The 110655-nt window shown below is 68.2% G+C and carries 107 protein-coding genes, 1 tRNA gene and 2 riboswitches (2 of these 110 running past the window's edge); of the genes, 67 read left to right on the top strand and 41 right to left on the bottom strand.

Features of this window, described 5'->3' with window-relative positions; genetic code table 11:
• From tolQ to ftsH, 9 genes are all read left to right on the top strand, one after another.
• Positions 1 to 445, top strand: the 3' portion of a protein-coding gene (gene tolQ / locus AC3IPP_RS13920; RefSeq protein ID WP_489149398.1) for a protein TolQ. Its footprint begins 314 nt before the window's first position; the window shows 445 of its 759 coding nt (coding positions 315–759); the start codon falls outside the window, past its left edge; it ends in the stop codon at positions 443 to 445.
• A gap of 3 nt (positions 446 to 448) precedes the next feature.
• Positions 449 to 910 carry an ExbD/TolR family protein gene (locus AC3IPP_RS13915; protein WP_087140878.1) on the top strand — a complete coding sequence of 154 codons (462 nt, stop codon included), beginning with the start codon at positions 449 to 451 and terminating at the stop codon, positions 908 to 910.
• Between the two features lie 6 nt (positions 911 to 916).
• A complete protein-coding gene (locus tag AC3IPP_RS13910) occupies positions 917 to 1780 on the top strand; it encodes a TonB C-terminal domain-containing protein (RefSeq protein ID WP_489149397.1) in 864 nt (287 codons plus the stop codon).
• Positions 1781 to 1898: 118 nt separating this feature from the next.
• Positions 1899 to 3281 carry a Tol-Pal system beta propeller repeat protein TolB gene (tolB, locus tag AC3IPP_RS13905; RefSeq protein ID WP_489149396.1) on the top strand — a complete coding sequence of 461 codons (1383 nt, stop codon included), beginning with the start codon at positions 1899 to 1901 and terminating at the stop codon, positions 3279 to 3281.
• A gap of 152 nt (positions 3282 to 3433) precedes the next feature.
• Complete coding sequence (gene pal / locus AC3IPP_RS13900) at positions 3434 to 3988, top strand: peptidoglycan-associated lipoprotein Pal (RefSeq protein ID WP_489149395.1); 555 nt, start codon at positions 3434 to 3436, stop codon at positions 3986 to 3988.
• Positions 3989 to 4097: 109 nt separating this feature from the next.
• A complete protein-coding gene (locus AC3IPP_RS13895) occupies positions 4098 to 5249 on the top strand; it encodes a DUF3667 domain-containing protein (protein WP_489149394.1) in 1152 nt (383 codons plus the stop codon).
• 43 nt (positions 5250 to 5292) lie between these two features.
• Positions 5293 to 6141 (top strand): tol-pal system YbgF family protein, encoded by an 849-nt coding sequence (locus AC3IPP_RS13890; RefSeq protein WP_489149393.1) that lies wholly within the window; start codon positions 5293 to 5295, stop codon positions 6139 to 6141.
• Positions 6141 to 7457, top strand: coding sequence for a tRNA lysidine(34) synthetase TilS (gene tilS, locus AC3IPP_RS13885; protein ID WP_489149392.1), 1317 nt, complete (start codon positions 6141 to 6143; stop codon positions 7455 to 7457). Before AC3IPP_RS13890 ends, tilS begins: the two co-directional genes overlap by 1 nt.
• Before the next feature lie 42 nt (positions 7458 to 7499).
• Positions 7500 to 9452 carry an ATP-dependent zinc metalloprotease FtsH gene (gene ftsH / locus AC3IPP_RS13880; RefSeq protein ID WP_489149391.1) on the top strand — a complete coding sequence of 651 codons (1953 nt, stop codon included), beginning with the start codon at positions 7500 to 7502 and terminating at the stop codon, positions 9450 to 9452.
• Between the two features lie 76 nt (positions 9453 to 9528).
• Here the strand turns inward: ftsH and rnk are convergent, their stop codons facing one another.
• Complete coding sequence (rnk, locus tag AC3IPP_RS13875; protein ID WP_489149390.1) at positions 9529 to 9939, bottom strand: nucleoside diphosphate kinase regulator; 411 nt, start codon at positions 9937 to 9939, stop codon at positions 9529 to 9531.
• Between the two features lie 449 nt (positions 9940 to 10388).
• Here rnk and folP point away from each other — a divergent pair, with 449 nt between their 5' ends.
• Positions 10389 to 11213, top strand: coding sequence for a dihydropteroate synthase (gene folP, locus AC3IPP_RS13870; protein WP_489177414.1), 825 nt, complete (start codon positions 10389 to 10391; stop codon positions 11211 to 11213).
• A 3-nt stretch (positions 11214 to 11216) separates the two neighbouring features.
• On the opposite strand, the gene AC3IPP_RS13865 is transcribed toward folP, so the two are convergent.
• A complete protein-coding gene (locus AC3IPP_RS13865; RefSeq protein ID WP_489149388.1) occupies positions 11217 to 11684 on the bottom strand; it encodes an SRPBCC domain-containing protein in 468 nt (155 codons plus the stop codon).
• Positions 11685 to 11953: 269 nt separating this feature from the next.
• Between AC3IPP_RS13865 and AC3IPP_RS13860 the strand changes: the two genes are divergently transcribed.
• The 3 genes from AC3IPP_RS13860 to AC3IPP_RS13850 are packed head-to-tail and all read left to right on the top strand — an operon-like array spanning position 11954 to position 13766.
• The gene (locus tag AC3IPP_RS13860) at positions 11954 to 12298 is read left to right on the top strand and encodes a DMT family transporter (protein WP_087140888.1); all 345 of its coding nucleotides are present in this window, start codon (positions 11954 to 11956) and stop codon (positions 12296 to 12298) included.
• Positions 12295 to 13140, top strand: coding sequence for a bifunctional hydroxymethylpyrimidine kinase/phosphomethylpyrimidine kinase (gene thiD / locus AC3IPP_RS13855; protein WP_489149387.1), 846 nt, complete (start codon positions 12295 to 12297; stop codon positions 13138 to 13140). The genes AC3IPP_RS13860 and thiD overlap by 4 nt, the downstream gene beginning before the upstream one ends.
• 41 nt (positions 13141 to 13181) lie before the next feature.
• Complete coding sequence (locus AC3IPP_RS13850) at positions 13182 to 13766, top strand: nucleotidyltransferase family protein (protein ID WP_489149386.1); 585 nt, start codon at positions 13182 to 13184, stop codon at positions 13764 to 13766.
• On the opposite strand, the gene AC3IPP_RS13845 is transcribed toward AC3IPP_RS13850, so the two are convergent.
• Positions 13751 to 14296 (bottom strand): hypothetical protein, encoded by a 546-nt coding sequence (locus tag AC3IPP_RS13845; protein ID WP_489149385.1) that lies wholly within the window; start codon positions 14294 to 14296, stop codon positions 13751 to 13753. The two genes, AC3IPP_RS13850 and AC3IPP_RS13845, sit on opposite strands and share 16 nt — an antisense overlap.
• A gap of 249 nt (positions 14297 to 14545) precedes the next feature.
• Between AC3IPP_RS13845 and AC3IPP_RS13840 the strand changes: the two genes are divergently transcribed.
• The 3 genes from AC3IPP_RS13840 to AC3IPP_RS13830 all read left to right on the top strand — a co-directional run bounded on the left by AC3IPP_RS13840 (position 14546) and on the right by AC3IPP_RS13830 (position 17639).
• Entirely contained in the window at positions 14546 to 15502 is a 957-nt protein-coding gene (locus AC3IPP_RS13840) for a glycosyltransferase family 9 protein (protein ID WP_489149384.1), read from the top strand.
• A gap of 68 nt (positions 15503 to 15570) precedes the next feature.
• Positions 15571 to 16908, top strand: a complete 1338-nt coding sequence (locus AC3IPP_RS13835; RefSeq protein ID WP_489149383.1) for a dihydroorotase — start codon at positions 15571 to 15573, stop codon at positions 16906 to 16908.
• A complete protein-coding gene (locus AC3IPP_RS13830; RefSeq protein ID WP_489149382.1) occupies positions 16905 to 17639 on the top strand; it encodes a prephenate dehydrogenase/arogenate dehydrogenase family protein in 735 nt (244 codons plus the stop codon). The genes AC3IPP_RS13835 and AC3IPP_RS13830 overlap by 4 nt, the downstream gene beginning before the upstream one ends.
• Positions 17640 to 17644: 5 nt before the next feature.
• On the opposite strand, the gene AC3IPP_RS13825 is transcribed toward AC3IPP_RS13830, so the two are convergent.
• From AC3IPP_RS13825 to AC3IPP_RS13815, 3 genes are read right to left on the bottom strand one after another with little or no spacing between them, the layout of a single operon-like run.
• Positions 17645 to 18565 carry an alpha/beta hydrolase gene (locus tag AC3IPP_RS13825; RefSeq protein ID WP_489149381.1) on the bottom strand — a complete coding sequence of 307 codons (921 nt, stop codon included), beginning with the start codon at positions 18563 to 18565 and terminating at the stop codon, positions 17645 to 17647.
• Between the two features lie 30 nt (positions 18566 to 18595).
• Positions 18596 to 19273 (bottom strand): SdpI family protein, encoded by a 678-nt coding sequence (locus tag AC3IPP_RS13820; RefSeq protein WP_489149380.1) that lies wholly within the window; start codon positions 19271 to 19273, stop codon positions 18596 to 18598.
• Positions 19270 to 19557 carry a metalloregulator ArsR/SmtB family transcription factor gene (locus tag AC3IPP_RS13815; protein ID WP_087140862.1) on the bottom strand — a complete coding sequence of 96 codons (288 nt, stop codon included), beginning with the start codon at positions 19555 to 19557 and terminating at the stop codon, positions 19270 to 19272. The genes AC3IPP_RS13820 and AC3IPP_RS13815 overlap by 4 nt, the downstream gene beginning before the upstream one ends.
• 119 nt (positions 19558 to 19676) lie before the next feature.
• Here AC3IPP_RS13815 and AC3IPP_RS13810 point away from each other — a divergent pair, with 119 nt between their 5' ends.
• From AC3IPP_RS13810 to AC3IPP_RS13790, 5 genes are all read left to right on the top strand, one after another.
• Positions 19677 to 20435: a 3-oxoacyl-ACP reductase gene (locus AC3IPP_RS13810; protein WP_489149379.1), complete on the top strand. Its 759-nt coding sequence runs from the start codon at positions 19677 to 19679 to the stop codon at positions 20433 to 20435.
• 38 nt (positions 20436 to 20473) lie between these two features.
• Positions 20474 to 21223, top strand: coding sequence for an SDR family NAD(P)-dependent oxidoreductase (locus AC3IPP_RS13805; protein WP_489149378.1), 750 nt, complete (start codon positions 20474 to 20476; stop codon positions 21221 to 21223).
• Between the two features lie 91 nt (positions 21224 to 21314).
• A complete protein-coding gene (gene dusA, locus AC3IPP_RS13800; protein ID WP_489177465.1) occupies positions 21315 to 22286 on the top strand; it encodes a tRNA dihydrouridine(20/20a) synthase DusA in 972 nt (323 codons plus the stop codon).
• Between the two features lie 210 nt (positions 22287 to 22496).
• Entirely contained in the window at positions 22497 to 23318 is an 822-nt protein-coding gene (locus AC3IPP_RS13795) for a sulfite exporter TauE/SafE family protein (RefSeq protein WP_489149376.1), read from the top strand.
• A 98-nt stretch (positions 23319 to 23416) separates the two neighbouring features.
• Positions 23417 to 25240: a methyl-accepting chemotaxis protein gene (locus tag AC3IPP_RS13790; protein ID WP_489149375.1), complete on the top strand. Its 1824-nt coding sequence runs from the start codon at positions 23417 to 23419 to the stop codon at positions 25238 to 25240.
• Between the two features lie 54 nt (positions 25241 to 25294).
• Here AC3IPP_RS13790 and metB read toward each other — a convergent pair whose 3' ends face one another.
• On the bottom strand, positions 25295 to 26473 hold the full coding sequence (gene metB, locus AC3IPP_RS13785) for a cystathionine gamma-synthase (protein ID WP_489149374.1): 1179 nt from the start codon (positions 26471 to 26473) through the stop codon (positions 25295 to 25297).
• Positions 26470 to 27537 carry a homoserine O-succinyltransferase MetX gene (gene metX, locus AC3IPP_RS13780; protein WP_489149373.1) on the bottom strand — a complete coding sequence of 356 codons (1068 nt, stop codon included), beginning with the start codon at positions 27535 to 27537 and terminating at the stop codon, positions 26470 to 26472. Before metX ends, metB begins: the two co-directional genes overlap by 4 nt.
• A gap of 80 nt (positions 27538 to 27617) precedes the next feature.
• A riboswitch (SAM riboswitch) is annotated at positions 27618 to 27741 on the bottom strand.
• A gap of 454 nt (positions 27742 to 28195) precedes the next feature.
• On the opposite strand from metX, the gene AC3IPP_RS13775 reads away from it, so the two are divergent.
• Entirely contained in the window at positions 28196 to 29932 is a 1737-nt protein-coding gene (locus tag AC3IPP_RS13775) for an amino acid kinase family protein (protein ID WP_489149372.1), read from the top strand.
• A gap of 2 nt (positions 29933 to 29934) precedes the next feature.
• A complete protein-coding gene (locus AC3IPP_RS13770) occupies positions 29935 to 30897 on the top strand; it encodes a homoserine kinase (protein ID WP_489149371.1) in 963 nt (320 codons plus the stop codon).
• On the opposite strand, the gene AC3IPP_RS13765 is transcribed toward AC3IPP_RS13770, so the two are convergent.
• Positions 30870 to 31517, bottom strand: a complete 648-nt coding sequence (locus tag AC3IPP_RS13765; protein ID WP_489149370.1) for a LysE family translocator — start codon at positions 31515 to 31517, stop codon at positions 30870 to 30872. The two genes, AC3IPP_RS13770 and AC3IPP_RS13765, sit on opposite strands and share 28 nt — an antisense overlap.
• A gap of 112 nt (positions 31518 to 31629) precedes the next feature.
• On the opposite strand from AC3IPP_RS13765, the gene AC3IPP_RS13760 reads away from it, so the two are divergent.
• Positions 31630 to 32517, top strand: a complete 888-nt coding sequence (locus AC3IPP_RS13760) for a LysR family transcriptional regulator (RefSeq protein WP_489149369.1) — start codon at positions 31630 to 31632, stop codon at positions 32515 to 32517.
• A 24-nt stretch (positions 32518 to 32541) separates the two neighbouring features.
• Here the strand turns inward: AC3IPP_RS13760 and thrC are convergent, their stop codons facing one another.
• The gene (thrC, locus tag AC3IPP_RS13755; protein WP_489149368.1) at positions 32542 to 33936 is read right to left on the bottom strand and encodes a threonine synthase; all 1395 of its coding nucleotides are present in this window, start codon (positions 33934 to 33936) and stop codon (positions 32542 to 32544) included.
• A 177-nt stretch (positions 33937 to 34113) separates the two neighbouring features.
• On the opposite strand from thrC, the gene AC3IPP_RS13750 reads away from it, so the two are divergent.
• Both AC3IPP_RS13750 and AC3IPP_RS13745 read left to right on the top strand, forming a co-directional pair.
• On the top strand, positions 34114 to 35058 hold the full coding sequence (locus AC3IPP_RS13750) for an aspartyl protease family protein (RefSeq protein WP_489149367.1): 945 nt from the start codon (positions 34114 to 34116) through the stop codon (positions 35056 to 35058).
• Between the two features lie 65 nt (positions 35059 to 35123).
• Complete coding sequence (locus AC3IPP_RS13745; RefSeq protein ID WP_489149366.1) at positions 35124 to 36428, top strand: DUF418 domain-containing protein; 1305 nt, start codon at positions 35124 to 35126, stop codon at positions 36426 to 36428.
• Positions 36429 to 36438: 10 nt separating this feature from the next.
• Here the strand turns inward: AC3IPP_RS13745 and ypfJ are convergent, their stop codons facing one another.
• The 3 genes from ypfJ to AC3IPP_RS13730 all read right to left on the bottom strand — a co-directional run bounded on the left by ypfJ (position 36439) and on the right by AC3IPP_RS13730 (position 38162).
• Positions 36439 to 37290, bottom strand: coding sequence for a KPN_02809 family neutral zinc metallopeptidase (gene ypfJ, locus AC3IPP_RS13740; RefSeq protein ID WP_087140849.1), 852 nt, complete (start codon positions 37288 to 37290; stop codon positions 36439 to 36441).
• 85 nt (positions 37291 to 37375) lie between these two features.
• Positions 37376 to 37762, bottom strand: a complete 387-nt coding sequence (locus AC3IPP_RS13735; RefSeq protein WP_489149365.1) for a hypothetical protein — start codon at positions 37760 to 37762, stop codon at positions 37376 to 37378.
• Between the two features lie 52 nt (positions 37763 to 37814).
• Positions 37815 to 38162, bottom strand: a complete 348-nt coding sequence (locus AC3IPP_RS13730) for a HesB/IscA family protein (RefSeq protein WP_489151069.1) — start codon at positions 38160 to 38162, stop codon at positions 37815 to 37817.
• An 81-nt stretch (positions 38163 to 38243) separates the two neighbouring features.
• On the opposite strand from AC3IPP_RS13730, the gene AC3IPP_RS13725 reads away from it, so the two are divergent.
• The 10 genes from AC3IPP_RS13725 to AC3IPP_RS13680 all read left to right on the top strand — a co-directional run bounded on the left by AC3IPP_RS13725 (position 38244) and on the right by AC3IPP_RS13680 (position 45719).
• Complete coding sequence (locus tag AC3IPP_RS13725; protein ID WP_489151068.1) at positions 38244 to 39458, top strand: deoxyguanosinetriphosphate triphosphohydrolase; 1215 nt, start codon at positions 38244 to 38246, stop codon at positions 39456 to 39458.
• A gap of 86 nt (positions 39459 to 39544) precedes the next feature.
• The gene (locus AC3IPP_RS13720; protein ID WP_489149364.1) at positions 39545 to 40336 is read left to right on the top strand and encodes an SPOR domain-containing protein; all 792 of its coding nucleotides are present in this window, start codon (positions 39545 to 39547) and stop codon (positions 40334 to 40336) included.
• A gap of 13 nt (positions 40337 to 40349) precedes the next feature.
• Positions 40350 to 41399 (top strand): beta-N-acetylhexosaminidase, encoded by a 1050-nt coding sequence (nagZ, locus tag AC3IPP_RS13715; RefSeq protein ID WP_489149363.1) that lies wholly within the window; start codon positions 40350 to 40352, stop codon positions 41397 to 41399.
• A 17-nt stretch (positions 41400 to 41416) separates the two neighbouring features.
• The gene (locus AC3IPP_RS13710; protein ID WP_087140843.1) at positions 41417 to 42241 is read left to right on the top strand and encodes a segregation and condensation protein A; all 825 of its coding nucleotides are present in this window, start codon (positions 41417 to 41419) and stop codon (positions 42239 to 42241) included.
• Positions 42238 to 42918 carry an SMC-Scp complex subunit ScpB gene (scpB, locus tag AC3IPP_RS13705; protein ID WP_489149362.1) on the top strand — a complete coding sequence of 227 codons (681 nt, stop codon included), beginning with the start codon at positions 42238 to 42240 and terminating at the stop codon, positions 42916 to 42918. Before AC3IPP_RS13710 ends, scpB begins: the two co-directional genes overlap by 4 nt.
• A gap of 154 nt (positions 42919 to 43072) precedes the next feature.
• Positions 43073 to 43438, top strand: a complete 366-nt coding sequence (locus tag AC3IPP_RS13700; protein ID WP_087140841.1) for an AtpZ/AtpI family protein — start codon at positions 43073 to 43075, stop codon at positions 43436 to 43438.
• 14 nt (positions 43439 to 43452) lie between these two features.
• Positions 43453 to 44238 carry a F0F1 ATP synthase subunit A gene (locus AC3IPP_RS13695; RefSeq protein WP_087140840.1) on the top strand — a complete coding sequence of 262 codons (786 nt, stop codon included), beginning with the start codon at positions 43453 to 43455 and terminating at the stop codon, positions 44236 to 44238.
• A 58-nt stretch (positions 44239 to 44296) separates the two neighbouring features.
• Positions 44297 to 44521 (top strand): F0F1 ATP synthase subunit C, encoded by a 225-nt coding sequence (locus AC3IPP_RS13690; protein WP_087140839.1) that lies wholly within the window; start codon positions 44297 to 44299, stop codon positions 44519 to 44521.
• A gap of 74 nt (positions 44522 to 44595) precedes the next feature.
• Positions 44596 to 45201: a F0F1 ATP synthase subunit B family protein gene (locus AC3IPP_RS13685; protein ID WP_087140838.1), complete on the top strand. Its 606-nt coding sequence runs from the start codon at positions 44596 to 44598 to the stop codon at positions 45199 to 45201.
• 2 nt (positions 45202 to 45203) lie between these two features.
• The gene (locus tag AC3IPP_RS13680; RefSeq protein ID WP_489149361.1) at positions 45204 to 45719 is read left to right on the top strand and encodes a F0F1 ATP synthase subunit B; all 516 of its coding nucleotides are present in this window, start codon (positions 45204 to 45206) and stop codon (positions 45717 to 45719) included.
• Positions 45720 to 45821: 102 nt separating this feature from the next.
• Here the strand turns inward: AC3IPP_RS13680 and AC3IPP_RS13675 are convergent, their stop codons facing one another.
• The 6 genes from AC3IPP_RS13675 to gcvT form a co-directional block, all read right to left on the bottom strand.
• Positions 45822 to 46292, bottom strand: coding sequence for a DUF6789 family protein (locus AC3IPP_RS13675; protein ID WP_087140836.1), 471 nt, complete (start codon positions 46290 to 46292; stop codon positions 45822 to 45824).
• Positions 46293 to 46410: 118 nt separating this feature from the next.
• A complete protein-coding gene (locus tag AC3IPP_RS13670; RefSeq protein ID WP_256968193.1) occupies positions 46411 to 46815 on the bottom strand; it encodes a PGPGW domain-containing protein in 405 nt (134 codons plus the stop codon).
• Between the two features lie 174 nt (positions 46816 to 46989).
• Positions 46990 to 48567, bottom strand: a complete 1578-nt coding sequence (gene gcvPB, locus AC3IPP_RS13665; protein WP_489149360.1) for an aminomethyl-transferring glycine dehydrogenase subunit GcvPB — start codon at positions 48565 to 48567, stop codon at positions 46990 to 46992.
• A gap of 15 nt (positions 48568 to 48582) precedes the next feature.
• The gene (gene gcvPA / locus AC3IPP_RS13660; protein WP_489149359.1) at positions 48583 to 49929 is read right to left on the bottom strand and encodes an aminomethyl-transferring glycine dehydrogenase subunit GcvPA; all 1347 of its coding nucleotides are present in this window, start codon (positions 49927 to 49929) and stop codon (positions 48583 to 48585) included.
• Between the two features lie 121 nt (positions 49930 to 50050).
• A complete protein-coding gene (gene gcvH, locus AC3IPP_RS13655) occupies positions 50051 to 50416 on the bottom strand; it encodes a glycine cleavage system protein GcvH (RefSeq protein WP_087140883.1) in 366 nt (121 codons plus the stop codon).
• Positions 50417 to 50504: 88 nt separating this feature from the next.
• Complete coding sequence (gcvT, locus tag AC3IPP_RS13650) at positions 50505 to 51617, bottom strand: glycine cleavage system aminomethyltransferase GcvT (protein ID WP_489149358.1); 1113 nt, start codon at positions 51615 to 51617, stop codon at positions 50505 to 50507.
• 164 nt (positions 51618 to 51781) lie between these two features.
• Positions 51782 to 51878, bottom strand: a riboswitch (glycine riboswitch).
• Positions 51879 to 51992: 114 nt separating this feature from the next.
• Here gcvT and AC3IPP_RS13645 point away from each other — a divergent pair.
• On the top strand, positions 51993 to 52961 hold the full coding sequence (locus AC3IPP_RS13645; RefSeq protein ID WP_489149357.1) for a class 1 fructose-bisphosphatase: 969 nt from the start codon (positions 51993 to 51995) through the stop codon (positions 52959 to 52961).
• Between the two features lie 4 nt (positions 52962 to 52965).
• On the top strand, positions 52966 to 53604 hold the full coding sequence (gene pncA / locus AC3IPP_RS13640) for a bifunctional nicotinamidase/pyrazinamidase (RefSeq protein WP_489149356.1): 639 nt from the start codon (positions 52966 to 52968) through the stop codon (positions 53602 to 53604).
• Here pncA and AC3IPP_RS13635 read toward each other — a convergent pair.
• The 4 genes from AC3IPP_RS13635 to AC3IPP_RS13620 all read right to left on the bottom strand — a co-directional run bounded on the left by AC3IPP_RS13635 (position 53595) and on the right by AC3IPP_RS13620 (position 58617).
• Entirely contained in the window at positions 53595 to 54896 is a 1302-nt protein-coding gene (locus AC3IPP_RS13635) for a Y-family DNA polymerase (RefSeq protein WP_489149355.1), read from the bottom strand. The genes pncA and AC3IPP_RS13635 overlap by 10 nt on opposite strands.
• Before the next feature lie 220 nt (positions 54897 to 55116).
• Positions 55117 to 56127 carry an adenosine deaminase gene (locus AC3IPP_RS13630; protein ID WP_489149354.1) on the bottom strand — a complete coding sequence of 337 codons (1011 nt, stop codon included), beginning with the start codon at positions 56125 to 56127 and terminating at the stop codon, positions 55117 to 55119.
• A gap of 39 nt (positions 56128 to 56166) precedes the next feature.
• On the bottom strand, positions 56167 to 57966 hold the full coding sequence (gene argS, locus AC3IPP_RS13625; protein WP_489149353.1) for an arginine--tRNA ligase: 1800 nt from the start codon (positions 57964 to 57966) through the stop codon (positions 56167 to 56169).
• 3 nt (positions 57967 to 57969) lie between these two features.
• Entirely contained in the window at positions 57970 to 58617 is a 648-nt protein-coding gene (locus tag AC3IPP_RS13620; RefSeq protein WP_489149352.1) for a Tat pathway signal sequence domain protein, read from the bottom strand.
• Between the two features lie 159 nt (positions 58618 to 58776).
• On the opposite strand from AC3IPP_RS13620, the gene ispH reads away from it, so the two are divergent.
• The 3 genes from ispH to AC3IPP_RS13605 all read left to right on the top strand — a co-directional run bounded on the left by ispH (position 58777) and on the right by AC3IPP_RS13605 (position 60581).
• Positions 58777 to 59748: a 4-hydroxy-3-methylbut-2-enyl diphosphate reductase gene (gene ispH, locus AC3IPP_RS13615; protein WP_489149351.1), complete on the top strand. Its 972-nt coding sequence runs from the start codon at positions 58777 to 58779 to the stop codon at positions 59746 to 59748.
• Positions 59749 to 59782: 34 nt separating this feature from the next.
• The gene (locus AC3IPP_RS13610) at positions 59783 to 60238 is read left to right on the top strand and encodes an Lrp/AsnC family transcriptional regulator (RefSeq protein ID WP_087139758.1); all 456 of its coding nucleotides are present in this window, start codon (positions 59783 to 59785) and stop codon (positions 60236 to 60238) included.
• A gap of 103 nt (positions 60239 to 60341) precedes the next feature.
• Entirely contained in the window at positions 60342 to 60581 is a 240-nt protein-coding gene (locus tag AC3IPP_RS13605; protein ID WP_087139760.1) for a DUF6356 family protein, read from the top strand.
• A gap of 44 nt (positions 60582 to 60625) precedes the next feature.
• Here the strand turns inward: AC3IPP_RS13605 and hmpA are convergent, their stop codons facing one another.
• Both hmpA and AC3IPP_RS13595 read right to left on the bottom strand, forming a co-directional pair.
• Positions 60626 to 61828 (bottom strand): NO-inducible flavohemoprotein, encoded by a 1203-nt coding sequence (hmpA, locus tag AC3IPP_RS13600; RefSeq protein ID WP_087139761.1) that lies wholly within the window; start codon positions 61826 to 61828, stop codon positions 60626 to 60628.
• A 55-nt stretch (positions 61829 to 61883) separates the two neighbouring features.
• Positions 61884 to 62204, bottom strand: a complete 321-nt coding sequence (locus AC3IPP_RS13595) for a TehB family protein (protein WP_489149350.1) — start codon at positions 62202 to 62204, stop codon at positions 61884 to 61886.
• A gap of 136 nt (positions 62205 to 62340) precedes the next feature.
• Here AC3IPP_RS13595 and AC3IPP_RS13590 point away from each other — a divergent pair, with 136 nt between their 5' ends.
• The 3 genes from AC3IPP_RS13590 (at position 62341) to exaC (ending at position 65477) form a co-directional block, all read left to right on the top strand.
• On the top strand, positions 62341 to 62766 hold the full coding sequence (locus AC3IPP_RS13590) for an RrF2 family transcriptional regulator (RefSeq protein ID WP_489149349.1): 426 nt from the start codon (positions 62341 to 62343) through the stop codon (positions 62764 to 62766).
• A gap of 73 nt (positions 62767 to 62839) precedes the next feature.
• A complete protein-coding gene (locus AC3IPP_RS13585; RefSeq protein ID WP_489149348.1) occupies positions 62840 to 63811 on the top strand; it encodes a GAF domain-containing protein in 972 nt (323 codons plus the stop codon).
• Between the two features lie 148 nt (positions 63812 to 63959).
• Positions 63960 to 65477, top strand: a complete 1518-nt coding sequence (gene exaC / locus AC3IPP_RS13580) for an acetaldehyde dehydrogenase ExaC (protein WP_489149347.1) — start codon at positions 63960 to 63962, stop codon at positions 65475 to 65477.
• Between the two features lie 51 nt (positions 65478 to 65528).
• Here the strand turns inward: exaC and AC3IPP_RS13575 are convergent, their stop codons facing one another.
• The 4 genes from AC3IPP_RS13575 to AC3IPP_RS13560 are packed head-to-tail and all read right to left on the bottom strand — an operon-like array spanning position 65529 to position 69045.
• A complete protein-coding gene (locus tag AC3IPP_RS13575; protein ID WP_489149346.1) occupies positions 65529 to 66329 on the bottom strand; it encodes a sulfite exporter TauE/SafE family protein in 801 nt (266 codons plus the stop codon).
• Positions 66329 to 67609, bottom strand: coding sequence for an NAD(P)/FAD-dependent oxidoreductase (locus AC3IPP_RS13570; protein WP_489149345.1), 1281 nt, complete (start codon positions 67607 to 67609; stop codon positions 66329 to 66331). Before AC3IPP_RS13570 ends, AC3IPP_RS13575 begins: the two co-directional genes overlap by 1 nt.
• 3 nt (positions 67610 to 67612) lie before the next feature.
• On the bottom strand, positions 67613 to 68026 hold the full coding sequence (locus tag AC3IPP_RS13565) for a protein tyrosine phosphatase family protein (protein ID WP_489149344.1): 414 nt from the start codon (positions 68024 to 68026) through the stop codon (positions 67613 to 67615).
• Positions 68027 to 68076: 50 nt separating this feature from the next.
• Positions 68077 to 69045: an MBL fold metallo-hydrolase gene (locus AC3IPP_RS13560; protein ID WP_489149343.1), complete on the bottom strand. Its 969-nt coding sequence runs from the start codon at positions 69043 to 69045 to the stop codon at positions 68077 to 68079.
• A gap of 92 nt (positions 69046 to 69137) precedes the next feature.
• Here AC3IPP_RS13560 and AC3IPP_RS13555 point away from each other — a divergent pair, with 92 nt between their 5' ends.
• The 4 genes from AC3IPP_RS13555 to AC3IPP_RS13540 all read left to right on the top strand — a co-directional run bounded on the left by AC3IPP_RS13555 (position 69138) and on the right by AC3IPP_RS13540 (position 72545).
• Positions 69138 to 69779, top strand: coding sequence for a peroxiredoxin (locus AC3IPP_RS13555; protein ID WP_489149342.1), 642 nt, complete (start codon positions 69138 to 69140; stop codon positions 69777 to 69779).
• On the top strand, positions 69776 to 70186 hold the full coding sequence (locus tag AC3IPP_RS13550) for an ArsR/SmtB family transcription factor (protein WP_489149341.1): 411 nt from the start codon (positions 69776 to 69778) through the stop codon (positions 70184 to 70186). The genes AC3IPP_RS13555 and AC3IPP_RS13550 overlap by 4 nt, the downstream gene beginning before the upstream one ends.
• A 122-nt stretch (positions 70187 to 70308) precedes the next feature.
• Positions 70309 to 71439 carry an ABC transporter substrate-binding protein gene (locus tag AC3IPP_RS13545; RefSeq protein ID WP_489151066.1) on the top strand — a complete coding sequence of 377 codons (1131 nt, stop codon included), beginning with the start codon at positions 70309 to 70311 and terminating at the stop codon, positions 71437 to 71439.
• A gap of 35 nt (positions 71440 to 71474) precedes the next feature.
• Positions 71475 to 72545 carry a YncE family protein gene (locus AC3IPP_RS13540; RefSeq protein ID WP_489149340.1) on the top strand — a complete coding sequence of 357 codons (1071 nt, stop codon included), beginning with the start codon at positions 71475 to 71477 and terminating at the stop codon, positions 72543 to 72545.
• An 87-nt stretch (positions 72546 to 72632) separates the two neighbouring features.
• Here AC3IPP_RS13540 and AC3IPP_RS13535 read toward each other — a convergent pair whose 3' ends face one another.
• Complete coding sequence (locus tag AC3IPP_RS13535; protein ID WP_489149339.1) at positions 72633 to 73421, bottom strand: ABC transporter ATP-binding protein; 789 nt, start codon at positions 73419 to 73421, stop codon at positions 72633 to 72635.
• Positions 73418 to 74476, bottom strand: a complete 1059-nt coding sequence (locus tag AC3IPP_RS13530; protein ID WP_087140899.1) for a FecCD family ABC transporter permease — start codon at positions 74474 to 74476, stop codon at positions 73418 to 73420. Before AC3IPP_RS13530 ends, AC3IPP_RS13535 begins: the two co-directional genes overlap by 4 nt.
• A 67-nt stretch (positions 74477 to 74543) precedes the next feature.
• Between AC3IPP_RS13530 and AC3IPP_RS13525 the strand changes: the two genes are divergently transcribed.
• Positions 74544 to 75314 carry an alpha/beta hydrolase gene (locus tag AC3IPP_RS13525; protein ID WP_489149338.1) on the top strand — a complete coding sequence of 257 codons (771 nt, stop codon included), beginning with the start codon at positions 74544 to 74546 and terminating at the stop codon, positions 75312 to 75314.
• A 50-nt stretch (positions 75315 to 75364) separates the two neighbouring features.
• Here the strand turns inward: AC3IPP_RS13525 and AC3IPP_RS13520 are convergent, their stop codons facing one another.
• Positions 75365 to 76786 (bottom strand): YncE family protein, encoded by a 1422-nt coding sequence (locus AC3IPP_RS13520; RefSeq protein ID WP_489149337.1) that lies wholly within the window; start codon positions 76784 to 76786, stop codon positions 75365 to 75367.
• Positions 76787 to 76804: 18 nt separating this feature from the next.
• Positions 76805 to 78913: a TonB-dependent receptor domain-containing protein gene (locus AC3IPP_RS13515; protein ID WP_489149336.1), complete on the bottom strand. Its 2109-nt coding sequence runs from the start codon at positions 78911 to 78913 to the stop codon at positions 76805 to 76807.
• 269 nt (positions 78914 to 79182) lie between these two features.
• On the opposite strand from AC3IPP_RS13515, the gene AC3IPP_RS13510 reads away from it, so the two are divergent.
• The gene (locus AC3IPP_RS13510) at positions 79183 to 80100 is read left to right on the top strand and encodes a LysR family transcriptional regulator (RefSeq protein WP_489149335.1); all 918 of its coding nucleotides are present in this window, start codon (positions 79183 to 79185) and stop codon (positions 80098 to 80100) included.
• Here the strand turns inward: AC3IPP_RS13510 and AC3IPP_RS13505 are convergent.
• Genes AC3IPP_RS13505 through AC3IPP_RS13495 form a run of 3 tightly spaced genes read right to left on the bottom strand, consistent with a single transcriptional unit; the run spans position 80097 to position 83418 of the window.
• The gene (locus AC3IPP_RS13505) at positions 80097 to 81299 is read right to left on the bottom strand and encodes an MFS transporter (protein WP_489149334.1); all 1203 of its coding nucleotides are present in this window, start codon (positions 81297 to 81299) and stop codon (positions 80097 to 80099) included. The two genes, AC3IPP_RS13510 and AC3IPP_RS13505, sit on opposite strands and share 4 nt — an antisense overlap.
• 57 nt (positions 81300 to 81356) lie before the next feature.
• Complete coding sequence (locus AC3IPP_RS13500) at positions 81357 to 82763, bottom strand: sensor histidine kinase (RefSeq protein WP_489149333.1); 1407 nt, start codon at positions 82761 to 82763, stop codon at positions 81357 to 81359.
• Entirely contained in the window at positions 82741 to 83418 is a 678-nt protein-coding gene (locus tag AC3IPP_RS13495; protein ID WP_489149332.1) for a response regulator, read from the bottom strand. Before AC3IPP_RS13495 ends, AC3IPP_RS13500 begins: the two co-directional genes overlap by 23 nt.
• Positions 83419 to 83558: 140 nt before the next feature.
• On the opposite strand from AC3IPP_RS13495, the gene AC3IPP_RS13490 reads away from it, so the two are divergent.
• From AC3IPP_RS13490 to AC3IPP_RS13465, 6 genes are read left to right on the top strand one after another with little or no spacing between them, the layout of a single operon-like run.
• Complete coding sequence (locus tag AC3IPP_RS13490) at positions 83559 to 84806, top strand: isochorismate synthase (protein WP_489149331.1); 1248 nt, start codon at positions 83559 to 83561, stop codon at positions 84804 to 84806.
• On the top strand, positions 84803 to 86431 hold the full coding sequence (locus tag AC3IPP_RS13485; protein WP_489149330.1) for a (2,3-dihydroxybenzoyl)adenylate synthase: 1629 nt from the start codon (positions 84803 to 84805) through the stop codon (positions 86429 to 86431). Before AC3IPP_RS13490 ends, AC3IPP_RS13485 begins: the two co-directional genes overlap by 4 nt.
• Positions 86428 to 87075 (top strand): isochorismatase family protein, encoded by a 648-nt coding sequence (locus AC3IPP_RS13480; protein ID WP_489149329.1) that lies wholly within the window; start codon positions 86428 to 86430, stop codon positions 87073 to 87075. The genes AC3IPP_RS13485 and AC3IPP_RS13480 overlap by 4 nt, the downstream gene beginning before the upstream one ends.
• Positions 87072 to 87335 carry a phosphopantetheine-binding protein gene (locus AC3IPP_RS13475; protein WP_003167400.1) on the top strand — a complete coding sequence of 88 codons (264 nt, stop codon included), beginning with the start codon at positions 87072 to 87074 and terminating at the stop codon, positions 87333 to 87335. The genes AC3IPP_RS13480 and AC3IPP_RS13475 overlap by 4 nt, the downstream gene beginning before the upstream one ends.
• A gap of 9 nt (positions 87336 to 87344) precedes the next feature.
• Positions 87345 to 91235, top strand: a complete 3891-nt coding sequence (locus AC3IPP_RS13470; protein WP_489149328.1) for an amino acid adenylation domain-containing protein — start codon at positions 87345 to 87347, stop codon at positions 91233 to 91235.
• Positions 91232 to 92002 (top strand): 2,3-dihydro-2,3-dihydroxybenzoate dehydrogenase, encoded by a 771-nt coding sequence (locus AC3IPP_RS13465; protein ID WP_489149327.1) that lies wholly within the window; start codon positions 91232 to 91234, stop codon positions 92000 to 92002. Before AC3IPP_RS13470 ends, AC3IPP_RS13465 begins: the two co-directional genes overlap by 4 nt.
• A 21-nt stretch (positions 92003 to 92023) precedes the next feature.
• Here the strand turns inward: AC3IPP_RS13465 and AC3IPP_RS13460 are convergent, their stop codons facing one another.
• The gene (locus tag AC3IPP_RS13460; RefSeq protein WP_489149326.1) at positions 92024 to 93175 is read right to left on the bottom strand and encodes an amidohydrolase; all 1152 of its coding nucleotides are present in this window, start codon (positions 93173 to 93175) and stop codon (positions 92024 to 92026) included.
• Positions 93176 to 93303: 128 nt separating this feature from the next.
• Between AC3IPP_RS13460 and AC3IPP_RS13455 the strand changes: the two genes are divergently transcribed.
• The 9 genes from AC3IPP_RS13455 (at position 93304) to AC3IPP_RS13415 (ending at position 107446) form a co-directional block, all read left to right on the top strand.
• Positions 93304 to 94044 carry a FadR/GntR family transcriptional regulator gene (locus tag AC3IPP_RS13455; protein ID WP_489149325.1) on the top strand — a complete coding sequence of 247 codons (741 nt, stop codon included), beginning with the start codon at positions 93304 to 93306 and terminating at the stop codon, positions 94042 to 94044.
• Between the two features lie 135 nt (positions 94045 to 94179).
• The gene (locus tag AC3IPP_RS13450) at positions 94180 to 96339 is read left to right on the top strand and encodes a polysaccharide lyase 6 family protein (protein ID WP_489149324.1); all 2160 of its coding nucleotides are present in this window, start codon (positions 94180 to 94182) and stop codon (positions 96337 to 96339) included.
• The gene (locus AC3IPP_RS13445; RefSeq protein ID WP_489149323.1) at positions 96339 to 98552 is read left to right on the top strand and encodes an alginate lyase family protein; all 2214 of its coding nucleotides are present in this window, start codon (positions 96339 to 96341) and stop codon (positions 98550 to 98552) included. The genes AC3IPP_RS13450 and AC3IPP_RS13445 overlap by 1 nt, the downstream gene beginning before the upstream one ends.
• 47 nt (positions 98553 to 98599) lie before the next feature.
• On the top strand, positions 98600 to 99886 hold the full coding sequence (locus tag AC3IPP_RS13440; RefSeq protein WP_489149322.1) for an MFS transporter: 1287 nt from the start codon (positions 98600 to 98602) through the stop codon (positions 99884 to 99886).
• 43 nt (positions 99887 to 99929) lie between these two features.
• Complete coding sequence (locus AC3IPP_RS13435; protein WP_489149321.1) at positions 99930 to 100682, top strand: SDR family NAD(P)-dependent oxidoreductase; 753 nt, start codon at positions 99930 to 99932, stop codon at positions 100680 to 100682.
• Positions 100683 to 100697: 15 nt separating this feature from the next.
• Complete coding sequence (locus tag AC3IPP_RS13430) at positions 100698 to 101942, top strand: GDSL-type esterase/lipase family protein (protein ID WP_489149320.1); 1245 nt, start codon at positions 100698 to 100700, stop codon at positions 101940 to 101942.
• A 1-nt stretch (position 101943) separates the two neighbouring features.
• Positions 101944 to 103158: a GDSL-type esterase/lipase family protein gene (locus AC3IPP_RS13425; RefSeq protein WP_489149319.1), complete on the top strand. Its 1215-nt coding sequence runs from the start codon at positions 101944 to 101946 to the stop codon at positions 103156 to 103158.
• Complete coding sequence (locus tag AC3IPP_RS13420; protein WP_489149318.1) at positions 103155 to 104264, top strand: sugar kinase; 1110 nt, start codon at positions 103155 to 103157, stop codon at positions 104262 to 104264. The genes AC3IPP_RS13425 and AC3IPP_RS13420 overlap by 4 nt, the downstream gene beginning before the upstream one ends.
• Positions 104265 to 104410: 146 nt before the next feature.
• On the top strand, positions 104411 to 107446 hold the full coding sequence (locus AC3IPP_RS13415) for a TonB-dependent receptor (protein WP_489149317.1): 3036 nt from the start codon (positions 104411 to 104413) through the stop codon (positions 107444 to 107446).
• 117 nt (positions 107447 to 107563) lie between these two features.
• Here the strand turns inward: AC3IPP_RS13415 and AC3IPP_RS13410 are convergent, their stop codons facing one another.
• On the bottom strand, positions 107564 to 108256 hold the full coding sequence (locus AC3IPP_RS13410; RefSeq protein WP_489149316.1) for a DUF4336 domain-containing protein: 693 nt from the start codon (positions 108254 to 108256) through the stop codon (positions 107564 to 107566).
• 82 nt (positions 108257 to 108338) lie between these two features.
• Positions 108339 to 108428 (bottom strand) — tRNA-Ser (locus AC3IPP_RS13405).
• A gap of 144 nt (positions 108429 to 108572) precedes the next feature.
• Here AC3IPP_RS13405 and msrA point away from each other — a divergent pair.
• Together msrA and AC3IPP_RS13395 are read left to right on the top strand one after the other, a co-directional pair.
• Positions 108573 to 109223 carry a peptide-methionine (S)-S-oxide reductase MsrA gene (msrA, locus tag AC3IPP_RS13400; RefSeq protein ID WP_489149315.1) on the top strand — a complete coding sequence of 217 codons (651 nt, stop codon included), beginning with the start codon at positions 108573 to 108575 and terminating at the stop codon, positions 109221 to 109223.
• 1 nt (position 109224) lies between these two features.
• A complete protein-coding gene (locus AC3IPP_RS13395) occupies positions 109225 to 109578 on the top strand; it encodes an MmcQ/YjbR family DNA-binding protein (RefSeq protein WP_489149314.1) in 354 nt (117 codons plus the stop codon).
• Positions 109579 to 109754: 176 nt separating this feature from the next.
• On the opposite strand, the gene AC3IPP_RS13390 is transcribed toward AC3IPP_RS13395, so the two are convergent.
• Together AC3IPP_RS13390 and AC3IPP_RS13385 are read right to left on the bottom strand one after the other, a co-directional pair.
• Positions 109755 to 110123: a hypothetical protein gene (locus tag AC3IPP_RS13390; protein ID WP_489149313.1), complete on the bottom strand. Its 369-nt coding sequence runs from the start codon at positions 110121 to 110123 to the stop codon at positions 109755 to 109757.
• 17 nt (positions 110124 to 110140) lie between these two features.
• Positions 110141 to 110655, bottom strand: partial view of a DUF885 domain-containing protein gene (locus AC3IPP_RS13385; RefSeq protein ID WP_489149312.1) — the end only. Its footprint extends 1276 nt past the window's final position; 515 of the gene's 1791 nt are visible here — the last part of the coding sequence; its start codon lies off the right edge, out of view; it ends in the stop codon at positions 110141 to 110143.

Raw genomic sequence — 110655 nt, 5'->3', positions numbered from 1 at the left:
CACGCAGGGCTCCATGCTGATCGCCCGCATCGACCGCGCCCTGGATTCGGTCATCGCCCGCGAGAGCCAGAAGATCGAGAACGGCCTGGGCGTGTTGTCGGTGGTCGCCACGGCCTCGCCCTTCATCGGCCTGTTCGGCACGGTGTGGGGCATCATGAACGCCTTCGACAGCATCGCTGCGGCGGGCAACACCAATCTGACGACCGTGGCCCCGGCCATCGCCGAGGCCCTGTTCGCTACTGCCATCGGTCTGGCGGCGGCCATCCCGGCCTATATCGCCTTCAACGCCTTCTCGGTGTCGGCGGGTAAGTTCACGGGCCGTCTGGAAGCCTTCGCCGATGACCTGCAGTCAGCCATCGCCCGGCGTCTGGGCGCGCCCGCGACCCCGCCGCCGCCGCCGCCGCCTCCGCCGTCGTCCGACCTGAACCTGCGCCGGAGCGCCTGATCCATGGCCATGGGTGGTGCAGGAGGCTCCAGCGGCGGACGCGGCCGTCGCCGCGCGCGCAAGCGGCCGCTGAGCGAGATCAACGTCACGCCCCTGGTGGACGTCATGCTGGTGCTGCTGATCATCTTCATGATCTCGGCGCCGCTGTTGACGGTCGGGGTGCCGGTCGAGCTGCCCAAGACCGAGGCCAGCGCGGTCGAGACGACCGACAAGCCGGTTACGGTCTCGATCGACCAGAACGGCGCCATCTTCATCGGCGAGGGCGAGGTCCGCTGGGAACAGCTGGCCCTGCGCGTGGCCGAAGAGGGCGGCGAGAAGGCGCGCGAGAAGGCCATCTTCATCCGCGCCGACGGTCGCGCCCCCTATCAGGCCGTGGCGCGCGTGATGGCGCGCCTGTCCGCCTCGGGCTTCACCAAGCTGAACCTGATCACCGACACCGCCGCCGACGAGCCGACGGAGGGCTGACGGACCTTGCGCCGCCCCAGCCCCGCCATTCTCGGATCCATCGCCCTGCACGCGGGTGTGGTGGCGCTCGCCTTCGTGTCTTGGTCGTCGAAGGACGAGCCGAAACCGCTGGTGAACTCGGTGCCGGTGTCGATCGTCTCGGACATCGAGATCGCCGCCGCTCCGGCCGACAATCCGCAGGAAGAGCCTTCGCTGGAGGACGGCGAGACCGCGCCGGTCGAGGCGCCGCCCGAACCGACTCCGCCTGATCCGGACCCCACGCCGCCCGCGCCCCAGCCTCAACCGCGTCCGACGCCGCGTCCGACCCCCGCTCCGCCCGAGAAGAAGGCCCCGACGCCGCGGTCCACGCCCACGCCGCGTCCGACCCCGACGCCGCCTGAGAAAAAGGCCCCGACGCCGCCGCCTCGGCCCACGCCGACTCCGCCCGAAAAGAAGGCCCCGACGCCGCCGCCGCGTTCCACGCGCCCGACGCCGGGATTGGACCTTGACGCCTTGGCCGGCCCGCCGCGCCCGACGCAGAACCGCGGCCGCCCGGCGCCGGGCCAGCAGGGCGCGGGCTCTGCTCCGCGCGCCACCGGCCCGCAACTGGCCGCCCTGGGCGCCCAGGTGACGCCGAACTGGAATCTGAACTGCGACATGCCGGGCATGGACGACCTGGTGATCCGCGTGACGGTGCGGTTGAGCGCTGACGGCCAGATTATCGGCACCCCGCGCCTTCAGGACACCCAGAACGACCCGACCTGGCGGGCGGCGTCCGAGGCCATGCAGCGGGCGCTGCGGGCGACCTCGCCCTTCACCGTGCCCGATGGTTTTCAGGCGCAGGAAGTGCCGTTCCGTTTTGAAACCAAGCGTCAATGCGGGAACCGTTAGGGCGTAAATCGCCTATCACCCCAAAGTCGCCCAAATCCCCGTGAAGCTGGCGATCATCCGCCGCGCTGATGTTAAGAGGGGCGGCCTGCCTGACCGTAACGACCCGAAGGATCGATCCATGAGCCTGAACCGCTTCCTCGCCTCGGCCGCCGTGCTTGCGATGACCGCGCCCCTGGCCTTGGGCGGGTCTGTCCAGGCGCAATCCACCCCGGCCGTCGGGGCGCCGATGCAGGATGTGGTGGTGGACGAGGGCGTCCTGCGCCCGCTTCAGATCGCCGTCGTGCCTTTCACCGGCCAGAACGGCTCGCAGATTTCGGGCGTCATCAGCGGCAATCTCAAGCGATCCGGCTTCTTCGATCCGCTGAACCCGGCCAGCTTCGTCGAGACGGGCCTGACCCTGGCCAATGCGCCGAACTTCCCGCAGTGGACCTCCATCGGCGCCCAGGCGGTGCTGTACGGCGGGGTGACGCCGCGCGCGGACGGGCGGATCGACGTGGGCTTCCGCCTGTACGACCCCTATCGTCAGTGCCAGCTGGTCTCCTACCAGTTCACCGCCACCTCGGAGCAATGGCGCCGCATCGCGCACAAGATTTCGGACGTGGTCTATCAGCGCCTGACCGGCGAGGCGGGCTTCTTCGATTCGCGCGTCCTGTTCGTGTCGGAAAGCGGCACCCAGTTGAACAAGCTGTCGCGCCTGACCATCGTCGACCAGGACGGCTACAACCCCGTCTTCCTGACCCAGGGCGACGAGGTGATCATGTCGCCGCGCTTCTCGGCCTCGAACCCCGACGAAGTGACCTATGTGGCGCTGGGCAAGGACTACAGCCGCATCTACCTCTACAATCTGTCGACCGGCCGCCGCGAAAGCCTGGGCGAGTTCGACGGCCAGGTGTTGGCGCCGCGCTTCTCGAACGACGGGTCGAAGATGGCCTTCTCGATCATCCGGGGCGGCAACACCGACGTCTATGTGATGAACCTGCGCAGCCGCCAATTGTCGCGCCTGACGACCGATCCGGGCATCGACACCTCGCCGTCGTTCAGTCCGGACGGCAACCAGATCGTCTTCACCTCGGACCGTTCGGGTTCGGCGCGCCTCTACACCATGCGGGCCGATGGCTCGGGCCAGCGCCCGATCAGCCGCGGCGGCGGCAGCTACACCGCTCCGGCCTGGAGCCCGCGCGACGACCTGGTGGCCTTCACCAAGCAGCAGGGCGGCCGTTTCCACATCGGCGTCATGAAGTCCGACGGCACGGGCGAGCGCATCCTGTCGTCCTCCTATTTCGAGGAAGGGCCCTCCTGGGCGCCGAACGGTCGCTACATCGCCTTCGCGCGCCAGAGCCCCGGCGGCGACACCCGTCTTTGGACCGTCGATCTGTCGGGTCGGGTGGTGTCTCAGGCGGGCTATGACGGTCGCGGTTCAGACCCGGCCTGGTCGGGTCTGCTGGATGCGCCGCCGGTCAATCTGGGTATCGGACAGGGCGCGGATTCCTGCCCGGCCTAACGGGGTTACGGCTTCGTGAGATCACGAGCGGAGCCATTCCCATAAACTGTGCGTTATCGCGGCTGGCGCGGTGCTGCGCCGCGCGTTAGCAGCGCTCGCATACAGTCAAGCTAGAGGCGTCGGCCTCGAACCGAATGAGAAGGAGACGATCCATGAACCCCTCCACCCTGATCCGGCTCGCCGTTGTCGGCGTCGCCATGGCCTCGCTGGCCGCCTGCACCAAGCCCAAGGTCGAGCCGGCCGTCCCGGTCGAAACGCCGCCGCCGGCCGTCGGCCCGCAGTATCCGACCGCCCCGACCGGCCCTGTCAGCGGCGGCAACGTCGGCGCCCCGGCGCCCGGCTCGGAGCAGGACTTCGTCGTCAACGTCGGCGATCGCGTCTACTTCGACCTGGACTCCTATTCGGTGCGCGCCGAGGCCCAGCCGCGTCTGGACGCCCAGGCCGCCTGGCTGGCCCGCTATCCGCAGGTCACGGTCCGCATCGAAGGCAACGCCGACGAACGCGGCACGCGCGAATACAACCTGGCCCTGGGCGCCCGCCGCGCCGAGGCCGTGCGCTCCTACCTGATCGGCCGCGGCGTTCCGGCCGCCCGCATCGACACCATCAGCTTCGGCAAGGAGCGTCCGATCGCGGAAGGCTCGAACGAGTCGGCCTGGGCCCAGAACCGCAACGCCCGCACCGCCATCGTGTCGGGCGCGCCGCGCTAAGCTGCGCGTCAGCAACTGAATGAATGGAGGCGTCGACTTTGCGGTCGGCGCCTCTTTTCTTTGAGGGCGGGGAAGATCAAAGTTCGCGCCGAATCCGGGGGGAGTTTGCGTGATTGATCTGGAAGCAGCGGGTGGAGCGGTGACGGGCGGCGTCATCGCCGGAGCAATCGAAAAGCCGACCGGACATGCGGGCGAGCCTCATGGCGCCTGCGCTGACTGCGGGGCCGAGGTCACGGGCAATTTCTGCTCCAACTGCGGCCAGGCGGCCCATGTCCACCGCACCCTGCTGCATCTGGGCGAGGAGCTGCTGCACGGGGTCATGCATTTCGACGGCCGTCTGTGGCGCACCCTGCCGCTGCTGATCCTCAATCCCGGACGGCTGACGCGCGAGTGGGTGCAGGGCAAGCGGACGCGTTACGTTTCGCCGCTGGCGATGTTCCTGTTCACCCTGTTCGTCATGTTCTTCGCCCTCAGCTTCATGCCGCATCAGGCGGTGACGCTGCCGTCCTTGCCAGAGCAGATCGAGGCCCAGAGAAAGGCCGTCGCCGAGGCTGAACGGGTCGTCGACGCCGCGCAGAGGGAAGTCGATGCGGCCGTGACGGCGATGGAACCGGCCGACGGGTCGCCGCCTCCGGTGAACAGCGGCGCTCGCGCGGGCGTGGCGGCGGGCGCCCTGGCCGGGGCCGAGGCGGGCGTCATCGCTGAAAAGGCCAAGCTGGAGCGCCTGCAGAAGGATGCGGTCGAGGGGCGCAAGGACGGCCTGGCCTCGGGCAGTTGGCAGGCGCAGGTCGCCGATATCGCTTCCAGCGTCGGCACGGACGGTCAGAGCAACGGCCTGACCAAGACCGTCGCCAAGAAGCTGAAGAACCCGGACCTGGCGCTCTACAAGGTGCAGCAGACCATCTACAAATTCGCCTTCCTGCTGGTGCCGTTGTCGATCCCCTTCGTGGCCCTGATGTTTCTTTGGAAGCGGGGCTTCACCCTGTACGACCACGGGGTCTTTGTTCTCTATTCCCTGACCTTCATGTCCCTGCTGCTGATGGCGGTGGTGCTGATCGCGACGACGCTGAAGGGGGCGGGGGCGGTCGCCGGGACCATCGCGGCCCTGATCGCGCCCGTGCATATGTTCGCCCAGCTGAAGGGCGCCTACAGCCTGAAGATCTTCTCGACCCTGTGGCGGACGATCGCCCTGCTGATCTTCTGCGAGATTGCGGCGACGCTGTTCATCGTCTCCATCATCTATCTGGGTCTCGGACATTGATCGGGGCCTTGCCGTCGCCGCAAATCGATGGGACGACAGGACCATGCTGAAGACGCCATTCCGCCTTACGAAACCCGCCGTCCTGACGGCGATCGGCCTGACCCTCATCGGGGGCGCCGTCGTCGCCCAGGTCCAGCCGATGGAGCCGATCCAGTGGGACAAGCGCCGCCTGGACCAGCTGGACCGCAACGTCCGCCGTCTGGAGCGCGCCCTGACCCAGCGCAACGCGGCCGGCGAGCCGGTGCTGGTCGAGACAGACCCCGAGGTCGTGGCCCTGCAAGGCCAGGTCTCGATCATGGAGCGCCGCCTCAGCGACGTGGAGCAGACGTTCCAGCGCATGAACGCCGACAGCGAACGGCTGACCTTCCAACTGGACGAGGTCACGCGCGAAAACACGCAAATGACCCGCCGCCTGCGCGACCTGGAAGGCCGTGTCGAACGCGCCGAGAAGGCCGCCGAGGAAGCCGCTGAACTGAACGGCCCGATCGTCGCCCACTCGCCCACGGGCGATGCGGCTCAGGATCTTCAGGCCGCCATGCGTCTGGCGGGCGAGGACGCCGCGCGCGGCGGGCGCGCTCTGGAGACCGTCATCGTCACCTGGCCGAACACGCCCCAGGCGCGCGAGGCCAACAGCCGCCTGGGCGACCTGCACGTCGCCGCGCGCGACAACGCCTCGGCCGTTCAGGCCTACGCCGCCGCCCTGAACGGCTGGCCGCGCACGCCCTGGGCGCCCGAAACGACGCTGAAGCTGGCCGAGGCCCTGCGCGCCACTGATCGCGCGACCCAGGCCTGCGGCGCCCTGACCGAGTTCGGCCGCCGCTACGCCGAGGCGGCCACGGCGGCGCAGAAGACCCGCGCGACCCAGCTGCGGACGCGCGCCAGCTGCAGCTGATGGGCGATCTGGCCGGTCGGGTGTTCGCCCGGCTGGACGCACGCCTGAACCATGCCGGACCCGAGCCGGTCGCCTTTGCTCTGTCGGGCGGGGGCGACTCCCTGGCCCTGCTGGATCTCGCCGCAGCCTGGGCGCGGGCGCGGGGACGGCGATTGCTGGCCCTGACGGTCGACCACAATCTCAACCCTGACAGCGCGGGCTGGACCCGCTTCGCCGCCGAGGCCGCACGCGCGGCGGGCGCCGACTGGCGCGGCCTGAAGTGGCAGGGCGCGCGCGGCGGACCCGGCGTCCCGGCGCGGGCGCGAGCGGCGCGCCACGCCCTGCTGGCCGAGGCGGCGCGCGAGGGCGGGGCGCGCGTCATCCTGACCGGCCACACCGCCGATGACGTCGCCGAGGGCGAGTGGATGCGGGCGGACGGCGCCACGCTGGGCCGCCTGCGCGAGGCGTCGCCGTCGCCTGTCTGGCCGGAAGGGCGCGGGCTGCTGCTGTTGCGCCCGGTGCTGGAGGAACGGCGCGAGGCGTTGCGGGATCATCTGCGCGCGCGCGGGCTGTCATGGCTGGAAGACCCGGCCAACGCCGATTTGCGTTACGGGCGGGGCAGGGCGCGGGCGGCTCTGGCGCAGGAAGAAGGCCGTGCTGAGTTATCGGCGACTGTGGTTCATGCGGGCGCGGCCACTGTGGTTCATGCGGGCGCGGCCCATGAGCCGGGCGACCTCGCCTGGGCCGGGGTTCTGCCTCTGACGCGCGACCTGCCTGCTGCGACGCTGGCCGCCGTCCTGCTGTGCGCGGGCGGAGGCGCGACGCCGCCGCGCGGGGACCGGCTGATGGCGCTTCAGGCGCGGCTGGCGCGGGGCGAAGACTTCACCGCCGTCCTGTGCGGCGCTCGCGTCGAGGCGTCCGGCGGCTGTGTTCAGGCGATGCGCGAGCCGGGGGAGTGGAAGCGCCGTCCGTCCGCCGCGCTGTTTTTGACGCCGGGCCGGTCCGCCGTCTGGGGCGGGCGCTTCGAGATCACTACCGATCGGCCTGGCCTGCGCGTCGAGGCGGCGGCCAGACGGCTGGCGCAGTTGTCGGATCGGGATCGGGCGGCGCTGGCGCCGCTTCCGCCCGCCGCGCGGGCCGCAGCGCCGATGCTGGTTGACCGCGAGGAGCGGCCGGTTCTGGCCTGGCGCGCAGCCGATGTCCGGGCGCTGGGCCTGCGCCGTCTGGCGCTCGCTTTGGCGGTTTTCGGGGGCGAAACGACGCAGGAAGACGGACTCTTTCAAACCCTTCATGGCGAAACGCCGCCGTCTGACCTATTTTCAGACGAAGACTGCTGATCGACGGGCCGAGCGCGGCTCCGTCGAGGAACCGAGGACCGAATGAACCTGCGCAATTTCGCCATCTGGGGCGTGATCCTTCTGGGACTGGTGACGGTCTACGCCGCGATCAGCCAGAACGGCGGCGCCCCCGCCATGCCGGGCGCCAAGGGCGCGGCCGCCGCCGGCCGCCCTGACCCCATCACCTATTCGCAACTGATGACCGCCGTTGAGCGTCAGGAGATCAAGTCGATCGTCGCGCGCGGCGAGACGATCACCGGCGTCTTCAAGAACGATAGCAAATTCACCGCCGTGACGCCGGTGCCCAACGCCGAGCTGGTCGAGCAGATCCGCAAGACCGGCGTCGAGGTCGAGACCAAGAGCACGCGTCAGCCGTGGTGGTCGGGCCTGCTGGGCCTGCTGCTGCCGGTGGCGCTGATCATCGGCTTCTGGCTGTTCATCATGAACCGCATGCAGGGCGGGGCGAAGGGCGCCATGGGCTTCGGCAAGTCCAAGGCCAAGCTGCTGACCGAGCACAAGGGCCGCAAGACCTTCGACGACGTCGCCGGCGTGGACGAGGCCAAGGACGAGCTGCAGGAGGTCGTCGACTTCCTGAAGGATCCGGCCAAGTTCCAGCGTCTGGGCGGCAAGATCCCCAAGGGCGCCCTGCTGGTCGGCCCTCCGGGTACGGGCAAGACCCTGCTGGCGCGCGCGGTGGCGGGCGAGGCTGGCGTGCCCTTCTTCTCGATCTCGGGTTCTGACTTCGTCGAGATGTTCGTCGGCGTCGGCGCCAGCCGCGTGCGCGACATGTTCGAGCAGGCCAAGAAGAACGCCCCCTGCATCATCTTCATCGATGAAATCGACGCCGTCGGTCGTCATCGCGGCGCAGGCCTGGGCGGCGGCAACGACGAACGCGAGCAGACGCTGAACCAGCTGTTGGTCGAGATGGACGGTTTCGAGGCGTCCGAGAACATCATCCTGATCGCGGCGACCAACCGTCCCGACGTGCTGGACCCGGCCCTGCTGCGTCCGGGCCGCTTCGACCGCCAGGTGGTGGTGCCCAACCCCGACGTTTCGGGCCGCGAGCGTATCCTGCGCGTGCACATGAAGGACGTGCCGCTGGCCGCCGACGTCAACGTCAAGACGCTGGCGCGCGGCACGCCGGGCTTCTCGGGCGCGGACCTGGCCAACCTGGTCAACGAAGCGGCCCTGATGGCGGCCCGCAAGGACCGTCGCATGGTCACGCACCGCGACTTCGAGGACGCCAAGGACAAGGTCATGATGGGCTCCGAGCGGAAGTCCATGGCCATGAACGAGGAAGAGCGCCGCCTGACCGCCTATCACGAGGCCGGTCACGCCATCGTCGCCATCAACGTCAAGATGGCCGACCCGGTGCACAAGGCGACCATCGTCCCGCGCGGCCGCGCTCTGGGCATGGTGATGCAGTTGCCGGAAGGCGACCGCTATTCCATGAAGTTCCAGCAGATGATCGACCGCATCGCCATCATGGCGGGCGGCCGGGTCGCCGAGGAGCTGATCTTCGGGCCGGAGAGCATCACTTCGGGCGCCAGCTCGGACATTGAGCAGGCGACCAAGCTGGCGCGGGCCATGGTCACGCGCTGGGGCTTCTCGGAGCGACTGGGCACGGTGGCCTATGGCGAGAACCAGGAGGAGGTCTTCCTGGGCCACTCGGTGTCGCGCAGCCAGAACGTCTCGGAAGAGACCGCCCGCATCATCGACGAGGAAGTCCGCCGCATCGTCACCGAGGGCTGGGAAGAGGCGCGTCGCATCCTGACCGACAAGGCGGGCGATCACGAGAAGCTGTCCCAGGCCCTGCTGGAATATGAAACCCTGTCGGGCGATGAAATCCGTGACCTGCTGGAGAAGGACCAGCCGCCCAAGCGCGACGACGAGAACGACACCGTCGTCGGCCCGTCGCTGTCGGTCCCGGCCACGCCGGAAGACGAGACGGCGCCTGTTGCGTCAACCGAACCTCAGCCGGCGTCGACGGTCTGAGGCGACAAAAAAGCGGAAATGAAGAGGGGCGCGTCCGACGGACGCGCCCCTTTTTCTTGTCCTGCGACGCAGAGGGTCAGGCGGCGGAGGCGGCTTCTTCCTCGACCTTGACCAGGGTCAGCTTGCGCACGGCGCCGGACGGGTCCGGCCAGGTGATCGACTGGCCTTCCTTCAGGCCGATCAGACCCGCGCCAACGTAGGACAGGATGGAGACGCGGCCTGCGTCGATGTCGGCTTCCTTGGGCAGGACCAGCTGAACGCGGCGTACGTCGGGGCTATGATCGTCCGAGTATTGAAGCCAGCGGTTCAGGGTGACGACGTTCTTGGGCATGGCCTTGGGCTCGCACACCTTGGCGCGGTCCAGTTCCTGTTGCAGTAGGCCAGCCGGGCCCGAGCCGGGCAGGTCGCCGACCAGGCGGTCCAGGACGTCGAAGTCGTCGCTGCGAAGCGTGATGGCGGGCAGGGCGCCCTTGCGGGGGGTGGTCATGAGGGAAACTCTCTGAAAAGTCGGGCGATGTCAGGCGGCCGAAGGGCCGTCATCATCGGGGTATTCTGGGTCGGCGTGTTCGGGGTCAGACGGCGCCTCGGGCGCGGTCGGCCTCCGAAAGGGAAGGATATCGGCGCCGCGCGGCGGTTCGCCGGAACGGCTGTCGTCCGTGGTGTCTGGGCGGCGTGTCATGCGCAAATCTACGCGAGCGGCCCCAGGCCGGCGCGGTCCTGCAAATGAATGGGTGAAACAGGAGACTTAAAGCAACTGGGTCCCGTAGCGGGCGCCCGGCGCAGGGCGCACGGCGGACCGCTACGGGTTAAAGGCCTTCGACGCGGCGTCCCGCGTGGGTGAGGCGTCGAGCCTGGCTGACGAAGCGTTCCATTGCCTTTAGAGGCTGGACCCAGGCGCGGTGAAAGTCAAACCGCGCTCTCTGGAGTCGATGTCGCATGACTGATCAATCCCTTGTGAAGCCGCCGCTCGTCATGGGCATCGTCAACGTCACGCCGGACAGCTTTTCCGACGGCGGGCGGCACGCCACGACCGAGGCGGCGCTGGCTCACGCGCTGAAGCTGATCGACCAGGGCGTCGATGTGCTGGACATTGGGGGCGAAAGCACGCGGCCCGGCTCGGACCCGGTCGATGAAGCCGAAGAGATCGCCCGCGTTACGCCCCTGATCGCTGCGATCCGCACGCGTTGGGACGGCCGGATCAGCATCGACACCATGAAGCCCGGCGTCGCCCGCGCCGCCGTCGCCGCCGGGGCGACGATGTGGAACGACGTCACGGCCCTGGGCCATGCGCCTGACAGTCTGGCGACCGCTGCTGAACTGGGCTGCGAGGTGGTGCTGATGCATATGAAGGGCGCGCCCAAGACCATGCAGGACGATCCGCGCTATGACGACGTCGTGGCCGAGGTCGCGGCCTATCTGGCGGCGCGGGCCGAGGCGGCCATGGCGGCGGGCGTGGCGCGCGAACGCATCTGGCTGGACCCCGGCATCGGCTTCGCTAAGACGACGGCGCATAATCTGACGCTGACGGCCCGGCTGGACGTCTTCGTCGACCTGGGCTTTCCCGTGCTCTACGCCGCCAGCCGCAAGCGTCTCATCCAGGGCGTGGATGAGACGGCGCTTCTTGCGGAAGACCGCCTGGGCGGCTCTGTGGCCCTGGCGCTGGAGGGCGCGCGACGCGGCGCCTGCATGGTGCGGGTCCACGATGTGCGCGAGACCGTCCAGGCGCTGAAGCTTCAGGCGGCGGTGACGGCGGCTGGCTGAGCCTCAGCCCTTCCAGTCGGGCAGAACCTGGTCGGGGAAGCGATCGACGATGAAGGTCGGCTCGATCGCTCGCTCCAGCCACAGCTTGGCGCCGGCCAGGACCAGGGTGAAGCCTTCCATGGCGTCCAGCGCGGCCTTCACCCCCTCGTCCCTGGCGGGGAAGCCGCGATTGAAGATCTCGACCCAGGTCGTCTTGCCGCGTGCTTCGAAGCGCCACTCGACCTCGGTCGGCTGATCATCAAGATTCCAGTCGATGAGGATGCGCTGATTGACCTGAACGTCCTTGACCAGGACGCGGGTCGAAACGCCGTACATCCCCCAGGTCCATGTCACAGTCGCCCCCGGCGACAGGCGGCGATCGCCATGGGTGAACCAGAACCACGACGTCACCCCTGGTTCTGTAAAGGCTTGATAAACCTCGTCTACGGGGCGTCGGATCAGTATTCCGGTATGAACCACGGGCGTCGACATTCAGACCCACTCTTTTCGGGGAATCGAGGCGGCAACGCTTGTGATGGAAGAATTGTTTCTGTGTTGCGAATAAAAGAATGCAACCTGAACGGTAACTCAAGATCATTGAACCCTGACATGTCCTAAGCGTGTTGCCGATCGGTGTTCGCAAGAATTTCGACGCTGGTGTGTTGTCGCGCATAGATCGGAATGCTGATCAGGGCTGACAGCTCTCGCTGTAGGAAGGGCAGGCCCTTGTCTGAATGTGCGCCATCCGCCATTCAGCCGTCATGTCTTGGCTTTTGTCTCTTAATCCCTGGCTGGTTCTCGTCGTGGCGGGCCTGTTCGAAGTGGGCTGGGCGTCCGGCGTCAAATACGTCGGCGTGCAGCGGCCGCTGATTTCGCTGGGCGTGGCTGTCGCCTTGGCCGCCAGCATGGTCGGGTTGTGGGCGGCGACGCAACGCCTGCCGGTCGGCACGGCCTACGCTGTCTGGACGGGCATCGGCGCCGTGGGCGCGGCGGTGGTCGGCGTGGCCGTCTATGGCGAGCCGGCGACGGCGGTGCGGGCGGTCTGCATCCTGCTGATCGTCGCGGGCATCGTCGGGCTGAAACTGTTCTCGGGCGTGACGGCATGAGCGAAATCCCTCAAGCCGCTTCCGACCGCGCCGGAGACGACAAGGCGCTGAAAAGAGGCCGGGTGCTCATCCTGGCCGGCTCCGACTCCGGCGGCGGGGCGGGCATTCAGGCCGACATCAAGGCCGTGACCATGCTGGGCGGGTTCGCCGCCACCGCGATCACCGCCATCACCATACAGAACACCCTGGGCGTTCACGGCGTGCACCCCGTGCCGCTGGACGTCATTGAGGCTCAGGCCAAGGTGGTGCTGGACGATATCGGCGCGGACGCCTTGAAGACCGGCATGCTGGGTTCGGTCGAGGTGGTGGAGAGGGTCGCCGGCCTGATCGATTATGCGATGGGCGTCCCGGCCGTGATCGACCCCGTGATGATCGCCAAGGGCGGTTCGCCCCTGCTGGAGGACCGCGCCGTCGAGGCCGTGCGCCGCCTGATGGTGCCGCGCGCGGCGCTGCTGACGCCCAATGCGCCGGAGGCCGAGGCCCTGACCGGGCTGACGGTCGCCGATCTGGACGGCCAGCGCCGGGCGGGCGAGGCGCTGTTGAACATGGGCGCGCGCGCGGTCCTGATGAAGGGCGGCCATGTGCCGGGCGAGACGGTGGTCGATCTGCTGCTGACCGCCGACGGCGAGACGGTGCTGGAGAGCGAACGGGTCGAGACGCGCCACACCCACGGCACTGGCTGCACCCTGGCCAGCGCCTGCGCGGCGGGGATCGCCAAGGGCCTGCCTCTGCCGGTCGCCGTCGCTGAGGCCTGGGCCTATGTCGCCGAAGCCATCCGTCGCGCGCCGGGTCTGGGCCAGGGCCACGGCCCGCTGGATCACGCCTGGCCGGTGCGGGGCTGAGGCCGCTTGGCGCGGCGTCGGAATCGCCCTCACTGGACAGCATGACCCTGGAAGCCCGCCTGATCGAGATCGTCCGCGCTGATGCGGGCCTGATGCATGTGTTGACCGTGATGCGGGGCCTGGATCTGCCCGACTGGCGGCTGTTCTCCGGGGCCGTTTATCAGGCGGTGTGGAACGTCCAGACGGGCCGCCCGGTCGGCTATGGGATCAAGGACTACGACATCGGCTATTTCGACGCAGACACGTCCTGGGACGCTGAGGACGCCGTCATCAAGCGCGTCGCCGCCGCCTTTGAACCGCCCCTGCGCGATCAGGTCGAGGTGCGGAACCAGGCGCGGGTCCATCTGTGGTTCGAGGGCAAGTTCGGCGAGCCTTATGATCCCCTGACCTGCACCGACGACGCCCCGGCCCGTTTCGTCGCCCCGGCCTTCGCCGTCGGCGTGCGGCTGGAGGCGGACGACCGCCTCAGCGTGATCGCGCCCTTCGGGCTGGAGGACGTATTCGCCATGACGATCCGCCCCAATCCGACGCGCGGCCTGGCCAAGGGCTGGGATCGGGCAGTCGCCAACGCCCGCGGCCGCTGGCCCGAGATCACGGTCGTCGACGGCGCTCAGGCGACGGCGTAGCGCGCCGTGATTCCGTCCGGCTGGAAGTCGTGGGCCGTCAGCCGGTCCAGCGAGGCGAGAACTCGCGCGGCGAAGGCTTCGGGATCGCCGTCCTCGACGGCGGGGCGCAGCCAGTCGGTGACGACGGCGCGCGCCGGATAGGTTCCGACCGGGCCGGGCACGCTGAGCGCCACCTCAATGCCCTCGGCGATCCAGCCCGCCACGGTGATGAAGACCTCCATCCCCACCAGAAAGTCCGTGCGGCGCAGGACATAGAGGGTGATGACCCCGTCCTCGACTCCATCGGGACGCACGATGACGCCGCTGCGATCCGGCCGCCAGTCGTCCGACAGCTCCACCGCCCGCCACAGGCAGAACCAGACACGACAGGTCTGCGGCCGGATCTCATGCACCGAGCATCCCGCGCCATCGACGCAATAGGCGCACAACTCGCCTGTCGGCTTGGCCAGTTCAGGCAGGTTCAGCGGAATCGCGCGGCAGCATTCGACGCAGCCGCCGCAGGTCCGGTCAGGAAGAAGAGGCAGGGACATGGGCGGGGTTTAGCGCAAGGCGGCGGAGAATGCGCGGGGGCGATCCGGTGCCGGTCAAGCGGTCCGTCTCGGTTCAACCCGGTCCCCCGAACCAGAGACGAATGTCGTGGCCCGGATGGATCAACAGCAGGCGACGGATCGGTCTGGAACACGAAGTCCTTGGCGCCTTTGGCCGGTGATGGCGAAAGGGTGAGAGGCTCTCGCCGCATCTCCGCTGAATTCCGAAGAGAATCCGGCTAGAGTCGCTTTATGCATGGTCGTTTTCCGATCCTCTACATCGCCGAGGCTGACGCCGAGGAGGCGGTCCTGTCGTCGGGGGCGTTGGCCCAGCTTGTCGAGGCCATCCCGCAGGCGACCTTCACCGTCGTGGGCTCGCCGGCCAGCGCGCCTCTGTTCGCCGACCTGCCGCGTCTTCAACGGCTGATCACCCTTGACCGCGACGGACGCTGGGATTGGATCGCCCTGTGGAACCAGGTGCGCGAGACCAACTGGGGGCTGGTGGTCGACATGCGCGGCTCGACCCTGTCGGGCAAGCTGCGGCGTCAGCGCCGAGCGGTGAAGGAAAAGGCGCTTCCGGGCGTGCATCTGGTTGAACAGGCGGCGCGGACCTTGCAGCTGGATGAAATTCCGGCGCCGAAGCTGTTCATCAGCCGCGATACACAGGAGGCCGCCGACGTCCTGATCCCGCCGGGTTCGGGCCCGATCCTGGCCATCGGGCCGGGCGCCGACTGGATCGGCAAGCGCTGGCCCGCCGACCGCTACGCTAAGATCGCCATCTCCCTGCTGGGCGAGGGCGGACCGCTGGCGGGCGGGCGACTGATGATCGTGGGCGAGGAGGCCGACCGCGACGCGGCCCAGACCGTTCGCTCGGCGGTCAAGCGCGACCGGGTGATCGAACTGCAGGGGCGGCTGACGCGGCTGCAGACGGCGGCGGCCCTGTCGCACGCGGACCTCTATCTGGGCGGCGATTCCCTGTGGACCCAACTGGCCGTGGCGGCGGGTGTTCCGACGGTGGCGGTCTTCGGCCCCTCGGACGAGACGCTGAAACGCCCGTGGACCGGCGTCGCCGTACGCGGTCCGCGCACCCTGGACGAGTTCCGCGAACTGGACCCGCGCCTGAACCAGCACATCCAGCACATGATGGACCTGCCCTATGAGCGGGTGCTGAAGGCGGCGAAAAAGCTGCTGGCCGAACGGGCGTCCTGATCGCCCCTCGGCTTGCGTCTCCAAGCCTTCGGCGCGCATAAGCGCCGGAACTTCAGGAGATGCGCGCGATGACCCAGACCTATGACCTGATCGTTCGGGGCGGCGAGGTGGCCAATCACGCCGGGCGGGGCAAGGCCGACGTCGGCGTCATCGATGGCCGCATCGCCTTCATCGGCGACCTGTCCCAGGCTTCGGCGGGCGAGGTGTTCGACGCGACCGGCCTGACCGTCCTGCCGGGCGTCATCGACACCCAGGTCCACTTCCGCGAGCCGGGGCTGGAATGGAAGGAAGACCTCGAGACCGGCAGCCGCGCGGCGGCTCTGGGCGGCGTCGTCGCCGTGTTCGAGATGCCGAACACCAACCCCAATACGACCGATCCCGACACCATGGCCGACAAGCTGGCGCGGGCAAACAACCGTATGTGGACAGACCACGCCTTCTACGTCGGCGGCACGCATGAGAACGCCGAGCATCTGGCCGATCTGGAGCGTCTGCCGGGCTGCTGCGGGGTCAAGGTCTTCATGGGCGCCTCGACCGGAGACCTGTTGATCGCCGACGACGAGGGCGTGCGTAAAGTTCTGTCGAACGTGCGCCGCCGCGCCACCTTCCACTCGGAAGACGAATACCGCCTGGTCGAGCGCCGCAACCTGGCCCGCACCGGCGACTGGACCAGTCACCCGGAAGTCCGCGACGCCGAGAGCGCCATCATGTCCACCCGCCGTCTGGTCGGGCTGGCCAAGGAAACCGGCGCCCGCATCCACGTCCTGCACGTCACGACACGCGACGAGATGGAGTTCCTGCGCTTCCACAAGGACGTCGCTACGGTCGAGATCACGCCCCAGCACCTGACGCTGGTCGCGCCGGAAGCCTATCAGCGCCTCGGCGCCTACGCCCAGATGAACCCGCCGATCCGGTCGCAGGAGCATGTCGACGCCCTGTGGCTGTGGGGCATGCAACAGGGCGTGGCGGACGTGCTGGGTTCCGACCACGCGCCGCACACCAAGGAAGAAAAGTCCAAGCCCTATCCGGCCTCGCCCTCGGGGATGCCGGGGGTGCAGACCCTGGTGCCGCTGATGCTGACGCATGTGGCGCATGGCCGCCTGTCGCTCGAACGCTTCATCGACCTGACGTCTGGCGGGGCGCAGCGGGTGTTCGGTACGGCCAACAAGGGGCGGATGGCCGTCAGCTATGACGCCGACCTGACCATCGTCGATCTGAAGGCGAAGAAGACCATCACGCACGATCAGCAGGCGACGCGCTGCGGCTGGACGCCCTTCGACGGCTTCGAGGCGACGGGTTGGCCGGTGGCCACCATCGTGCGCGGCCGCGTGGTGATGAAGGACGGCGAACTGATCGGTCAGGCCCACGGTCAGCCGGTGCGCTTCCAGGAGACGCTGGCGGGGTGAGCGCCCTCAAGCCAAAGCTCGGCCTGATCGGTTTCGGCGCCTTCGGGCGATTGACGGCGAAGCATCTGTCGCCGTGGTTCGACATCCACGCGCATGATCCGGCTGTCAGCGACGGCGAGGGGCTGGCGCGGCTGACCACGCTGGAAGAGGCGGCCGCCTGTCCGGCGGTGGTGCTGGCCGTTCCGGTCGGCGTGCTGGCGGAAACGGTTGCGGTGATCGCGCCGCATCTCGCGCCGGACGCCCTGATCCTCGACGTGGGTTCGGTGAAGGTGAAGCCGGCCAAGGTCATGCTGGATGGCCTGCCGCAGGGTGTTCAGATCGTCGGCACTCACCCATTGTTCGGCCCCCAGAGCGGCAAGGACGGCATTGCGGGGCTGAGAATCGCCGTCTGTCCGGTGCGCGGCGACAAGGCGGCGTGGCGTACGGCCGCCTTCTGCCGCAAGGCGTTGGGGCTCAAGGTCTTCGTCGTCACGCCCGAGGATCACGACCGCGAAGCGGCGACGGTGCAGGGGCTGACCCATCTGATCGTCAAGGTCCTGCTGGCGATGGAGCCGCTGCCGACGCGCATGACCACGACCAGCTTCGAGCGCGTCATGCAGGGCGTCGACATGGTCCGTCACGACAGCGCTGCGGTGTTCCGCGCCATCGAACACGACAACCCCTTCGCCGCCGAGGTCCGCCGCCGCTTCTTTGACCTGGCTGAACAGGCGCGGGCGGAGCTGGACGGGTAACCGTCTCAGCGCGCCTTCAGGATGAAGTCGGCCACGGCGGGAACGACCTCGGCGCCCAGCGGGATCGAGGCGTCGCCATAGGTGGCGGCGTTGCCAGCCGGGTCCGCAGGAGCCTGACGTAGGATGTGGTTCAAGCCCTCGAAGACAATCCGTTCGGCCTTGGGTTGGGCTGCCAGAAGCATCTCGCTGTTTGCTGGAACCACCTGGATGTCGGTCGAGCCGTGGCCCAGCAGAACCGGACGATCATAGGCGGCGATCAGGGCCTGGGGGTCCACGACGAAATAGGAGATCAGATAGGGCTGGATCGAGGGACGGAACAGCGCGGCCAGATAGGGCGGGGTCTCCATGACGGTGCGTCCGGCCTCCATTTCGCTCAGGATATGATCGACTTCGGGTTTGACGGCGGGCGGCAGCTTGGGCTCGAGCTGGCGACGGAGTTCGATATTAGCGCGCACGCCGACCGGCGACAGCAGGACCAGACCGCAGACGCCCGGATTGTCGGCCGCTGCCGCCTGGGCGATCAGGGCGCCTTCCGAATGGCCGATCAGCCAGACGCAGGGCGCGCCGGTCTTCTGGGCCGTCTGTCGGGCCCAGGCTTTGGCGTCGTCGATGAAGGTGTCGAAGGTGAGGTTTGCCTCACCGGTCGCCGCGGGGGCGCTAGCGGCGATGCCGCGCTTGTCGAAGCGGACGGTGGCGATCCCGCGTTCGGCCAAGCCCTCGGCCAGTTGGTGATAGACGCCGCCGGTTACCCCGACGGGGCTATTCCCGTCGCGGTCGGTCGGGCCCGATCCGGCGATGATGACGGCGGCGGCCCGCATCTGGCCTTCGGGCGTCAGCAGGGTTCCCTGAAGGGCGGCGGGCGTCGAGGCCAGTTCGACGGGCGTCGAAACCGGCGAAAGCAACAGGGCGGCGGCGAGGGTCAGCATGGTCGTCTCCGTCGTGAGGTTGTTAAGTGATCAGAAGGGCTGGCGGTCGGGATCGGTGCGCCAGACGCGCCAGCTCTCGAACCCGGACCAGAGGGCGGCGATCAGGACGCCGACGATCAGGGCGATCATGCCGGCGGGCTGGGCGATGAAGGGGCTGGCGATCAGACCGAGCGCTCCCAGCCAGAACACCAACCGGCCGGCCAGCCGATTGGAGCGGTCCCAGGCCAGTCGCGACTTATAGGCCCAAGGAGTCTTCACGCCGATGAAGGGGTTGGGGCTGACGCGGCCCAGAACTGCGCCCGCGATCAGGAGGATGAACCCGAGGAAGGCCATGGCGATGCCCGGAGGGCTCACGCCTGACGTGGCAGCCGGGCCGAGGCTGGCCCAGGCGATGAAGGCGCAAACCGCGCCCAGAATGATGCTCGACATCCATTGCCCGCCCCGCAGGCCCTTGCGGCGGACCGGGTCCGCGACAGAATCGGCCTGACGTCCGGTCATCCAGCCGACCAGCAGATTGAGCAGCGCCAGTCCTGCCAGAACAGCCGCGAGCTCATAGCGGCTGCCGTAACGATCGGCCTGCCCGGTTGCGTCGAAATGCACTGGGATCGGCGTCTCGGGGCCATAGATCGCGATCCAGGCCGCCCCCGTCAGGATCAGGAGCGAGACGATGGCGGCGGCCGTGTCGGCCAGCGTGGGGTTCTTCATCATGGCTCTTTCTCCTCCTCGTCGGTTTTGCCTGTTCCGCTCAGGTCCATCAGGAAGGCCAGAGCCTCTTCGACGGCCGAGATCTCCAGCCGGTAGCGGATCGACTGGCCGTCGCGTTCGGTGCTGACTAGTTCGGCCTCCTTGAGCGCATTCAGATGCCCGGTGACCGTCGGCCAGCTCATGTCGAAGGCCGCAGCGATCTCGCCCGAGGACAGGGGGCCGGAGCGCAGCATGGCGATGATGCGTCGCCGCACCGGATGCGACAGGGCTTTGAACAGGCTGTTCATAGGAAAGAATCTAATTAGGGTTTTCCCTAAATTCAATCCGCGTTCGCCCAGGCGCGACTGGCCTTCGGCGGTCGCCCGGCCTATGGCTGAGGTTGTTTTACCTGCTGCGAGTCGTTCTCATGGAAATCCGCGATCAGATCGTTCTCATCACCGGCGGCGCGCGCGGCGTGGGTGCGGCGGCGGCGCGGGCTTTTGCGGGGCAGGGCGCGCGGGTGGCGATCAACTGGCGCAGCAGCGGCGAGCGGGCCGAGGCGCTGGCGGCGGAACTGGGCGAGCGCGCCCTGGCCGTTCAGGCTGATGTGACGGATCGCGCGGCGGTGGACGCCATGGTCGCCAGGGCCCAGGCGCATTTCGGCGGGGCGGTCAGCACCGTGGTCAACAATGCGCTAGACTACAGCTTCAACGGCGACGCCCGGGCCCAGATGGCCGACATTCCGTGGGAAGACATGGAGCGTCAGTTCGCGACGGTGATCCGCGGCGCCCTGAACGTCATTCAGGCCACGGCGCCGGGCATGGGCGCGCAAGGCTTCGGCCGGGTCATCAACATCGGGACGAACCTGTTCCAGAATCCGGTCGTACCCTATCACGACTACACCGCCGCCAAGGCCGCCTTGCTCAGCCTGACACGGACGGCGGCGGGCGATCTGGGACCGTCGGGGATCACCGTCAACATGATCTCGGGCGGCCTGCTGCGGACGACCGACGCCAGCGCAGCGACGCCTGAGGCGGTGTTCGACCTGATCGCCAGCATGACGCCGCTGCGGTCGGTGACGACGCCGGAAGAGTTCGCCGACGCCGCCCTCTTCTTCGCCTCGCCGTGGAGCCGGGCGGTGACGGGGCAGAATCTGGTGGTCGACGGCGGGCTGGTGCGGGATTAAGTCGGCCTGACGGTAGGGCCTCAACTAGGACGGATATCATGAGCGGCGTCATTCTGATCACCGGAGCCACCTCGGGCATCGGCCGGGCGGCGGCGCGCCGTTTCGCGGGCGCGGGCTGGAAGGTGATCGCCACCGGCCGCCGTCAGGAACGTCTGGATGAACTGGTCGCTGAGCTGGGCGCGGATCTGGTTCACGCCGCCCCCTTCGACATGCGCGACGAGGCCGCCATCGACGCGGCGCTGGACGCCCTGCCCGAAGGCTTCCGCGACATCGACGTGCTGATCAACAACGCCGGGCTGGCGCTGGGCACGGCGACGGCGCAGGAGGCCGATCTGGCCCAGTGGCGCCAGATGATCGACACCAACATCACCGGCCTGGTGACGCTGACCCACCGCCTGCTGCCGCGCCTGATCGCGCGCAAAGGGGCGATTCTGAACATCAGTTCGGTGGCCGCAACCTATCCCTACAAGGGCGGCAACGCCTATGGCGGGACGAAGGCCTTCGTGCGCCAGTTCTCGCTGGGGCTGCGCTCGGACCTGCACGGGACGGGGGTGCGCGTCACCTCGATCGAGCCGGGCATGGCCGAGACGGAGTTCACCCTGGTCCGCACCGGCGGCGACCAGGCGGCGTCGGACACCCTTTATGGCGGGGCGGCGCCGATGACGGGCGAGGACATCGCCGAGACTCTGTTCTGGGTCGCGACCTTGCCGGCGCACCTGAACATCAACGCGCTGGAGCTGATGCCGGTCAGCCAGTCCTTCGCGGGTTTTCAGGTGGCGCGGGACTGACCCCGACGGGGCCGGTCGCCAATCGGCCCTCTTTTCTTTATAGGGGCGGGCCATGAGCCAACATCCGCCGCACCGGTTTTCCATCGCTCCCATGATGGACTGGACCGACCGCAATTGTCGGGCGTTTCACCGCGCGCTGAGCACGCGCGCCCTGCTCTATACGGAGATGGTGACGGCCCCGGCGGTGATCCACGGCGATCGCGACCGCCTGCTGGGCTTTGATGCGGTCGAGCATCCGGTGGCGCTGCAACTGGGCGGGTCGGACCCGGTTCAGCTGGCCGAGGCGGCCAAGATCGGCGAGGCCTATGGCTATGACGAGATCAATCTGAACGTCGGCTGCCCTTCGGATCGAGTGCAGTCGGGCCGGTTCGGCGCCTGCTTGATGCGCGAGCCGGAACTGGTGGCCGACTGCATGGCGGCGATCAAGGAGGCGGTCGGCGTCCCCGCCACCGTCAAATGCCGCATCGGCGTCGACGATCAAGACCCTGAGATCAGCCTGTTCGCCACGGTCGACGCCTCGGCGGCGGTGGGGATCACCAGCTTCGTCGTCCATGCGCGCAAGGCGTGGCTGAAAGGCCTGTCGCCCAAGGAGAACCGGGACGTGCCGCCGCTGGACTATGCGCTGGTGCGGCGTCTGAAGCGCGAGCGGCCGCATCTGACCATCTGCATCAACGGCGGCATCGGCGATCTGGATCAGGCCGAGGCGCATCTGAAGGCTGATGACGGCGTGCAGTTGGACGGCGTGATGCTGGGCCGGGCCGCCTATCACGAGCCGGCCCTGATGGGGCAGGTGGATCGCCGCATCTTCGGCGAGGCTGTCGAAGACGTCGATGTGTTCGAGGCGCTGGAGCGCTATCGCCCCTATATGGCCGCGCGGCTGGACGAAGGCGCGAACCTGGCCGGCATGACCCGGCACATGCTGGGTCTGATGCACGGTCGGGCAGGGGCGCGCGCCTTCCGCCGCATCCTGACGGTCGAGGGCGTGAAGCTCGGCGCGGGGCTGGAGGTCGTCGATCGCGCGGTCGAAGCCGTGCGCGAGGCCGAGGCGCGCAAGGCGGCCTAAATGTCTTTCTCCTCCCCACGCAGTGGGGAGGCGGATCGGCGGCGCAGCCGCCGAGACGGAGAGGCCGCTTGGTTCCGCGCAGCCTTTTTTATCCCGCAAGCTGTTCCTGGTTCCGCCGTATAGGCCCCTCCACCACTTCGTGGTCCCCCTCCCCATTGCATGGGGAGGAAAAGGCTGACGGCGCGGCGGCGGACGGCTAAGCCATTGGTCATGACTCTCCCTCTGTCCGAACTCGCCCTTATGCTCGCCGCCCTGGTCGGGGCGGGGGCGGTCGCGGGCGTGATCGGCGGCCTGTTCGGTGTCGGCGGCGGGACGGTGCTGGTGCCGGCGCTGTTCTACGCCTTCTCGGTGCTGGGCGTGGGAGGCGAGAGCAATCTGCATGTCGCCATCGGCACCTCCCTGCTGACCATCGTCGCCACTTCGCTGCGATCCCTGGCGACGCACCGGGCGCATGGGGCGGTGGACGAAACGGTCTTGAAGACCTGGACGCCGTGGGTGGCGTTCGGCGGCCTGATCGGGGCGGCGGTGGCGGGCTTCACCTCGATGGAGGGGCTGGCGATCGTCTATGGCGTCTGCCTGCTGCTGATCGCGGCGCAGATGGGGCTGCTGCCCGAGCGGTTCACCCTGCGAAAGGATCTGCCGGCGGGCTGGGGGCGGCGCGGCGTGGGTACGGGCATAGGCTTGCTGTCGGCCATGATGGGCGTGGGCGGCGGCAGCTTCGGCGGCATGACCATGACCCTGTGCGGGCGGCCGATCCATCAGGCGGTGGCGACGGCCTCGGGCTTCGGCCTGGCCATCGGATCGGCGGCGGCGCTGGGGTTCGCCGTGTTCGGCTGGGACGCGCCGGGGCGACCGCCGCTGTCGCTGGGCTATGTCAATGTGCCGGCGGCGGTGATCATGGGGCTGTTGACGGCGCTGACGGCGCCCTACGGCGCGCGGCTGGCGCACCGGCTGGATCGCAAGATGCTGCGCCGCGCCTTTGCGGTCTATCTGCTGCTGACGGCTCTGTCGGTGGTGCTGAAGGCGCTGTGAGCGCGATTAAGTAGATGCCCGCAGGCGGCCGCTAACACTTTGTCGAACAAGCGCGGGCTAGGAGCGAGGCTGAACCTCTCTCCCCGAGCCTTAAAGTCATGTTGCAGAACCTGTCGGTCCCCAAGAAGCTGATCCTGTCCTTCATGGCGGTGATCGCGGCGTGCGGGGCGGCGACCCTGATCGTCCTGTGGTGCGTTGCCTCCTTGCAGAGGGCCGATGCGGCGGACACGGCCTCGCGTGAGGTGATGAAGGCGTCGGATCGTCTGATGGCCGCGGCCGTCGAGCAGCAGAACGCCATGCGCGGCTATGTCGCCAGCCGCGACCCCGGCTTCATCGAAGCCTTCAATCAGGGCGGCGTGGACGTGAAATCGCGGATGGCGGATCTGGCCGCCTCGGACGTCGAAGGCGCCTATGCCGCCGAGCAGACGGCGCTGATCGCCGCCACGGCCGCCTTTGAGAAGAGCGCCTCGGATGTCATCGCCCTGGCGCGCGACCCGGCGACGCATGAAGCCGCCCTGACCCAATTGGCCTCGGCTGCGCGCCTGTCGGACATTCGCCAGGCGGTCGGTTCTATCCGCGAGAAGGAAGCCGTTCAGGCCCAGGCCCGCGCCGAGGCCAAGGCCTTCGCCTTCACTGAAGCCTATATCGCCTTCGTCGTGGGCGGGTTGTTGGCCCTGGGCATCGCCGTGGGCGCGGCCCTGTGGTTGATCGGCGCCCTGAGCCGTCCGGTCGAGGCCATGACCCGTGCGATGGGACGTCTGGCCGGCGGGGATCTGAACGTCGCCATTCCGGCGGTCGGTCGTCGCGACGAGATCGGCCGCATGGCCGACGCTGTCCTGACCTTCAAGCAGAACGCGGAGGAGAAGGTGCGTCTGGAAGCCGAGGCCGAGGCCGCGCGCGTCGCCGCCGAAGCCGAACGCCAGGCCCAGGCCGAGCGCGACGCCGAGGCCGCCCGCCAGCAGGCCCGCGTGGTCGAGGGCGTGGCCAAGGGGCTGGATCGGCTGTCGCACGGCCAACTGGCTTTCCGCCTCAACGACCCGTTCGCACCTGAGTATGAGGGGCTGCGCACCGACTTCAACGCGGCGATGGACAAGCTGCAGGGCGTGATGCGGATCATCGTCGAGCGCGCCGCCGCCATCGGCGCCAGCGCCCGCGAGATTTCACAGGCGTCCGACGATCTGTCGCGCCGCACCGAACAGCAGGCCGCCAGCCTGGAAGAAACCGCCGCCGCCCTGGAGCAGATCACCGCCACCGTGGCTCGTTCGGCCGAGGGCGCGACGGAGGCGGGCGGCGTGGTGCGCGGCGCCCAGTCCGAGGCGGTGGACGGTCAGGCCGTGGTCGGCCGCGCCATCGCCGCCATGGGCGAGATCGAACGCTCCTCGTCCGAGATCGGCGCCATCATCGGCGTGATCGACGAGATCGCCTTCCAGACCAACCTGCTGGCGCTGAACGCGGGCGTCGAGGCGGCGCGCGCGGGCGACGCCGGACGCGGCTTCGCCGTGGTGGCTTCGGAAGTACGCGCCCTGGCGCAGCGCTCGGCCTCGGCGGCCAAGGAGATCAAGACCCTGATCACCGAGTCGGGCCGTCAGGTCGGCGCGGGCGTGGCCCTGGTCGGCGACACCGGCCATGCGCTGGAGCGCATCGCTGGTCAGATCCAGCGCCTGACCGTCATCGCCGAAGAGATCGCGGCTTCCTCGCACGAGCAGTCCAGCGGTTTGCAGCAGGTCAATATCGCTGTGAACCAGATGGATCAGGTCACTCAACAGAATGCTGCGATGGTCGAGGAATCGACCGCCGCCAGCCACGCCCTGGCCTCCGACGCGGTCGAGCTGGATCGCATGATGGGGCAGTTTGCCCTGGACGACGCGCGCGACCTGGATGCGCGCGGTCGGATGGACGCCCTGGCGCGAGCCGTGGCCTAAGGCGCCAAATTCTCCCTCCCCTTCATGGGGAGGGAGAGACGCGCGCTTTCGTGCTTACGCCGCCGCCTTCAGCGCCACTGCGTTCAGCGCCTGGGTCAGGTCGGCCAGAATGTCGTCCTGATGCTCAAGCCCGACCGACAGGCGCAGCAGGCCGTCGGTGATGCCGGCCGTCACGCGCGCCTCGGGCGTCATGGCGGCGTGGGTCATGGTGGCCGGGTGGGCGACCAGGCTTTCGACCCCGCCCAGGGATTCGGCCAGGGTGAAGACCTCCAGCCGCTCGATCACCTGACGCACCGCCTCGGTCCCGCCGACCAGTTCGAAGCTGAGCATGGCGCCCGGACCAGACTGTTGGCGCGCCGCCAGATCGTGGCCGGGGTGGCTGGTCAGTCCCGGATAATGGACGGCCTTGACCGCCGGGTGCAGCTCCAGAACAGCCGCGACCAGGCTGGCCGTGGCCTGCTGACGCTCGATGCGGGTGAACAGGGTGCGCAGTCCGCGCAGCGTCTGATAGGCGTCGAACGGCGAGCCGGTGACGCCCAGGCAGTTGGCCCACCAGGCCAGCTGTTCATGATCGGCGGGATCGGCCGCGACCACGGCGCCGCCGACCACGTCGGAATGGCCGTTGATGTATTTGGTGGTCGAGTGGACCACGATGTCGGCGCCCAGCTCCAACGGCCGCTGCAGGGCCGGCGACAGGAAGGTGTTGTCGCACACGACCTTGGCCCCCACGGCGTGGGCGCGGCGACAGACATCGGCGATGTCGGTGACGCGCAACAGGGGGTTGGACGGCGTCTCGACCAGCACCAGCTTGCAGCCGTCGATCAGGGCGGCGTCCAGCGCCGCGCTGTCGTTCTGATCGACGAAGGCGACGCGGAAGTGGCCCTTCTTGGCGCGGGCGCACAGCAGGCGGTGGGTGCCGCCGTAGCAGTCGTGCGGCGCGATCAGCAGGTCGCCCGGCTCCAGCAGGCTGAGCGGCAGATCGACCGCCGCCATGCCGGTGGCGGTGATGACGGCGCCGGCGCCGCCCTCCAGCTCGGCCAGGGTCTCGGCCAGGACGTCGCGGGTCGGATTGCCCGAGCGCGAATAGTCGTATTTGCGGGGCTGGCCGAAGGCGGCGAAGGAATAGTTGGACGACAGATACAGCGCCGGCATGACCGCGCCGTGGGCCGTGTCCGTATCGACGCCCGAGCGGGCGGCGATGGTGCGGGGATCGGCGGGACGGGCGCGGCTCATTGGTCGATGTCCTTCAGTACGGAGGTCAGGATGTCGCCGACCAGGGCGTCTTCCTTCAGGAAGGCGTCGTGGCCGTAGACGGAAGCGTGCTGTTCAAAGCGCCAGAGGTTGGGCAGGCGGTCGGCCAACTCCTGTATGTCCTCGATCGGGCACAGGCGGTCGGTGGTGAAGCCGATCAGGGTGACGGGGGCGCTGATGGCCTCGGGCTCGACGCGGTGGCGGTCGATGGAGTCCGACAGGGTCAGCCAGCGGGCGGGGGTGGTGCGGTCGCGATAGGCCCGGCCGCGCGCCGTCAGGTAGTCGCACACCGGATAGGCCTGACCCGCATGGCTGGGGGCTTCGGAATCGAAGCGGTCGCCGAACTCTTCCTGGGTGCGATAGGTGGTCATGGCCAGCTCGCGCGCCAGGCCGACGGCCTGATCGATACGGCCGGTCTCCAGGCCCAGTTGCAGGATGCGGCGCTGGATGCCGCGCCAGGCGGTGGCCAGCGGGTGCGGGCGGTGGGCGGCGGACACCACCACCAGCTGCTCGGCCCAGTCGGGGAACAGCTCGCCGAAGGCCAGGGCGATCATGCCGCCGTAGGAACAGCCGATGAAGGCTGCGACCTTCTCGACGCCCAGATGGTCCAGCAGCAGGGCCAGAAGCCGGGCCTGATCCTGGGTGGTGATGGTCAGGGGAGCCTTCGGCTCCTTGACGCCTTCGCCGAATTCCGGCGCGAAATCAAAAGCCAGAACGCGGAAGCGGGTCAGGTCGATCGGGGCGCGCACGCCCACGGCGCCGGACCACCACCCCAGCCCCTTGGTCTCGGTGCGATGGACGTAGCGGTCGGCGGAAATGCCGCCCGCCACCACGATCAGGGGGGCGTTGGCCTTGCCGTGCAGGCGGCCGATGATCTGCTTCTGGATCAGGGTTCCGCCGAAATCGAGTTCGAAGCCGTCCGGGATGGAGACGACCACGTCATGAGCCCCGTCGCGCGACAACAGCTTGGACGGACGGCGTGCGGAACCGGACCGACAGGCGGGCTCTTCGGCGGCGGCGATGGGGTCGATCAGGGCCAGGGTCATGGGTCTCGGTCACTCAGCAAAACGGCTCGCCAAGGAACCCATGCAGTGACAGACCGTGGAGCGTCGCCTCGTCGATGCTCCACCCATCTCTCGCGGTTTTCAGGTCGCCCTGAAAACCCCGCAGGAGTTGGCACCGTTTCGGGCGGAACCCGATGGTTGCCCCGGCGTCAAAGGGCCTAATCCCTCAGCCGGTCTTGATGAGTGAGCTTACGGTGCGGTTGCGAAGAGCGCCGGTCAAGTGAAAAATTTAACCTCATTTCGCCGCCAGTTGCTCATATGGATGGCGAAAACGGCCTATCTTGGCGATGTCGCGAAAAATTCTTTCGAGACGGGGTTGACGCGGCGCGGCGCTCTGGCTCACCCTAAGGCACGATTTTCAACCGGACGCCGCCTGTGCCTTACCGCCTCGCCAGCATGAAGACGATCGCGATCGCCGCCTCGGCGACGGGCCTCTTCGCGTCCATGATTACGACCACCGGTACCACCACCATGCCCTTGCGGGCGGGGACCGGATGATGCGCGCCGTCTAGGCGAGAAAACGCAGAAAACCGATCACCCGCCCGGACCCCCGGGCGGGTTTTTTATTGGCCCGAACCCACCCCCGATCACCGCCGACTTCTCTCAAAATTCTCCCAGATTCAGCCTTCAGGAAACCGCCATGTCCGCCTCTCTCGCCCTCGTCGCCGATCAGTCGAAACCGGTTGAAGCCCTTGTTCCCGCCGCCGACGTGGTGGTGCTGAAGTTCGGCTCTTCGGTCCTGCGCGACGCCGCCCAGGCGCCTGCCGTCGCCAGCGAAATCTACGGCCACGTCCGCGCCGGCCGTAAGGTGGTGGCGGTGGTTTCGGCTCTGGCCGGCCAGACGGATCAGCTGCTGGCTGATGCCCGCAGCCTGGGTCTGGATCACGAGAACGAACTGCTGCCCGCCTATGTCGTGCTGGGCGAGGAAAAGGCCGCGGCTCTGGTCGCGGTCGCATGCGACCGGGTCGGACTGGACGCTGTCGGCCTGTCGGTGCGCGAACTGGGCATTGTGGCGGAGGGGCCGGCCCAGCACGCCCGTCCCGTATCGCTGAAGGGCGAGCGTCTGCATCAGGCCCTGGCCGAGCATGAGGTGGTGGTGGTTCCGGGCTTCGGCGCGGTGCGCTCGAACGGCCGGGTGGCCCTGCTGGGTCGGGGCGGATCGGACCTGACGGCCGTGGTGCTGGCGGCTGAATTGGGTCTGAAGCGGGTGCGGCTGGTGAAGGATGTCGATGGCCTCTACGACCGCGATCCGGCCTGCGAGACGGGCACGCCGCTGCGCTATCGCCGCGCCAGCTGGGAGACGGCGCGTCAGGTCGGCGGCGCCCTGGTTCAGCACGACGCCATCGACCTGGCTGAGGCGCGCGGCGTTGACATCGAAGTCGCTGCACTCGGCCGCGCCGAGGGCACCATCGTCGGCGAACGCGGCGCCCCTCCCGGCCCGGTGCAGGCGGCGGAGCCGCTGAAGGTCGCGGTGGCCGGTTGCGGCGTCGTCGGCGGCGGTCTGCTCAGCCGCCTGCTGCCGGACGACCGCTTTGAAGTGGTCGGCGTGCTGGTGCGCAACCTCTTGAAAAAGCGCGACGTATCGGCGCCCGCCGAGCTGTTCACTAATGATGTCGAGGCCCTGCTGGCGAAGAAGCCGGACCTGGTGCTGGAGGCCCTGTCGGAGGGGGAGGCGGGTCACGCCCTGATCCGCCGCGCGCTGGAGGCGGGCTGCGACGTGGTCAGCGCCAACAAACAGGCCGTGGCCCGTGATCCCAAGGGGCTTCAGGCCCTGGCCGACGCCAACGGCTGTCGCGTCGCCTGGTCGGCCTCGGTCGGCGGCGGCTCGCCGATGATCGAGACGCTGCGCGCCGCCCGCGCCGCCGGGCCGGTGGCCGGTTTCGAGGCGGTGCTGAACGGCACGGTCAACTTCATGCTGCAGCGTTTGGGCGAGGGGGCGACCTTCTCCGACGCCCTGGCCGACGCCCGCGCCGCCGGTTTCGCCGAGGAAGATCCCTCGTCCGACCTGGAAGGCTTCGACGCCGCCGCCAAGGTCAAGTTGCTGTCCTTTGAGGCCTTCGGCCGCTCGCCTGACGACCTGCCGCGCGACGTCCTGGCGGCCGAGACGCCGCTGGGCGACAGGCCGGTGCGCCAGATCGGCGCCTGTTTCGAACGCGACGGCGAACTGGACCCCTATGTCCGTCTTGACGGCGAACTGGAAGACGCGCTCTTCCTGTCGCTGAACGGAGAGCGCAACGCCTTGAAGGTCTATGGTCAGGACGGCCGGGTGTGGACGTGCAAGGGGCGCGGCGCCGGGCGCTGGGCCACGACCGAGAGCGTGCTGGCTGATGTCGCCGATGTCATGCGCGCCCGGCGCGCCGCTGCGGAGCTTGTCTAGTCATGGCCGTCTTCACGCCCGTCACGCCGCAACAGGCCGACGACTATCTCATGCGCTACCCTCTCGGCGGGTTGGTCGAACTGACCCCGATCGCCGAGGGGGTCGAGAACACCAACTACCGCCTGGTGACGGATCAGGGCGCCTATGTCCTGACCCTGTTCGAGGGGCGGACCGAGGCCTCGGCCCTGCCGTTCTGTCTCGGTCTGACGGGACGGCTGGCGGCGCAGGGGTTCCCGACGCCCGCGCCCGTCGCAGATCTGCACGGCCAGGTGATCGGCCGCCTGAACGACCGCGCGGCCGCCATCGTCGAATGGACGCCCGGCGCCTGGAAGCGCCAGCCGACGGACAAGGACCAGTATCGCGCCGGTCAGGTTCTGGCCTTGCTGCATCTGGATGCGGCCGATTATGAAGGCGTGCGCGAGAACCCGGTCGGGCCGCGCGCCTGGGCCGATCTGGCCGCGCGCTGCGACACGGTCGCCGCGAGCGAGGATCGCCGGATGCTGGAGCAGATGCAGCGTCTTCTGCCCGATCTGGCCCAGCCGTGGAGCGATCCGTCGCTGCCGCGCGGCCCGATCCACGCCGACTACTTCCCCGACAACGTCCTGTTCGCTGTGAACGAGCACGGGGCGACCGACGTGGGGGGCGTGATCGACTTCTACTTCGCCTGCGTCGATGTGCTGGCCTATGACTTGGCCATTGCGCTCAGCGCCTGGGGGTTCGACGCCGAGGGGCGGCCTCTGCCGTCGGCCCTGCGCGCCTTCCAGAAGGGCTATGAGTCGGTGCGGCCCCTGTCGGACGCCGAGCGTCAGGCCCTGCCGGAACTGGGCGCGGCGGCGGCGGTGCGCTTCACCCTGACGCGCCTGCATGACCGGCTGTTCCACGACCCGACCAACCTGGTTACGCCCAAGGACCCGGCGCCCTTCTTCCGGCGGCTGGACTACTGGAAGGCGGCGGAACCGGCCTGAACGCCGTCCATGTCGTAGAGGGCTAGGGCTACGCCTAATAGGACCAGTGCGCCGCCGATGATGATATCGGCCTTTCGTCGGTGTTGCAGCACCCGGCGGCGTACTTCGGCCTGGGATAGGAAGACGGCGACTGCACCGAACCAGATCTGGTGGGACAGGGAGATCACGGCGCCGTAGCCCAGTTTTACGAACGAAGACGCGTCGGCACCTCCGACCTGGGCGTACAGACTGATGATGAAGATCGCGGTCTTGGGGTTGAGCGCATTGGTCAGCAGCCCGCGGGCGAAGGCGCGCCCTCCCTTGACCGAAGGGGTCTCGCTGGCAGCGGGAGCAGGCGGCGCGGGGGTCTTCAGCGCCATTCCGACGCCCATGTAGATCAGATAGGCGGCGCCGATCAGGCGCACGACATCCAGAAGATTGGGAAACGTACGCGACAGCAGCGTCAGTCCGAACGCCGCATAGGCTATGTGCAGCCAGCAGGCCGCGGCTACCCCCGCTGCGACCATCAGTCCGGCGCGCCGTCCTTCGACTGCGCTGGTTCGCGATACCATGGCGAAGTCGGCACCGGGGCTGATGACGGCCAGCCAGACCACGCTGAGGACTATGAAGAACTGACTCATCGCGTGCCGCTCAAAGGTTGAAGACGAGGTTTTTGTCGCCCGGCGCATCGGCTTTGAAAAACGAAACTATTTCGTCCATATATGTGAAAATTACTCACTTATGGAAAACGGCATGGCCGCCCGAATGCCTTCACTCAATGCGCTTCGCGCGTTCGAAGCCGCGGCGCGCAGCGGTAGCCTGGTGGCAGCTGCGGCTGAGTTGAACGTGACGCATGGCGCCGTGTCCAAACAGGTTCAGTCTTTGGAGCGCGACCTCGATGCGGTCTTGTTTGAGCGTCGCAATCGGGGCGTCCACCTGACCCGCAAGGGGGAGTGGCTGGCCGAACGGCTGGGCAGTGCCTTTGTGGGCCTGGATCAGATCATGGTGGGATTTCGCGCCCTTGAGGCGACGCCGGCTCCGCTGACCATTTCGTGCGAGCCGACGCTAAGCTTGCGCCTATTGATCCCAGCTATGGCCGATCTGGAGCGGGAAACGGGGTTGGAGGTGCGCATTTTGGCGGCCGGAGGCGTTATAGATTTTCATAATAATAACATTGATGTAGCGGTTAGACGAAATGACTTTCCCTTACCGTCCGGCGTCAGGGCGACGTTGCTGGCGCCTGAAATGATGGGGCCGGTTTTGTCTCCGTCTCTGTCTGGGCGAGAGAAAAGGGATGTGCCGCGTCTACAGAGCCGCACCCGGCCGCACGCCTGGCGGAACTGGAGCGCCGGTCGTGACGGAGGCTTCGATGGGCCTGGCATCGAGTATGAGCACTTCTACCTGGCCCTGCAGGCTGCCGAGGCGGGGCAAGGGGCGGCGCTGGCCTCGGTCCATATGACGCGGGGCGAAGTGCAGGCGGGGCGCCTGCTCGCGCCTGAGGGCTTTAAGCCCGACGGCACGGCCTATGTCGCCTTGCGTTCCGAAGACTCGCGCGATGAGCGTATCGACCGTTTCATCGTTTGGATGCAGGCTCGGATGACCGCCAATCTAAGCGAAAATGTCACCCAAGAAATCGCTTAGCAGCCGTTGTCGCCTGCCCGGTGATTAGCCCGTTTCAGCAAACCCCTTCGCCGCCGCCAGGGCCGCCTCGGGCGTGTTCTCGATCACCGTCAGGCGCTCGGGGCGGTCGCCCAGGGCGCGGATGACGGGGGCGGGTTCCGGCTCGACGCCGATGACGTCCGAGACGAAGGCGCCGAACTTGGACGGGTGGGCGGTGGACAGGGTGACGATGGGCGCGCCGTTGCGGTCCAGACGACGTGCGGCGGCCAGGGCCACAGCCGTGTGCGGGCAGACGATGCGGCCCCAGGCGGCATGGGCGTGGGCGATCTCGGCCTTGGTCGTCGCCTCGTCGACCGACACGGCCGACACCTCGGCGCGCAGGGCGGCCAGCAGGTCGGCGGGCAGGGTGACGGACCCCTCGCGGGCGAAGGTTTCGAACACGGCGCGGGTCGTCTCGGCGTCGCGGCCGGAGGCCTCGAACACCAGACGTTCGAAGTTGGACGGCGCCTGCACGTCCATCGACACGCTGCCGCTTTCGACAGCCGAGCGGCGGGCGTAGGCGCCGTCGTTGATGGCGCGGGCCAGGGCGTCGTTCTGGTTGACGGCGGCGACGAAACCGGCGGCGGGCAGGCCCATCTTGCGGGCGGCGATCCCGGCGAAGGCGTCGCCGAAATTGCCCGTCGGCACCACGAAGGTCGCCGCCTGTCCCAACTGGGCCGTGGCCGAGACGTAATAGGGAATCTGGCCCGCCAGACGGCCCCAGTTGATCGAGTTGACCGAGGACAGGCGGCCCTGTTCGCGTAAGGATTCCTCGGCCAACAGGCCCTTCACCAGGCGCTGGCAGTCGTCGAAATCGCCGCGCACGGCCAGGTTCAGGACGTTGTCCGCCTGGACCGTCGTCATCTGTTTGCGCTGCACCGGAGAGACGCGGTCCAGCGGGTGCAGGACGATCAGCTTGATGCGCTTGGCCCCAGCAAAGGCGCGTACGGCGGCGGCGCCGGTGTCGCCGCTGGTGGCGGTCAGCAGGGTCAGGGTCTCGCCCGTCGCGGCCAGGGCCTCGTCCGACAGGGCGGCCACCAACTGCATGGCCAGATCCTTGAACGCCGCCGTCGGACCGTGGAACAACTCCAGCACGAACAGGCCTGGCTCCAGCTCGATCAGGGGCGTCACCAGCGGATGGTCGAAGCCCTTGGTCAGGCGGTCCAGCGCGCGGTCCAGCGCACCGGGGGGCAAAGAGTCGCCGATGAAGGGCGCCATCGCCGTCTTGGCGATCTCGGCGTAACCGCGGCCGGGGCGTGTCGCATCGGCGGGCATGGCGGGCCAAGCCTGCGGCATGTAGAGGCCGCCGTCGGGCGCGATGCCGCGCAGCAGGGCGTCGCTGAAGCGGGTCGGAGCGGCGTCGCCGCGCGTGGAGAGGTAACGATCAGGGGAGGCTGGCATAACGGGTTGTTTCTAGCTGTGATCTGCGACTTCGTCATGAATATTTTGCGCGTGCGAACGGAATTGTCGCGAGGCGGCGCAACAACCTGGCTCAACCGGCGCAAAGGCGGCGTCGCCGGCGCGCGAGGATGGGAAAGGGGGCTGGCGCCGCGCCGCCGGCCGGTTCATGTCAGGCGAATGAACCGCCGTTCCCTTCTCATCCGTGCCGGAGCCATCGCCGCCGCCGTCGGCGGAGGTTTGTGGCTGAAGGATCATGTGCTGTGGCGGCGACCCAGCGTGACGTTCGGCGCGGATGGAAGCAGCGGCTGGCTGCGTTTCGTCGCGCCTCGGACCCTTTTGCCGACGGTGCGCGTGCGGCTGGCGGGGCGGGAGTTGACCGCCCTGATCGATAGCGGGGCGCAGTATTCGGTGATCGATCGGCGACTGGTGGCGGAACTGGGCCTGGACGATCTCTTCGATATGCCGCTGATCGCCTATGGCGTGGACGGTCGCGCCCAAATGGGGCGGGGCGTGACGCTGGATCTGGCCGTGGGGGAGGCGCGCGTGGGGCGCCTGCGTGCCGGCATTCTGGACCTGGGGCCGTTGGGGGGCGAGGAGGGGCTGGGCGCGCCGCTAATCCTGGGCCAGGATCTGTTGATGGAAGCGACGCTGGAGATGGACTTGCGTCAACGGCGGTTGCGGCTGCTCGGCGAGGCCCAGGCGGTGCTGACTCCCGCCTATCGGCCCTTGCCCGTTCGACGTTCGGGCACGGCCCTGATCGCCGAGGTCGTGGTCGAGGGCGCGCCGGTCAAGGCGGTGGTGGACACCGGTTCGTCCTCGCTCCTGGCGCTCAGCGATGAGGCGGCGCGAACAGCCGGTCTGCTGGACGGACGGCCCGAGCAGGCGGGGTCCAGCATCGTTCTGGGCGGGGTGGCCAGGACGCGGATGATCCGGGCCCAAAGCGTGGCGCTGGGCGGCGAGGCGTGGCGTAATGTGGCGACCGCCGTCTACGCTGGCCGGGCGTTGCCGAACTATCCCGAGGCCCTGCTGGGCATGGAGGCTTTCGCCCAGCGCGATGTTATTTTGAATTTGGGCGACGGACGACTGCACCTCGCGCCGTTGATGGATGTGACCATTGTTTAGTCTTGTTAGGTTTTCATCTGAAAAATCCATTTTATCCGCAGCCTGAACGGGGATAAGCGGCCTGTATGACCGCCCTGCCGTCCAGCATCACATCGGTGTCGCCCCATCAGCGGCTGGAGAGCCTGGATCTTCTGCGCGGGTTCGCCCTGTGCGGCATCCTGCTGGTGAACATCATGATGATGGGCGGCTTCTGGGGGCAGTATCATCCGGAGTTGCCGCCGACTTTGGCCAATCCCGACTGGTCCGCATGGATCATCCAGCACCTGTTCGTGCAGGGGTCGATGCGAGGTCTGTTCACCCTGCTGTTCGGGGCGGGGATGCTGCTGATCACCCTGCGTGGCGAAGACGGGCGCGGGACGATCCAGGCGGCCGACGTCTACTTCCGCCGCTGCATGGCCCTGCTGGCCCTGGGGGTGTTCAACGCCACCGCCCTGCTGTTTCCGGGGGACATCCTTTATGTCTACGGTCTGTCGGGATTTCTGCTGTTCGTGTTCCGCGCGGCCCGGCCGCGTACGCTGATCGCCCTGTCGGCCGCCCTGCTTCTGCTGCTGACCGTCGAGTCGACCGCGGTCGGGGCCTATCAGGCCATGGAGGCGCGTCGCGGCGCCGAACTGGCGACCCAGGTCGAGGCGGGCGCCATCCTCTCGGCCGAGGACGCCGAGGCGATGAAGGTCCATGTCCGCGCGCAGGAGGCGCAGACCCTGACGCCCGAGACCATCGCCGAGGAAACGGCCGCGCGCACGGGCGGCGTCGTCGGCCTGTTGAAATGGAGCGTGCGGACCTGGCTGGACTATGCGGCGTCCAGCTACACCATCACCCTGGTCATTGAATCGGTCGCCTTCATGCTGCTGGGCATGGCGCTGTTCAAGCTGGGCGTGTTGGGCGGGGCGCGATCGCTCGGCTTCTATCTGACACTGGCGGGGGTCGGGTACGCCCTGGGTCTGGCGGTCAACGGCGCCCAGGCCATGATGCTGTGGTCCAGCCAGTTCTCGATCGAATCCTGGACGGCGCAGACCAGTTATGAGTTGGGCCGCTGCGCCATGACCCTGGGGCATGTCGGCCTGTTGCTGTCGCTGTGGAAGCTGAAGGCGCTCGGCTTCGTGGGCCGGGCCTTGAGAAATCTGGGGCGGATGGCCTTGACCAACTATCTGGCCCAGTCGGCGATCGCGAGCCTGCTGTTCTACGGTCTCAACCTGTGGGGCAAGCTGGACTGGTGGGGCCTGTGGGGCGTGGCGGCGGGAATCTGGGTGTTCCAGATGGTCTTCAGCGCCCTGTGGCTGGGGCGGTTCAACATGGGTCCGCTGGAGTGGGCGTTGCGCTGGTTCGCCTATGGACGGCCTTCGCCCCTGAAGCGCACGAAGGCCGCCTGATCCATCAGGTCTAGAGCTGGGCGAAGGTGTCGCAGGCGGCGGGATCGCCGGTCTGATAACCGCGCTGCAGCCACTCGACCCGCTGGGCAGACGAGCCGTGGGTGAAGCTTTCCGGCGAGACGCGGCCGCCGCCGCGACGTTGCAGGGCGTCATCGCCGATGGCCTGGGCCGTCTTCATGCCTTCCTCCAGATCGCCCGGCTCCAGCGCCACCTGGCCGTTCGACACGGCGGCGGCGTTGCTGGCCCAGACCCCGGCGTAGCAGTCGGCCTGAAGCTCCAGCGCGACCGAATACTTGTTGCCCTCGGCCTGTGACCGCGCCGATTGCTGAGCGCGTTGCACCTGCTGGCTGGCGCCGGTCAGGGTCTGGACGTGGTGGCCGAACTCATGGGCGATGACATAGGCCTTGGCGAAGTCGGCGCCGGACGCGCCCAGCTTGCTTTCCATCTCGCGCCAGAAGCTGAGGTCCAGATAGACCTTCTGATCGGCCGGGCAATAGAAGGGCCCCATCGCCGCCTGGCCATAGCCGCAGCCCGTCTGGGTGCCTTGCGTGTAAAGCACGGTGGTCGGCGGCGTGTAGCCGCGCAGCTTGGTCTTCCACACGTCGTTGATGTTGGAGCCGATGACCTCGACGAACTGGCCGTCCTGGTCGCCTGGCGAGCCCATCTGGCCCTGCTGTTCGGCCTGACCGGCGCCGCCGAACTGGCTGGCCAACTGCTGGGTGGTGTTCGGGTCAATGCCGAAGACGAAATAGCCGATAGCCGCCAGCACCAGCACGCCGATACCGCCGCCTGCGACCGCGCCGCCGCCCATGCCGCGTCGGTCTTCAATCCCGCCGCCGCGTCGTCCGCCCTGCCAACGCATCTGTTGCTCTCCGCTTTCGTCGTCTGTTCCGAAGCTAGGCTGAAACGCAGGGGCAGGTGAAGAGATGCAAATGTAACGCTGTGGTTCAGTGCGGCGGACGGCTCAGCCAGGCGTCGATCTCCGTCACGCCGGGCGCGGTCTGATCGAGCGGCGGTGTCAGGGGCGCCAGCGCGGGCAGGGCTGTCGGGCGCGGCGCATAGGCCGTCGCAGGCAGCGTTGCCGGGAGCGGCGACCGCGCGGCTTCAAGCCGCTGCAATGTCTGGCTGGTCTGAAGCCTCATGCGGGCGGCCTCGGCTTCACGCTGGTCGGCTTGAAGGCGCAGACGCTCCATGGCCTGGGCGTGCTGCTCGGCGCGGGCGATGTGGGGATCGTAACCCGCCGGGGGAGAGCCGGGCCAGCCGGGCCAAGTTTGGGCGTTCGCCGCCAGGGGGGCGGCGCAGAACAACAGGGTCAGTGCGAACAGGCGCGTCATGCCTATACAGATGGGGTGTTACGCCTCGCCGCCAAGCGAGGCCGTTCGCGGTTCAGATCGCGAAGCTGACGCCGCAGCCGCAGCTGGAAGAGGCGTTGGGATTGCGGATCACGAACTGGGCGCCCGCCAGCTCATCGACGAAGGCGATCTCGGAATCCTTGAGGAAGGGGATGGAGACCGGGTCGATCACCACGGCCTGACCGTCGCGGCGCACCACCAGATCGTCGGGTTCGGGGGCGTCGACCAGCTCGAAGCGATACTGGAAGCCCGAGCAGCCGCCGCCGTCGACGGCGACGCGCAGCAGCACCGGCTTGCCCTCGGCCTCGCCCAGCTTGGCCAGGCGGCGCGCGCCGCTTTCGGCCAGGGTGATGCCCTCGGGCGACCGGGTTGCGACCGACAGCGACAGGTCGCGGACTGATTCTGTGGATTGGACGGTGCTCACAGCCCTCTATATGAGGGGCCGACAGGCGTTCGCAAAGGCCTGTCGCCATCACGAAGTGCTGCCGTCTTGAGCTTGCCCCGCGCCCCCTACGCCGAAAACCCCGCCGCCAGCCGCGGCCGCCATGTTTTCGAGCCCGCCAGCCGCACCCGCACCGCCTTCGCCCGCGACCGCGACCGCATCATCCACGCCACCGCCTTTCGCCGTCTGAAGGAGAAGACGCAGGTCTTCGTGGCGCATGAGGGCGACCATTATCGCACCCGGCTGACGCACAGCCTTGAGGTGGCGCAGATCGCCCGGTCGCTGGCCCACGCCCTGCGGCTGGACGACGATCTGGCTGAGACGGTGGCCCTGGCCCACGATCTGGGCCACCCGCCGTTTAGCCACGCGGGCGAGGACGAACTGCACGAACAGATGAAGGCGTTCGGCGGCTTCGACCATAACGTCCAGAGCTTCCGCGTCGTGACCGAGCTGGAGACGCGCTATCCCGGCTTTCCCGGCCTGAACCTCAGCTGGGAGACGGTCGAGGGCGTGGTCAAGCACAACGGCCCGGTGGCGCATCAGCTGTCGGACCCGGCGTGGAAGGCAGTCGCCGCCTATGCGCCGGGCGGGGCGGCCGATTGGGATCTGCGGCTTGGCACCTTCGCTTCGCTGGAGGCCCAGTGTGCCGCCATCGCCGACGACATCGCCTATAACAACCACGACGTGGACGACGGGGTGCAGGCGGGGCTGTTCAGCCTGTCCGATCTGGCCGATGTGCCGCTGATCGGGCGCTGCATCGCCAGCGCGCGCGCCGACTGGCCCAAGATCGACGAGCGGATGCTGCGACTGGAGGCCGTGCGCCGCATGATCGGCGTCATGGTCGACGACGTGCTGGCCGAGACGGAAGCACGTCTGGCCCGACACGGGATCGAGACGGTCGAGGACGTTCGCAACGCGCCGGAGACTCTGGTGCAGTTCTCAAGCGGCATGATGGCGGAGTTGGCCGTTCTGCGCCGCTTCCTGTTCGAGCGAATGTATCGCCATTACCGTGTCAATCGCACCCGCAGTCAGGCGCGCCGTGTGCTGGCCCAGCTGTTCCAGCTATTCATGGCCGAGCCGGAGGTGATGCCGCCCGAATGGCAGGCTTCGGCCCTGACCGACGACCGGGACGCGCGGGCGCGGGCGGTGTGCGACTACATCGCCGGTATGACAGATCGTTACGCTATCGAGGTGCATCGCAAGCTGTTCAGCCTCGACCTCGCTCTCGATCTGTGATTCGAGAAGGGCTTCACGGCGCGTTAGACTGAGCGCCGACGCGCGCCGATTCGCGCGCGTGTCCCACGACCATCAAGGCGCGACCCATGTCCTACGACGACGATCACCGAGGCAACTCCAACGCCGGCCGCGACCGGGGCGCCTATACCCCGCCGACCGACGACGACCTGCCCTTCACGCGCGGCGGCTATGACCCGCGCCGGGCGCCGGCCGCCAAGTCGCCGCCGATCACCCTGATCATCAGCGCTATCGTGCTGTTGCTGCTGATCGTGGCGGTGGTGGTCTTCTATCGCTCGGGCGTGCGCTCCTCGACGGATGCGCCGCCCGCCGTCGGTACGCCGGTCGAGAGCATGAAGGTCGAGGCCCCGCTGGACGCCCAGCCGGTCGATCCGGAAGCCGACATCCGCGTCTATCGCGACGGCGGCGCGCCGACCGACGTCGCGCCGACCTTCACCCCCGGCCCGGAAGCGGTGCTGCCGCGCCCCGCCCCGACGACCCCGGCCGCGCCGGTCGAAGCCTCGACCCTGCCGCCTGCCGCGCCAGCGCCGGCGACCAAGGCTCCGGCCGCACCTGCGCCCGCAGCGCCCGCTCCGGCGACGAAGGCCCCGACGCCTGCTCCGGCTCCGGCCGCGACGGGCGGATCGTCCGGCGTGCAGATCGGCGCCTTCTCCTCGACCGCCATCGCCGACCGCGAATACGCCGCCGTCGCCGCCCGCTTCGGCCAGTACGCCTCGGGCGCCGAAAAGCGCGTGCAGGAAGTCACCGCCGCCAACGGCTCGACCGTCTACCGCACCACCTTCACCGGCATGAGCCGTGATCGCGCCGTCGCCTTCTGCAATGCGCTGAAGGCCGCGGGCCGCGACTGCATCGTCCGCTAAGGATCGCGCCAGCATGACCTCCGCCGCCATCTACGGCTGTTCCGGCCACAGGCTGACGGCGGAGGAGCGCGCCTTCTACGCCGAGGCCAAGCCCTGGGGCTTCATCCTGTTTCGCCGCAATGTGGACAGCCCTGAGCAGGTCAAGGCGCTGGTGTCCGAACTGCGCGATAGCGTGGGCCGCGACGACGCCCCGGTTCTGATCGATCAGGAAGGCGGCCGGGTGCAACGCCTCGGCCCGCCGCATTGGCCGAAATATCCGCCCGGCGCGGCCTATCTGAAGGCGACCAACGACCCGGCTTCGGCGCGCGAACTGGTGCGTCTGGGCGCGCGGCTGATCGCCCATGACCTGCGCGAACTGGGCATTACGGTCGACTGCGTTCCGGTGCTGGACGTGCCGGTGCCGGGCGCCCACGACATCATCGGCGACCGCGCCTATGCGCAGGATCCGGCGACCGTGACCCAACTGGGCCGCGCCGCCGCCGAGGGCCTGCTGGCGGGCGGCGTCCTGCCGATCATCAAGCACATTCCCGGCCACGGCCGCGCTTTTTCGGACAGCCACCACGACCTGCCGGTGGTCGAGACGGCGATCGAGGAACTGGACGCCTGGGACTTCGCCCCGTTCAAGGCGCTGTCGGACATGCCGATGGCGATGACGGCTCACGTCGTCTTCACCGCCGTCGACGCCAAACGCCCGGCCACGACGTCCAAGAAGGCGATCCGCCTGATGCGCGAACGACTGGGCTTCTCCGGCCTGATCCTGTCGGACGACCTGTCGATGCAGGCCCTGTCGGGAACCCTGACCGAGCGGGCGGAACAGTCGCTGAAGGCGGGCTGCGACGTGGTGCTCCACTGCAACGGCGACCTGAAGGAGATGGCCGCCGTCGCCGAGGGAACGAAGAAGCTGAAAGGCGAGGCCAAGCGCCGCGCCGAGGCCGCGCTGAACCGCATCGTCCGCGCGCCCGAGCCGCTGGACGTCGCCGACGGCCGCGCCCGGCTGGAGGCGGCGCTGAACGGTCGCTTCGGCGCCGCCAAGGGGCCGGACGTGGGCGAGGCGCAAGCCTAGATGGCGGGGGAGGGCGCATGAGCGAGGCCTTCCAGCCGAATCTCGACTTCACCGCCGTCGAACAGGTCGAGGCGCAGGAGGCCTTCGTCGTCGATCTGGAGGGCTATGAAGGCCCGCTGCACGTCCTTCTGGCCCTGGCGCGGACGCAGAAGGTGGACTTGCTGAAGCTGTCCATCACCCGTCTGGCCGAACAGTATCTGGCCTTTGTGCATGAGGCGCGGCGGCGGAATTTCGCCCTGGCCGCCGACTATCTCGTGATGGCGTCGTGGCTGGCCTATCTGAAGTCGCGCCTGTTGATCCCGCGCAACGAAAAGGACAAGCCGGAGGAGCCGCCGGCCGAAGAGATCGCCGCCGCCCTGGCCTTCCGCCTGCAAAAGCTGGAGGCCATGCGCACGGCGGTGGAGGCCATAACCAGCCGCCCGCAGTTGAAGCGCGACGTCTTCACGCGCGGCGACCCGCAGGCGACGGTCATCATCCCGTCGGACCGGGTGGACGCCAGCCTCTATGAGTTGATGAGCGCCTATGTCGCCCAGCGCCGCCGCGAAGAGCGCCGCAAATACGCCCCCGGCCAGCGGGTCGAGGCCTTCCAGCTGGAGGCCGCGCGCGACTGGCTGCGCGAGATCATGCCGCGCCTGGCCGAGTGGACGCCGCTGGAGCGCGTCGCGCCGCAGAAGCCTGACGGGCAGGAAGGCCCCAGTCAGGCCAGCTATACCGCCTCCACCCTGTCGGCCAGTCTGGAGCTGGTGAAGGAGGGGGGCATGGACATTCGTCAGGAGCGGCCATTCGACGCGGTCTGGCTGAAGCGCAGAGGGCTGGGCCAGCCGCTGGAGCTGACGCCGTGACCCTCGACTTCTCCCCCGACCACCTCGAGATCGAACGCCGGGTCGAGGCCCTGCTGTTCGCGGCCGCAGCGCCGCTGTCGCTGGCCGAGATCGCGCGCCGCCTGCCGCAGGGCGCCGACGTCGGCGGGGCGCTGACCGCGCTTCAGGAACGCTATCAGGGCCGCGGGGTCGAGCTGGACTGCGTGGCCGAGCGCTGGCGCTTCCGCACGGCGCCGGACCTTGGCTTCCTGATGACCGAAGAGCGCGAGGAGCCGCGCCGCCTGTCCAAGGCCGCGCTCGAGACGCTGGCCATCATCGCCTATCACCAGCCCTGCACGCGCGCCGAAGTCGAGAGCGTGCGCGGCGTCTCTCTGTCCAAGGGGACGCTGGACCTGTTGCTGGAGATGGACTTCGTGCGCCTGCGCGGACGGCGTCGCACGCCGGGGCGGCCCGTGACCTACGCCACGACCGACCGCTTTCTGGAGCATTTCAGTCTGGCCAGCCTCTATGATCTGCCGGGCGTGCAGGAGATGAAGGCGGCGGGCCTGCTGGACCTGTCCATGCCGGTCGGTTTCGAGGTGCCGGACCCTTCGCGCGCGGGCGACGACGAGGGCGAGGATCTGCTGACCGGGCTGGACGACGGCGCGCCGGAATTCGCCCAGGATTTCGTCAGCGAGGACGAAGAGTCGCAACCTTAGCGGGGACGGAACGTCGCGCCCCCAAGAAATGTCGGAAAGTCATGGACTTAAGTCCAGGGCGCACCGCCTTGACCTGAGGCCGTCTCGCCTATAGGTTCCGCGCCGAAATTCAGACCCGTTTCGGCCCTGCGCCGGACGCTGAGCGAACAGGCCCATGTCCCCGACGAAGGAATCGCGCGAAGAGGCGATCAAACGCCTCCACGAAAGCGCATCCGCATTGGAGGCGAAGGCCCAGGCCGGGCAATCGGCCGAGTTCGCCGCACACGCGGTCACGGGCCAGGCCTATAAGATCATCGCCGAGCTTCTCGGCGGTGTTTTCGTTGGTTTGGCTATCGGGTTCGGGGTGGACCGGTTCTTTGGAACCTCGCCCTGGGGCCTTCTGGTCGGGGTCCTTCTGGGCTTCGCACTGGCGATCTACATGGCGCGTCGCACAGCCAACCGGCTGATGGCGCAGGCCAAGGCGGCAGGAGTGACGGGTGAAGCCGTTCCCTACGTCGAGGCCGGCGAAAAAGAAGACTAAGGAGCGAGAGGCCCGTGGCCGATCCGATTCACCAGTTTCAGGTTACGCCTCTGGCGGATTTCGGCAGCGTCACGCTTCCGTTGGTCGGCGAGGTCAGCCTGGCCTTCACCAATTCGCACCTGGCGATGACCATCGCCTTCGGCATGGCCGTGCTGTTCCTGACCGTGGCCACCTCGGGCGCCAAGGTGGTGCCGGGTCGGCTGCAGGCGGCGGGCGAGACCCTGTTCGGCATGATCGACAATCTGGCCGCGTCCACGATCGGCCATGAGTCGCGCAAGTATTTCCCCTTCGTCTTCACCCTGTTCATGTTCATCCTGATGATGAACCTGCTGGGCATGTTCCTGACCTTCACCGCCACCTCGCAGCTGGCCGTCACGGCCACCCTGGGCGTGCTGACCTTCCTGGTCGTGGTCGGCGTCGGCGTCGCCAAGAACGGTCTGGGCTTCTTCGGCCTGTTCTGGCCGACCAGCGCGCCGCTGGTGCTGCGCCCGGTCGTCGGCCTGATCGAGTTCTTCTCCTTCCTGCTGCGCCCCTTCACCCTGGCCCTGCGTCTGTTCGGCAACCTGCTGGGCGGCCACCTGGCGCTGAAGATCTTCGCCGGCTTCGTGGTGTCCCTGGGCGCCCTGGCCGTCGGCGGCGGCGTGGGCCTGTTCGCTCTTCCGGTCGCCGCCCTGTCGCTGGGCATGGTGATCGCCCTGACCGCTTTCGAGTTCCTGGTGGCCTTCCTCCAGGCGTTCGTCTTCGCCGTTCTGACCTGCATCTACCTCAATGATGTGGTCAACCTGGGCCATGGCCACTAAGGCTGCGGACCAGTAAGTAACCCCACCCTCCAACGCTCCAAGAAACTAGGAAATCATCATGGACGCTGAAGCCGCCAAGTTCATCGGCGCTGGTATCGCCACCATCGGCATGGTCGGTTCGGCCCTGGCCGTCGGCAACATCTTCGGCCAATTCCTGGCCGGCGCCCTGCGCAACCCGGCCGCTGCGGCCTCGCAGGTCGGCAACCTGTTCGTGGGCGCCGCCCTCGCCGAAGCCCTGGGCATCCTGGCCTTCGTGCTCGGCATCCTGATCTGGCTCGGCTAATACCGAACCCCTGATCTGCGGCGGCGCGCCCATCAGCGGCTGCGCCGCCGCATTTGCTTTCACGACGGATCATCATGGCAGCCACTCCCTCAGCTCCGCCGCCGGTCTTGCCGGTGGAACAGGCCGTTGAATACGCGGCCGAAACCGGGCACGTGCCCGCCAATGCGGCTGCCGCCGCCGCCGAGCATGATGCCGGCGGACTGCCGCAGTTCGAGTTCCAGCACTGGGCCGGGCAGGTTGTTTACCTGCTGATCCTGTTCGTCATCCTGTACCTGCTCATCGCCAAGGTCTTCGCGCCGCGTCTGCGCCGCGTGATCGACGAGCGGGCAGACACCATTTCCACGGCCGTCGCCACGGCGCGCTCGGTTCAGACCGAAGCCGCGGCCCAGGCCGACGCCGCCCGCGCCGAGGTCCAGAAGGCCCGCGCCGACGCCCGAGCCGCTTCGATCGCCGCCAAGGCCCGCGTGACGGCTGAAATCCAGGCCCGTCAGGCCGAGGACGAAGCCGCCGTCGCCGCCCGCATCGCCACGGCCGAAGCCGGCATCGCCGCCACCCGCGACGCCGCGCTGGCCCACGCCGGCGCCATCGCCGCCGACACCACCCGCGCTATCGTCGAGCGTCTGACGGGCCAGGCCCCCAGCGCCGATGAAGCCGCCGCCGCCGTCAAGGGAGCCGCCTGACCATGCCCGCCTTCCTGCACGGTAGTTTCTACGACCTGTCCAACGCTGAACTCTGGGTCGGCGTCGGCCTGCTGATCTTCTTCGGCATCCTGGTCCTGGCCAAGGTTCCGCGCATGGTCGCGGGCGCCCTGGACAACAAGGCCGCCAAGATTCAATCCGAACTGGACGAGGCCGCCCGTCTGCGCGCCGAAGCCGAAGCCATGCTGGCCCAGATCCGTCAGGAGAAGGCCGAGGCGGAAGCTCAGGCCGCCGACCTGCTGGCCACGGCCGAAGCCGACGCCAAGCGTCTGGAAGCCGACGCCAAGGCGCGCATCGAGGAATCGACCGCCCGCCGTCAGGCCCTGGCCGAGCGTCGTATCGCTCAGGCCGAGGCCGAGGCCACGCAAGAGGTCAAGGCTGCGGCCGCCGACCTGGCCGCCAAGGCCGCGCACCAGATCCTGGCCGCCCGCATCGCCGGCGCCAAGACGGACGCGCTGATCGATCAGGCCATCGCCCAGATCGGCGGCAAGCTGAACTGATCGCTTTCGCGTTCGACGCCAGCCCCGAAAAACATCAGGCCCCGCCGGCGACGGCGGGGCCTTTTTGCTTGTCCGAGATCCAGTTGTCGGGATGGAGGACGGTCAGTGAGCGGGGGCGGCTCCGATCGGGGCTGCGCCGCGCTTCTCACGCTCGACCAGGCGATAATAGACATTGCCCAGAACGGCGCCGAAGACCATGTGAAGGGCCAGCAGCCAGCCGATGGTGCCGAAACCCGACGAGCCGGTGAAGGTCCGGTAGTCGCCCACCATGGTGAGGAACAGCATCATCGCCACCCACGCGCCGACGGCGAAGACGATACCCTTGGTGATCGGCGTGGCGGTCGGCAGTCGAGGATAGACGACGCCGAAGAGCGACCCGAGGACAAAGGTGCCCATGATCAGGTGAAGCGCCCATCCGGCGGCCATATTGCCCGGCATGCCGAACATCTGGGCGACGATCCCCGGAAAGGGATCGAACATGTGGTTGAGAAACAGATTGGCGAGCTCAAGCACGGAAACCGCGACGGTAGCGACGAAGCCGGCGATGATTCCCTTTTTTACGCGTGACATCATGTGAACAGCGCCTCCCAACGCTATCAACTTCGAGACTACGCAAGGGAGAGCATACGCCGTTCCGGACGGAAGCGGCATGAACGTCGTTCACATTCCTGTGTTTGCCTTAGCTTGGCCTTTATCGCCGGAAGGCGCGCCAGGCCCGACGCAGGCGACGACGGAAACGCGCCAGGGGGCGGCGACGACGGCGCAGCACCATTTTCTCTGCGCGCAGGGTCTGCTGCCAGAAGACGGGGGCGATCTCGGGCTTTTTCCGCATCAGGCGACGGAAGGGATAGACCCATTTCGGCCGGGCGCGCTGGGCGCGGATGAACTGCCGTTTGGCCCACCAGGAGTTGCGCAGGACGATGACGAGGCCCAACGCGATGACCGGCACGCCGCCAGGGCCGGGCAGGGGGGCGATCAGCACGCCCAGCAGGATGATCAGGAAACCGACCGCCATCAGCGCCAGGCGACGCAGACGCCGCGCCAGCCCCGGACGGGGCGGCGGAGGCGGGCGCAGCGAGGGCAGGACCAGGGTCACGAAGGCGGCGTCTCGAACAAGAGTTCGGCCAGGGAGGGCCGACATTCAGTAAACGCACGAGACAAGGCCGAAAGGCGGCGTCGCCATGACGCTTTCGTAAGTCGCCCCCGAAATGCAGAACGCCGTGTCCCGAAAGACACGGCGTTCCTTGTGCTCAGGCTTGTTCGGGCCGGATCAACCGGCGCGGTTGGAGCCTTCCGGCGCGGCCCAGCGCAGGCGCGGCGAGCGCGCGGCGCGGGTTTCGTCCAGACGCCGCAGGGGCGCATGGAAGGGCGCGCCCTTGAAGCGTTCGACGTCGCCGGCCTTCGCCGCCTCGGCCAGCAGGCGCATGGCGTGGATGAAGCGATCCAGCTCGGCCTTGGACTCCGTTTCGGTCGGCTCGATCAGCATGGCCCCGTGGACGACCAGGGGGAAGTACATGGTCATCGGGTGGAAGCCCTCGTCGATCATCGCCTTGGCGAAGTCGAGCGTGGTGATGTCCGTGCCCTTCAGCCATTCGTCGTCGAACAGGGCCTCGTGCATGCAGGGGCCGTCGGGGAAGGCCGGGCTCATCAGGTCCTCCAGGCGGGCCTTGATGTAGTTGGCGTTCAACACGGCGTCCTCTGCGACCTGACGCAGGCCGTCCGAGCCGTGGCTCATCATGTAGGACAGGGCGCGCACATACATGCCCATTTGCCCCTGGAAGGCGCACAGACGGCCAAAGGCCTGCTCGGCCTCGTCTTCCTCACGCTCGACCAGCTTATAGCCGTCGCCCGTGTTCACGACCCACGGAGCGGGCGCGAACGGGGCCAGGGCTTCCGACAGGACGACCGGACCGGCGCCCGGACCGCCGCCGCCGTGCGGCGTCGAGAAGGTCTTGTGCAGGTTGATGTGCATGGCGTCGACGCCCAGGTCGCCCGGGCGGACCCGGCCGACGATGGCGTTGAAGTTGGCGCCGTCGCAGTAGAAGTAGGCGCCCGCTTCGTGGGTCAGGCGGCTGATCTCCAGGATGTCGCGCTCGAACAGGCCGCAGGTGTTCGGGTTGGTGACCATGATGGCCGCCACGTCCGGGCCCAGCTTGGAGGCCAGATCGGCCACGTCGACGCGGCCGTCGTCGGTCTGGGCGACCTCGACCACCGAATAGCCGACGAAGGCGGCGGTGGCGGGGTTGGTGCCGTGGGCCGAGGTCGGGACCAGCACCTTGCGACGCTGTTCATGCTCGCCCTTGGCTTCGTGGGCGGCGCGGATGGCCATCAGGCCGCACAGCTCGCCATGCGCGCCCGCCTTGGGCGACAGGGCGACGGCGGGCATGCCCGTCAGCGTCGTCAGCCAGTGGGCCAACTGGTCCATCAGCTCCAGCGCGCCCTGCACCGTCGACTGCGGCTGCAGCGGGTGGATGTCGGAGAAGCCCGGCAGGCGCGCCATCTTCTCGTTCAGGCGCGGGTTGTGCTTCATCGTGCACGAGCCCAGCGGATACAGCGCCAGATCGATGGCGTGGTTCTTCTGGCTCAGGCGCACATAGTGGCGCATGGCCTCGGGCTCGGACAGGCCGGGCAGGCCGATCGGATCCTTGCGGACCAGATCGCCCAGGTCCGCGCCGTTGGTGGCGGGCTTGGGCAGGTCAACGCCGGTCTTGCCCCAGCCTTCGCCTTCGAAGATCAGCGGCTCGTCCTGCAGCAGGCCGCGTCCGCCGGTCAGGGTCGCGGGCTTGTAGGACGCGTCCGAGGCGGCGTTCGGGGCGGTCGGGCGGCCGACAGTGTTCATCGTGCTCATGGTTCCAATCTCCCCTTAGGCGGCCAGAACCTTGGCGAGCGCACCCGCCAGGATCTTGATGTCGGCGTCCAGCGTCGTCTCGGTGGCGGCGACCAGCAGGACGTCGTCGAGGCCCGCATCCGGGGCCAGACGGCTGTAGGGCACGCCGCACAGGATGCCGTTGTCGGCCATGGTCTGCACCACGTCAGCAGCGTTCTTGGGCAGCTTGACCGCGAACTCGTTGAAGAAGCGCGGGGTCAGCACTTCGACGCCCGGAATGGCGGCGAGCGCGTCGCGCGTGGCGAGCGCCTTTTCGTGGTTCAGCAGGGCCAGCTGGCGCAGGCCCGTCTCGCCCAGCAGGCTCATGTGGATGCTGAACGCCAGGCAGCAGAGACCCGAGTTGGTGCAGATGTTCGAGGTCGCCTTGTCGCGGCGGATGTGCTGCTCGCGCGTCGACAGGGTCAGGACGAAGCCGCGCTTGCCCTCGGCGTCCACGGTTTCACCGCAGTAACGGCCGGGCGTCTGGCGCAGCAGCTTCTCGCGGGTGGCGAACAGGCCGATGTAGGGGCCGCCGAAGTTCAGGGCGTTGCCGATCGACTGGCCCTCGGCCGCGACGATGTCGGCGCCCATTTCGCCGGGCGACTTCAGCAGGCCCATCGACACGGCTTCCGTCACCACGACGATCAGCAGGGCGCCCGCAGCGTGGGCGGCCTCGGCGATCTTCGTCACGTCGGTGGCGGTGCCGAAGACGTTGGGGGTCTGGACGACGACGCAGGCCGTGTCCTTGTCGATGGCGGCGATGACGGCGTCTTCCGCGTCGACGGCGGCGGTCAGGGCTTCGGTCTCGACGCCGACAGCGTGAACCACGGTCTCGGTCGCCTTGACGTAATGCGGGTGCACCCCGCCCGAGATGACGGCCTTGTTCCGGCGGGTCACGCGGGTGGCCATCAGCACGCCCTCGGCCATGGCGGTCGAGCCGTCATAGAGGGAGGCGTTGGCGACTTCCATGCCGGTCAGGTTCGCGACCTGGGTCTGGAACTCATACAGGTACTGCAGCGTGCCCTGGGCGATTTCCGGCTGATAGGGGGTGTAGCTGGTCAGGAACTCCGACCGTTGGATCACATGGTCCACGGTGGCCGGGATGTGGTGCTTATAGGCGCCGGCGCCGCAGAAGAAGGGCGCGGTTCCCGCCGTGGCGTTCTTGCTCGCCATGGCCGAGAGGGCGCGTTCGACCTCCAGTTCGCCCGCCACGCGGGGCAGGTCGACGAAGCCTTCGCGGCGCGCGGCCTGCGGCACGTCGATGAACAGGTCGTCGATGGATTTGGCGCCGATGGCGGCCAGCATGGCCTCACGGTCGTCGGGCGTCAGGGGGAGGTAGCGCATAACAGGTCCTCGGCGGCATCCCGGAGGTCGCGCGGGGCGACGCTCCGGGAGCGCTTCAAGCGGCGGGGAATCCGGCGATCCCGGATCGGCGCGCCGCGCCGTCCGGGGACGACGGCGGGTCTTAGAGGGTGGTCAGGTAGGCGTCGTAGGCGGCTTGGTCCATCAGGCCGTCCAGCACCGAGGCGTCGGACACCTTGATCTTGGCGAACCAGCCTTCACCTTCCGGATCGGCGTTGACGGTTTCCGGCGCCGAGGCCAGGGCTTCGTTGCCTTCGATCACTTCGCCGGCGATCGGGGCGTAGACGTCCGAGGCGGCCTTGACCGATTCCACGACGGCGAAGCTGTCGCCGACCGAGACGGTCTTGCCGGCTTCCGGCGTCTCGACGAACACCACGTCGCCCAGAGCGTCAGCGGCGTGCTTGGAGATGCCGACCGTGGCGACGTCGCCGTCCAGGCGAACCCACTCGTGATCCTTGGTGAACTTCATCTTGGTCTTCCTCATGAAGCCTGTGGCCCAGGCCGTGTTTCAATGCTGGATCCTCGGCGGCAAGGCCGAGGCTGACGAAGGGAAGGCGTTACGCCTTCGGCTTCCGATAGTAGCGGGTCGCCACGAAAGGCGTGGCGATGACTTCGGCGGCGGCGGGACGGCCGCGCACCAGCACCTTCAGGACCGTGCCCAGTTCGGCGAAGGCCGGGGGGACGTAGCCCATGGCGATGTTGTGCCCCAGCGTGGGCGAGGGGCCGCCCGAGGTGATCTTGCCGATCACGGCGCCGTCGGCGTCGGCGATCTCGGCGCCTTCGCGGGCCGGGGCGCCTTCCTTGACGTGCAGGCCGACGCGGACGCGAGCCGGGCTCTCGGCCAGTTGTTTCAGGATGACGTCGGCCCCGGCGAAGTCGGCGCGTTCCTTGCGCGACTTGGACAGGGCGAACGTCAGGGCGGCCTCGACCGGAGTGGTCTCGGCGTCAATGTCGTGGCCGTGGAGCGGCAGGCCGGCCTCCAGGCGCAAGGAGTCGCGTGCGCCCAGGCCGACCGGCTTCACGCGGGCGTCGGTCAGCAGCAGGTTCCACACGCGCTCTGCGGCGGCGGCCGGAACCGAAATTTCATAGCCGTCCTCGCCGGTGTAGCCCGAGCGCGAGACGATGCAGTCCTCGTCGAATAGACGGATGGTGCGGCAGTCCATGAAGCCCAGGTCGCCCAGCGCCGGTTCATGCTTGGCCATGACTTCGGCGGCTTCCGGCCCCTGAATGGCCAGCAGGGCGCGGTCCAGCACCTCCAGCTTGGCGTCGCCCGACAGATTGGCGTTCAGGAAGGCGAAGTCGGCGTCCTTGTTGCCCGCGTTGACGACGACGTAGAGGCCGTCTTCGAACGGCTTGCCCGCCATCAGGTCGTCCATGATCCCGCCCTGGCCGTTCAGCAGCAGGGAGTATTTCTGCTTGCCGGGCTTCACGATGGCGTAGTCGCCGGGCACGAAGCGCTCGAACTGGGCGATGGCGTCGGCGCCGGTGATGCGCGCCTGACCCATGTGGGAGACGTCGAACAGACCGGCGTGCTCGCGGGTCCAACGATGCTCGGCCAGCACGCCTTCATATTGAACCGGCATGTCATAGCCGCCGAAGCCGACCATGCGGGCGCCCAGCGCGCGGTGCGCGGCGTTGAGGGGGGTAGTCTTAAGGGCCTGATCGCTCATGGCGTCGCCTCCGGGTCGCGGGTTGCGGCGATAGCTCCGCCGTCGTCGCGCCCCCGCTGTCCTGAAGCCTGAGAGATTCCGACCGTTCCCTCCCAAGGGGCGGCCTTGCTCCGTCGGCGCGCCCTCGGATTCTTGACGATCCTTCGGCGACTTTCCAGCGTCCGTGCGCTTTCGCGGTCCTTTTGCCTGAGCGTTTCCGGGGCGGTTGCGCCTTCGGCTCCGGGCGCCGCGAACGGTCCCGATCTCTCCCGCGAGAGCGTTCGACCTAAGGCCCCGACTCCGGCGCGAAGTCAAGCGGCGCCGCACTTGCCGCCGACGATCTGAACGGCCATGAGGGGTGGAACCGCGCTTCGCCCACAGGATTTGAAGGACGCCATGACCGCCCGCACCGATCTCGCCGCCCACCTCGCCTCTCTCGATCTGCCGCAGGGGCTGACCGAGACGCTGACGACGGCGGCCGCCGCCTGCGTCGAGATCCGTCAGGTGGTGGCGGGCGGCGCCCTGGTCGGCGCCCTGGGCGCATCGGGCGCCGTCAATGTGCAGGACGAGGAGCAGAAGAAGCTCGACGTCATCGCCAACGACATCCTGACCGAGGCGTTGTTGGCCAACCCGGCCGTGGCGGGCGTGGCGTCGGAAGAGATGGACACGGTGCAGTCGGCGACCAACCCGGCGGGCGAATATCTGGTGCTGTTCGACCCGCTGGACGGCTCGTCCAACATCGACATCAACGCCCCGGTCGGCACCATCGTCTCGGTGCTGAAGGCGCCGTCGGCCCAGCCGACCGAGGCCGACTTCCTGCAGTCGGGCCGTCACCAGGTCGCGGCGCTCTATGCCGTATACGCCGGTCAGGCCATGCTGGTGCTGACGACGGGCAAGGGCGTGGCGGGCTTCACCCTGGCGCCGGACGGCCGCTGGCTGATGACGCATGAGGACGTGCGCATCCCGGCCGACACCAAGGAGTTCGCCATCAACATGTCGAACCAGCGCCACTGGGCCGAGAGCGTCCAGCGCTATGTCGACGGCTGCCTGAAGGGCGTTGACGGCCCGCGCGGCAAGAATTTCAACATGCGCTGGGTCGCCGCCATGGTGGCTGACGTGCACCGCATCCTGATGCGCGGCGGCGTCTTCCTCTATCCGTGGGACAAGCGCGAGCCGAACAAGCCGGGCAAGCTGCGCCTGATGTATGAGGGCAACCCCATGTCCTTCCTGGTCGAACAGGCGGGCGGCAAGTCCACCACCGACGGCAAACAGGCCATCATGGACGTGACCCCGACCGAACTGCACCAGCGGGTGCCGGTCGTCCTGGGCTCGGCCAACGAAGTCGATCAGATCGCGGCGGCCTGACGCTATGCAGATCGCCGCCACCGATGCGCTCCTGGTCATCGACGCCCAGAACGACTTCTGCGAGGGCGGCGCCCTGGCGGTGCAGGGCGGGGCGGCGATCATGCCCCTGATCAACCGGCTGGCCGAACGGTTCACGACCGTCATCGCCACCCAGGACTGGCACACGCCGGACCAGATCAGCTTCGCGTCCAACCACGCGGGCAAGGCGCCCTTCACGCAGATCGAGGTCGCCTACGGCCCCCAGATGCTTTGGCCGGATCATTGCGTGCAGGGGACGCCGGGGGCGGACTTCCACCCCGACGCAGCGCCTGCGGTGAATAAGGCGCTGGCCGTGGTCCGCAAGGGCTATAATCCGGCGGTCGATTCCTATTCCGGCTTTTATGAGAACGACCACAGGACGGCGACGGGGCTGGCGGGCCTGCTGCGCGATCTGGGCGTGAAGCGCGTCTTCCTGTGCGGTCTGGCCTATGACTACTGCGTCCGCTTCACCGCCGAGGACGCGGTGAACGAGGGCTTTGAGGCCGTGGTCATCGAAGACGCATGCCGCGCCATCGCCCCGGACACGGCGGCCGCCGCCAAGGCCAGCTTCAGCGCGCTGAAGATCGCCGAGATCGCGGCCGCAGACCTGATCTCTCACTCATAGAAGTCCGCCTCGTCGGGGATGCGGGTGAAGGCGATCTTGGCGCCGATGTAGTCGGTCAGGCACGCCTTGGGGCCGATGCTGACCGTGTCCTTGCCATAGCGTTTGTTCAGCGCGTCCAGCGCCTGTGACAGGCGCAAGGACGGCGCGTCGCCGCCCTGATCCGGGCCGATGTCGAACAGGTCGGCTTCGAAGGCGTCGCGCGCCTTCAGGCCGTGGACGCCGACGCCGACATAGCTCAACCGCCCGGCCTCCAGTTCCGGCTCGACCCGGCGCCACAGGTCGTCCAATGCGGCCAGCAGGGCGAAGGTGTCCTGCGTCGGGGCGACGGCGCGGTTCAGGCCAGTCGTGTCCCAGCCGCGTTTGGTCCCTTTCGGCCCCATGTCGAGGTGCAGGCTGATCCCTGAGCCGGTCAGCCCCATCCGCCGCAGCCGCGCCCCGCATTTGACCATCAGCCTTCGCGCCACCGCCCGCGCCTTGTCCGGGTTGCGCATGGCCTGGGCCAGCACATGGCTGTGGCTGATGGAGGCAGGCGGCTTCACCGGCGTCGGCTCGCTGTCGAGGCCGTGCAGGCCGCGCCAGATGCGCTCGCCCTCGATGCTGTTCCAGACCGCGCGCGCCTCCTTGGCGGTCATGTTCCACAGACCCGCCGTGTCCGTGACGCCCGCCGCCGCCAGCCGCTCGCGCATCCGCGAGCCGACGCCCGGATACTGCGACAGCGGCAGGTGCAGGATGGCGCCGGGCAGTTCATGGGCGCGCAGTATGGTCAGTCCGGCGGGCTTCTTCATGCCGCAGGCCGTCTTGGCCAGAAACCGCGACGGCGCCAGGCCGATCGAGGACCGCAGGCACTCGCCGACGTTCTTCAGGATGCCCGCCTGAATGCGCCGGGCCAGGGCGACGGCGTTCGCCTCGCGCCGTTCCGGCCCGATCAACTGGCACGAGCATTCGTCGATGGAGCCGACCTTCCACACCGGCACATGGCGGTCGATCTCGGCCATGATCTGCTTGTGGACCTGGACATAGAGGTCGGGCCGCGCCTCGGCGACGATCAGGCCGGGGCAAAGGCGGCGCGCCTCGGCCACCTGCATCCCGGTGCGGACGCCGAAGGCCTTGCTCTCATAGCTGGCGGCGATGGCGCCGGAGTATTCGCTCTCGACGGGGCGGACGATGACGGGCTTGCCGCGCCAGTCGGGATTTCGCTGCTGCTCGACGCTGGCGAAGAAGGCGTTCAGGTCGACGAACAGCCAGCGCAGGCCGGCGGGGTCTTCATCGGGCTGTCGGCCGGGGTGTTCCATGAATAGAACATATCAGGAACATTGAGGGCGGGGGAGTCGGATGTGGGGTGATCGGTCTTCTCCCCTATGCCGTCATCCTCGGGCTTGACCCGAGGATCCAGGGCGGCCTTTGGGGGACGTAGGATGCTTATAGGGCCGGGGCCTGATGGACAGGCGTGCTGGCGGAACGCTGGATCCTCGGGTCAAGCCCGAGGATGACGGCGCGGGGGAGTGGGACGCCTCAGTTCACCGCCGCGTAGGCATCCACCTCGGCGATCCGTGCTGCCTTGTCGGCGTCGCTGAGGAAGCTGCCCTCGAAGCTGTTCTTCGCCAGTTGCGTCACCTGCTCGCGCGTCAGGCCGACCGCCTCGGCCAACTGGCTGTAGTTGGCGTTCACATAGCCGCCGAAATAGGACGGGTCGTCCGAGTTCAGGGTCACGTGCAGGCCCCGGCGCAGCATTTCGGGCGCCGGGTGGTCCTTCAGATCCTTGACCACGCACAGCTTCAGGTTCGACAGGGGGCAGACCGTCAGCGTCATCTGTTCGGCGGCCAGACGGGCGATCAGGGCCTCGTCCTCCATCGAGCGGTTGCCGTGGTCCATGCGGTCGATGTGCAGCAGGTCCAGCGCCTCGCGAACGTATTCGGGCGGGCCTTCCTCGCCCGCATGGGCGCACAGCTTCAGGCCCAGTGCGCGGGCGGCGGCGAAGACGCGCTGGAACTTCGACGGCGGGTGGCCGACCTCGGACGAATCCAGGCCGACGCCGATGAAGTGGTGCAGATAGGGCTTGGCGGCCTCCAGCGTGGCGAAGGCCTCGTCCTCGCTCAGGTGGCGCAGGAAGCTGAGGATCAGGCCGCTGGTGACGCCCAACTCGGTCTTGGCCCGGTCCATGCCCGCGATCAGGCCTTCGACCACGACGGCGAAGGGCACGCCCCGGTCGGTGTGGGTCTGGGGGTCGAAGAAGATCTCGGCGTGGCGCACATTGTCGGCGGCGGCGCGCTGGAAATAGGCGAAGGCCAGATCCTCGAAGTCCTGACGCGTCAGCAGCACGGCGGCGCCCGCGTAGTAGATGTCGAGGAAGTCCTGCAGGTTCGAGAAGTCATAGGCCGCACGCACGGCCTCGACGCTGTCGTAGGGGATGGCGACGCCATTGCGCTGCGCCAGCTCGAACATCAGTTCGGGCTCGAGCGAGCCTTCGATGTGCAGGTGCAGTTCCGCCTTGGGCAGGCCGGCGATGAAGGCGTCGAGGGACATGAGGGAAGGCTCCTTGGCGGTCGCCTCCCCCTTATCACATTACATCCGCTCGGGCGTCTCGATGCCCAGCAGGCGCAGAGCCGTCTCCAGCTGGTGCAGGGTTGCGGCGGCCAGGGCTAGGCGCGAGCCCTTGGTCGCATCGTCCGACGCGACCAGGATCGGGCAGGCGGCGTAGAACTTCGAGAAGCTCTGAGCCAGACGATAGGCGTGCTCGGCGATCAGGTTGGGCGAACGCTTGTCATAGGCGTCGGCCGTGGCCGCATCGAAGGCGTCCAGCGTCAGGGCCAGGTCGCGTTCGGCGGCTTCCTCGATGACGATGGGGGCGAAGGCCACGCCCTGTTCCGCCGCCTTGCGCAGCAGGGATTTCACCCGCACGGCCTGATACAGCAGATAGGGGCCGGTCTTGCCTTCGAAGCTCATGAAGCGGTCGAGATCGAAGACGTAGCTGGTGGTGCGGTTGTTCGACAGGTCCGAGAACTTCAGCGCGGCGACCGCCACCTTGTGGGCGATGTCCTCGAACTCCTCGGCGGGCAGGTCGTCGCCCAGCTTGGCCTCGTGCAGACGCTCGCGCGCCTTGTCCGTCGCCTGATCGATCAGGTCGCGCAGCTTCAGCACGCCGCCCGCACGGGTCTTGAACGGCTTGCCGTCGGCGCCGTTCATGGTGCCGAAGCCGAGGTGCTCCAGTGACTTCTCGGGGGCGTAGCCGGCCAGATAAGCGGCGCGGAAGACCTGTTCGAAATGCTCGGCCTGGCGCTCGTCGACGACGTAGAGGATCAGGTCAGGATCAATGGACTTGCGGCGGTCCAGGATCGTGGCCAGGTCGGTCGTGCCGTACATGGCCGAGCCTTCCGAGCTGATGACCAGCAGGGGCGGGGGCGACGGGGCCTCGATCACCGAGCCGTCGGCCAGCTTCTTCTTGCGGGTCTCGCCGTCGCGGGCGACGTGGACCACCTGGGCGCCGTCGTCCTCGACAAGCAGGCCGGTTTCCTTCAGGTGCGCCAGCATTTCCGGCATCACCGGATCGGCGTCGCTCTCGCCGTTCCACAGGTCGAAGTCGACCGACAGGTCGTCATACTCGCGCTTCAGCGCCTCGCGGCTGACGGCGACGAAGTGCTGCCACAGCGCCCGATAGCCGGGGCGGCCGCCCTGAAGTTCGGCGGTCGCCTTGCGGGCGCGGTCGCGGAAGGCGGGGTCTTCCTTGGCCTTGCCCGCCGCCTGCGGATAGAGGTGGTCGAGGTCGGCCAGCGTCACCGGCGTCTCGGCCGGGAAGGGGCCGTCGCCCTCGACCATGAAGGCGTCGGCCAGGCCTTCATCGCCGCAGGCGGTGATCAGCAGGCCCATCTGGAAACCCCAGTCGCCGAAGTGGGCGTCGCCGGTCACGTCGTCACCGCGCAGGCGGAACAGCCGCTTCAGGCTCTCGCCGATGATCGCGCTGCGCAGGTGGCCGACGTGCATCGGCTTGGCCACGTTCGGGCCGCCGTAGTCGATGACCACCTTGCGCGGCTCGACGCGCGAGGCGCCGGCCAGTTCATCGTCCGCCGCGACCTCGGCCGCGCGCTGGGCCAGGGCCGCGTTCGACAGCTTCATGTTGATGAAGCCGGGACCGGCGACCTCGACCGAGGTCAGGCGCGGATCGGCGGCCAGACGTTCGGCCACCTTGGCGGCCAGTTCGCGCGGATTGGCTTTCAGCGCCTTGGCGGCGGCCAGGGCGCCGTTCGACTGGAAGTCGGCCAGGTCGGGACGGTCCGAGGCGGTGACGCGGGCCAGGGTCTGGTCCACGCCTTCGGCGGCGAAGGCGGCCCCGACCGCTTCGCTGAGGGAAGTCTTGAGGTCGGTCATGTCTTAGTTGGTCTGCTGGCCTGCTGTCGGGCGGAAGCGGCTGCCCGATCGGTTGAACTCGGCCATCTGCGGCGTGACGTCGAAGCCGATCAGGACTTCGAAATTGCCGCCGCTGGTGGTGGCGTCGGCGCGCGGGATGATGATGGTCTGGCTGGCTTCAGCCTGGGTGCGGTCGGCGCCGCCGAAGGTCACCGGCAGGTCGAAATATTCCTTGGCTAGGACGGCGGAATTCCGCTCGGTCACGGCGATCCAGTAGCGATAGGTGCGGGCGTCGCCCTCGGCTAGCGGGCCCTTGCCCAGGCTGAACAGCAGGTTGACGTCCAGACGGATCGGGTCGGACTCGCGATAGACGCAGTCGGAGCTGACGCCTTCGATTTCGCCCGTGAAGCCGACGCCGGTGGTCGTGGGCTGTTCATAGTTGGACAGCTCGACGAAGCGGGCCGCGTCGTAGAGAATCTTCACATAGGGGCAGGGGCCGGCGTTGGCGCGACGGCTCAGCGGCGCGATGCGCATGGGGCGCGCCGACGCCTGTTCGGCCTTCTGGCCGCCCTGCTGGCCGCCTTGGGGGCGACCGCTTTGGGCCGCGGCGGCGTGAGGGATCAGCGCAGCCGCGAGGGAGAAGGCGGCGAGGGCGGTCAGGACGCGACGCATCAGGAGCTTTCCGGCAGTCGATGAAGGCGGGGCCGATCAGACGCCCGAACGGGCCACGCTGGGTGGTGATAGCGGCTAAAGCGAGGCGCGGCAAACGGCGCGCGCATCCCTCGGCGATGAAGGTGGCGAGAGCGCGCGCGAAGGACTAGGTTCCGGCCCATGAACGCGCCTGTCTCGCCCTCACAGTTTCAACGCCGCCCCCTGTCTGTCCGCATGGCGACGCCGCGGGGGTTCTGCGCCGGTGTGGACCGGGCCATCCAGATCGTCGAGCGCGCGATCGAGAAATACGGCGCGCCCGTCTATGTGCGCCACGAGATCGTTCACAACCGTCACGTCGTCGATCGGCTGAAAGGACTGGGCGCGGTCTTCGTCAAGGATCTGGACGAGTGTCCGGACGACCGGCCGGTGGTCTTCTCGGCTCACGGCGTGCCCAAGTCGGTGCCTGCCACGGCGCGTTCGCGCGAGATGCTGTTTCTGGACGCCACCTGTCCGCTGGTGTCCAAGGTCCACGTCGAGGCCGAGCGGAATTTCGCGGCGGGCCGCCACGTCATCCTGATCGGCCACGCGGGCCACCCCGAGGTCGTCGGCACCATGGGGCAACTGCCCGCCGGCGCCATCAGCCTGGTCGAGACGGTCGAGGATGCGGAAGCCTTCCAGCGGCCCGGCGACCAGCCGCTGGCCTACGCCACCCAGACCACGCTGTCGGTGGACGACACGGCTGAGATTCTGGCGGCGCTGAAGCGGCGTTTCCCCGAACTGCCCGACCCGCACAAGGAAGACATCTGCTACGCCACCACCAACCGTCAGGAGGCGGTCAAGCGGCTGGGCGAGGGCTGCGGTCTGGTGCTGGTGGTGGGGTCCAAGAACTCGTCCAACTCGGCGCGTCTGGTCGATGTGGCGCTGAAGGCGGGGGCCGGGGACGCGCGTCTGGTCGATGACGCGGGTGATCTGGACTGGCGCTGGTTCGACGGGGTCGAGACGGTGGGCCTGACCGCCGGGGCCTCGGCGCCGGAGCCTCTGGTGCAGGGGGTGATCGAGGCGATGCGCGCCCGCTTCGACGTGACCGTGACCGAGGACGACGGCGCCCGCGAGACCGTAACCTTCAAACTGCCCCGCGCCCTGACGGCCTGAGGCGACGCCTGGAACGGCCGGGGAGGGCCGCGACATGAGCGGACTGGACGCCATCGACCGCCGCCTGCTGGCCATATTGCAGGACGACGCCACCGTTCCCATCGCCGAACTGGCCGAGCGGGTGGGGCTGTCCCAGACGCCGTGCTGGAAGCGGGTGAAACGGCTGCAGGATACGGGGATCATCGTTGCGCGCGTGGCCCTGCTGGACCGCGAGGCGCTGGACCTGCCGCTGGTGGTCTTCGTCTCGGTGAAGACGCGGCGGCACGACGCCGAATGGCTGGAGACCTTCAAGCAGGCCGCCGCCCTGCCCGAGGTGGTGGAGTTCTACCGGATGAGCGGCGAGGTCGACTATCTGCTCAAGGTGCTGGTCAAGGACATCGCCGCCTATGACCGCTTCTATCGCCGGCTGATCGCCATTGCTCCGCTGGATGACGTCTCCTCGAGCTTCGCCATGGAGCAAATCAAGTTCACTACGGCTCTGCCGCTCTGATGAAAGAGAATAATATTCTCCTTTTGGGCTGATTTCAGAGTGTGAACGAGAATGATCCTCTCTGGTAATCGGAATACCCTCTTCCGCCTGTAGCGGAGGGTTCATGCTCAAGCGTCTGTTCGTCGATCACCCGGCCTCGGTCGGAGAGAGCTATACGGAGCACATGGGCGTCGCCGCCTCGTTCGGTGCGGCCATGTTCGTCGGTTCGCTGGCCTGTTTCGTCCACGCGGTGTTTCCTGGCCTGTGCGTCAAGACGGGCAGCGGGGTCATCAACGACTTGCATCGCCGCATGGTGACGCACCGCGTCGAGCCCGCCCGCCTGGCGGCGACCGAGCAGGACTGAAGCAAACCGGGCCGCCTCTTGGGCGGCCCAGACAGCTCTGAATCTCAGGCGGCGAGGATTTCGTCCGCCGGCCCGAAGAACTCATAGTGGATGCGGTCGGCCGGGACGCCGGCGTCGCGCAGGTCCGACACCAGGGCGCGCAGGAAGGGGCGCGGGCCGCACAGATAGTAGTCGGCCTCCTGGATCGGCGTCTGCTGGCTCAGCCAGGCGCCTGAGATGCGCCCCGCGTGGTCATGGCCGTCGCCGTCATTGGCGGGCGCTTCATAGAAGACGGTGCTGCGCGCGCGCGGATGGGCCGCCGTCAGGGCGCGGATGTGCGGCCCCATGGCGTGCGCCCCGGCGTCATAGGCGCCGTGGACATAGTGAACCTCGGTGTCCGCCTTCTCGGCCACCAGCGTCTCGAGCATCGACACCATCGGCGTCAGGCCGACGCCGCCGGACAGCAGGACGACCGGGCGCTGCGGCGTCTCGGGCAGGAAGAAGTCGCCCGCCGGGGCGCCGACCTTCAGCACCATGCCGACGCGGGCGTTGTCGTGCAGCCAGCCCGAGGCCAGGCCCTTGTCCTCGCGCTTGACCGAGATGCGATAGGTCTCGTCGTTCGGGGCGCAGGAAATGGAGTAGTTGCGCTTGATCGGCGGATGGCCGGGGACATCGAACCAGAAGGTCAGGTACTGGCCCGGCCGGTGACGCAACACCGGGCCGCCGTCCTTGGGCTTCAGCACGAAGGAGGTGATGACCGAGCTTTCGGGGCGCACCTCGATCACCTCAAAGGCGCGCCAGCCGTTCCAGCCGCCCTTGGCCGCCGCCAGGTCTTCGTAGATGGCGGCCTCGCGGGTGATCAGGATGTTGGCCAGGAACCAGTAGGCCTCGCCCCAGGCGGTCATGATCTCCTCGGTCGCAGCCTCGCCCAGCACATGGGCGATGGCGCCCAGCAGGGCGGCGCCGACGTGGGGATAGTGTTCGGGCAGGATCTGCAGGCCGACGTGCTTTTGCGCGATGCGTTCGACCGCGGCCGCCAGGGCGCCCAGGTTATCGATGTTGGCGGCGTAGGCCAGGATGGCCCCCGTCAGGGCGCGTGGTTGCGAGCCGGCGTCGCCGTGGTGCGACTGGTTGAACAGATCGCGGATCTCGGGGTTCTGGAACATCCGCGAATACATCTCGCGCACGATGTCGAGGCCGTGGGCCTCGAGGGCGGGAACAGTGGCTTTGACAAGCGCGATCGTGCGCTCGCTGAGGGCTTGAGCCATCAGGAAACTCCTAGGCGTTGCGATGTGAGAGGGAAGGAAAAGAGAGAGGGCGCGCCTAGCCGTCGGGCGGCCGGTCAAAGAAGTCGACGCGCATCTTCATCGGCCCTAGCGGCTCGACGAAATGGACCTGCTGCGGCCCGATGCGGCCTGGCGTTCCGGGCCTCAGAACCGTGGTCATGTGCGGATCGCGCCAGGTCAGGCGAACCTCGCCCTCCAGCACCTGGATTAGGCCCCAGGTTCCGGCCTTGAGGCTGTGATCGGCTCGCAGGGCGGCAGGCAGGGTGGCGGCGTCGAACACCGAGGTGGAGCGGTAGGGCGCGGGCGACGAGGCGCCGTCCGTCGGCTGTGGTTGCTGGCTATGCGAGCGGCCGTTCATCGCCTTCGCTCCATTGATGCATTGATAATGCATCTATAGCCCGCATTTGAAACATGCAACGAGGATGCATATAATTTTCTGCGGCGCGATGACGCGCTGACCGAGTGACTGCCGGAAGCGGCTCCAGAGAGGCTGAATGCGCCTGACGCGCTACACCGATTACGCCATGCGGGTGCTGCTCTATCTGGGCGCGCGGCAGGATCGGCTGTGCTCGATCGCCGAGATCGCCCAGGCCTACGGCATTTCGCAGAACCATCTGATGAAGGTGGTCAGCGACCTGGTGAGCGCGGGCTATCTGGTCAGCGTGCGCGGGCGGTTCGGCGGGGTGCGGCTGGCGCGTCCGCCGGATCAGATCAACGTCGGCGCCGTGGTGCGCCATACCGAGGACGGCTTTGACCTGGTCGATTGCGGCAGTTGCATCATCGCCCCGGCCTGCGGTCTCACAGGCGCCCTGCATCAGGCCCTGGCCGCCTTCATGAAGGTGCTGGACGGCTATACTTTGGAAGGCTTGCTCAGCCGCCGCGTCGACATGGCCAGCCTGTTCGAGCGGGCCGAGACCTAGAGCAAAGGTCGCATTGACGCTCGGCGTTCTTGGGGGTCTGATCGCTCGACCTTGACCCTGGGAGGCTGCGGCCATGGGCGATAGAGTGCGACATGAACATGCCAGCCTGATCCGTCAGGCGCTGGATGACGAAGGCGCTGGCGCGCGCTCGGCCCTGGCCGCATCGTGGCGTCGGTCCGTGACCCTGTACGGCCTGGACCCTGGCGAGCATGGGGCGGTCGAGACCATCACCGAACAGCAGTTGCGCGAGGCGCGCCAGGCGATGGAGCCGCTGACGCGCGCGGCCGAGGGCGTGCTGGACCGGCTGTTTCTGGCCGTCGGCGGCGTGGGATGCTGCGTCCTGCTGACCAACGCCGAGGGCGTGCCGGTCGAGCGACGCGGGGCGGCGGCGGATGACGACACCTTCCACCGCTGGGGCCTGTGGCCCGGCGCCGTCTGGTCCGAGGCGGTCGAAGGCACCAACGGCATCGGCACGGCCCTGGCCGAACATCGGGCCGTAACCATCCATCGCGAACAGCATTTCCACGCCCGCAACACCGGGCTGAGCTGCATCACCCACCCGATCCATGACCACATGGGGCGGCTGGCCGGGGCGCTGGACGTCTCGTCCTGCCGGGCCGACGCGACCGAGGCCATCCTGGGGCTGATCTCGGCGGCCGTGGCCGATGCGGCGCGGGCGATCGAGGCCCAGACCTTCCGCCAGGCCTTCGCCGATGCGCGCATCGTGTTGGCGGGAGGCGTCAGCGAGCGCAATGCGGCGGTCCTGCTGGCCGTCGACCGCGACGATCTGGTCATCGGCGCCACGCGGGCGGCGCGGCTGTCCCTGTCGATCACCGACGAGCGGATCGCGGCCCAGCTGCCCGCGTCCGACCTGCTGACGCCGGGCGGAGCCGAGGTTGATTTGCTGGAGGCTGAGCGCGGGGCGGTGCGCCGCGCCCTGGCCCGCACCGGGGGTAATGTCTCGGCCGCGGCGCGGGCGCTGGGCGTCAGCCGCGCCACCCTGCACCGCAAGCTGCATCGCCTTGGCCTGATCGACCTGCACTGAGCGATCTCGACGGAAACTGTCGCAAGTCTGCGACAGGTTTGCGCCGCACCATCCGGGCGGCGTCTGGAACAGGCCGCCGGGCCGACCGACCTTGCCTCAAACGACGCCGACAACCGGCGCCTGAGGAAACCGCAAGGAGGCCGTTCCCATGACCAAGCCCGAATTCGTCCGCGCCGTGACGCCGAAATACAAGGCGCGCTACGACAACTTCATCGGCGGCCAGTGGGTCGCGCCGGTCAACGGCCGCTATTTCGAGAACACCTCCCCGGTGAACGGCCGCGTCCTGTGCGAGGTGGCTCGCTCGGACGCGGCCGACGTCGAGCTGGCGCTGGACGCCGCCCACGCGGCCAGGGACGGCTGGGGCAAGACCAGCGTCGCCCAGCGCGCCCTGATCCTGAACCGCATCGCCGAGCGCATGGAGCAGAATCTGCAGGCCATCGCCGAGGCCGAGACTTGGGATAACGGCAAGCCGGTGCGTGAAACGCTCGCGGCGGACATTCCGCTGGCCATCGACCATTTCCGCTATTTCGCCGGCTGCATCCGGGCGCAGGAAGGCGGCATTTCGGAACTCGACAACGACACGGTCGCCTATCACTTCCACGAGCCGCTGGGCGTGGTCGGTCAGATCATTCCGTGGAACTTCCCGATCCTGATGGCGGCGTGGAAGATCGCCCCGGCGCTGGCGGCAGGCAATTGCATCGTGCTGAAGCCGGCCGAGCAGACCCCGGCCTCCATCCTGCTGCTTATGGAGCTGATTCAGGACATCCTGCCGCCGGGCGTGCTTAACATCGTCTCGGGCACGGGGATCGAGGTCGGCGAGCCGCTGGCCACCAACCCGCGCATCGCCAAGATCGCCTTCACCGGCTCGACCGCCGTCGGCCAGAAGATCATGGAATACGCCACCCAGAACATCATCCCGGTGACGCTGGAGCTGGGCGGCAAGTCGCCGAACATCTTCTTCAAGGACGTGATGGACGCCGACGACGCCTTCCTCGACAAGGCCCTGGAAGGCTTCGCCATGTTCGCGCTCAACCAGGGCGAGGTCTGCACCTGCCCCAGCCGCGCCCTGATCCACGAAGACATCTATGAGGCCTTCATCGAGAAGGCGATCGCCCGCGTCGAAGCCATCAAACAGGGCGACCCGCTGGACCCGACGACCCAGGTCGGCGCCCAGGCCTCGGATCAACAGCTGAAGAAGATCCTGTCCTATCTGAAGGTCGGCAAGGACGAGGGCGCCGAGGTGCTGACCGGCGGCGATCAGGCCGTGCTGAAGGACGATCTGGCGGGCGGCTACTACGTCAAGCCGACGGTGTTCAAGGGCACCAACGACATGCGCATTTTCCAAGAGGAGATCTTCGGTCCGGTTCTGGCCGTGACCACCTTCAAGACGCTGGAAGAGGCCATCGCCATCGCCAACGACACCGAATACGGCCTGGGCGCCGGGGTCTGGTCGCGCGACATGAACACCGCCTATCGCGCGGGCCGGGCCATCCAGGCGGGCCGCGTCTGGACTAACTGCTACCACCAGTATCCCGCGCACGCGGCTTTCGGCGGCTACAAGAAGTCGGGCATCGGGCGGGAAAACCATCGCATGATGCTGGACCACTATCAGCAGACCAAGAACTTGCTGGTCAGCTACAGCCCCGACAAGCTGGGCTTCTTCTGATTTCGATCAAGGCGCGGGCTTCGGTCCGCGCCTTTTTCACGAACCAAACGCCTAGCCGATCAGCTTCAGGACCACGGCGCTCTGGTACAGCATGTAGAGGGCGACCACGAAGATCAGGCCCGCGAAGACGCTGTTCAGCAGGCCCTTGCGGCCGGACATCAGCTTGGCTAGCCGCGCGCCTGCCAGGCCGCCCAGAACGCCGCCGCCGATGAAGACCGCCGCCAGCGGCCAGTCCACCCAACCGGCCAGCGCATAGTTGAAGGCGGTGGTCAGGCCGAAGGCGGTGACGCCGACCAGCGACGAGCCGACGGCGTAGTAGATGGGCATTCCAGTCGATCCCATCAGGCTGGGCACGATCAGGAAACCGCCGCCGATGCCGAAGAAGCCTGACAGCATCCCCATCGCCGCCCCCGTGCCGATCAACTTGGGCGCATTACGCGCGGTCAGGGTTACGTCCGGGTCGCCCGCCGCCGAGCGGCCGCGCAGCATCAGGGCGCCGACGATCAGCATCAGCACCGCGAACAGGGCCAGCAGCTTCTGCCCGTCCACCGCCTTGCCGAAGCTGGAGCCCAGCGCCGCCCCGACCACGCCCGCCGCCGCGAACAGCAGGGCGATCTTCCACTTCACCGCCCCGTGCCGGGCGTGGTTCAGCAGATTGGCGAAGGCGTTGGCGGCCACGGCGAAGGCGCTGGTGCCGATGGCTAGGTGGGGGTCTTTCACCCCCACCAGATAGACGATCAGCGGCACGGCTAGGATCGAGCCGCCCCCGCCCACCAGGCCCAGGGTGAAGCCGACCAGCGACCCCGCCCCGGCGCCCAGTCCGTATTGCAGCAGGCTGAGCGGCTCGCCCATCAGGCGGCGCTCTTGGCGCGGGGCGCGACGCCCGGCTCGACGCAGTCGGGGGCGCACAGCCATTCACGGCCCTTCAGCATCCCGACCCAGTAGATTTCCGGCAGGGCCTGCGCCTTCAGGTGCCAGGCGCGGCGCGTCGGCTGACGCCCGTCCAGCATCCACGCGGGGAAGCTGGGCAGCAGCTTGCCGCCATAGCCGAACTCGGCCAGCACGATCTTGCCGCGCTCGACCGTCAGGGGGCAGGAGCCATAGCCGTCGTAAACGGCCTTCAGCGCCTTGCCGTCCAGCATGGAGATGACGTTCTCGGCCACGACCGGCGCCTGTTTGCGGGCGGCGGCGGCGGTCTTGGCGTTGGGCGCCGAGCAGGCGTCGCCCAGGCCGAAGACGTTGTCGAGGCGGTTGTGGTGCAGGGTCGCCTGATCGACGTCGATCCAGCCGCTGTCGGCGGCCAGCGGGCTGTTGCGGATGAAGTCAGGCGCGGTCTGCGGCGGGCAGACGTGGATCATGTCGAAGTCGCGGACGATTTCGCTGACGGCCCCATCGGCGTCGGTGACGGCGAAGGTCGCCTTGCGCGCCTCGCCGTCGATGGACGTCAGGCGCGAGTTGAAGCGCAGGTCGACGCCGTAACGCTCGATGTATTTCATCAGGGCGGGGACGTAGTCCTTGACCCCGAACAGCACGGCCCCGGCGTTGTGGAATTCGATGTCCACGTTCTTGAGTGCGCCGGTGCGCTGCCAGTGGTCGGCCGACAGATAGAGGGCCTTCTGCGGCGCGCCCGCGCATTTGATCGGCATAGGCGGCTGGGTGAACAGGGCGCGGCCGCCCTTAAGCTCCTGCACCAGCTTCCACGTATAGGGCGCCAGATCGAAGCGGTAGTTGGAGGTCACGCCGTTGCGGCCTAGCGTCTGGCTCAGGCCGGGGATGGCGTCCCAGTCCAGCTTGATGCCCGGGGCGGCGACCAGGGCGCGATAGCCGATGCGGCGGCCGTCCGACAGGCGCACCTGATCGGCTTCGGGGGCGAAGTCGACCACGCTGTCCTTGATCCAGCGGGCGCCCGTGGGGATCAGGCGGCAGGTCTCGCGCATGGTGCGCTCGGGCGTGAAGACGCCGGCGCCGACCAGCGTCCAGCCGGGCTGGTAGTAGTGGCGCTCGGACGGCTCGACGATCACTACGTCAAGGCCGGGGCGGCGGCGCAGCAGGCTGGCCGCCGTGGCGATTCCGGCGGCGCCGCCGCCGACGATCAGAACGTCGCAGGTCTCGGAAGCTTGCGGATGGGCCACGCCTCAGCCCTCCAGACGCGGGCCGAGCGGCGAGACGTCGTAACCGGCGGCGGCGGCCAGGGCGACGATCTCTTCGGCCGGGCGCTCGCCCGCCTGCGACAGGGCCCACAGATAGGTGGTGCGGGTGCCCGAGCGGCAGTAGCCGAGGATGGGCTGGGGCAGTTCGGCCAGCGCGGCCTTGAAGCGCGCCACGTCGTCGGGCGTCATGGCCCCGCCGCGAATGGGGATGTGGACGAAGGGCAGGCCTGCGGCCTCGGCGGCGGCGCGGATGTCCTCGGTCATCGGCTGACCCGGTTCTTCGGCGTCGGGGCGGTTGGAGATGATGGCGCGATAGCCCTGGGCGGCGGCCATAGCGACCTCCTCAGGCAGTATCTGCGGCGAGACGTGCAGGCGGTCTTCCAGGGTGCGGATGTCCATGAGGCGGTTCTCTTGCTTGAGGAATCTGGCTTGAGGAAAAGGGGTGCGCGTCAGAGCGCGTTGATGGGCACTTTCAGGTAGCGGACGCCGTTGTCTTCCGGCTCGGGCATCCGGCCGCCGTTCATGTTGACCTGAACCGAAGGCAGGATCAGGCGCGGCATGGACAAGGTGGCGTCGCGGGCGGTGCGCATGGCGACGAACTCATCTTCGCTGACGCCGTCGCGGACGTGGATGTTGCAGGCGCACTGATCGCCGATGGTCGTCTCCCAGGCGAACTCGGTGCGGGCGGGCGGCGCCTTGTAGTCGTGGCACAGGAAGACGCGCGCCGCGGCGGGCAGGGACAGTAGTCGCTGGATCGAGCGATACAGCGTCCGCGCATCGCCGCCGGGGAAGTCGCAGCGCGCCGTGCCGTAGTCGGGCATGAACAGGGTGTCGCCGGGGAAGACAGCGTCGCCGATCACATAGGCCAGACAGGCCGGAGTATGGCCGGGCACGTGCAGCGCCGTGGCCTGAAGCCCGCCGATGGCGAAGCGGTCGCCGTCGTCGAAAAGTTGGTCGAACTGGCTGCCGTCGCGGCGGAACTCGGTCCCCTCGTTGAAGACTTTGCCGAAGACGTCCTGCACCTTGATGATGTCGCGGCCGATGGCCAGGCGGCCGCCGAGGCGCTCTTGCAGATAGGGCGCGGCCGACAGGTGGTCGGCGTGGGCGTGCGTCTCCAGCAGCCACTGAACCTCAAGGTCCTCGCCCTCGACATAGGCGATCAGGGCGTCGGCCGAGGCGGTCGAGGTGCGGCCCGCCGCCTGATCATAATCCAGCACGCTGTCGATGATGGCGCAGGCGTTCGAACCGGGGTCGCGCACCACATGGCTGACGGTGAAGGTGGCGGGGTCGAAGAAGGATTGGACGACGGGGGGCTGGGCCTCATTCGTCAGGGCGGCCTCGATCAATTCCTTGGCGTGATCACGGGCATGATCGCGGGCGGGGTCGATGGGGGCGTCGGTCACGGCGTCTCTCCGCATTGATCTGGATCAAGCAATTAGATATTTACATATTATATGCAAGTAATTGTTTTCAAGGTGCGCTGCGCCTCGGCTGCGCGTAGCCCTATGGCATGGAAACCGACTCGATGACGGACACGCCTTTGCTGCGGCCGCTGCGGATCAATGAGGCGGCGCCGGATTTCGCCGCCCGCACGACGCGCGGCCAGCGTCGGCTGAGCGACTATCGCGGGCGCTGGCTGGCCTTCTTCTCGCACCCGGCGGACTTCACGCCGGTCTGCACCAGCGAGTTCATCGCACTGGCCCGGCGTCAGGCGGACTTCACGGCGATCGGCTGTGAACTGCTGGGCCTGTCGGTCGACAGCCTCTATTCCCACCTGGCGTGGCTGAAGGACATCCGCGACCGCTTCGGCGTGACGGTGGAGTTTCCGATCATCGAAGACCCCTCCATGGTCATCGCCCAGGCCTATGGGATGATCGACCCGGCGGCGCCGGACAGCGCCTCGGTGCGCGCCACCTTCGTCATCGACCCGAACGGCGTGGTGCGGGCCATCAGCTGGTATCCGATGAACGTCGGCCGCTCGGTCGAGGAGTTACTGCGGCTGATCACCGCCCTGCAGACGGCGGATCGGGAAGGGGCCTCGGCGCCCGAGGGCTGGACGCCGGGCGCGCCCCTGCTTCAGGCGGCGCCGACGGACTTCGGCGACGTGCTGGCGGGCGATGACGCCTGGTATTATCGACCGGCGCCGAAATGACCCCTGACGCCGATGATCTGGAACGGTTGAAGGCTGCCGCGCCCGAGGCGGCCGAACTGCTGCGGCAACTGGCCAACGCCAACCGCCTGCTGATCCTGTGCCATATCGCGCAGCAGGAGCGTTCGGTCGGCCAACTGGAACAGGAGCTGGGCCTGCGTCAGCCCGGCCTGTCGCAACAATTGGCCGAACTGCGCCAGTCGGGACTGGTGAAGACCCGGCGCGAGTCGCGCTCCATCTATTATTCGCTGGCCGACGAGCGGGCCGAGGCCGTCATGGCCATGCTGCACCGCATCTTCTGCGACGATCCCAAGGCCCTGACCGATGCCGTGCGTCAGGACCATGCGCCGGACCAGGCGCGCCCGGCCGGGGACGCAGCCCGTTTCGCCCGGATCATCCCCCCACGCTGATCGGTCGGGTCGCTTCGTGCGACAAATCAGCGATTGAAGCTGACACTGATTATCATTAAGCGTCGAGGCGAAGCGCCGCTGGCGTCGCTGGTGAATGGGCGGAGAATGGGCCGATGGTCGAGGTGAGGTTGGGACGTCGGGCCCTGCTGCTGGGCGCCGCCGCCCTGATGGCGACCGGGGCCGCCGCCTGCACGCGCCGCGATCAGGCCGCACCGACCTCCCTGCTGACCGATCTGCGCGACCGGCCGCTGGCGATCACCCCGCCGGTGACGAAGCTGTCGATCGACGACAGCCGTTTCCTGATCGCCCTGTCGCTGATCCATCCCGATCCGGTCAGCCTGCTGGCGGCCTGGGCGGGCGATGTGAACCGCCTCAGCCCGGACATCTACGCCGCCTATCTGGAGAAGTCGCCGGCGCTGGCGGCCCTGCCCAAGACGCCGAGTTCGGCCGCCGCCTTCAATGTCGAAGCCGTGCTGGGCGCCCAGCCGCAGGTGGCCCTGGTGTCGCTGGATTCCGGCCCGACCGACGCCCAGACCGCCCAGCTGGAGCAGGCGGGCGTGCGCGTGGCCTACATCGACTTCTTCCAGCACCCGTTCCAGAATCAGCCGCGCAGCCTGACCCTGCTGGGGTCCATGATCGGCCGCGAGGAGCAGGCGGAAGCCTACAACGCCTTCCGCGCCGCCCGATTGAAAGTCATCTCCGACCGTGTGGCCGGGCTGAAGGACGAGCAGAAGCCGACCGTCTTCCTGGAAGCTCATGCGGGCAACGGGCCGGACTGCTGCAACTCGGTGGGGGCAGGGAACATCGGCGACTATCTGACCTTCGTCGGGGCCCGCAACATCGGCGCCGAGGTACTGAAACAGCCGTCGGGCAAGCTGAACCTGGAGTTCGTGGTCGAGCGCGATCCCGACATCTACATCGCCACCGGCGGACCGCATCTGGAGAAGACCGGCGGCTTTGTCGTCGGTCCGAAATACGACGTCGAGACCTCGCGCGCCTCGCTGCGCCGCGTGGCGGGGCGGCGCGGCCTGTCGACCCTGAAGGCGGTGCGCGAGGGAAAGGTGCACGGCCTGTCGCACCAGCTGATCAACTCGCCCATCGACATCGTCGCCACCGAGGTGCTGGCCAAGTGGATCCAGCCCGAGCTGTTCGCCGATCTCGACCCGCGCGCCACGCTGGACGCGATCAACAACGACTTCCTGGCCGTTCCCTATCGCGGAGACTACTGGACCGACCTGGTCCCGGCCGCCTGATTTCACCCCTTCAAGCCCATTCCCGGAGAACCGTCATGATCACCCTTCGCAACGGCATTCTGACCGCCGCCGCCGTCGCCGCCCTGGCGATGGCGTCGACCGCCTCGGCCCAGACGATCGAGAAGACCGTCAAGGTCGCCCCCGGCGGCCTGTACGAGATCGTCTTCAACCCGGCCGACAACGACCTCTATGTCGCCGCCGTCGGCCCGCGCGGCGCCAACCAGGCCCAAATCGTCCGCCTGCAGGGCCAGACGCTGGCGCCGGAATCCTCGGTCGACGTCTCGGCCAACCCGCTGTTCGGCCTGAACCTGAACACCCGCACCCAAGTGCTGTACGGCACCGACACCCGCGCGGGCGCAGTCACGGCCATCAACGCCCGCACGGGCGCGGTGATCGCCACCATCCGCAACGGCGACGAGGAAGGTGCCCACGTCCGCCAGGTCGTCGTCGATGAGGCGAACAACAAGGTCTATGTCAGCGTCGTCGGCGGCGAGGCGGGCGACGCCTCCAAGCCGAACCTGATCTGGGTCATCGACGGCGCGACCAACACGGTCGAGCGCACCATCACCGCTACGGTCGGCGGCCTGACCGGCGCGGCCTTCGATCCGGCGACCAACCGCCTCTACGTCACGGGCATGAGCAGCAACGAAGTCGCCGCCATCGACGTGGCCACCGGCGAGACGGTCGGCAAATGGCCGTCGCACGGCGACTCGACCATCAACGTCGCCGTCGATTCCGAAGGCCGTCGCCTGTTCGTCGCCAACCAGAAGTCGGGCGAACTGACGGTGCTGAACGCCGACACCGGCGCCCTGATCCACAAGGTCGCCACCGGCGCGGGCGCCCTGAGCGTCGCCTACAACGGCGCGGTCAAGCAGATCTACGTCGCCAACCGCCAGGCGGGCACGGTGACGGTGCTGGATTCCGACACCTATGCGGTGAAGGCCAACCTGGAGACGGGCACCTTCCCCCAGACCATCGCCATCGACCGCGCGACCAACGCCGTTTACGTCTCGAACAAGGCCCGCGGCCTGCCGCGCGGCGCCCCGGCCGGCACGCCGGTCCCCGTCGACCCGACCGGCGACGTGGTGACGCTGATCCGTCCCTGATCCCGATCGGGACTGAATAAGGAAAGGCCCGGCCGCAGATGCAGCCGGGCCTTTTTCTTGGCTTGAAGAGATTGGCGGACGGGGCGCTCAGCCCGTCAGAACGTCGTCGATCATGACCTGCAGCGCGCCGCGGTCGCAGCGCTGGACACGGGCCGAGACGCGATAGACCTCGGCCAGGATATCGGGCGTGATCGCCTCGTCCGGCGTTCCGAAGGCGACCAGCCGTCCCTTGGCCATGACGGCGATCCGGTCCGAGACGCGCGCCGCCGCCTGCAGGTCGTGCAGGACGATCATCACCGTCATGCCCCGCTCGGCCGCCGCCTCGCGCGCTAGATCCAGCACGCGCAGCTGATAGTGCAGGTCCAGCGCGCTGGTCGGTTCGTCCAGCAGCAGCAGGCGCGGCTCGCGCGCCAGGGCCTGGGCCAGACCTGCCAGCTGTTTCTGGCCGCCAGACAGCCGGTCCAGCCGCTGCCCGGCCAGAGCTTCGGCGTTGATGCGTTGCAGCACCTCATAGGCGCGTTCGGCCGCCTGGGCGTCGGTGTAGACGGCGCCGCGCAGGGGCGTGGCGCGGATCGAGGCGACCACCGTCTCCAGCACCGTCAGGGCCACGCCCTGCGGCAGGGTCTGAGGCATGTAGGTGGCGCGCTTGGCCCGGTCGGCCAGCGACAGCCGGGTCAGTTCGTCGCTGTCCAGCCGGATCGAGCCGTGCGCCGGGATCAGGCCCGCCAGACTGCGCAGCAGGGTGCTCTTGCCCGCGCCGTTGGGGCCGACGACGGAGACGACTTCGCCTGCAGTCAGGGGCGGCAGGCTGAAACCGGTGATGATGGGCTGGCCGCCGTAACCGGCGTCGAGGCCGCTGATGGTCAGTTCGCTCATGCCCGGCCTCCATTGCGGAAGATCAGCAGTAGGAAGACCGGCACCCCGATCACGGCGGTGACGATGCCGACGGGCATCAGCACGCCCGGCACGATGATTTTGGACGCGGCTGAAGCCAGCGACATGATGACCGCCCCGGCCAGCACGCTGGCGGGCAGGAAGTAGCGGTGATCCTCGCCGACCAGCAGGCGGGCGATGTGCGGCCCGACCAGGCCGATGAAGCCGATGGCGCCGACGAAGGCCACGGCCGTCGCCGACAGCAGGCTGACCCGCAGCAACGACAGGAAGCGCAGACGCTTCACATCGACGCCGAAGCTCATGGCCCGGTCCTCGCCCAGCCGCAGCGCCGTCAGGGCGCGCGACGACAGAAGCGAGAAGGGCGTGACCGCGACCAGCACGACCGCCAGGGCCGCGACATTGCTCCAGGTCGCGCGCGACAGCGACCCCATGGTCCAGAACACCAGTTGCTGCAGCGCCTCGGCCGAGGACAGGAACTGCACCAGCGCCGTCAGGGCGTTGAAGGCGAAAACGAGCGCGATGCCGAACAGGACGATGCTCTCGATCCCCGATCCCTTCATGCGCGCCAGGGCCTGAAGCGCCAGCACCGAACCGAAGGCGAAGACGAAGGCGTTCAGCGGCACCAGCCAGTCCGCCCCGATGAAGGACGATCCCAGACCCAGCACGATGGCCAGCGACGCGCCGAACGAGGCCGCTGACGAGACCCCCAGCGTAAAGGGGCTGGCCAGCGGATTATTCAGCACGGTCTGCATTTCGGCGCCCGCCAGGGCCAGGGCGGCGCCGACCATCATCGCCATCAGGGCGTAGGGCAGGCGCACCTGCCAGACGATGGCCTGCTGGGCCGTGGTCAGGCTGGACGGATCGAACACGCCCTGCAGCACCGTCAGGGGCGAGATCGACGACGGGCCGGTGGCGATGTCCAGCAGCAGGGCCGCCGCCGCCAGCGCGGCCAAGACGGCGATGGCGAACAGCTTGGTCCGCGCGCTTCTGGAATAGGCGACGACCGCCTCGGGCACGGCGTTTTCAGCGTTCGCCAATTCACGAACTCCACTCAGAGAATGCGTCGCAATACATATCAATGGCCAGATAGGCTAGGGTGGTCATATGACGTTGACCTCGCCCGCCCCTGCCGACCGGTCCCAGAAGGACACGGCTCCCGACATGACCAAGCCCTACGCCATCCGCCTGCCCGCTGTCGATGGCGCGCCCGCCGTGGACGTGCGGGTGGCGACGCCGCAGGGCGAACGGCCGCCCAACGGCTGGCCGGTTCTGGTGGTGCTGGAAGGGGAGGCCTTCTTCGATACGGCCGCCCAGGTCGCCGGACGGCTGCTGCGGCGCTCGGCCAAGACGCGGGTGAATGCGATGATGACAGCAGGCGTCACCCTGTCGGGCGTGGCCGATCGCGTCGCCGCCTACGCCTTCACGCCGGGGCCCCAGGGCCAGGCGTCCGATCCGCGCGGCGCGGCCTTGCTGGCGCGGTTGACGACGGAGGTGCTGCCGCAACTGGCGGCTATGGGGGCAGATCTCGAGCAGGCGGTGCTGATGGGTCATTCGATGTCGGGCCTTTTCGTCCTCGAGGCGCGAGCGGCCGGGGCGCCCTTCGCCCGCTATGCGGCGATCAGCCCGTCGATCTGGTGGCGTCCCGCCGTGGTCGAGGCCCAGCCCCGTGACTCGAACCTGCTGGTCGCGGTCGGCGCGCGCGAGGAGATGGAGGGGCTGCCGCCCGCACACCTGGCCCGGCGTATGGTCTCCAACGCCCGCGATCTGGAGGCTTACGGGGCGAGCCTGCGGGTGCTGGAGGACGAGGATCACGGCTCGACGCCGTATGCGGCCTTGCCGGCGGTCCTGCGCTTTGCTGCGCCCTATCGAGGCTAGGCGGCGGGGCAAGAAAAAAGCCCCCGCGCTGGGCGCGGGGGCTGTTCGGATCAACGCGCCGGGCGGATGCGCAGCACGGAGTCGTTTCCGTCCGTGGTCCAGCCGGACTTGACCGCGACATAGACGTTGCCGCGCCCGTCGGTCGAGACGTGGTTCGCCACCGGCGGGGCGGGCAGGTTGGCGACGATGCGGCCGTCGACGTCCGCGACCGTCACCGTGCCCGCGCCGAAGGTGCTGACGAAGGCGCGACGCGACTTCGGCTCGAACACCACGTTCAGGGCGCCCGCGCCGACCGGGGTGTCGGCCACGACCGAACCGTCCGAACCGTTCAGCACCACCAGGTTGTCGGTGCCCTGGGCCGCGACGAAGATGCGGTCGGTCTGCGGATCGTGCGAGACGCCGATCACGCTGCGCGCGCCGGGGACGCGGAAGACGTTCAGCACTGTGTCGGCGGCGGCGTCGATGACCGCGACCTCATTGGTCGAGTTGGAGGCGACGTACAGGCGGCGCGCTTCGCGGTCATAGGAGACGCTGGCGGCCGAGAAGGTCTCGCCGCGCACGGTCGAGTCGATCTTGATGCGCTTGGCCACCGTTAGGGCGGCGGTGTCGAACACCACGACTTCCGGCTGGAAGGTGGCGCTGGCGTAGGCCTTGCCGTGCTCTTCGTCGATGACGACGTCGCGGGCGTGGTTGACCGTGCCCGGCTCGAACTGACGCACCAGCGACAGGTCCGACTGGCGGTAGACGGCGACCGTGTTCTGGCGGCTGTTCGAGACCCAGACGGTGTCATGGGCGTCATCGACGCCGACGCCGTAGACGGCGAAGACGCCGCCGTCCTGAGGCTGGCCGTCGCGGCCGGTGCGGCCCGGCGCTGCGGCGGGCGTGACGCGGGCTTCGACCGCCAGGGTGTCGGCGTTCAGGCGCAGCAGTTCCGATTGGCGCACCGGCGGGCGACCGACCGCTGAGGTGGCGAAGACGGCGTTGCGCTTGGCGCTATAGGCGGTCTGATACAGGCCGCGCGTCGGCTGGACGTTGGTGATCCGATAGGCCGCCTCGTTCGACAGCGGCACGTTCGGCGAGATCTTCAGATCGGCCAGGACGGCGTTGTAGGGCGATTGCGACACCGCCACGATCGGGTGGTTGCCGGGCTGGGCGTCGGCCGGCAGCGTCAGGCGCGCTTCGAAGCCGCCCTCGGCGTTCGCCGTGATCGGGCCGGTCGACAGCGGCGTCTGGCCGTACATCAAGGTGATGCTCTGGCCGGGATGGAAGCCGCGGCCGTTGGCCACGACCGGGCCGCCGGGCAGGACGGGCTTGCCGCGCTCGCCGGACGAGAAGCCGACCTGGCCGCCGTCCAGGCGCTCGGGCGCCGAGAACAGGGCCTGGGCCGAAGCCAAGGTCGGAACGGCGACGGCCGAAGCCGCCAGGAGCGCGCCGAGAGCGGCGCCGCGAAGGGATTTGCGTAGGGTGGTCATGATCGCAGTTTCTCCGGATCAGAAGCGGGTGGTCAGGCCAACGAAGAAGCGGCGGCCGGGCGAGTAGTAGCCATCGCCGGCGGTGCCGCTGACCTTCTCGTTGAAGAGGTTGGAGACGCCGGCGCGCAGCGTCACCGTTTCGGACGCCTCATAGGCGGTGGTCAGGTCGAACTCGGTGCGGGCGTTGGTCAGGGTCGAGCCGCCGCTCAGCTGTTCGCCGGTGTACTGCGCCGACAGCATGACCCCCAGGCGATCGGTCGCGCGCCAGTCCAGCGAGGCGTAGCCCGACCATTCCGGGGTGGTGATCAGGCTGGCGCCGGTGTCCAGATTCTTGGCCTCGATCATCCAGGTGGCGTTGCCGCGCAGGGTCAGATCGTAGGGCAGGTTGGCCTGGCCGGTCAGCTCCAGGCCCTTGGTGCGGGCGCGCTGGACGTTCTCGTTCTTGGTCCACCAGCGGCCTTCGAAATAGCCCAGCGGCGCGTACTGGATCTTGTTCTCGAAGTCGGTGTGGAAATAGGTGGCCGCGAACCGATAGGCGTCGCCGTCATAGGCGAAGCCGATCTCATAGCTGGTGCTTTCTTCGGGCTTCAGGTTGGGGTTGCCCGCCATCCAGCAGCCGCCCGAGGTGTAGACCAGCGGATTGCCGTTTCCGTCCAGGATCGGATTGCCGTTCTTGTCCTTGGCGGCCATGCCGATCAGGCCTCGGCAGCCGTTGCCGCCGGACTGGGTCGCGGCGCCGGCGCTGTTTTCCTTCAGGGACGGGGCGCGGAAGCCCTTGGAGACGCCGCCGCGCAGGGTCCAGGCCTCGGCCGGATGCCAGACCAGATAGGCGCGCGGGCTGAAGTTCTCGCCATACTTGTCATGGCTGTCCAGGCGGCCGCCCAAGGTCAGCAGCAGGTTTTCGCGCAGGGTGATCTGATCCTCGGCGAAGATCGCCGCCGTGTCGCCCTTCAGCGTGGCGCCGGTGATGATGTTGCCTTCATAATCGACCGGCACGGTGCCGATGGTGTCGGTGTTGGTCAGCTCTTCCTGACGGTACTGGGCGCCGATGGCGAACTTGTGCTGCCAGACGAAGGTCTTCTCGAAGTTCCACAGGCCGTCGACGATCAGCTCCTCGAACTCGCCGGAGCCGCCGTATTCGCCCATCGCCTTGTTCTCGAAGGCGTTGCGATAGATGTCCAGGCGCGTCTGGCCGAAGGACCAGTCGCCCTCGTGGCCGACGCGGAAATTGGTGCGCTCGGTCTTGGAGCCATAGGCGCCTTGCGGCGTCAGCACCCCGTTGCGGTTGGGAACCAGCGTCTTGGGAGCCAACGGCTCTTCCAAGCCATAGTTGGCCTCGAACGAGAAGTTATGGTTCTCGACGGGGGCCCAATTCAGCACCCCGTTCAAGGTCTTGTTGAGAATGCCGCTCGCGCCGTTGGCGCCAGCGAGATTGACCTCGTCCGGGTTGGTGCGGGCGTAGGTCGCGCCCAGGCGCAGGCCCAGGGTCTCGGTGATCGGGCCAGCCACGTTGACGCCGAGCTGATAGGCGTCGCCGCGCTCGGAATCCTCGGACCAGGTGTAGCTGGTGTTGGCCGAGCCGCGCCACGTCGGCGCGATCTTGCGGGTGATGATGTTGATGACCCCGCCCATGGCGTCGGAACCGTAGAGGGAGGACATCGGTCCGCGCACCACTTCGATGCGCTCGATCATGTCCGGCGAGATCCAGTTCAGGTCCTGGCGGCCCAGGTTGGGACGATAGCTGATGTCGCGCGAATTGCCGACGCGACGGCCGTCCACCAGGATCAGGGTGTAGTTGTCCGGTAGGCCGCGGATGGTGATCTTGGACATCTCGCCGGTGGGGCTGACGCCGCCGGTCACGCCGGGCAGGCGGCCCAGCAGTTCGCCCAGGCTTTGAACCGGCTGGCGCTCGATCTCGTCGCGGGTGATGACGCTGACTGAGGCCGGAGCGTCGCGCACGTCGACGGCCGAGCCCGAGGCGGTGACGACCACGTCGCCGACGGCGGTGGCCTGCGGGTCGACGCTCGAGAGGTCAGACGGAATCGTCTCGGCCAGAACCGGCGATGTGGCGAGCAGGGTGGTGGTCATCAGGCCCAGCCCGATGCGGCGTTTCGATAGGTGCATCATGCGCCCCCAAAGGCGTGCGTTAGGCGGGCGACGAGCGCCCGGGGAGGGGAGGAAAGCTCGACCATGCGAGCGGCGTCGCTCCTAATAATCATTCGCAATATTGTCTCAATGTCGCATTCGGCATGGGCGCCATACGCTTCGGCGCATGACGGCGCGGCCGTTGAGGCGTCATGCGAGCGCGACGAAACGACCTTGCGAACGTGTTGCAATTAAGAGGCGTTCTTAATACAGCCAAGGCCGACGCGTCGGGCGTCACGCAGCGAGGCCTTATGTCGGGGCGACTTCCCCACCGCGTCGATTTCACCCTGCTTCAGCACCTTCAGGTGCTGATCGAGCAGCGCAGCGTCTCGCGCGCGGCCGAGCGTCTGGGCATCGGCCAGCCGGCGATGAGCCGCATCCTGGCCCGGCTGCGCGATCAGTTCGACGATCCCCTGCTGGTGCGCGGCCCGCGCGGCATGATGCCGACGCCGCGCGCCGAGGCCCTGACCGGCCCCTTGCGCGCCTGGCTGGAGGCGGGCGAGAGCCTGTTGCGCGACCCCGGCTTGGACGTCGGGCGGATGAAGCGGGTTTTCCGCCTGGCCTCCACCGACTTCGGCCTGCTCAGCGTTCTGGCGCCGGCCCTCGCCCGTATCCAGAACGAGGCGACGGGGGTGGAGTTGGAAGTCGAGCCTCTGTCGGACGCCAGTCTGCGGCGGCTGGAGGATGGGCGGCTGGACCTGGTGTTGACCGGCTGGAACCCCGAGGGCGCGGGGCTGAAGTCGCGCTGGCTGTTCCGCGAGACTCATCTGGGCCTGGCGCGGCCGGACCACCCGGTGCATCAGGCGACGCCGACGCATGCCGAATTGCTGTGTTGGCCCCATGTCGTTCCCTCGGCGGGGGACGGCTTCGGCGACTGGGTGGCGGACGACCTGCCGGACATGGCCGAGCGCCGGATTCTGGTGCGGGCCGAGAGCTTCGCCCTGGTCCCCTATCTGTTGCAGGCGGGCGAGGCGGTGGCCCTGCTGCCGCGCCGGGCGGCCGAGCATTTCGCGGCGACGCACGGTCTTCGCGCCTTCACGGCTCCGCAGGAAATGCGGCCGTTCGACTATCACCTGGTCTGGCACGAACGCTCGGACGGAGACGCCGGCACTCAGTGGCTGGTCGACGCCCTCTCCGCCGGTTTCGAAGCCGAGCGGGCCGGCGCCTAGCCGACCTTGAGGCGCGTGGCGGGCCACAAGGCCGCGATCAGGATCATCACCGCCGATACGGCGTAGGGCGCGCCATGCGCCGCCTGATAGGCCACGGTTCCGGCCAACGGTCCCAACACGGCGCCCAGGCCTTGCGCGGCGCCCACGGCTCCGGCGGCGGCGCCCTGCTCATGGGCCTCGACCGCATTGGCGGCCAGGGCCGATTGCGAAGGATAGACCCAGCCCATGCCCGCCGCGATGACGCCATAGGCGGCCCACAGTTGCAGCGGCGTGGCGGCGAAGGCGGCCCCGACGAAACCCACGGCGGCGATGCTCCCGCCGATGCGGATGAAGCGCGATGGCGTCCAGTTCAGGCGACGCAGCACCATCTGGGCCGTGAACAGCACCACCCCGACCACGGCCAGGGCGATGCCCGCCGTCCGCGCCGCCTCATTGGGCGACAGGCCGAAGCGGTCCAGGGCCAGGAAGCCGACCACCACCTGGCAGACGACGACGCCGCACATGGCGGCGAAGGCCGTGACGACGGCGCGACGGATGCGGACGTCCGACAGCTTCAGCGCCGATTTCTTGCGCGATTCATGGGACGCGTCGGCGGGCAGGAACCGCCACACGGCGATGAAGGCCAGGACGGGCAGGGCGGAGATGATGAGCAGGGAAGCGCTGAGGCTCCAGCCGGCCAACAGGCCCGCTGCGCCCGGCCCGAAGACGATGCCCAGGGAACTGGCGGCGCCGACGGCGCCCATGGCGCGGGCGCGTTCGTGCGGCGCGGTCTGATCGGCTACGACGGCGGCGCAGATCGGCGGCACGGCGGCGTAGAAGGCCCCGGCGGCGGTGCGCGCCGCCGTCATGCCCAGGAAGCTGACGATGGCCGCTGGAACCAGAGCCAGGGCCGCGCTCATGAACAGGCCCAACGCCGCATAGCTGACGGCGAACCCGGCCAGGGCGATCAACAGCACCTTGCGCCGCCCGACCTCGTCGCTACGGGCGCCCCAGAAGCGGGCCATCAGCATCCAGGCCAGGCCCGCCGCCGTCACCGCCGCCCCGACGTGCCAAGGCTGCAGGCCCAGCAGCCGCGCCATCGGCCCGACTACGGCGACGAAGGCCATCATCGACATGCTGCCGACGCCCGCTGTGAACAGCAGGGGCTTCAGGCTGAAGGCGCCGCCGGGCGCCGCGGCGGTCGTGGTGGCGGATGTCATGGGGCGCTCCTGAACGGTATGGAGCGGCTTGATCGACTAATTGAGAATGAATTGCAACTAAGGCTTGGCTGTCGTGATGGGCAGCGCCAGCGCCACAACCAGGCCCGGCTGATTGTCGTCCAGCCGCAGTTCGCCGTCATGCGCCCGCGCCACGGCGGCCACCATGGCCAGTCCCAGACCGGCGCCGGACGTGCGGCCGCCTGCGTCCTGATCCAGACGATAGAAGCGACGCAGCACCTTCTCGCGTTCGGCTTCCGGCACGCCGCGCCCGTGGTCGGCGACGCGGACGACCGCCCGGCCGTCCTCGCTGGACGTCGAGACCTCGATCTGACCTCCGCCGTGGAAGACGGCGTTCTCGATCAGATTGGCCAGGGCCTGCTGGATCAGGGCGGGATCGGCCTCGACCGTTCCGGCGGGGGTGAAGGCGACGATCAGACGCCCGCCCGCTTCTTCGACGAAGGGGCTGTAGATGTCGGCCACTGTGGCGGCCAGGGCGACGAGATCCAGCCGTTCGGTCTGTAAGGCGGCGTCGCCGCTTTCGATCCGCGCCAGGGTCAGCAGGGCCTCGAACAGGGCGCTGACCTGATCCGTCTCTTCCAAAGCGCGTTCGACGGCGGCCTCGCGCGCCTGGGCGTCGTCCAGATTGGCGGCCAGATCCTCCAGCCAGTTGCGGACTCGGTTCAGCGGCGCGCGCAGTTCGTGGGCCACGCCCTCGGACAGGGTCTTGAGCGTGGTCAGCGCCGCCTCCTGCCGATCCAGCATCCGGTTGAGGTTGGCCGACAGCTCATTGAACTCCCGCCCCAGGCCGACGGCGGGCAGGCGGGCTGAATCCTGTCCGGCGATGATGCGGCCGACCGCCTGATTGACCCCTTCCAGCCGCCGCAGGAACAGTCGCCCGGCGAACCAGCCCCCGGCCAGGGCCAGCAGGATCAGCACGATTCCGCTCACCAGGGCGTAGCGGCGGATGCCGCCGCGCAGTTCGTCCAGATGCTGGATGTCGCGTCCGACCGCCAACAGGCCGCCGTCGGACGCCTGGGCGCTCAACGTCAGCATATTGGGCGTCTGGTCGGGCCAGCGCGCGGGCCGCGCCTTGTTGGGCAGGTTGCGTCGGAACCCGCTCTGATTGACCGCCAGTCGCGTCAGGCCGTTGGAGAAGCGGCTGCCGTCCGGCGCCTCGACCAGCAGCAGATAGCGGCGGGCGTCGCGGTTGCGGGATTCGGCGTTCAGTTCTTCCACCAGCTGGGCCGTGCCGTGCCGGTCAGCGTCGGCGCGCATGACGTCCATCTGATGGTTCAGCCCGTCGCGGACCTCGGCCTCGGCGAAGCGCATCAGGCCGTAGTCCACGCCTGCGATCATCACCGCCGCGCCCAGTCCGAACAGGACCGAGAAGGCGGCGGCGTAGCGCAGGCTGGCCGTGGTCCAGACCGATGGGCGTTTCGGCTCAGTCCGGGGCCTTGAGGACATAGCCCACCCCCCGGATGGTGTGGATCAGTTCCTGATCGAAGCCGCGATCGACCTTGGTCCGCAGGCGGCTGATGTGGGCGTCGATCAGATTGGCGCGCGGGTCGAAGTGGAAGCCCCACAGGCTTTCCAGCAGCATGGTGCGCGTCACCGCATGGCCGGCGTTGCGGGCCAGCCGCTCCAGCAGCTTGAACTCGTGCGGGGTCAGATCCAGCGTCCGGCCCGCGCGCGTGGCGCGGTGGGCGGTCACGTCGACCTCCAGATCGGCCACGCGATGCCGCGTCGTCGCCTCGGCCAACGGCGGGCGCCGCACCAGCGCCTGAAGACGCGCGCTCAGTTCGCTGAAGGCGAAGGGCTTGACCAGATAGTCGTCGGCGCCCGCGTTCAACCCCGCCACGCGGTCGTCCACCGAGCCGAGCGCCGTCAGCATCAGCACGGGCGTTTTCAGTCCGCCCGCGCGCATGGCCTGCACCGTCTCCAGCCCCGGCAGGCCCGGCATCATGCGGTCGACCACGATGGCGTCGTACTCGCCCTCTACGGACATGTGCAGACCGGCTTCGCCGTCGCCCGCCTCATCGACCGTATGCCCTTGCTGGCGCAGGCCGTCGGCCACGAAGGCGCGGGTTCGGGCATCATCGTCAATGACAAGCATTCGCATGAGCGCCCTTCTAACCCTCTGTGGCGAAACGACCAGACCGGCTTGGAATTAATCTCGCCGCAAGACAATGCGAAGGTTGCTCGGCTATAGGCCGATTGTTGCGAATGATATGCAACAGCTTGAGTGCGGCAGGGATCAGCATGGAGTCGAGAGTAGCGGAGTTCTGGGGCGCGCCCGATCTGTCGGTTCAGATCGGCGGCGACGCGTCCGAACGCCATGACGGGGTTGCCCCCAAGGACGGGGCGGACTGGGCTTTCGGCCTCAGCACGCCGGAGCTGCGGCTGTTCACCACGGGGCTGAAGCAGCGCCTGACGCCGGGACCGGCGACTACGCTGGGCGAGCGCGTGCGTCGTTTCTTCGCTGACCTGCCCGTCGCGCCCGAAACGGATGAGCCGTCGCCGCGCCTGCTGGTCGGCGCCCTGCCGTTCGACCGCAACGCCGATGACTGCCTGTTCCTGCCCGAGCGCGCGGCCAACCGCATCTGGGACATGCCTTCCGCGGCGTCGCGCCCTTCGATCCGCGCCCTGACGCCCGAGCCGTCGCGCGCGGCCTATGAGGCGGCGGTGACGCAGGCGCTGGCGGCCATGCGCGCCTCTCAGGGCGGCGCAGAGTCGGTCGACAAGGTGGTGCTGTCCCGCAGCCTGAAGGTTCAGGGCGACGGCGTGATCGACCCCTTCGCCCTGTGGCGCGACCTGAAGGCCGACCCGACCGCCGCGCGCTTCCTGACGCCGTTGGGAGCCGGGCAGGGTGGGGCCATGCGCCGTCTGGTCGGCGCCACGCCTGAACTGCTGGCGTCCAAGCGCGGCCCGGCTGTCTTCTCTCACCCGCTGGCCGGATCGGCTCGTCGCAGCACCGACGTGGTGCAGGACGAGGCGGCGGCGCAAAGCCTGCTGGCTTCGGACAAGGACCGACGCGAACACGCCCTGGTGGTCGAGGCCATCATGGATCTGCTGGCGCCCTATTGCAGCGACCTGCGCGCCCCGCCGGGACCGGCGCTGGTCTCGACGCGGACCATGTGGCACCTGGGCACCCGTATCGAGGGGCGGCTGCATCGCCCCGATGAAACCTCCGCCGCTGAACTGGCCGCCCTGCTGCATCCGACGCCCGCCGTCTGCGGCTCGCCGCGCGATCAGGCGGCCGAGATGATTCACGCGCTTGAAGGCTATGACCGGGGCTTCTATGCCGGGGCCGTGGGCTGGACCAACGCCTTTGGCGACGGCGCGTGGTACGTCTCGCTGCGTTGCGCAGAGACGTGCGGCGATCAGGCGCGTCTCTATGCCGGGGCGGGCATTGTCGAAGGCTCCGACCCCGCCGCCGAGGCGGACGAGACGTCAGGTAAGTTCCAGGCCGTCCTGCGCGCACTGGGCGTGGATGAGGCAAGCGTATGATTCCCCTGCAACAGATCTGGCCGGACGACATGGCGGCGCGTTATCGGGCCAAGGGTTATTGGCGTGGCGAGACCTTTTCCCAACTGCTGCGCAGCCGCGCCGAGGCGCAGGGCGACGCCGTCGCCGTGGTTGGCATGGACCAGCGCTGGACCTATGGCGAACTGCTGCAAAAGGCCGAGACGGCCGCCGCCGGTTTTTTGGCGCTGGGGCTGAAGCCGGGCGACCGGGTGGTGGTGCAACTGCCGAACCTGCCCGAGTTCCTCAGCGTGATCTTCGGCCTGTTCCGGGCCAAGTTGATTCCTGTCTATGCGCTGCCCGCGCACCGCTCGACTGAGATCGTCCACTTCCTGACGCGGGCCGAGGCCTCGGCCTATGTCGTGGCCGACCGGCATGAAGGGTTCGACTATCGCGCCCTGGCCCGCATCGTTCAGGCCGAGGTTCCTGACCTGCGCCATGTGGTCGTGGTGGGTGAGGCGGAAGAGTTCGCATCCTTCGACGGTTTCCGCGCCGATCAGGCCGCCCTGCCGACGGATGACGCCGATCCGTCCGACGTGGCCTTCCTGCAGATTTCGGGCGGCTCGACCGGCCTGTCCAAGCTGATCCCGCGCACCCACGACGACTATCTCTACAGCGTGCGCGAAAGCGCCGACATCTCGGGGCTGGAGCCGGAAAGCGTCTATCTGACGGCCCTGCCGGCGGCGCATAACTTTCCGATGAGTTCGCCGGGCTATCTGGGCGCCCTCTATGTCGGGGCGACGGTGGTGATGGCGCCGTCGCCGTCGCCGGACGTCTGCTTCCCCCTGATCGCGCGCGAGGGGGTGACGATCACCGGACTGGTGCCGCCTCTGGCCCTGCTGTGGATGCAGGCGGCGGCCAAGAAGACCCACGACCTGTCCAGCCTTCAGGTGCTGCTGGTCGGCGGCGCGAAGTTCCTGCCCGAGGCCGCGCGTCGCGTGCGCGCTGAACTGGACTGCACCCTGCAACAGGTGTTCGGCATGGCCGAGGGGCTGGTCAACTACACTCGGCTGGACGACCCCGAGAGCCTGATCGTCGAGACGCAAGGGCGGCCGATCAGCCCCGACGACGAAATCCTGATTGTTGACGACGCGGGCGCGCCGGTGGCCGAGGGCGAGCCGGGCAATCTGTTGACGCGCGGCCCCTATACGATCCGCGCCTATCACAACGAAGAAGCGGCCAATGCGCGGTCCTTCACCGAGGACGGCTTCTATCGCACCGGCGACGTGGTGCGCCGCACGCCCGAGGGCTATCTGGTTGTCATGGGCCGGGCCACCGACCACATCAACCGAGCGGGCGAGAAGATCTCTGCCGAGGAGGTCGAGGATCATCTGCTGGCCCACCCGGCCGTGTTCGACGCCGCCGTGGTGTCGGTGCCCGACGACTATCTGGGCGAGCGCATCTGCGCCTTCATCATCCCCAACGGCGCCGCGCCGCGCGGCGTCGAGCTGAAGGCCTGGATGCGCAAGCGCGACATCGCCGACTTCAAGGTGCCGGACCAGATCGTCTTCGTCGAAGACTTCGCCGTGACCGCAGTCGGCAAGATCAGCCGTCGCGAACTGCGCGCGGCGCTTCGCCAGCGCATTCTGGAAGAAGAGGGCAAGGCGTGAGCGTCTCCAAAGGTCTGCCCACCGTCCCGGCCTACGCCCTGCCGACCGAGGCGGAGATTCCCGCCTCGCGCGCCCAGTGGACGCTGCAGCGTGATCGCGCCGCCCTGCTGGTCCACGATATGCAGCGCTATTTCATGCGCCCCTATGCGCCGGGCGCCGAGCCGCTGCCGGGGCTGATCGCCAACATCGCCCGCCTGATCGCGGCGGCGCGGGCGGCGGGCGTTCCGGTCTTCTATACCGCCCAGCATGGCGATCAGGATCGCCGCGACCGGGGGCTTCAGGCCGACCTGTGGGGGCCGGGGATGAGCCGTATGCCCGAGCATGAAGACATCCTGCCCGAACTGGCTCCGGCGCCGGGCGACTTCCCTCTGGTCAAGCATCGCTACAGCGCCTTCCAGCGCAGCAACCTCGAAACGCTGATGCGCGTGCGGGGGCGGGACCAACTGATCGTCTGCGGCGTCTACGCCCACATCGGCTGCCAGCTGACGGCGGCCGAGGCGTTTCAGCGGGACATTGAACCTTTCTTCGTCGCCGATGCGCTTGGCGACTTCTCGCGCGACAAGCATATGGGCGCGGTGGCCTGGGCCGCCGACACCTGCGCCGTGGCCCTTTCGACGGCGCGCGTACTGGAACGACTGACATGACCAAGCTGACCCCGCAGGACCTGACGCTGGAACGGATGCGCGCAGACATCGCCGCCGTGCTGCACGAAACGCCGGACTCCATTCTGGACGATGACAATCTGATGGATCTGGGCGTCGACTCCTTGCGCGCCCTCAACCTGTCGCTGGCGTGGAGCGAGGCCGTGCCGCTGGAGTTCAGCGAACTGGCCGAACACACCACGCTCGCAGGCTGGTGGAGCGTGGTTCAGGCGCGCCTGCGCGCCGCCGGTCACGACGCCTGACCTGACATCATGGACGACGGACGCATGGCGGCGGCGCTGGAATACCCGCTGACGGAAGCTCAATCCGGCCTGTGGTTCGCCCAGAGGCTGGACCCGGCCAACCCGATCTTCAACACGGCCCACTATCTCGACATTAGAGGCGATCTGGACGTCGAGGCCTTCCGCGCCGCTGTCGATCGGACCGCCGCCGAGGCCGAGGCCCTGTCGCTGCGTTTTGTCGAGCGAGGCGGCGAGATCTTCCAGACCCTCTACCCGACCCATCGGCCGCTGCTGCAGATCGTCGACGTATCCGCCGCCGCCGATCCGGTCGCCGAGGCCATGGGCGCCATGCGCCGCGACCATGAGACCCCGCTGGACCCGACGCGCGATCCGCTGGCCGCCAACATCCTGTTCCGTATGGGACCGCAGCATTTCCTGTGGAGCCTGCGCGTCCACCATCTGGCCACCGACGGCTTCGGCATGGCCCTGCTGACCAATCGCACAGCCGAGCTCTACAACACCGCGCGTGGCGGCCCGGCGCCTGGCCCAGTCTTCAACTCCATCGCCAAGGTGTGGGAGGAAGACGCCGCCTATCGCGTCTCCGACAAGCGCACGGCCGACGCGGCTTACTGGCGCGAGATCATGGGCGACGCGCCCGAGGTCGCCTCCCTGGCGCCGGGCAAGGCGACGACCGCCCACCGCTTCCACCGCATCGAACGCGCCCTGCCGCCGCAGGTCACGGCCCGCCTGCGCGCCCGCGCCGACGCCGGGCGCCTGTCCTGGCCCGACGTTCTGACCGCCATCGGCGCCGCCTATGTCCGCCGCTTCTCGGGCGCCGAAGAGACCGTGATCGGCGTGCCGTGGATGGGCCGCATGGGCAGCGCCTCGGCGCGCACGCCCGCCATGATCATGAACGTCCCGCCGCTGCGCCTGACGCTGGACGAGGACGCGCCGCTGGACGAGCAGTTGATCTTGGCCTCCAAGGCCCTGATCAAGACCCGCCGTCACGGCCGTTACCGCAGCGAGCAACTGCGGCGTGATCTCGGCCTGATCGGCGGAGCGCGGCGTCTGTATGGGCCGCTGGTCAACGTCCTGCCGTTCGACCTGCCGCCGCGCTTTGCGGGGCTGGACACGACGCTGAAGGTGCTGGGCACCGGCCCGGTCGACGACATCAGCTTCACCTTCCGCGGCGACGCCGCCCCGGCCCTGACGCTGGAAGTCGACGCCAACCCCGACCTTTATACGCTGGACGAAGCCGCCGCCCACGCAGAGCGTCTGGCCGCCTTCCTCACCAACGCGCTGGACGCCGAGACGCTGGGCGAAGTCCCCATCGCCACGCCGAACGAGGCCGTGCGCGAACTGGAAGCCTTCAACGCCACCGCCCACCCGGTTCCCGACACGACGCTGACCGCCCTGCTGGAGGCGGCGATGAAGGCGACGCCGGACGCCCCGGCCCTGACCTTCGGCGAGCAGACCCTGACCTACGCCGAGCTGGACCGTCGCACGGCGGCGCTGGCCTCGGCGCTGTCGGCGCGCGGCGTGGGGCGCGAGAGCCTCGTGGCCGTGGCCCTGCCGCGTTCGCTGGAGCTGGTGATCGCGCTTGTCGCCACCCTGCGGGCGGGCGGCGCCTATCTGCCGCTGGATCTGGAGCATCCCGCCGAGCGCATCGGCGCCATCGTCCGCGCCGCCGGGCCGAGCGTTGTGCTGGCCCATGACGACATCGGCGGCGCCTTCGGCGAGGCCCTGCTGGCGCCCGCCGACTGGCCCCTGGACGGGGCTGCGCCTGCCGTGGCGCAAGGCGGCGAGGACGCCGCCTATGTCATCTACACCTCGGGGTCCACCGGTGATCCCAAGGGGGTGCTGGTCGAGCATCGGGCCATCGTCAACCGTCTGCTGTGGATGCAGGCTGAATACGGCATCGGCGCCCACACCCGCATCCTGCAGAAGACGCCCGCGACCTTCGACGTCTCGGTGTGGGAGTTCTTCCTGGCGCTGATCTCGGGCGGCGAACTGGTCGTGGCCCCGCCCGGCGCGCACCGCGATCCGGCGGCCATCGCCGGGCTGATCCGCCGCCATGCCATCACCGACCTGCACTTCGTTCCCTCCATGCTGTCGGCCTTTCTGGCCGATCCGGCGGCCAAGGGGATCGCTGTCGCCCACGTCTTCTGCAGCGGCGAGGAGTTGCCCGCCGAACTGCGCGACCGTTTCCACCAGACGGTGAGCGCCGAACTGCACAACCTCTACGGCCCGACCGAGGCGGCGGTGGACGTCAGCTATTGGGCCGCCGGGCCGGACGATACGTCCCGCCCCATGCCCATCGGCTGGCCGGTGTGGAACACGCGGCTGGTCATTCTGGACGAGCGCCTGCGTCCCGTGGCGCCCGGCATGGGCGGCCATCTGCATCTGGGCGGGGTGCAACTGGCGCGCGGCTATCTGAACCGGCCCGATCTGACCGAGGACCGCTTCATTCCCGATCCGCACCATCCGGGCCAGCGCCTGTATCGCACCGGCGACGTGGCGCGCAGGCGGGCGGATGGGGCGGTGGTCTATCTGGGCCGCAGCGACCATCAGGTGAAGATCCGCGGCCTGCGCATCGAACTGGGCGAGATCGAAGCCGCCGTCATCGCCAGTGGCCTGGCGCGCGAGACGGTGGTGCTGGCGCGCGAGGACCGCCCTGGTGAGCGCCGCCTGGTCGCCTATCTGGTCCCGGCCGAGGGCTACGACCCCGCCGCGCTGAAGGCGAAGCTGGCTGCGCGCCTGCCTGACTATATGGTGCCCGCCGCCATCGTGGCGCTGGACGCCCTGCCGACGACCTCCAACGGCAAGCTGGACCGCAAGGCGCTGCCCGCCCCGGTGTTCGAGGCTGCTGCGGGCCGGGCGGCCGAGACGCCGACCGAAAGGATCATCGCCGAACTGTTCGCTGCGACGCTGGGCCGGGCGGAATCAGCGGGCGCCGACGACGACTTCTTCACCCTGGGCGGCGACTCCCTGCTGGCGGTGCATCTGATGATGCTGATCCGCGAGCGGCTGGGGCGCGATCCAGGGCTGGGCGCCCTGTTCGACCGACCGCGCGTGGCGGAACTGGCCGCCCTGATCGACGCTGAGGCGCTGGACTTCGACAACGGGCTGGGCGTGCTGATCCGTCTGGCCGAGGGCGATCCGGCCCTGCCGCCGCTGTTCCTGATCCATCCGGCGGGGGGGCTGTCGTGGGGCTATCGGACGCTGGCGCGCGCCCTGTCGCCGCGCCGCACGGTGTGGGGCGTGCAGTCGCCCGCGCTGGACCCGCAGAACGGCCTGCCGGACGGGATCGACGCGCTGGCGTCGGTCTATGTCGATCACATTCTGGCGCTGGGCGCGCCGGGGCCGGTCCACATCGCAGGCTGGTCGGTCGGCGGCATCATCGCGCAGGCGGCAGCGGTCGAGCTGGAGCGGCGCGGCGTCAAGGTCGGGCTGATGGCCATGCTGGACTCCTATCCGGCCGAGTGCTGGCGCGCCGAGCCGGAGCCGGACCCTGTTGACGCCATGCGCGCCCTTCTGGCCATCGCCGGATACGACCCGACACAGTATCCCGACTTACGCAGCCGCGCGGCCATCCTCGCCTTCCTGAAGGCGGGCGACAGCGCGCTGGGCGGTCTGCCCGAGGCGGCGCTGGACGGGGTGATCCGCGTGGTGCTGGACACCAACCGTCTGGTGCGTGAACACCATCACAAACCCTTCGGCGGCCGCACCACCCACGTCCGCGCGGCGCTGGATCACAAGGAGCGCGACCTGACGCCCGGCCTGTGGCGCCCTTACGCCGCCGATCTGGACGTGGTCGAGGTTCCCTTCCTGCATCCGCAACTGACCGGCCCGGCGGCGACGGCTCTGATCGCCCCTGCGCTCGACGCCCGCATGACCGCCTTCGAGGAGACCGCACGATGAGAGACAGCGGACTGTCCGGCCGTCTGGCCCTAGTCACGGGCGCGGGCGGCGGCATCGGCGCCGCCGTGGTGCGGCTGCTGGTTGAGGAGGGCGCGCGCGTGGTCGCCACCGACCTGCCGTCCACCGCCCTGTCGGGTCTGGCCTTCCTGAACGGCGTGCGAGTCGAGCCGCTGGACGTGTCCGACGGCGCGGCGGTCGAGGCCCTGTTCGAGCGCATCGAGGCCGAGGACGGCCCCATCGACTTCGTCGCCAGCGTGGCGGGCGTCCTGTCCAATGTGACGGTGGATCAGACCTCCGACGCCGAATGGCGCCGCGTCTTTGCGGTCAATGCGGACGGGGTCTTCCATCTGGGCCGCGAGGTTTCGCGGCGGATGGGCGAGCGCAGCAAAGGCGCCTTCGTCACCGTTAGTTCCAACGCGGCGGGCGTGCCGCGTCATGCGATGGCGGCCTATGCGGCGTCCAAGGCGGCGGCGACCATGTTCACCCGCTGTCTGGGGCTGGAACTGGGGCCGAAGGGCGTCCGCTGCAACATCGTCGCCCCCGGTTCGACCCTGACGCCGATGCAGACCGGGATGTGGGCCGATGAGGACGGCGCCGCCCGCGTCATCGCCGGCTCGCCCGAGACGTTCAAGGCGGGCATTCCGCTGCAGAAGCTGGCGACGCCTGAGGACATCGCCGAGGCGGTGGTCTTCCTGCTGTCCGACCGCGCCGCCCACATCACCATGACCGACCTCTACGTCGACGGCGGGGCCACGCTGCGCGCCTGATCCCGCCGCTCAGACCTGCCTTCAGGGCAGCTTCGCCTCGACGATCCGGGCGAAGACCGAGGCCACGTTCGGCAGCAGGTCGTCGTTGAAGTCATAGGCTGTCTGGTGGACCATCGTCCCGCCCTGGCCGACGAAGAAATAGGCCCCCGGCGCGATCTGCAGCATATAGGCGAAGTCGTCGGTGAACGGGTACGGCTTCAAGTCGCGGTGCACCTTGTCCGCGCCGAACACGCCGCCGGCCGCAGTCGCCGCCACATCGGCCTGAGCCGCAGCGTTGAAGACGGGCGGCACGCCCGCCGTCTCGCGCACCGTGACGGTGCAGCCGGTCATGACGCCGACGCCCGCGCAGATGTCCTGAAGCTTCTGCCACATGGTCTCGATTACGTCGGACGAGGTGGCGCGCAGGGTGCCCGCCAGACTGGCTTCGTGCGGCACAACGTTGTGCGACGATCCGGCCTGAAGCTTGGTGACGGTGATCAGGGCGGGCTCCATCGGATCGACGTGACGGCCGACGATGGACGAGATTTCCGAGGCCACGCGCACGGCGGCCTGAACGGGGTCTTTGGTCTTGTGCGGGGCGGCGCCGTGGCCGCCGACGCCCTGAATGTCGATCTCCCACACCTTATAGCCGTTCATGGTCGGGCCGGTGTGGACCGCCGCCTCGCCCAGCGGCAGCAGCGGCATGTTGTGATAGCCATAGACCTCGTCGCACGGATAGCGGTCGAACAGGCCGTCCTCGATCATGGCGACGGCGCCCAGACCCGTCTCTTCCGCCGGTTGGAAGATCAGCACCACGCGGCCGCGCGCAGGCGGGTTGGCGGCCAGATGGCGCGCCACGCCCAGCAGGGTTGCCGTATGGCCGTCGTGGCCGCAGGCGTGCGAGACGCCCGGCTTGGTCGAGGCGTGGGGTACGTTGCTGTCGTCGTTCATGGGCAGGGCGTCCATGTCGGCGCGCAGGCCGATGGACGGGCCGGGCTCGCGCCCTTCGATGACGGCGACCACGCCCTCGCCGCCGATGCCGCCCTCGGGCTTCAGGCCCAGCCCTTCCAGCACGTCGAACACCAGCTTGGCGGTGCGCGATTCCTGACCCGACAGTTCCGGATGGGCGTGGATATCCCGCCGCCAGGCGGTCATGTCAGCAGCCAGGGCGGCGAGGGCAGGCAAGGGCGTCATGGGGTCGCGCATCCGTCGAAAAGGGGAGGCGGCGAGGTTAGCATCGCCGCATCTGAAACGACATAGCGTGCGTTTCAGAGCGCGCCGGACCGATTGGCCTGACGCTCCGGTTCGTTTAAGCTGGAGGCATGAGCCAGAAACGTCTTTTCCACACGGTCGCCGACCAGATTCTCCAGCTCATCGCCGATGAGGGGTATGGGCCTGGCGCCAAACTGCCCGGCGAGCGCGAGCTGGCTGAACGTTTCGGCGTCAGTCGCGTCACCGTACGTGAGGCGGAGGTGGCGCTGCAGGCCCAGGGCAAGCTGGCGATCAAGACCGGGTCCGGCGTCTTCGTCTGCTCCGCGCCGCAGCCGGCCGGCGCCTTGCCTGCGGTCAGCCCGTTCGAAGTCACCGAGGCGCGCTCTCTCTTCGAATCCGAAGCGGCCGCCCTGGCCGCCTCGGTTATCACCGACGAAGCCTTGGCCAGGTTGGACTATTTGGTCGAGGCCATGGGCGGGACGAATCCCGATCTGGACCCTGACGCCGCCGATCGCGAGTTTCATCGCGTGATCGCCGCTTCGGCCAACAACGCCGCTGTTCTGCATACCATTGAGACCCTGTGGCGGATGCGGACGGAGGTTCCTTCGGTGAGCGCCGCCCACCAGGCGGTCTGCGAGATCGACGATTCGTCGCGCGTGGATGAGCATGCGGCCATCCTCAACGCCTTGAAGGCGCGTGATCCGGCGGGGGCGCGGCGCGCCATGCGGACCCACTTCAACCGTCTGCTGGCGGCCATGCTGGACGCCAGCGCCGCCTCGGCGCTTGAGGCCTTGGAGCGTCAGATGGCGGCCAGCCGAGAGCGCTTCCTGATTAGCACTCATTCAGTTTAGACCAATTGGTATAGTTTTTAGTTCTTTTTCTTATGACCAAGAGGTTGCCTTTGGTGGCCTGACTGATAGCTTTCTCCTGCGGATGCGAAACCGCGAACAAGTCTGCGCCAAAGCGGACCGGAGGGGGAGGCGATCATGTTGTCGAGATTGGCGTTTGCGGCCGCCCTGCTGTGGGCGGGGGCGGCGACCGCCCAGACCACGACCCTGGTGGCGACGCCGGCGGAGTATCAGCGGGTTCTGCGCGACGTTAAGCCTGGCGACGTCATCGTCCTGAAGGACGGGGTGTGGCGCGACTTCCAGATCCTGTTTGAGGCTGAAGGTCGGGCTAACCAACCGATCACCCTGACGGCTCAGACGCCAGGCGGGGTGGTTCTGTCAGGCCAATCCAACCTGAGGCTGGCGGGCAGTCAGCTGGTGGTGTCCAACCTGGTCTTTCGCGATGGCTGGTCGCCGACGGGTGAGGTGGTGGCCTTCCGTCGCTCTAAGGAGCGTCGGGCCGTGGACAGCCGCGTCACGGGCCTGGTGATCGACGGCTACAACAAGCCGGATCGGGCCACTTCGGACAATTGGGTGGCGCTGTACGGCCACGACAACCGCTTCGACCACAACCATCTGGTCGGGAAGAACAACGTCGGCACCACTCTGGTCGTCGTACGCGACGAGCAGCAGGGGCTCGATAACCGCCACCGCATCGACCATAACTATTTCGGCCCGCGTCCCAACCTGGGGTCCAACGGCGGCGAGACCCTGCGTGTGGGGACCAGCGCAGACTCCCTGTCGGCCTCCAACACCGTGGTCGAGAACAATTGGTTCGAGGGCGCTGACGGCGAGGTCGAGATCGTCTCGAACAAGTCGGGCGGCAACACCTATCGCGGCAACGTCTTCCACCACTCGCGCGGATCCATGGTTCTGCGCCACGGCGACGGTAACCTGGTCGAGAACAACGTGTTCCTCGGCGGGGGCAAGCCGCACACCGGCGGCGTCCGCGTCATCAACCGCAACCAGACGGTGCGGAACAACTACATGGAGGGGATCACCGGCGACGGCTTCACCGCCGCGTTGAGCGTGATGCACGGTGTCCCCGATTCTCCGATCAACCGCTACCATCAGGTCGTCGGCGCCGTGATCGAGAACAACACCATCATCGACGCGCGCAGCCTCTTTCTGGGCGCAGGCATGGACGCCGAGCGCTCGGCCCCGCCGATCGACAGCCGCTTTGCGCGCAACCTGATCGTCAATGTGGACGGGCGTGATCCGATGCGGAGGCTGGGCGACCTGTCGGGCGTCGCCTTCTCGGACAATGTCCAGGCGCGCGATGTTATCCTGGTGCGCGGAGCGAACGGCCTGCTGGTTCCCGAAACGCAGCAAGTCGCGGGCGCCTCGCCCGACCTGGTCATGATCCCGCGCGCCGAGACGGGCGTGGCCTGGTATCCCAAGGATGTTCAGACCGTGCGCCTGGACCAGGGCGCCGAGATCGTCGTCGGCCCGAGCGAAGGCGCGCTTGAGGCCGCCGTCGCCGCGGCCCGTCCGGGCGACGTGCTGGTGCTGGCGCCCGGTCGTTATGCGGTCGAGCGGACCCTGGCGGTCGGCGCGCCGTTGACCGTGCGGGGCTCGGGGCAGGGGCGGGTCGAGATCGCCTTCTCTCGTCCCTCGCTGTTCGAGGTGGCCAAGGGCGGATCGCTGAAGCTGGCGGGCCTGTCGGTGACCGGCGCCGACGCTCCGGACGAGACGGGCAATGCGGTGATCCGCGTGGCGCCCGGCTCCAGCGCGGCCAACTTCGATCTGGTGCTGGAAGACGTCGAGGTTCGCGACCTGACGGTCAATCGCGGCTTCAACCTGATCGCCCTGGGCAAGGGCGTCATGGCCGACCGGGTGCTGCTGCGCGACGTGCGGGCGGACAACATCACCGGCTCGGTGATCTCGGCAGCCGCCGAGACGGATGACCGGGGCACCTACAACGCCGAACTGGTGCAGATCGAAGGCGGCGCCTTCAGCCGCATCGGCGGTCCGGTCGTCGACCTCTATCGCGGCGGCACGGACGAGAGCACTTTCGGGCCGCGCCTGGTGATCAGGGGGGCAAGCTTCGAACGGGTCGGCTCATCTGAGCGGCCGTCAATCCTGATGCGCGGCGTCCAGCACGCCGAACTGGTCGACAACACCCTGACGGACAGCGGCGCGATCAGCTTCTCCCACCGCGTCGGCGAGCCTGTGCTGGCCGTGGCCGGGAACCGCCTGGTCCGCACGCCCGAGATGCAAACCGACATCGCGCCCACCGCGGCGACGGAGGAATTCTGATGCTGCGCGCCCTGCCTCTGACCGCCCTGCTGCTCGCCGGCGGCGCCCTGAGCGCCCAGGCGGCGACCGCCCCGGCGCCGCTGGCCGTCGCCTCGGCATCGGCCGAGACCGTGCCGGTGCTGACCACGTCCGAGGAATGGCGGCGGATGGCCGAGGCCGGGTCCGCCTATCCCCTGTTCGCCGTCGAGCGCGAACGGGTCGAGGCTCTGGTTCGCGCGGCCATGGCTCAGGGCGTGAACGTGCCCACGCCGCGCGATCCCGGCGGCGGCTTCACCCATGAGCAGCACAAACGGAACTATCAGGCCATCTACAACGCCGGGGCCCTGTATCGCCTGACCGGCGACAAGGCCTATGCCGACTTCGCCCGCGACCTGCTGCTGGAATACGCCAAGCTCTATCCGACGTTGGGGGCCCATCCGGCGGGGCGGGGGCAGATCCCCGGCCGCCTGTTCTGGCAGACGCTGAACGACTCCGTCTGGCTCGTCTATTCGATCCAGGGCTATGACGCGATCCGCGAGACCCTGACCGTCGAGGAGCGTCGCCGCATCGACGTCGACGTCTTCCGTCGCATGGCCAGCTTCCTGTCGGCGGAGACGCCCGAGAATTTCGAGCGCATCCACAACCACGCCACCTGGGCCGTCGCCGGCGTCGGCATGACTGGCTATGTGCTGCGCGACCGCGACTTGTCCGACAAGGCGCTGACGGGGCTGAAGAAGGACGGCTCGGCCGGCTTCCTGACCCAGATCGACCAGCTCTTCTCGCCCGACGGCTATTACGAAGAGGGGCCCTATTATCAGCGCTACGCCCTGGCGCCCTTCATCATCTTCGCCGGGGCCATCGACCGCAATGAGCCGGGACGCGGCATCTTCCAACGCCGCGACGGGGTCCTGCTCAAGGCCGTGGATACGCTGATCCAGTCCAGCTACGGCGGCTATTTCATCCCGATCAACGACGCCATCCTCGACAAGGGACTGGACACCGAGGAGCTCGTCACCGGCGTCGCCTCCGTCTATGCGCGCACCCAGGACGCAGGGCTGCTGTCCATCGCGCAGCGGCAGGGGCGGACCATCCTGTCGCCGGAGGGCCTGAAGGTGGCCGAGGCGGCGGCTTCGGGCGCGGCGCAGCCCTACGCCTTCCGTTCGGTGTTGCTGAGCGACGGCCCCGACGGGACGCGAGGCGCGCTGGCGATTTTGCGTGCGGGCGGCGAGGACGGTCAGGCCCTGGTCCAGAAGGCGACGGCCATGGGCATGGGCCATGGCCATTTCGACAAGCTGAACTGGCTCTTCTACGACAACGGTCAGACGGTGGTGACGGACTACGGCGCCGCGCGCTTCCTCAATATCGAGGCCAAGGCCGGCGGCATCTACCTGCTCGAGAACAACAGCTGGGCCAAGGCGACGGTCGCCCACAACACCCTGGTGGTGAACGAGCGCAACCAGTTCGGCGGCCAGTGGCAGACGGGCGAGGATCACCCGCCCCAGGTCCTCTTCTTCGACAAGGCCGAGAGGACGCAGATCGTCTCGGCGCGCCAGGCGGGGGCCTATGACGGGGTGATGTTCACGCGCACCCAGGCCCTGGTCGAACATCCCGAACTGGAGCGGCCGGTCGTCATCGACCTGCTGCGCGTCTCCGGCGAGCGCCCGGCGCGCTATGACCTGCCGCTGCACTACAACGGCCACATCATGAAGCTGGGCTTCGAGGCTGAGCGCGCGGTGGCGGATCGCCCCGTCCTGGGTGCGGCCGACGGCTATCAGCACCTGTGGGTCGACGCCGTCTCCCAGCCTTCGCAGGACAGCCGCAGCCTGACCTGGCTGCTGGACGGTCGCTTCTACACCTGGCGCTTCGCCTCGAGCGTTCCGGCCCAGGCCATCCTGGCCGAAAGCGGCGCCAACGACCCGGACTTCAACCTGCGCCGCGAGCCGGCCCTGATCCTGCGGGCCGACGGCCAGAAGGCCGCGACCTTCGTCGGTGTGCTGGAGCCGCACGGCCGCTACGACGGCCGGGCCGAAACCGTGGTCGGCGCCGACAGCGTCATCCGCGACCTGCGCAGCGTGCGGGGCGCCGACGCCGAGGTGGTCGTCGTGACCCTCGCCTCGGGCAAGACGGTGGTCCTGGGCGTCGCCGACGATCCGTCGGCCAGCGCCGCCCACGTCGTCACGGCGAACGATCGGACCTGGCGTTGGACCGGGCCCTGGGCGCGACTGGATCAATAGAGAGGCCGGCGCCGCGCGCGACCGGCCCGACAAGGGGAGGACCAGACATGCAAAAGAGATCCGCCGTCCGGTGGGCCATCATCGCCATGATCGCCGTGGCCACGGTGATCAACTACATCGACCGCAACGCCCTGGCGGTGATGTGGCCCGAGATCGCCGGCGAGATCGGCGCGACCAAGGAGGACTACGCCCTTCTGGTCACCATCTTCATGCTCTTCTACGCAGCGGGCCAGTTCGCTTTCGGGCGGCTGTTCGACCGCATCGGCACGCGCCTGGGCTTCGCCTGGTCGATCGGCCTGTGGTCGATCTCCATCGCCCTGCACGCCACGGCCAGCAGCATCGCCTCCTTCAGCATCTTCCGCGCCATGCTGGGCGTCAGCGAGGCCGGAGCCTGGCCGGGCGCGGTCAAGGCCAACGCCGAATGGTTCCCGCCCAAGGAGCGCGCCTTCGCGCAAGGCATCTTCAACGCCGGGGCCTCGATCGGGGCCATCGTCTCTGCGCCCCTGATCGCCTTCCTCTTCCTGTCGCTGGGCTGGAAGGGCACCTTCCTGCTGATCGGCGCTCTGGGCTTCATCTGGGTGCTGCCCTGGCTGGTGATCTATCGCGCCGGACCCGACAAGCATCCGTGGGTCAACGCCGCCGAACGCGCCCTGATCCTCGACGCCCCGTCCGAAACGGCTGCGGCGCCGGAGGTCGAACCTGCCAAGGCGCCCAGCCTGAAACAGATGATGTCGCACCGGCAGAGCTGGGGCATCGTCCTGGCCCGCTTCTTCCTCGACCCGATCTGGTGGCTGTTCGTGTCCTGGCTGCCGATCTACCTGGCCGAGACCTTCTCCTTCGACATCAAGCAGATCGGCATCTTCGCCTGGGTGCCCTTCGTCGGGGCCATGCTGGGCAGCCTGTTCGGCGGATGGCTGTCGGGACGTCTGATCGCCTCGGGCCGCTCGGTCGACCGCGCCCGCAAATGGGTCATCACCCTTGGCTGTGTGATCATGGCGCCCGCCCTGCTGGGCGCGGTGCTCGCCAATGATCCCACGATCGCCGTGCTGACCATCGCCGCCGTCCTGTTCGGCTTCCAGGTCGCCATCGGCAACATCCAGACGCTGCCCGGCGACGTCTTCCACGGCAAGTCGGTCGGCTCCCTGGCGGGCGTCGGCGGCATGGCGGCCGTGGCCGGGACCCTGATCACCACCTGGCTGGTGCCGGTCATGACCAAGGTCTCCTACGCCCCGATCTTCATCTTCGTGGCCGCGCTGGTGCCGCTGTGCCTGGTCGCGATCTGGGTCGTGACCGGCCGTATCGAGAAGGTCGACGTCTCGTCGGCGCGCGGTTGATCCCCTTCCAATCCTCACTTTGCTTTCAAGGACTAAGAGCGAGATGAAACTCAACAATAAGGTGGCCATCGTCACGGGCGGCGGACGCGACATCGGACGCCAGGTGTCGCTGAAGCTGGCCGCCGAAGGCGCCAAGGTCGTGGTCAACTACGCCAACGACGCCGCCAGCGCGGAAGAGACGCTGCGCATGATTGAGGCGGCGGGCGGCACGGCCGTGCTGCACCGCGCCGACGTCACCACGCCCGAGGGCGTCGACGGCCTGGTGTCGGCCGCCCAGGCGGCGTTCGGCCCCGGCGTCGACATCCTGGTCAACACCGCCGGGGGCATGGTGGCGCGCAAGCCGCTGCTGGAGATCGACGACGCCTTCTACGACAGCGTCATGGATGTGAACTTCCGCTCGACCTTCCTGACGACGCGGGCGGTTGTGCCGCACATGTCTGCAGGCGCGGCCATCGTGAACTTCGCCTCACAGGCCGGTCGTGACGGCGGCGGCCCCGGCGCCTCCCTCTATGCGGCGTCCAAGGCGGCGGTGATGACCTTCACCCGCGCCATGGCCAAGGAACTGGGCCCCAAGGGAATCCGCGTCAACGCCCTGTGCTGCGGCATGATCTCGACCCGTTTCCACGACGACTTCACCAAGCCCGAGGTGCGCCAGGTCGTGGCCAACGGCACGCCGTTGCGCCGGGAAGGTCGTCCCGAAGAGGCCGCCGACGTCGCGGTCTTCCTGGCGTCGGACGCCGCCAGCTTCATGACCGGCGCCAACGTCGACGTGAACGGCGGAACCTACTTCTCCTAAGGCATGAGGCGAGCGATGGCGGGCGGTCCTATCTCACAACGCAGAACGGCGCGGCGGTCCCTGGCGGCCCTGGCCGCCGGTCTGTGCGTGACGCTGGCGGCGCCCGCCGTCGCCACCGCCCAGGTCTGGGTTCCGGCCTGGCTCGCCTCGCCCATGCCGTGGCGGAGCGAGGCGGCGACGAACGGCGCGCCGCCGCTGCTGCGAAACGTCACCCTGCGCCAGGATCTGTTGATGGCGACGGCGGCGACGTCGGTGCGCGTCCGGTTCAGCAATGAGCTGGGCGAAGGGCCGCTGGTCGTCGGCCGGGCCGAGGCCGGGCTGAGAGGCGAGGCCGCCCAGCCCCTGCGCTTCGACGGCGCGACCCATGTGATCATTCCTCCGGGCGGCTTCGCGCTCAGCGATCCGCTGGCGGTGGCCGTTCCCGCCTATGCCGAACTGACGGTCAGCGCCTACCTGCCCGAAGAGACCCGGCCCGCCGTCCGGCTCGGCCCGGTGCGGATCGCTTCGGGCGACGCCGCGCCCGCCGATGACGCGCCGCTTCTGCGAGGGCAGGGCGTGGTCTCGGCCGTGCTGGCCGAGCGGCCGACGGCGCCCGCCGCCGTCGTCGTCGCCATCGGCGATTCCATCACCGAGGGCGGATCGACCACTTTGGGCGCCCACCGCGCGTGGCCGCATCAGTTCGGCCGCCGTCTGGAGCAAAGCTGCCCCGGCGCCTTTGTGGTGGTGAACGCGGGGATCGGCGGCAATATGGTGGCCTCGGACGGGCGCTCGCCCTCGCTCGTGTCGCGTCTCGAGCGCGACGTGCTGGCCATGCCCGGCGTCACCCATGTGGTGCTGATGGCTGGCCTCAACGATGTCCGCCAGAAGGGCCCTGCGCGTGACCGCCCCGGCGCCGGGGTGGACGTGGTCGCCGCCGGATACCGGCAGGCCGCACAGGTGCTGCAGTCACATCATATCAAGGTCATCGGCGGGGTGCTGACGCCCATCCTGGCCTCGCCCGTCGCGGAGCCCGCCATTCCCGGCCCGACGACCGACGGCAAGCGCCGCTCGCTCAACGCCCTGATCCGCCAGGGCGAAATCTTCGACGGCATCATCGATTTCGACGTGGCGCTTGACGATGTCGCCCGGCCCGGCCGCATCCGTCCCGGCGCCCACCGCGAGGACGGCTACCACCCCAATGACGAAGGCCATCGCCTGATGGCCGAGGCGATCGACGCTGACGTCTTCGCTCCCAGCCCCTGTTCACCGCCGAGGCCCTGACATGATCCGCCCGTTTTCTGTCCCGCCTTTCAAAGCCGGTCGCCGTCGCGCGGCCCTTCTGGCCCTGACCCTGGCTGGCGTCGCCTGGGGCGCGGCGGGCGCGGCCTCGGCTCAAGTGTGGAGTCCGGTCTGGACCGCCTCGCCCGCGCCCGACCGCAAGGACGGCACGCCCGAGGCGCCCGTGCAGTTCGCGGGGCAGACCGTCCGTCAGGACATGCGCCTGGGCGCATCGGCGCGCGCGCTGCGGTTGCGCGTCAGCAACGAACTGGGCGCGGCGCCGCTGCGCGTGGCCGACATGCGGCTGGGCCTGACGGGCGAGGCCGGCACGACGCCGGTTCTCTTCGACGGGCGCGGCGAGGTGGTGATTCCCGTCGGCTCCGTCCTGGTCAGCGACCCGGTGGCCGTGGAGGCTCCGGCCTTTTCGCTGGTCTCGGTCAGCCTGCGTTTCCCCGAGCCGACCCGCCCCGCCGTGCGCCGCACGGTCGTCCGCATAGGGCAGGGCGAGGCGACGCCCGGCGACGACGTCGCCCTGGATTACCGCCAGAACGTGATCTCCGCCGTCTATGGCGTACGCGAGACGGCGCCGACGGTGGTGGCGGCCTTCGGCGACTCCATAACCGAGGGGGCGACCGCCACCCTGGGGGCCGAGCGCGACTGGCCCAGCGTCCTGGCGCGCCGCTTCGAGGCGACCTGTCCCGGCCGGTTCGTGGTGCTGAATCAGGGCATCAGCGGCAACAAGTTGCTGGACCACGGCCGGTCCCATTCGGGCCTGGCGCGCCTGGACCGGGACATCCTGGCCCTGCCGCAGATCGACTACGTCATCCTGCTGGAGGGCATCAACGACATCCGCCACGGGGGCGATCCCGCCAAGCCAGGCCGCAACGCAGCGGACATGGTTCAGGGCTATCGCCAGTTGGTCGCCCGCCTGCACGACCATGGGGTGAAGGCGGTCGCCGGAACCCTGACGCCGTTCAAGGGATCGGAGCGCTATGACGCCCCGTCGTCGGAGGCGCGGCGCACCCTCAACGCCTTCATCCGCGACGGCGGGGCGTTTGACGGGTTTGTGGACTTCGATGCGGCCGTTCGAGATCCGGCGGATCCAGAGAGCTTCCGCGCGGACGCGGCTCGTCCCGACATGCTCCACCCCAATGATGAGGGATATCGGCTGATGGCCGAGGCGGTCGACCTGTCGCTGTTCGGGTGCGACGCGCGATGAGCGAGGCGAAGCGTTCGTGGGCGCTGCCCGTCGGCGGCTCCAAGCAGTGGGACCTGGCCGCTCTCGGCGAGGTGATGCTGCGTCTGGATCCGGGCGAGGGGCGGATCCGTAGCGCCCGCGCCTTCAACGTCTGGGAGGGCGGCGGCGAGTACAACGTCGCGCGCGGGCTCAGCCGGACCTTCCGGCGGTCGACGGCGGTGCTGACGGCCCTGCCGCGCAATCCTCTTGGCGTGCTGACCGAAAGCCTGATCGCCCAGGCGCGCGTGGATGTCGGCGCCATCGTCTGGCGTGACTACGACGGCGTTGGGCGTGAGGCGCGGATGGGGCTCAACTTCACCGAGCGCGGCTTCGGCGTGCGCCCGCCCCAGGGCGTGTCCGACCGGGCGTATTCGGCGGCGTCGGCGCTCGACCCGCAGGCGTTCGATTGGGACGATGTCCTGGGCGCGAACGGCGCGTGCTGGCTGCATACCGGTGGCGTCTTCGCCGCGCTGTCAGCGGACACGGCGCAGACCGCCCTGACGGCTGTGCGCGCGGCGCGTCGCCTCGGCGTCACCGTATCCTACGATCTCAACTATCGCGAAAGCCTATGGCGCAGCCACCCGGACCCCGAAGCCCTGCGTGCGATCAACCGGGCCATTGTGGCGGAGTGCGATCTGATCTTCGCGGACGATCGGGGATTGGCCGCCTGCCTGGGTCTGGTCAGCGAAGAGGTCGGGCGGCGCGCCTGGCCGACCGATCCGGGGCCGCCGTCCAAGGCCGCACAGATGGTTTTCGACGCCTTCCCGCAGCTACGGGGCGTGGCCTACACCCTGCGTGACCCGAAGAGCGCGACGGTCAACGGCTGGCAGGGCGTCTTTCACGAGCGGGACGAGCGATACGTCTCCATGGCTCGACCGGATCTGGAGATTCTGGACCGCGTCGGCGGCGGCGACGCCTTCGCCTCGGGCCTTATCCATGGGCTCATGGCGGGAGAGGGCGCTCAACAGGCGGTGGAGCTGGCGGCCGCCCACGGGGCCTTGGCGATGACGACGCCCGGCGACAACGCCGAGACTGACCTGGCTGAAGTCGAGGCGCTTATTCGAGGCGAGCGCGGCGGAAGCCGCTGAAGCGACGGATAGGTCTGATCTTATAATAGACCAATTGGTCTATTATAATAATCCAATCTGGTCCTAAAAGAGGTTGACAGACAGGTAAGGCCAATCCAGCGTTCGGATAATAAAAAAAGCGCACTGGGAGGCACGCGATGAGGCAAATGGGGGATGTTGGCGTTCGAGCGAATTCCGGCAAACGACTGACGGCGGTACTGCTGACGACGACGGCGCTGATGGCGGCCGCTCCGGCGTTCGCCCAAAGCGTCGAGCCGGATCAGGACGGGGCGGGGAACGCCGACGTCACTCAGGTGGATGAGATCGTCGTCACCGGCATTCGCGCGTCGCTGCAGAACGCGCTGTCGCAGAAGCGCAACGCCGACAACCTGGTCGAGGTCATCGAGGCCGAGGACATCGGCAAGCTGCCGGACCAGAATCTCGCCGAAGTGCTCGAGAACGTCACCGGCATCCAGATCACCCGCGAGGCGGGCGTCGGGCGCGGCGTGCAGATTCGCGGCACGGACGCCAACCGGGTCGAAATCAACGGCGTCTCGACGGTTGGTTCGGGCTCGGGCCGATCGGGCATCAGCTTTGACGACCTGGCGGCTTCGATGATCAGCTCGGTGCAGGTCATCAAGGTGCCGGAGGCCAAGACGATCGAAGGCTCGGTGGGCGGCACCATCAATCTGCGGACCATCCGCCCGCTGGACTTGAAGGACCCCCTCTTCGCCTTCCGCGCCCAGACCGAATACAGCGACCTGTCAGACACCCTGACCCCGCGCTATTCGGGCACGATCGGCAAGCGCTGGGACACGGACTTCGGTCAGTTCGGCCTGGTCGGCAGCTTCAGCTACGCCGAGCAGGACGTCGCCGCCTTCCGCCCGCGCGTCGATCGCGATGCGGTCGTCACCCCCGACTCGGGCCGTCTGAGCGCCGAGGCCTTCCCCTTCATGCGCATCCAGTTCTTTAATCAGGACCTGGATAATTTCGAGTATGAGACCAAGAATTTCTCGGGCTCGGCGGAGTGGAAGCCGAGAGACAATCTGAAATTCTACTTCGATATGACGCTGAACGATCAGCAGCGCGCCGAACAGAGCTCGACCGTCCAGATCTCGACCATTTCGGACAATGGCGTGGTCGACAACACGACGAACACGGCGTTCGAAACCGTCAACCTGGGCAAGGTGCAGGGCCCGAACGGGACGATGGACCTAGGCTCCGTCCAGGCGGCGCTGAAGGGGCTCATCCTGCCCCGGACGGACGGCAATCTTGCCCCCTATCTGCGCACGACCAGCGATACGGGCTCGCGAGTGACCGAAAGCCGTGTGTTCGCTCTGGGCGGCGAGTGGGATCTGGACCGCTTGTCGCTCAGCGCCCAGGCGTCCTTGTCGACCTCGGACTCGATCCTGCCCAGCTTCAATACGACGCTGGAATTCGTCAATCCCAACAGCCCGCAGCCGGTTCGGGGCGTGTCGCTGGCCAACGGCGTGCCGATCGAGTTCGATCTGAGCGGCGGGACGCTGCAATTCGGCATTGCTCAAGGGCAGCTCTCGACGCCCAGCGCGGCCCAGTTGCTGAACCCCGCCAACTATCGCCTGCATCAGGTGTCGCAGGGGCGTAGCGTCCGCGAGAATGAAGAGAAGGCGTTCCGCCTCGACGCTTCCTACGCCATGGACGGCGTTCTGCCTTTCATCAGTTCGATCGACGCGGGCCTGCGCTGGAACGAGACCAGCGCGCTCAATGACAACGTCACGGGCAGCACCAACTTCACCAACGTGAATTCGTCCTTCTTCCGCCCCAGCGGCGACCGTTTCTCCAACCTGCTGATCGCCGGTCCGAACAACTTCAACGCGGCCGATGATCGCCGTCTGTATTTCTCGGACTTCCTGATCCTGGACGGCGCCAAGGCCTTCGGCGATCCTGCGGGAACCCTGGCCGACATCAACGCCGCCATCGCCGCCAGCAACGCCGCCAACGGCTCCAGTATTCCGTTGATCGGCCAGCCGACGTCGCAGGCGAGCGCCTTCTTCGAGATCACCGAGAAGACCAGCACCGCCTATCTGCAGGCCAATTTCGATACCGAGGCTTTCGGCATGCCCATGCGCGGCAACGCCGGCGTGCGTTACGTCAGCACAGACCTCAGCTCGGTCGGCAATACGGTCGCCAGCGGCACGAACTCAAGCCGGGCGGTGCACAACACCTCCTATGAATTCTGGCTGCCGCGCTTCAACCTCGTGGCGGAGCCGCGCGAGGACGTCATCATTCGCGCCGGCGTCGCTCGCGATATTCGCCGGCCTGATTTCAACCGGTTGTCGTCCTCGGTGACCTTCGCCACTAGCGAGAATACGGCGGTCAATCGCGGCAACCCGAACCTGCAGCCGGAAACTGTCCTGTCGTTCGACCTGTCGGCTGAATACTATTTCGCGCCGTCCAGCCTGATCAGCCTGGGCGTCTTCCACAAGGTGCGCGACAATCTGTTCGCCAGCGTCACCGAAAGCCCGCCCGACAACGCCGTGAACGGCGTGGTGAACCGAAGCCGCGATCCGTCCTGCCCCGGCGGCGGCATCTACAACCCGATCGCGGTCATCAACGTCAATCATCCCGACAAGGGACAGACCGGCATCTGCGTTCCGCTGACATCGACGTTCAACGTGGACGGCGAGACGACCCAGACGGGCGTCGAGGCGGCCTTCCAGTACGACCTGTCGCAATGGGAGGATCGCCTCGGCTGGATGTCCGGCTTCGGCTTCATCGGCAACTTCACCTATCAGAAGACTGACGGAAACGTTGAAAGCTATCGGACCATCGGCCTGACGCGGAACACGACCCGCGACCTGGGCTTCGATCCGCTGCCGCAAGATCGGGTCGAGCTGGAGAACCTCTCGAAGTATTCCTACAACGCGACGCTCTTCTATGAGCGGGGCGGGCTGAGCGCTCGGATGCGCTATACGTGGCGCTCCGACTTCATCAACACGGAAGCCTTCACCTCGGCCTTTGACGTTCCGCGCGTCAGCGACGATCGCGGCCAACTGAACGCCAGCGTCAACTACGAGATCAACAGTTGGGCCACTGTGGGCCTGGAGGCGATCAATCTGACGCGTGAAGACGCCAATGAGTACTGCATCAATGACGATGCTCTGCTTTGCTACAATGGTCTGACGGACCGCCGCATCGTCGCGGGGCTTAGCCTGCGCTTCTAGGGCCGCTGACCATGTGAGAGGCAGGCCGGTCCGTCGCGCGGGCCGGCCTGTTGTCTATGGGGGAGGAGACGACGCGCCGCTGACTTTAATAGGACCGCGAAGGTTGGCGGAAGCGCTTCACTTCACCAGCCACTGGAACGCGCGCCGCAAAAAGGCTTGGCTGTCTTTTTCGACAGGCGTTCCATGCGCCATCAGCACTTTTTCGGCCGGCCATGCCAAGATATGTTTCACGGCTTCGCGTGCGAGCGCGCGATTGGTGAAGGACACGCGGAACTTGCGAGGAACCGAGGGCTCCGGGCCGACCATGAGGTCCAGCTTCGCCACTGCGGCGCGCCAGCCTGAAAACCAGCCGACAGGCATTTGCTGAACAAGATCGGTGAAGATTACGACGCCGCTCTTCCGGTGAAAGAACACCACCTCATCCGTTATCGCATTCCCCGCCACCAGAACGTGATCGATTTCTGCTGACCAGGGTGGGCGCGCTGCGTCGTCTAGATCGCCGTCAAAAGCCAAGTCCTGGCGTTTCTCTCGCAGGCCAGGAGCCGCAAAGATTTGCGCATCCGGAAATGCGTGCTTCCAATCCGCAATGAACAGATGATGCAGCGAGTTCGGTGCGATCAGAAAGCGGACCTTTCCGATAGCCTCAACCTCGTCTCGAAGGCTGTCGGTCAATGCTATGGGCGACCAGACGAAAAGGTCGCCGCCGGACACCCTGATGACGGCCATGCGAGTGGGGTAGTGAAACCCGAGCGCGGCAACGACTTCAGAGCCATCGGCCGTCCATATATCGAGCCCAAATTCTTGCAGCACGGCCGACCCCGCCATCAATCAGAAAGCTCTATAGCTTGCCGAAACGCTGCGATCTTCGAAAGAAACGTTTGAAGTAGGGTGGTGGCGGACAGAGAGGGATTCGAACCCTCGATAGAGTTGCCCCTATACACGCGTTCCAGGCGTGCGCCTTCAACCACTCGGCCACCTGTCCATTCCACCTGAGCCCGGATGCGTCCGGGGCGGAGCCGTCGGGAGCGGACCGACGGGAGGGGCTGATTAGAGCATGACGCCCCCATGGGCAAGCGCCCTTGAAGCCTCCATATAGGCGAAGAAGGTTTTTCCCGGAGTTCGCGCCATGTTGTTGAAGAAGAATGCTGAACTGCCCACGCTTGAGACGGCTCTGCCAGGGCGGGCCGAAGCGTTGCCGACCGATGAGACGCACTTCGTCCTGGGTCATGCGCTGAAGGGGCCGCATCCGGCAGGAATGGAGACGGCCGTGTTCGGCATGGGCTGTTTCTGGGGCGTGGAGCGGGTGTTCTGGCAGTTGCCGGGCGTGTGGGTCACGTCGGCGGGCTATGCGGGCGGGATCACGCCCAACCCGACCTATGAGGAGGTCTGTTCGGGCCGCACCGGTCACACGGAGGTGGTGCAGGTGGTGTTTGATCCGGCCCGGATTTCATATGGCGACCTGCTGAAGGCCTTCTGGGAGAACCATGACCCGACGCAGGGCATGCGTCAGGGCAACGACCAGGGCACGCAGTATCGCTCGGCCGTCTATACGTTGAACGAGGCGCAGCAGGCGGAAGCGCTGGCCTCGCGCGACGCCTATCAGGCGGCGCTGAGCGCGGCGGGGCGCGGGGCGATCACGACCGAGATCGAACCGGCCGGTCCCTATTACTTCGCCGAGGGCTATCACCAGGGCTATCTGGCCAAGAATCCGGCGGGCTATTGCGGTATCGGCGGGACGGGCGTGGTCTGCCCGATCGGCCTGGGCGTCGGGGCCTAGGATGGATCGCGCGGGCGTAGGCAAGGCCTGCCTGGCCTTGCCGGGGGCGACGATGGATCACCCGTTCGGACCGGGGCATGACGCCTATAAGGTCGGGGGCAAGATGTTCGCCATCGTCGGCGCCGAGGGCGGGCTGTCGTTCAAGGTCTCGGACATTGCCTATGAGGTGTTGACCGAGGAGGGGCGGGCGGCGCCCGCCCCCTATCTGGCGCGGGCGAAGTGGGTGCATCTGGCCGATCCGGGCGACTGGCCGGATGATGAACTGGCGGATCATCTGAAGACGGCCCACGCCCTGATCGCCGCCAAGCTGACGAAGAAGGCGCGGGGCGAACTGGGGCTTCTCCTCCCCATGTAATGGGGAGGTGGATCGACGGTGAAGCCGACGAGACGGAGGGGCCGCTTGGTTCCGCCGACGTCAGCTCTGCCCCAAGGTCTATCTGACAGCTCGCTAAAGCCCCTCCACCGCTTCGCGGTCCCCCTCCCCACAAAGTGGGGAGGAGAGGAGCGTGGGTTCGCTGAAGGCGTGCTGTTTCAGGCGGCGGCGTTTCGCGACCGGAACCACAGGTAGAGAATCCCCACGGGCGCGATGAAGATCGAGAAGCCCCACAGGAAGAAGTTCACCAGCACCTTCAGGAACATCAGGATGACGGCGTTCATGAAGAAGACGGTCTCGCCCATCATCACCCGCTTGATCTCGTCCCAGACCAGTTTGGAGAAGGGGAACAGCAGGGCACCGACGCCGAACACGGCCAGGGTCACGGCGCGATCATGCATGGGCTTGGCGCCGTCCAGCGACAGCACCATCCAGATCATGAAGGCCATGAAGGCGGCGCTGAGCACATAGGCGCGGATCAAATAACCCGGCTGCACCGAGCCGAAGATGCGTTTGATGAAATTCATGCCGGAGGGACGCTTTCTTACTGAGAGGCGGTTTTCTGTTCGGTGATCCAGCGGTCCATGCGCGCATCCAGCAGGGCCAGCGGCAGGGCGCCGTCGACCAGCAGGGCGTCGTGGAAGGTCCGCACGTCGAAGCGGTCGCCCAGTTCGCGCTCGGCCCGGCTGCGGATCTCGCGCAGGCGGATCTCGCCGATCTTATAGGCCGTGGCCTGACCGGGATCGCCGATGTAGCGCTGCAGTTCGGTTTCGATGTTGTGCGGCGACAGGGCGGAGTTGTCGCGGAAGCAGGCGCGGGCCTGTTCCTTGCTCCAGCCCAGCCAGTGCAGGCCCGTGTCGGCGACCAGACGACAGGCGCGCCACATTTCGTAGCTCAGGCGGCCGAACCGCTCATAGGGCGTGCGGTAGATGCCCATCTCTTCGCCCAGGAACTCGGAATAGAGACCCCAGCCTTCGCTGAAGGCGGTGACCGAGGCGCGACGGCGGTAATAGGGCTGGTCGGCGGCTTCCTGTTGCAGGGCGACCTGCAGGTGGTGGC

Source organism: Brevundimonas sp. KH_060 (assembly GCF_057838275.1).
This window is presented reverse-complemented; position numbering and strand designations above follow the sequence as displayed.

Coding starts and splice junctions, on each gene's coding strand:
- argS (WP_489149353.1), bottom strand. CDS start 57,966: ATGACCGACCTCAAGACTTCCCTCAGCGAAGCGGTCGGGGCCGCCTTC.
- AC3IPP_RS13820 (WP_489149380.1), bottom strand. CDS start 19,273: ATGATGAAGAACCCCACGCTGGCCGACACGGCCGCCGCCATCGTCTCG.
- AC3IPP_RS13485 (WP_489149330.1), top strand. CDS start 84,803: ATGATTCCCCTGCAACAGATCTGGCCGGACGACATGGCGGCGCGTTAT.
- AC3IPP_RS13825 (WP_489149381.1), bottom strand. CDS start 18,565: ATGCTGACCCTCGCCGCCGCCCTGTTGCTTTCGCCGGTTTCGACGCCC.
- metB (WP_489149374.1), bottom strand. CDS start 26,473: ATGAGCCGCGCCCGTCCCGCCGATCCCCGCACCATCGCCGCCCGCTCG.
- AC3IPP_RS13850 (WP_489149386.1), top strand. CDS start 13,182: ATGACCCTGGAAGCCCGCCTGATCGAGATCGTCCGCGCTGATGCGGGC.
- ypfJ (WP_087140849.1), bottom strand. CDS start 37,290: ATGCGTTGGCAGGGCGGACGACGCGGCGGCGGGATTGAAGACCGACGC.
- AC3IPP_RS13445 (WP_489149323.1), top strand. CDS start 96,339: ATGCTGCGCGCCCTGCCTCTGACCGCCCTGCTGCTCGCCGGCGGCGCC.
- AC3IPP_RS13395 (WP_489149314.1), top strand. CDS start 109,225: ATGGATCGCGCGGGCGTAGGCAAGGCCTGCCTGGCCTTGCCGGGGGCG.
- dusA (WP_489177465.1), top strand. CDS start 21,315: ATGATGGACTGGACCGACCGCAATTGTCGGGCGTTTCACCGCGCGCTG.
- AC3IPP_RS13680 (WP_489149361.1), top strand. CDS start 45,204: ATGCCCGCCTTCCTGCACGGTAGTTTCTACGACCTGTCCAACGCTGAA.
- gcvT (WP_489149358.1), bottom strand. CDS start 51,617: ATGAGCGATCAGGCCCTTAAGACTACCCCCCTCAACGCCGCGCACCGC.
- AC3IPP_RS13745 (WP_489149366.1), top strand. CDS start 35,124: ATGACCGCCCTGCCGTCCAGCATCACATCGGTGTCGCCCCATCAGCGG.
- AC3IPP_RS13765 (WP_489149370.1), bottom strand. CDS start 31,517: ATGAGTCAGTTCTTCATAGTCCTCAGCGTGGTCTGGCTGGCCGTCATC.
- AC3IPP_RS13460 (WP_489149326.1), bottom strand. CDS start 93,175: ATGACGCCCTTGCCTGCCCTCGCCGCCCTGGCTGCTGACATGACCGCC.
- AC3IPP_RS13750 (WP_489149367.1), top strand. CDS start 34,114: ATGAACCGCCGTTCCCTTCTCATCCGTGCCGGAGCCATCGCCGCCGCC.
- AC3IPP_RS13690 (WP_087140839.1), top strand. CDS start 44,297: ATGGACGCTGAAGCCGCCAAGTTCATCGGCGCTGGTATCGCCACCATC.
- AC3IPP_RS13700 (WP_087140841.1), top strand. CDS start 43,073: ATGTCCCCGACGAAGGAATCGCGCGAAGAGGCGATCAAACGCCTCCAC.
- AC3IPP_RS13775 (WP_489149372.1), top strand. CDS start 28,196: ATGTCCGCCTCTCTCGCCCTCGTCGCCGATCAGTCGAAACCGGTTGAA.
- AC3IPP_RS13790 (WP_489149375.1), top strand. CDS start 23,417: ATGTTGCAGAACCTGTCGGTCCCCAAGAAGCTGATCCTGTCCTTCATG.
- AC3IPP_RS13425 (WP_489149319.1), top strand. CDS start 101,944: ATGATCCGCCCGTTTTCTGTCCCGCCTTTCAAAGCCGGTCGCCGTCGC.
- AC3IPP_RS13500 (WP_489149333.1), bottom strand. CDS start 82,763: ATGTCCTCAAGGCCCCGGACTGAGCCGAAACGCCCATCGGTCTGGACC.
- AC3IPP_RS13915 (WP_087140878.1), top strand. CDS start 449: ATGGCCATGGGTGGTGCAGGAGGCTCCAGCGGCGGACGCGGCCGTCGC.
- ftsH (WP_489149391.1), top strand. CDS start 7,500: ATGAACCTGCGCAATTTCGCCATCTGGGGCGTGATCCTTCTGGGACTG.
- AC3IPP_RS13770 (WP_489149371.1), top strand. CDS start 29,935: ATGGCCGTCTTCACGCCCGTCACGCCGCAACAGGCCGACGACTATCTC.
- metX (WP_489149373.1), bottom strand. CDS start 27,537: ATGACCCTGGCCCTGATCGACCCCATCGCCGCCGCCGAAGAGCCCGCC.
- AC3IPP_RS13860 (WP_087140888.1), top strand. CDS start 11,954: ATGTCTTGGCTTTTGTCTCTTAATCCCTGGCTGGTTCTCGTCGTGGCG.
- AC3IPP_RS13550 (WP_489149341.1), top strand. CDS start 69,776: ATGACCCCTGACGCCGATGATCTGGAACGGTTGAAGGCTGCCGCGCCC.
- AC3IPP_RS13440 (WP_489149322.1), top strand. CDS start 98,600: ATGCAAAAGAGATCCGCCGTCCGGTGGGCCATCATCGCCATGATCGCC.
- AC3IPP_RS13675 (WP_087140836.1), bottom strand. CDS start 46,292: ATGATGTCACGCGTAAAAAAGGGAATCATCGCCGGCTTCGTCGCTACC.
- tilS (WP_489149392.1), top strand. CDS start 6,141: ATGGGCGATCTGGCCGGTCGGGTGTTCGCCCGGCTGGACGCACGCCTG.
- AC3IPP_RS13685 (WP_087140838.1), top strand. CDS start 44,596: ATGGCAGCCACTCCCTCAGCTCCGCCGCCGGTCTTGCCGGTGGAACAG.
- folP (WP_489177414.1), top strand. CDS start 10,389: ATGACTGATCAATCCCTTGTGAAGCCGCCGCTCGTCATGGGCATCGTC.
- exaC (WP_489149347.1), top strand. CDS start 63,960: ATGACCAAGCCCGAATTCGTCCGCGCCGTGACGCCGAAATACAAGGCG.
- thiD (WP_489149387.1), top strand. CDS start 12,295: ATGAGCGAAATCCCTCAAGCCGCTTCCGACCGCGCCGGAGACGACAAG.
- AC3IPP_RS13560 (WP_489149343.1), bottom strand. CDS start 69,045: ATGCGGAGAGACGCCGTGACCGACGCCCCCATCGACCCCGCCCGCGAT.
- AC3IPP_RS13565 (WP_489149344.1), bottom strand. CDS start 68,026: ATGGACATCCGCACCCTGGAAGACCGCCTGCACGTCTCGCCGCAGATA.
- msrA (WP_489149315.1), top strand. CDS start 108,573: ATGTTGTTGAAGAAGAATGCTGAACTGCCCACGCTTGAGACGGCTCTG.
- AC3IPP_RS13435 (WP_489149321.1), top strand. CDS start 99,930: ATGAAACTCAACAATAAGGTGGCCATCGTCACGGGCGGCGGACGCGAC.
- nagZ (WP_489149363.1), top strand. CDS start 40,350: ATGACCTCCGCCGCCATCTACGGCTGTTCCGGCCACAGGCTGACGGCG.
- AC3IPP_RS13585 (WP_489149348.1), top strand. CDS start 62,840: ATGGGCGATAGAGTGCGACATGAACATGCCAGCCTGATCCGTCAGGCG.
- AC3IPP_RS13540 (WP_489149340.1), top strand. CDS start 71,475: ATGATCACCCTTCGCAACGGCATTCTGACCGCCGCCGCCGTCGCCGCC.
- AC3IPP_RS13710 (WP_087140843.1), top strand. CDS start 41,417: ATGAGCGAGGCCTTCCAGCCGAATCTCGACTTCACCGCCGTCGAACAG.
- AC3IPP_RS13835 (WP_489149383.1), top strand. CDS start 15,571: ATGACCCAGACCTATGACCTGATCGTTCGGGGCGGCGAGGTGGCCAAT.
- AC3IPP_RS13845 (WP_489149385.1), bottom strand. CDS start 14,296: ATGTCCCTGCCTCTTCTTCCTGACCGGACCTGCGGCGGCTGCGTCGAA.
- AC3IPP_RS13630 (WP_489149354.1), bottom strand. CDS start 56,127: ATGTCCCTCGACGCCTTCATCGCCGGCCTGCCCAAGGCGGAACTGCAC.
- AC3IPP_RS13535 (WP_489149339.1), bottom strand. CDS start 73,421: ATGAGCGAACTGACCATCAGCGGCCTCGACGCCGGTTACGGCGGCCAG.
- gcvPB (WP_489149360.1), bottom strand. CDS start 48,567: ATGAGCACGATGAACACTGTCGGCCGCCCGACCGCCCCGAACGCCGCC.
- hmpA (WP_087139761.1), bottom strand. CDS start 61,828: ATGGCTCAAGCCCTCAGCGAGCGCACGATCGCGCTTGTCAAAGCCACT.
- gcvH (WP_087140883.1), bottom strand. CDS start 50,416: ATGAAGTTCACCAAGGATCACGAGTGGGTTCGCCTGGACGGCGACGTC.
- AC3IPP_RS13590 (WP_489149349.1), top strand. CDS start 62,341: ATGCGCCTGACGCGCTACACCGATTACGCCATGCGGGTGCTGCTCTAT.
- pal (WP_489149395.1), top strand. CDS start 3,434: ATGAACCCCTCCACCCTGATCCGGCTCGCCGTTGTCGGCGTCGCCATG.
- AC3IPP_RS13635 (WP_489149355.1), bottom strand. CDS start 54,896: ATGGAACACCCCGGCCGACAGCCCGATGAAGACCCCGCCGGCCTGCGC.
- thrC (WP_489149368.1), bottom strand. CDS start 33,936: ATGCCAGCCTCCCCTGATCGTTACCTCTCCACGCGCGGCGACGCCGCT.
- rnk (WP_489149390.1), bottom strand. CDS start 9,939: ATGACCACCCCCCGCAAGGGCGCCCTGCCCGCCATCACGCTTCGCAGC.
- AC3IPP_RS13450 (WP_489149324.1), top strand. CDS start 94,180: ATGTTGTCGAGATTGGCGTTTGCGGCCGCCCTGCTGTGGGCGGGGGCG.
- AC3IPP_RS13805 (WP_489149378.1), top strand. CDS start 20,474: ATGAGCGGCGTCATTCTGATCACCGGAGCCACCTCGGGCATCGGCCGG.
- AC3IPP_RS13610 (WP_087139758.1), top strand. CDS start 59,783: ATGAGCGGACTGGACGCCATCGACCGCCGCCTGCTGGCCATATTGCAG.
- AC3IPP_RS13495 (WP_489149332.1), bottom strand. CDS start 83,418: ATGCGAATGCTTGTCATTGACGATGATGCCCGAACCCGCGCCTTCGTG.
- AC3IPP_RS13490 (WP_489149331.1), top strand. CDS start 83,559: ATGGAGTCGAGAGTAGCGGAGTTCTGGGGCGCGCCCGATCTGTCGGTT.
- AC3IPP_RS13525 (WP_489149338.1), top strand. CDS start 74,544: ATGACGTTGACCTCGCCCGCCCCTGCCGACCGGTCCCAGAAGGACACG.
- AC3IPP_RS13865 (WP_489149388.1), bottom strand. CDS start 11,684: ATGTCGACGCCCGTGGTTCATACCGGAATACTGATCCGACGCCCCGTA.
- AC3IPP_RS13510 (WP_489149335.1), top strand. CDS start 79,183: ATGTCGGGGCGACTTCCCCACCGCGTCGATTTCACCCTGCTTCAGCAC.
- AC3IPP_RS13595 (WP_489149350.1), bottom strand. CDS start 62,204: ATGAACGGCCGCTCGCATAGCCAGCAACCACAGCCGACGGACGGCGCC.
- AC3IPP_RS13620 (WP_489149352.1), bottom strand. CDS start 58,617: ATGCGTCGCGTCCTGACCGCCCTCGCCGCCTTCTCCCTCGCGGCTGCG.
- AC3IPP_RS13815 (WP_087140862.1), bottom strand. CDS start 19,557: ATGAACAGCCTGTTCAAAGCCCTGTCGCATCCGGTGCGGCGACGCATC.
- AC3IPP_RS13475 (WP_003167400.1), top strand. CDS start 87,072: ATGACCAAGCTGACCCCGCAGGACCTGACGCTGGAACGGATGCGCGCA.
- AC3IPP_RS13430 (WP_489149320.1), top strand. CDS start 100,698: ATGGCGGGCGGTCCTATCTCACAACGCAGAACGGCGCGGCGGTCCCTG.
- AC3IPP_RS13720 (WP_489149364.1), top strand. CDS start 39,545: ATGTCCTACGACGACGATCACCGAGGCAACTCCAACGCCGGCCGCGAC.
- pncA (WP_489149356.1), top strand. CDS start 52,966: ATGCAGATCGCCGCCACCGATGCGCTCCTGGTCATCGACGCCCAGAAC.
- tolB (WP_489149396.1), top strand. CDS start 1,899: ATGAGCCTGAACCGCTTCCTCGCCTCGGCCGCCGTGCTTGCGATGACC.
- AC3IPP_RS13645 (WP_489149357.1), top strand. CDS start 51,993: ATGACCGCCCGCACCGATCTCGCCGCCCACCTCGCCTCTCTCGATCTG.
- gcvPA (WP_489149359.1), bottom strand. CDS start 49,929: ATGCGCTACCTCCCCCTGACGCCCGACGACCGTGAGGCCATGCTGGCC.
- AC3IPP_RS13810 (WP_489149379.1), top strand. CDS start 19,677: ATGGAAATCCGCGATCAGATCGTTCTCATCACCGGCGGCGCGCGCGGC.
- AC3IPP_RS13795 (WP_489149376.1), top strand. CDS start 22,497: ATGACTCTCCCTCTGTCCGAACTCGCCCTTATGCTCGCCGCCCTGGTC.
- AC3IPP_RS13840 (WP_489149384.1), top strand. CDS start 14,546: ATGCATGGTCGTTTTCCGATCCTCTACATCGCCGAGGCTGACGCCGAG.
- AC3IPP_RS13470 (WP_489149328.1), top strand. CDS start 87,345: ATGGACGACGGACGCATGGCGGCGGCGCTGGAATACCCGCTGACGGAA.
- AC3IPP_RS13505 (WP_489149334.1), bottom strand. CDS start 81,299: ATGACATCCGCCACCACGACCGCCGCGGCGCCCGGCGGCGCCTTCAGC.
- AC3IPP_RS13465 (WP_489149327.1), top strand. CDS start 91,232: ATGAGAGACAGCGGACTGTCCGGCCGTCTGGCCCTAGTCACGGGCGCG.
- AC3IPP_RS13390 (WP_489149313.1), bottom strand. CDS start 110,123: ATGAATTTCATCAAACGCATCTTCGGCTCGGTGCAGCCGGGTTATTTG.
- AC3IPP_RS13420 (WP_489149318.1), top strand. CDS start 103,155: ATGAGCGAGGCGAAGCGTTCGTGGGCGCTGCCCGTCGGCGGCTCCAAG.
- AC3IPP_RS13515 (WP_489149336.1), bottom strand. CDS start 78,913: ATGATGCACCTATCGAAACGCCGCATCGGGCTGGGCCTGATGACCACC.
- AC3IPP_RS13890 (WP_489149393.1), top strand. CDS start 5,293: ATGCTGAAGACGCCATTCCGCCTTACGAAACCCGCCGTCCTGACGGCG.
- AC3IPP_RS13575 (WP_489149346.1), bottom strand. CDS start 66,329: ATGGGCGAGCCGCTCAGCCTGCTGCAATACGGACTGGGCGCCGGGGCG.
- ispH (WP_489149351.1), top strand. CDS start 58,777: ATGAACGCGCCTGTCTCGCCCTCACAGTTTCAACGCCGCCCCCTGTCT.
- AC3IPP_RS13760 (WP_489149369.1), top strand. CDS start 31,630: ATGGCCGCCCGAATGCCTTCACTCAATGCGCTTCGCGCGTTCGAAGCC.
- AC3IPP_RS13415 (WP_489149317.1), top strand. CDS start 104,411: ATGGGGGATGTTGGCGTTCGAGCGAATTCCGGCAAACGACTGACGGCG.
- AC3IPP_RS13555 (WP_489149342.1), top strand. CDS start 69,138: ATGGAAACCGACTCGATGACGGACACGCCTTTGCTGCGGCCGCTGCGG.
- AC3IPP_RS13735 (WP_489149365.1), bottom strand. CDS start 37,762: ATGACGCGCCTGTTCGCACTGACCCTGTTGTTCTGCGCCGCCCCCCTG.
- AC3IPP_RS13455 (WP_489149325.1), top strand. CDS start 93,304: ATGAGCCAGAAACGTCTTTTCCACACGGTCGCCGACCAGATTCTCCAG.
- AC3IPP_RS13520 (WP_489149337.1), bottom strand. CDS start 76,786: ATGACCACCCTACGCAAATCCCTTCGCGGCGCCGCTCTCGGCGCGCTC.
- AC3IPP_RS13605 (WP_087139760.1), top strand. CDS start 60,342: ATGCTCAAGCGTCTGTTCGTCGATCACCCGGCCTCGGTCGGAGAGAGC.